Source organism: Tateyamaria sp. GN1-10 (assembly GCF_055693845.1).
In genome coordinates this window covers 1-114,939 of the sequence record NZ_JBVFUR010000004.1, presented here as the reverse complement: position 1 = coordinate 114,939, position 114,939 = coordinate 1, and the positions used below count along the sequence as shown (strand labels likewise).

General features: G+C 58.2%; 106 protein-coding genes and 8 pseudogenes (1 of these 114 only partly in view). 50 read left to right on the top strand and 64 right to left on the bottom strand.

The features are described from left to right. From ACZ1HN_RS02485 to ACZ1HN_RS02455, 7 genes are all read right to left on the bottom strand, one after another. A protein-coding gene (locus ACZ1HN_RS02485; RefSeq protein ID WP_472726361.1) for a hypothetical protein crosses the window boundary here: on the bottom strand, positions 1 to 23 show its 5' end (the start). It extends 169 nt beyond the left edge of the window; 23 of the gene's 192 nt are visible here — the first part of the coding sequence; it begins with the start codon at positions 21 to 23; its stop codon lies beyond the left edge, outside the window. 110 nt (positions 24 to 133) lie between these two features. Beyond that, on the bottom strand, positions 134 to 1,195 hold the full coding sequence (locus ACZ1HN_RS02480; protein WP_472726360.1) for an alanine/ornithine racemase family PLP-dependent enzyme: 1,062 nt from the start codon (positions 1,193 to 1,195) through the stop codon (positions 134 to 136). Then, positions 1,192 to 2,382, bottom strand: a complete 1,191-nt coding sequence (locus ACZ1HN_RS02475; protein ID WP_472726359.1) for a DUF1611 domain-containing protein — start codon at positions 2,380 to 2,382, stop codon at positions 1,192 to 1,194. The genes ACZ1HN_RS02480 and ACZ1HN_RS02475 overlap by 4 nt, the downstream gene beginning before the upstream one ends. Positions 2,383 to 2,452: 70 nt before the next feature. Then, positions 2,453 to 3,133 carry a hypothetical protein gene (locus tag ACZ1HN_RS02470; RefSeq protein WP_472726358.1) on the bottom strand — a complete coding sequence of 227 codons (681 nt, stop codon included), beginning with the start codon at positions 3,131 to 3,133 and terminating at the stop codon, positions 2,453 to 2,455. 136 nt (positions 3,134 to 3,269) lie between these two features. Beyond that, a complete protein-coding gene (locus tag ACZ1HN_RS02465; protein ID WP_472726357.1) occupies positions 3,270 to 3,623 on the bottom strand; it encodes a hypothetical protein in 354 nt (117 codons plus the stop codon). 413 nt (positions 3,624 to 4,036) lie between these two features. Next, complete coding sequence (locus ACZ1HN_RS02460; RefSeq protein WP_472726356.1) at positions 4,037 to 4,570, bottom strand: 2OG-Fe(II) oxygenase; 534 nt, start codon at positions 4,568 to 4,570, stop codon at positions 4,037 to 4,039. 76 nt (positions 4,571 to 4,646) lie between these two features. After that, a complete protein-coding gene (locus ACZ1HN_RS02455; protein WP_299602828.1) occupies positions 4,647 to 5,117 on the bottom strand; it encodes a BLUF domain-containing protein in 471 nt (156 codons plus the stop codon). 375 nt (positions 5,118 to 5,492) lie between these two features. On the opposite strand from ACZ1HN_RS02455, the gene ACZ1HN_RS02450 reads away from it, so the two are divergent. Continuing rightward, positions 5,493 to 6,125: a tyrosine-type recombinase/integrase gene (locus ACZ1HN_RS02450; protein WP_299602665.1), complete on the top strand. Its 633-nt coding sequence runs from the start codon at positions 5,493 to 5,495 to the stop codon at positions 6,123 to 6,125. Between the two features lie 158 nt (positions 6,126 to 6,283). On the opposite strand, the gene ACZ1HN_RS02445 is transcribed toward ACZ1HN_RS02450, so the two are convergent. The 6 genes from ACZ1HN_RS02445 to uraH form a co-directional block, all read right to left on the bottom strand. Next, a complete protein-coding gene (locus ACZ1HN_RS02445; RefSeq protein WP_472726355.1) occupies positions 6,284 to 9,220 on the bottom strand; it encodes a DEAD/DEAH box helicase in 2,937 nt (978 codons plus the stop codon). Next, positions 9,126 to 10,457: an EH signature domain-containing protein gene (locus ACZ1HN_RS02440; RefSeq protein ID WP_472726354.1), complete on the bottom strand. Its 1,332-nt coding sequence runs from the start codon at positions 10,455 to 10,457 to the stop codon at positions 9,126 to 9,128. Before ACZ1HN_RS02440 ends, ACZ1HN_RS02445 begins: the two co-directional genes overlap by 95 nt. After that, positions 10,454 to 11,416, bottom strand: a complete 963-nt coding sequence (locus ACZ1HN_RS02435; RefSeq protein ID WP_472726353.1) for an OmpA family protein — start codon at positions 11,414 to 11,416, stop codon at positions 10,454 to 10,456. Before ACZ1HN_RS02435 ends, ACZ1HN_RS02440 begins: the two co-directional genes overlap by 4 nt. Further along, a complete protein-coding gene (locus ACZ1HN_RS02430; RefSeq protein WP_472726352.1) occupies positions 11,413 to 12,843 on the bottom strand; it encodes a hypothetical protein in 1,431 nt (476 codons plus the stop codon). The genes ACZ1HN_RS02435 and ACZ1HN_RS02430 overlap by 4 nt, the downstream gene beginning before the upstream one ends. Beyond that, positions 12,840 to 14,225 (bottom strand): hypothetical protein, encoded by a 1,386-nt coding sequence (locus ACZ1HN_RS02425; RefSeq protein ID WP_472726351.1) that lies wholly within the window; start codon positions 14,223 to 14,225, stop codon positions 12,840 to 12,842. Before ACZ1HN_RS02425 ends, ACZ1HN_RS02430 begins: the two co-directional genes overlap by 4 nt. A gap of 534 nt (positions 14,226 to 14,759) precedes the next feature. Beyond that, positions 14,760 to 15,119, bottom strand: coding sequence for a hydroxyisourate hydrolase (uraH, locus tag ACZ1HN_RS02420; RefSeq protein WP_472726350.1), 360 nt, complete (start codon positions 15,117 to 15,119; stop codon positions 14,760 to 14,762). 62 nt (positions 15,120 to 15,181) lie between these two features. Here uraH and puuE point away from each other — a divergent pair, with 62 nt between their 5' ends. From puuE to ACZ1HN_RS02405, 3 genes are read left to right on the top strand one after another with little or no spacing between them, the layout of a single operon-like run. Beyond that, positions 15,182 to 16,603 carry an allantoinase PuuE gene (puuE, locus tag ACZ1HN_RS02415; RefSeq protein WP_472726349.1) on the top strand — a complete coding sequence of 474 codons (1,422 nt, stop codon included), beginning with the start codon at positions 15,182 to 15,184 and terminating at the stop codon, positions 16,601 to 16,603. Continuing rightward, entirely contained in the window at positions 16,600 to 17,409 is an 810-nt protein-coding gene (locus tag ACZ1HN_RS02410) for a bifunctional allantoicase/(S)-ureidoglycine aminohydrolase (RefSeq protein ID WP_472726348.1), read from the top strand. Before puuE ends, ACZ1HN_RS02410 begins: the two co-directional genes overlap by 4 nt. After that, the gene (locus ACZ1HN_RS02405; RefSeq protein ID WP_472726347.1) at positions 17,396 to 17,887 is read left to right on the top strand and encodes an ureidoglycolate lyase; all 492 of its coding nucleotides are present in this window, start codon (positions 17,396 to 17,398) and stop codon (positions 17,885 to 17,887) included. Before ACZ1HN_RS02410 ends, ACZ1HN_RS02405 begins: the two co-directional genes overlap by 14 nt. Before the next feature lie 75 nt (positions 17,888 to 17,962). On the opposite strand, the gene ACZ1HN_RS02400 is transcribed toward ACZ1HN_RS02405, so the two are convergent. The 3 genes and pseudogenes from ACZ1HN_RS02400 to ACZ1HN_RS02390 form a co-directional block, all read right to left on the bottom strand. Then, positions 17,963 to 18,724: an ABC transporter permease gene (locus tag ACZ1HN_RS02400; protein ID WP_472726346.1), complete on the bottom strand. Its 762-nt coding sequence runs from the start codon at positions 18,722 to 18,724 to the stop codon at positions 17,963 to 17,965. Beyond that, on the bottom strand, positions 18,721 to 19,503 hold the full coding sequence (locus ACZ1HN_RS02395; RefSeq protein ID WP_472726345.1) for an ABC transporter ATP-binding protein: 783 nt from the start codon (positions 19,501 to 19,503) through the stop codon (positions 18,721 to 18,723). Before ACZ1HN_RS02395 ends, ACZ1HN_RS02400 begins: the two co-directional genes overlap by 4 nt. Positions 19,504 to 19,531: 28 nt before the next feature. Then, positions 19,532 to 20,538, bottom strand: a pseudogene (locus ACZ1HN_RS02390) (ABC transporter substrate-binding protein). 193 nt (positions 20,539 to 20,731) lie between these two features. Between ACZ1HN_RS02390 and ACZ1HN_RS02385 the strand changes: the two are divergent. After that, positions 20,732 to 22,081 (top strand): aminotransferase class III-fold pyridoxal phosphate-dependent enzyme, encoded by a 1,350-nt coding sequence (locus ACZ1HN_RS02385; RefSeq protein WP_472726344.1) that lies wholly within the window; start codon positions 20,732 to 20,734, stop codon positions 22,079 to 22,081. An 83-nt stretch (positions 22,082 to 22,164) separates the two neighbouring features. Here ACZ1HN_RS02385 and ACZ1HN_RS02380 read toward each other — a convergent pair whose 3' ends face one another. Further along, positions 22,165 to 22,572, bottom strand: a complete 408-nt coding sequence (locus ACZ1HN_RS02380; RefSeq protein WP_472726343.1) for a hypothetical protein — start codon at positions 22,570 to 22,572, stop codon at positions 22,165 to 22,167. A 320-nt stretch (positions 22,573 to 22,892) separates the two neighbouring features. Here ACZ1HN_RS02380 and ACZ1HN_RS02375 point away from each other — a divergent pair, with 320 nt between their 5' ends. The 4 genes and pseudogenes from ACZ1HN_RS02375 (at position 22,893) to ACZ1HN_RS02360 (ending at position 26,626) form a co-directional block, all read left to right on the top strand. Beyond that, a complete protein-coding gene (locus ACZ1HN_RS02375; RefSeq protein ID WP_472726342.1) occupies positions 22,893 to 24,281 on the top strand; it encodes a cytochrome ubiquinol oxidase subunit I in 1,389 nt (462 codons plus the stop codon). Positions 24,282 to 24,286: 5 nt separating this feature from the next. Continuing rightward, positions 24,287 to 24,415, top strand: a pseudogene (locus tag ACZ1HN_RS02370) (cytochrome d ubiquinol oxidase subunit II); the annotation flags it as partial. A 49-nt stretch (positions 24,416 to 24,464) separates the two neighbouring features. Next, positions 24,465 to 25,298, top strand: a complete 834-nt coding sequence (locus ACZ1HN_RS02365) for a cytochrome d ubiquinol oxidase subunit II (RefSeq protein ID WP_472726341.1) — start codon at positions 24,465 to 24,467, stop codon at positions 25,296 to 25,298. A gap of 119 nt (positions 25,299 to 25,417) precedes the next feature. Further along, positions 25,418 to 26,626: a urate hydroxylase PuuD gene (locus ACZ1HN_RS02360; RefSeq protein ID WP_472726340.1), complete on the top strand. Its 1,209-nt coding sequence runs from the start codon at positions 25,418 to 25,420 to the stop codon at positions 26,624 to 26,626. 13 nt (positions 26,627 to 26,639) lie between these two features. Here ACZ1HN_RS02360 and ACZ1HN_RS02355 read toward each other — a convergent pair whose 3' ends face one another. The 5 genes from ACZ1HN_RS02355 to ACZ1HN_RS02335 all read right to left on the bottom strand — a co-directional run bounded on the left by ACZ1HN_RS02355 (position 26,640) and on the right by ACZ1HN_RS02335 (position 32,310). Then, positions 26,640 to 27,932 (bottom strand): adenylate/guanylate cyclase domain-containing protein, encoded by a 1,293-nt coding sequence (locus tag ACZ1HN_RS02355; RefSeq protein WP_472726339.1) that lies wholly within the window; start codon positions 27,930 to 27,932, stop codon positions 26,640 to 26,642. Next, positions 27,929 to 29,167 (bottom strand): DNA recombination protein RmuC, encoded by a 1,239-nt coding sequence (locus ACZ1HN_RS02350; RefSeq protein ID WP_472726338.1) that lies wholly within the window; start codon positions 29,165 to 29,167, stop codon positions 27,929 to 27,931. The genes ACZ1HN_RS02355 and ACZ1HN_RS02350 overlap by 4 nt, the downstream gene beginning before the upstream one ends. Beyond that, positions 29,164 to 30,978, bottom strand: coding sequence for a DNA mismatch repair endonuclease MutL (gene mutL / locus ACZ1HN_RS02345; protein WP_472726337.1), 1,815 nt, complete (start codon positions 30,976 to 30,978; stop codon positions 29,164 to 29,166). Before mutL ends, ACZ1HN_RS02350 begins: the two co-directional genes overlap by 4 nt. 121 nt (positions 30,979 to 31,099) lie before the next feature. Further along, on the bottom strand, positions 31,100 to 31,756 hold the full coding sequence (locus ACZ1HN_RS02340; protein ID WP_472726336.1) for a ChrR family anti-sigma-E factor: 657 nt from the start codon (positions 31,754 to 31,756) through the stop codon (positions 31,100 to 31,102). A gap of 5 nt (positions 31,757 to 31,761) precedes the next feature. Next, positions 31,762 to 32,310: a sigma-70 family RNA polymerase sigma factor gene (locus ACZ1HN_RS02335; protein WP_299203878.1), complete on the bottom strand. Its 549-nt coding sequence runs from the start codon at positions 32,308 to 32,310 to the stop codon at positions 31,762 to 31,764. A gap of 206 nt (positions 32,311 to 32,516) precedes the next feature. Between ACZ1HN_RS02335 and ACZ1HN_RS02330 the strand changes: the two genes are divergently transcribed. From ACZ1HN_RS02330 to ACZ1HN_RS02305, 6 genes are all read left to right on the top strand, one after another. Next, positions 32,517 to 33,818 carry an NAD(P)/FAD-dependent oxidoreductase gene (locus ACZ1HN_RS02330; RefSeq protein WP_472726335.1) on the top strand — a complete coding sequence of 434 codons (1,302 nt, stop codon included), beginning with the start codon at positions 32,517 to 32,519 and terminating at the stop codon, positions 33,816 to 33,818. Then, on the top strand, positions 33,815 to 34,576 hold the full coding sequence (locus tag ACZ1HN_RS02325; RefSeq protein WP_472726334.1) for a DUF1365 domain-containing protein: 762 nt from the start codon (positions 33,815 to 33,817) through the stop codon (positions 34,574 to 34,576). The genes ACZ1HN_RS02330 and ACZ1HN_RS02325 overlap by 4 nt, the downstream gene beginning before the upstream one ends. Further along, positions 34,573 to 35,808, top strand: a complete 1,236-nt coding sequence (locus ACZ1HN_RS02320; protein ID WP_472726333.1) for an MFS transporter — start codon at positions 34,573 to 34,575, stop codon at positions 35,806 to 35,808. Before ACZ1HN_RS02325 ends, ACZ1HN_RS02320 begins: the two co-directional genes overlap by 4 nt. 1 nt (position 35,809) lies before the next feature. Further along, positions 35,810 to 36,391 (top strand): DUF3833 family protein, encoded by a 582-nt coding sequence (locus ACZ1HN_RS02315; protein ID WP_472726332.1) that lies wholly within the window; start codon positions 35,810 to 35,812, stop codon positions 36,389 to 36,391. Continuing rightward, the gene (locus ACZ1HN_RS02310) at positions 36,388 to 37,125 is read left to right on the top strand and encodes an SDR family NAD(P)-dependent oxidoreductase (RefSeq protein WP_472726331.1); all 738 of its coding nucleotides are present in this window, start codon (positions 36,388 to 36,390) and stop codon (positions 37,123 to 37,125) included. Before ACZ1HN_RS02315 ends, ACZ1HN_RS02310 begins: the two co-directional genes overlap by 4 nt. A gap of 259 nt (positions 37,126 to 37,384) precedes the next feature. Continuing rightward, positions 37,385 to 37,711, top strand: coding sequence for a DUF3775 domain-containing protein (locus ACZ1HN_RS02305; RefSeq protein ID WP_299203860.1), 327 nt, complete (start codon positions 37,385 to 37,387; stop codon positions 37,709 to 37,711). Between the two features lie 75 nt (positions 37,712 to 37,786). Here the strand turns inward: ACZ1HN_RS02305 and ACZ1HN_RS02300 are convergent, their stop codons facing one another. The 4 genes from ACZ1HN_RS02300 to ACZ1HN_RS02285 form a co-directional block, all read right to left on the bottom strand. Continuing rightward, on the bottom strand, positions 37,787 to 38,839 hold the full coding sequence (locus ACZ1HN_RS02300; protein WP_472726330.1) for a saccharopine dehydrogenase: 1,053 nt from the start codon (positions 38,837 to 38,839) through the stop codon (positions 37,787 to 37,789). Beyond that, the gene (locus ACZ1HN_RS02295) at positions 38,836 to 39,447 is read right to left on the bottom strand and encodes a glutathione S-transferase family protein (protein ID WP_472726329.1); all 612 of its coding nucleotides are present in this window, start codon (positions 39,445 to 39,447) and stop codon (positions 38,836 to 38,838) included. The genes ACZ1HN_RS02300 and ACZ1HN_RS02295 overlap by 4 nt, the downstream gene beginning before the upstream one ends. Positions 39,448 to 39,471: 24 nt before the next feature. Beyond that, complete coding sequence (locus tag ACZ1HN_RS02290; protein WP_299601635.1) at positions 39,472 to 40,125, bottom strand: histidine phosphatase family protein; 654 nt, start codon at positions 40,123 to 40,125, stop codon at positions 39,472 to 39,474. 102 nt (positions 40,126 to 40,227) lie between these two features. Next, positions 40,228 to 41,271 (bottom strand): AbrB family transcriptional regulator, encoded by a 1,044-nt coding sequence (locus tag ACZ1HN_RS02285; RefSeq protein WP_472726328.1) that lies wholly within the window; start codon positions 41,269 to 41,271, stop codon positions 40,228 to 40,230. Between the two features lie 150 nt (positions 41,272 to 41,421). Between ACZ1HN_RS02285 and fdhF the strand changes: the two are divergent. Continuing rightward, positions 41,422 to 44,185 (top strand): annotated as a pseudogene (gene fdhF / locus ACZ1HN_RS02280) (formate dehydrogenase subunit alpha). Positions 44,186 to 44,286: 101 nt separating this feature from the next. After that, positions 44,287 to 45,474 carry a hydantoinase/carbamoylase family amidase gene (locus ACZ1HN_RS02275; protein WP_472726327.1) on the top strand — a complete coding sequence of 396 codons (1,188 nt, stop codon included), beginning with the start codon at positions 44,287 to 44,289 and terminating at the stop codon, positions 45,472 to 45,474. Here the strand turns inward: ACZ1HN_RS02275 and ACZ1HN_RS02270 are convergent. Genes ACZ1HN_RS02270 through ACZ1HN_RS02260 form a run of 3 tightly spaced genes read right to left on the bottom strand, consistent with a single transcriptional unit; the run spans position 45,471 to position 48,310 of the window. After that, the gene (locus ACZ1HN_RS02270) at positions 45,471 to 45,692 is read right to left on the bottom strand and encodes a WGR domain-containing protein (protein WP_472726326.1); all 222 of its coding nucleotides are present in this window, start codon (positions 45,690 to 45,692) and stop codon (positions 45,471 to 45,473) included. The two genes, ACZ1HN_RS02275 and ACZ1HN_RS02270, sit on opposite strands and share 4 nt — an antisense overlap. Before the next feature lie 27 nt (positions 45,693 to 45,719). After that, entirely contained in the window at positions 45,720 to 46,421 is a 702-nt protein-coding gene (locus ACZ1HN_RS02265) for a response regulator transcription factor (RefSeq protein WP_472726325.1), read from the bottom strand. After that, on the bottom strand, positions 46,418 to 48,310 hold the full coding sequence (locus ACZ1HN_RS02260) for a PAS-domain containing protein (RefSeq protein WP_472726324.1): 1,893 nt from the start codon (positions 48,308 to 48,310) through the stop codon (positions 46,418 to 46,420). The genes ACZ1HN_RS02265 and ACZ1HN_RS02260 overlap by 4 nt, the downstream gene beginning before the upstream one ends. Before the next feature lie 193 nt (positions 48,311 to 48,503). Here ACZ1HN_RS02260 and ACZ1HN_RS02255 point away from each other — a divergent pair, with 193 nt between their 5' ends. The 6 genes from ACZ1HN_RS02255 (at position 48,504) to ACZ1HN_RS02230 (ending at position 54,385) form a co-directional block, all read left to right on the top strand. Further along, positions 48,504 to 50,474 (top strand): AMP-binding protein, encoded by a 1,971-nt coding sequence (locus ACZ1HN_RS02255; RefSeq protein WP_472726323.1) that lies wholly within the window; start codon positions 48,504 to 48,506, stop codon positions 50,472 to 50,474. Between the two features lie 434 nt (positions 50,475 to 50,908). Then, positions 50,909 to 51,727: an ABC transporter ATP-binding protein gene (locus ACZ1HN_RS02250; RefSeq protein WP_472726322.1), complete on the top strand. Its 819-nt coding sequence runs from the start codon at positions 50,909 to 50,911 to the stop codon at positions 51,725 to 51,727. Continuing rightward, on the top strand, positions 51,720 to 52,214 hold the full coding sequence (locus ACZ1HN_RS02245) for a hypothetical protein (RefSeq protein ID WP_472726321.1): 495 nt from the start codon (positions 51,720 to 51,722) through the stop codon (positions 52,212 to 52,214). The genes ACZ1HN_RS02250 and ACZ1HN_RS02245 overlap by 8 nt, the downstream gene beginning before the upstream one ends. 10 nt (positions 52,215 to 52,224) lie before the next feature. Then, positions 52,225 to 52,791: a hypothetical protein gene (locus tag ACZ1HN_RS02240; protein ID WP_472726320.1), complete on the top strand. Its 567-nt coding sequence runs from the start codon at positions 52,225 to 52,227 to the stop codon at positions 52,789 to 52,791. Next, positions 52,788 to 53,354 (top strand): hypothetical protein, encoded by a 567-nt coding sequence (locus ACZ1HN_RS02235; protein WP_472726319.1) that lies wholly within the window; start codon positions 52,788 to 52,790, stop codon positions 53,352 to 53,354. The genes ACZ1HN_RS02240 and ACZ1HN_RS02235 overlap by 4 nt, the downstream gene beginning before the upstream one ends. Beyond that, the gene (locus ACZ1HN_RS02230; RefSeq protein ID WP_299203812.1) at positions 53,354 to 54,385 is read left to right on the top strand and encodes a branched-chain amino acid ABC transporter permease; all 1,032 of its coding nucleotides are present in this window, start codon (positions 53,354 to 53,356) and stop codon (positions 54,383 to 54,385) included. Before ACZ1HN_RS02235 ends, ACZ1HN_RS02230 begins: the two co-directional genes overlap by 1 nt. Before the next feature lie 12 nt (positions 54,386 to 54,397). On the opposite strand, the gene ACZ1HN_RS02225 is transcribed toward ACZ1HN_RS02230, so the two are convergent. Beyond that, positions 54,398 to 54,727 (bottom strand): SHOCT domain-containing protein, encoded by a 330-nt coding sequence (locus ACZ1HN_RS02225; protein ID WP_299601664.1) that lies wholly within the window; start codon positions 54,725 to 54,727, stop codon positions 54,398 to 54,400. 126 nt (positions 54,728 to 54,853) lie between these two features. On the opposite strand from ACZ1HN_RS02225, the gene ACZ1HN_RS02220 reads away from it, so the two are divergent. The 4 genes from ACZ1HN_RS02220 to ACZ1HN_RS02205 all read left to right on the top strand — a co-directional run bounded on the left by ACZ1HN_RS02220 (position 54,854) and on the right by ACZ1HN_RS02205 (position 58,760). Beyond that, a complete protein-coding gene (locus ACZ1HN_RS02220; RefSeq protein ID WP_299203803.1) occupies positions 54,854 to 55,930 on the top strand; it encodes a branched-chain amino acid ABC transporter permease in 1,077 nt (358 codons plus the stop codon). 90 nt (positions 55,931 to 56,020) lie between these two features. Further along, positions 56,021 to 57,295 (top strand): ABC transporter substrate-binding protein, encoded by a 1,275-nt coding sequence (locus ACZ1HN_RS02215; RefSeq protein WP_472726318.1) that lies wholly within the window; start codon positions 56,021 to 56,023, stop codon positions 57,293 to 57,295. A gap of 68 nt (positions 57,296 to 57,363) precedes the next feature. Continuing rightward, positions 57,364 to 58,188 (top strand): ABC transporter ATP-binding protein, encoded by an 825-nt coding sequence (locus ACZ1HN_RS02210; protein ID WP_299203797.1) that lies wholly within the window; start codon positions 57,364 to 57,366, stop codon positions 58,186 to 58,188. Continuing rightward, positions 58,176 to 58,760: a hypothetical protein gene (locus tag ACZ1HN_RS02205; protein WP_472726317.1), complete on the top strand. Its 585-nt coding sequence runs from the start codon at positions 58,176 to 58,178 to the stop codon at positions 58,758 to 58,760. The genes ACZ1HN_RS02210 and ACZ1HN_RS02205 overlap by 13 nt, the downstream gene beginning before the upstream one ends. A 73-nt stretch (positions 58,761 to 58,833) precedes the next feature. On the opposite strand, the gene ACZ1HN_RS02200 is transcribed toward ACZ1HN_RS02205, so the two are convergent. The 8 genes and pseudogenes from ACZ1HN_RS02200 to ACZ1HN_RS02165 all read right to left on the bottom strand — a co-directional run bounded on the left by ACZ1HN_RS02200 (position 58,834) and on the right by ACZ1HN_RS02165 (position 63,762). Further along, positions 58,834 to 60,051: a DUF4123 domain-containing protein gene (locus ACZ1HN_RS02200; RefSeq protein ID WP_472726316.1), complete on the bottom strand. Its 1,218-nt coding sequence runs from the start codon at positions 60,049 to 60,051 to the stop codon at positions 58,834 to 58,836. A gap of 407 nt (positions 60,052 to 60,458) precedes the next feature. Further along, the gene (locus ACZ1HN_RS02195; RefSeq protein ID WP_472726315.1) at positions 60,459 to 60,998 is read right to left on the bottom strand and encodes a GNAT family N-acetyltransferase; all 540 of its coding nucleotides are present in this window, start codon (positions 60,996 to 60,998) and stop codon (positions 60,459 to 60,461) included. Continuing rightward, positions 60,988 to 61,296, bottom strand: coding sequence for a type II toxin -antitoxin system TacA 1-like antitoxin (locus ACZ1HN_RS02190; protein ID WP_472726314.1), 309 nt, complete (start codon positions 61,294 to 61,296; stop codon positions 60,988 to 60,990). The genes ACZ1HN_RS02195 and ACZ1HN_RS02190 overlap by 11 nt, the downstream gene beginning before the upstream one ends. Positions 61,297 to 61,352: 56 nt before the next feature. Beyond that, the gene (locus tag ACZ1HN_RS02185; RefSeq protein WP_472729261.1) at positions 61,353 to 61,538 is read right to left on the bottom strand and encodes a PAAR domain-containing protein; all 186 of its coding nucleotides are present in this window, start codon (positions 61,536 to 61,538) and stop codon (positions 61,353 to 61,355) included. 12 nt (positions 61,539 to 61,550) lie between these two features. Further along, positions 61,551 to 61,607, bottom strand: a pseudogene (locus ACZ1HN_RS02180) (hypothetical protein); the annotation flags it as partial. 10 nt (positions 61,608 to 61,617) lie between these two features. After that, positions 61,618 to 62,823, bottom strand: a complete 1,206-nt coding sequence (locus ACZ1HN_RS02175; protein ID WP_472729260.1) for a type VI secretion system Vgr family protein — start codon at positions 62,821 to 62,823, stop codon at positions 61,618 to 61,620. Further along, a complete protein-coding gene (locus ACZ1HN_RS02170) occupies positions 62,816 to 63,490 on the bottom strand; it encodes a type VI secretion system Vgr family protein (protein ID WP_472726313.1) in 675 nt (224 codons plus the stop codon). The genes ACZ1HN_RS02175 and ACZ1HN_RS02170 overlap by 8 nt, the downstream gene beginning before the upstream one ends. A 77-nt stretch (positions 63,491 to 63,567) precedes the next feature. Continuing rightward, positions 63,568 to 63,762, bottom strand: coding sequence for a hypothetical protein (locus tag ACZ1HN_RS02165; RefSeq protein ID WP_472726312.1), 195 nt, complete (start codon positions 63,760 to 63,762; stop codon positions 63,568 to 63,570). 195 nt (positions 63,763 to 63,957) lie between these two features. On the opposite strand from ACZ1HN_RS02165, the gene ACZ1HN_RS02160 reads away from it, so the two are divergent. Beyond that, positions 63,958 to 64,545 (top strand): invasion associated locus B family protein, encoded by a 588-nt coding sequence (locus ACZ1HN_RS02160; RefSeq protein ID WP_472726311.1) that lies wholly within the window; start codon positions 63,958 to 63,960, stop codon positions 64,543 to 64,545. Between the two features lie 22 nt (positions 64,546 to 64,567). On the opposite strand, the gene repC is transcribed toward ACZ1HN_RS02160, so the two are convergent. The 3 genes and pseudogenes from repC to repA all read right to left on the bottom strand — a co-directional run bounded on the left by repC (position 64,568) and on the right by repA (position 68,101). Continuing rightward, positions 64,568 to 65,734 (bottom strand): plasmid replication protein RepC, encoded by a 1,167-nt coding sequence (repC, locus tag ACZ1HN_RS02155; protein ID WP_472726310.1) that lies wholly within the window; start codon positions 65,732 to 65,734, stop codon positions 64,568 to 64,570. 184 nt (positions 65,735 to 65,918) lie between these two features. After that, entirely contained in the window at positions 65,919 to 66,911 is a 993-nt protein-coding gene (gene repB / locus ACZ1HN_RS02150) for a plasmid partitioning protein RepB (protein ID WP_472726309.1), read from the bottom strand. Then, positions 66,901 to 68,101, bottom strand: a pseudogene (repA, locus tag ACZ1HN_RS02145) (plasmid partitioning protein RepA). The gene repB and the pseudogene repA overlap by 11 nt, the downstream one beginning before the upstream one ends. 425 nt (positions 68,102 to 68,526) lie before the next feature. On the opposite strand from repA, the gene ACZ1HN_RS02140 reads away from it, so the two are divergent. The 16 genes and pseudogenes from ACZ1HN_RS02140 to ACZ1HN_RS02065 all read left to right on the top strand — a co-directional run bounded on the left by ACZ1HN_RS02140 (position 68,527) and on the right by ACZ1HN_RS02065 (position 85,990). Beyond that, positions 68,527 to 70,689, top strand: coding sequence for a beta strand repeat-containing protein (locus ACZ1HN_RS02140; RefSeq protein WP_472726308.1), 2,163 nt, complete (start codon positions 68,527 to 68,529; stop codon positions 70,687 to 70,689). Then, positions 70,571 to 71,203 (top strand): hypothetical protein, encoded by a 633-nt coding sequence (locus ACZ1HN_RS02135; protein WP_472726307.1) that lies wholly within the window; start codon positions 70,571 to 70,573, stop codon positions 71,201 to 71,203. The genes ACZ1HN_RS02140 and ACZ1HN_RS02135 overlap by 119 nt, the downstream gene beginning before the upstream one ends. Further along, positions 71,166 to 75,677 (top strand): beta strand repeat-containing protein, encoded by a 4,512-nt coding sequence (locus ACZ1HN_RS02130; protein WP_472726306.1) that lies wholly within the window; start codon positions 71,166 to 71,168, stop codon positions 75,675 to 75,677. The genes ACZ1HN_RS02135 and ACZ1HN_RS02130 overlap by 38 nt, the downstream gene beginning before the upstream one ends. A 101-nt stretch (positions 75,678 to 75,778) precedes the next feature. After that, positions 75,779 to 77,113: a type VI secretion system baseplate subunit TssK gene (gene tssK, locus ACZ1HN_RS02125; RefSeq protein WP_472726305.1), complete on the top strand. Its 1,335-nt coding sequence runs from the start codon at positions 75,779 to 75,781 to the stop codon at positions 77,111 to 77,113. Then, entirely contained in the window at positions 77,113 to 78,774 is a 1,662-nt protein-coding gene (gene icmH / locus ACZ1HN_RS02120) for a type IVB secretion system protein IcmH/DotU (RefSeq protein ID WP_472726304.1), read from the top strand. Before tssK ends, icmH begins: the two co-directional genes overlap by 1 nt. Before the next feature lie 15 nt (positions 78,775 to 78,789). Beyond that, positions 78,790 to 81,054, top strand: a pseudogene (gene tssM, locus ACZ1HN_RS02115) (type VI secretion system membrane subunit TssM); the annotation flags it as partial. Beyond that, positions 81,011 to 81,178, top strand: a pseudogene (locus ACZ1HN_RS02110) (hypothetical protein); the annotation flags it as partial. The pseudogenes tssM and ACZ1HN_RS02110, both read left to right, overlap by 44 nt. Positions 81,179 to 81,202: 24 nt before the next feature. Then, positions 81,203 to 82,066, top strand: a complete 864-nt coding sequence (locus tag ACZ1HN_RS02105; RefSeq protein WP_472729380.1) for a hypothetical protein — start codon at positions 81,203 to 81,205, stop codon at positions 82,064 to 82,066. Further along, a complete protein-coding gene (locus ACZ1HN_RS02100) occupies positions 82,048 to 82,419 on the top strand; it encodes a type VI secretion IcmF C-terminal domain-containing protein (RefSeq protein ID WP_472726303.1) in 372 nt (123 codons plus the stop codon). Before ACZ1HN_RS02105 ends, ACZ1HN_RS02100 begins: the two co-directional genes overlap by 19 nt. Positions 82,420 to 82,422: 3 nt before the next feature. Continuing rightward, entirely contained in the window at positions 82,423 to 82,941 is a 519-nt protein-coding gene (tagF, locus tag ACZ1HN_RS02095) for a type VI secretion system-associated protein TagF (protein WP_472726302.1), read from the top strand. A gap of 223 nt (positions 82,942 to 83,164) precedes the next feature. Then, positions 83,165 to 83,371 carry a hypothetical protein gene (locus ACZ1HN_RS02090; RefSeq protein WP_472726301.1) on the top strand — a complete coding sequence of 69 codons (207 nt, stop codon included), beginning with the start codon at positions 83,165 to 83,167 and terminating at the stop codon, positions 83,369 to 83,371. A gap of 122 nt (positions 83,372 to 83,493) precedes the next feature. Continuing rightward, complete coding sequence (locus tag ACZ1HN_RS02085) at positions 83,494 to 83,913, top strand: PP2C family protein-serine/threonine phosphatase (RefSeq protein WP_472726300.1); 420 nt, start codon at positions 83,494 to 83,496, stop codon at positions 83,911 to 83,913. Further along, positions 83,910 to 84,107 (top strand): hypothetical protein, encoded by a 198-nt coding sequence (locus ACZ1HN_RS02080; RefSeq protein ID WP_472726299.1) that lies wholly within the window; start codon positions 83,910 to 83,912, stop codon positions 84,105 to 84,107. Before ACZ1HN_RS02085 ends, ACZ1HN_RS02080 begins: the two co-directional genes overlap by 4 nt. Continuing rightward, the gene (locus tag ACZ1HN_RS02075) at positions 84,104 to 85,255 is read left to right on the top strand and encodes a serine/threonine protein kinase (RefSeq protein ID WP_472726298.1); all 1,152 of its coding nucleotides are present in this window, start codon (positions 84,104 to 84,106) and stop codon (positions 85,253 to 85,255) included. The genes ACZ1HN_RS02080 and ACZ1HN_RS02075 overlap by 4 nt, the downstream gene beginning before the upstream one ends. Further along, entirely contained in the window at positions 85,252 to 85,875 is a 624-nt protein-coding gene (locus ACZ1HN_RS02070) for a hypothetical protein (RefSeq protein ID WP_472726297.1), read from the top strand. Before ACZ1HN_RS02075 ends, ACZ1HN_RS02070 begins: the two co-directional genes overlap by 4 nt. Continuing rightward, the gene (locus tag ACZ1HN_RS02065) at positions 85,853 to 85,990 is read left to right on the top strand and encodes a hypothetical protein (protein ID WP_472726296.1); all 138 of its coding nucleotides are present in this window, start codon (positions 85,853 to 85,855) and stop codon (positions 85,988 to 85,990) included. Before ACZ1HN_RS02070 ends, ACZ1HN_RS02065 begins: the two co-directional genes overlap by 23 nt. Positions 85,991 to 86,067: 77 nt before the next feature. Here the strand turns inward: ACZ1HN_RS02065 and ACZ1HN_RS02060 are convergent, their stop codons facing one another. The 6 genes from ACZ1HN_RS02060 to ACZ1HN_RS02035 all read right to left on the bottom strand — a co-directional run bounded on the left by ACZ1HN_RS02060 (position 86,068) and on the right by ACZ1HN_RS02035 (position 90,085). Then, positions 86,068 to 87,357 (bottom strand): serine/threonine protein kinase, encoded by a 1,290-nt coding sequence (locus tag ACZ1HN_RS02060; protein ID WP_472726295.1) that lies wholly within the window; start codon positions 87,355 to 87,357, stop codon positions 86,068 to 86,070. Beyond that, on the bottom strand, positions 87,354 to 87,758 hold the full coding sequence (locus tag ACZ1HN_RS02055; protein ID WP_472726294.1) for a biopolymer transporter ExbD: 405 nt from the start codon (positions 87,756 to 87,758) through the stop codon (positions 87,354 to 87,356). Before ACZ1HN_RS02055 ends, ACZ1HN_RS02060 begins: the two co-directional genes overlap by 4 nt. A 1-nt stretch (position 87,759) precedes the next feature. Further along, positions 87,760 to 88,218 (bottom strand): ExbD/TolR family protein, encoded by a 459-nt coding sequence (locus tag ACZ1HN_RS02050; RefSeq protein ID WP_472726293.1) that lies wholly within the window; start codon positions 88,216 to 88,218, stop codon positions 87,760 to 87,762. Further along, positions 88,200 to 88,871, bottom strand: coding sequence for a MotA/TolQ/ExbB proton channel family protein (locus ACZ1HN_RS02045; protein WP_472726292.1), 672 nt, complete (start codon positions 88,869 to 88,871; stop codon positions 88,200 to 88,202). The genes ACZ1HN_RS02050 and ACZ1HN_RS02045 overlap by 19 nt, the downstream gene beginning before the upstream one ends. A 101-nt stretch (positions 88,872 to 88,972) precedes the next feature. Next, the gene (locus ACZ1HN_RS02040) at positions 88,973 to 89,347 is read right to left on the bottom strand and encodes a hypothetical protein (protein WP_472726291.1); all 375 of its coding nucleotides are present in this window, start codon (positions 89,345 to 89,347) and stop codon (positions 88,973 to 88,975) included. A gap of 216 nt (positions 89,348 to 89,563) precedes the next feature. Further along, on the bottom strand, positions 89,564 to 90,085 hold the full coding sequence (locus ACZ1HN_RS02035) for a hypothetical protein (protein ID WP_472726290.1): 522 nt from the start codon (positions 90,083 to 90,085) through the stop codon (positions 89,564 to 89,566). 165 nt (positions 90,086 to 90,250) lie between these two features. Here ACZ1HN_RS02035 and ACZ1HN_RS02030 point away from each other — a divergent pair, with 165 nt between their 5' ends. The 5 genes from ACZ1HN_RS02030 to ACZ1HN_RS02010 all read left to right on the top strand — a co-directional run bounded on the left by ACZ1HN_RS02030 (position 90,251) and on the right by ACZ1HN_RS02010 (position 94,543). Beyond that, positions 90,251 to 90,670, top strand: a complete 420-nt coding sequence (locus ACZ1HN_RS02030; protein ID WP_472726289.1) for a DUF1036 domain-containing protein — start codon at positions 90,251 to 90,253, stop codon at positions 90,668 to 90,670. A 101-nt stretch (positions 90,671 to 90,771) separates the two neighbouring features. Continuing rightward, positions 90,772 to 91,299, top strand: a complete 528-nt coding sequence (locus tag ACZ1HN_RS02025) for a hypothetical protein (protein ID WP_472726288.1) — start codon at positions 90,772 to 90,774, stop codon at positions 91,297 to 91,299. Continuing rightward, the gene (locus ACZ1HN_RS02020) at positions 91,296 to 92,192 is read left to right on the top strand and encodes a hypothetical protein (RefSeq protein ID WP_472726287.1); all 897 of its coding nucleotides are present in this window, start codon (positions 91,296 to 91,298) and stop codon (positions 92,190 to 92,192) included. The genes ACZ1HN_RS02025 and ACZ1HN_RS02020 overlap by 4 nt, the downstream gene beginning before the upstream one ends. Next, positions 92,176 to 92,790: a hypothetical protein gene (locus tag ACZ1HN_RS02015; protein ID WP_472726286.1), complete on the top strand. Its 615-nt coding sequence runs from the start codon at positions 92,176 to 92,178 to the stop codon at positions 92,788 to 92,790. The genes ACZ1HN_RS02020 and ACZ1HN_RS02015 overlap by 17 nt, the downstream gene beginning before the upstream one ends. Continuing rightward, a complete protein-coding gene (locus tag ACZ1HN_RS02010; protein WP_472726285.1) occupies positions 92,765 to 94,543 on the top strand; it encodes a peptidoglycan DD-metalloendopeptidase family protein in 1,779 nt (592 codons plus the stop codon). Before ACZ1HN_RS02015 ends, ACZ1HN_RS02010 begins: the two co-directional genes overlap by 26 nt. 29 nt (positions 94,544 to 94,572) lie before the next feature. On the opposite strand, the gene ACZ1HN_RS02005 is transcribed toward ACZ1HN_RS02010, so the two are convergent. From ACZ1HN_RS02005 to ACZ1HN_RS01925, 17 genes and pseudogenes are all read right to left on the bottom strand, one after another. Then, entirely contained in the window at positions 94,573 to 95,040 is a 468-nt protein-coding gene (locus tag ACZ1HN_RS02005) for a hypothetical protein (RefSeq protein ID WP_472726284.1), read from the bottom strand. Positions 95,041 to 95,070: 30 nt separating this feature from the next. Next, positions 95,071 to 97,786, bottom strand: a pseudogene (gene tssH / locus ACZ1HN_RS02000) (type VI secretion system ATPase TssH). Between the two features lie 31 nt (positions 97,787 to 97,817). Next, positions 97,818 to 98,870: a type VI secretion system baseplate subunit TssG gene (tssG, locus tag ACZ1HN_RS01995; RefSeq protein ID WP_472726283.1), complete on the bottom strand. Its 1,053-nt coding sequence runs from the start codon at positions 98,868 to 98,870 to the stop codon at positions 97,818 to 97,820. Next, positions 98,867 to 100,819 carry a type VI secretion system baseplate subunit TssF gene (gene tssF / locus ACZ1HN_RS01990; protein WP_472726282.1) on the bottom strand — a complete coding sequence of 651 codons (1,953 nt, stop codon included), beginning with the start codon at positions 100,817 to 100,819 and terminating at the stop codon, positions 98,867 to 98,869. The genes tssG and tssF overlap by 4 nt, the downstream gene beginning before the upstream one ends. Further along, positions 100,816 to 101,385: a type VI secretion system baseplate subunit TssE gene (gene tssE, locus ACZ1HN_RS01985; protein ID WP_472726281.1), complete on the bottom strand. Its 570-nt coding sequence runs from the start codon at positions 101,383 to 101,385 to the stop codon at positions 100,816 to 100,818. The genes tssF and tssE overlap by 4 nt, the downstream gene beginning before the upstream one ends. 122 nt (positions 101,386 to 101,507) lie before the next feature. Then, on the bottom strand, positions 101,508 to 101,987 hold the full coding sequence (locus tag ACZ1HN_RS01980) for an Hcp family type VI secretion system effector (protein WP_472726280.1): 480 nt from the start codon (positions 101,985 to 101,987) through the stop codon (positions 101,508 to 101,510). 77 nt (positions 101,988 to 102,064) lie between these two features. Then, a complete protein-coding gene (tssC, locus tag ACZ1HN_RS01975) occupies positions 102,065 to 103,129 on the bottom strand; it encodes a type VI secretion system contractile sheath large subunit (RefSeq protein ID WP_472726279.1) in 1,065 nt (354 codons plus the stop codon). Continuing rightward, positions 103,035 to 103,559, bottom strand: coding sequence for a type VI secretion system contractile sheath domain-containing protein (locus ACZ1HN_RS01970; RefSeq protein ID WP_472726278.1), 525 nt, complete (start codon positions 103,557 to 103,559; stop codon positions 103,035 to 103,037). Before ACZ1HN_RS01970 ends, tssC begins: the two co-directional genes overlap by 95 nt. Positions 103,560 to 103,610: 51 nt before the next feature. Beyond that, positions 103,611 to 104,141, bottom strand: a complete 531-nt coding sequence (gene tssB / locus ACZ1HN_RS01965) for a type VI secretion system contractile sheath small subunit (protein ID WP_472726277.1) — start codon at positions 104,139 to 104,141, stop codon at positions 103,611 to 103,613. A gap of 125 nt (positions 104,142 to 104,266) precedes the next feature. Continuing rightward, positions 104,267 to 105,616, bottom strand: a complete 1,350-nt coding sequence (locus ACZ1HN_RS01960) for a type VI secretion system protein TssA (protein ID WP_472726276.1) — start codon at positions 105,614 to 105,616, stop codon at positions 104,267 to 104,269. 76 nt (positions 105,617 to 105,692) lie between these two features. After that, complete coding sequence (gene tagH / locus ACZ1HN_RS01955; RefSeq protein WP_472726275.1) at positions 105,693 to 106,976, bottom strand: type VI secretion system-associated FHA domain protein TagH; 1,284 nt, start codon at positions 106,974 to 106,976, stop codon at positions 105,693 to 105,695. A 130-nt stretch (positions 106,977 to 107,106) separates the two neighbouring features. Beyond that, positions 107,107 to 107,706, bottom strand: coding sequence for a DUF6931 family protein (locus ACZ1HN_RS01950; protein WP_472726274.1), 600 nt, complete (start codon positions 107,704 to 107,706; stop codon positions 107,107 to 107,109). A 363-nt stretch (positions 107,707 to 108,069) separates the two neighbouring features. Beyond that, positions 108,070 to 108,480: a hypothetical protein gene (locus ACZ1HN_RS01945; protein ID WP_472729379.1), complete on the bottom strand. Its 411-nt coding sequence runs from the start codon at positions 108,478 to 108,480 to the stop codon at positions 108,070 to 108,072. Continuing rightward, entirely contained in the window at positions 108,410 to 108,835 is a 426-nt protein-coding gene (locus ACZ1HN_RS01940) for an alpha/beta fold hydrolase (protein ID WP_472726273.1), read from the bottom strand. Before ACZ1HN_RS01940 ends, ACZ1HN_RS01945 begins: the two co-directional genes overlap by 71 nt. Before the next feature lie 600 nt (positions 108,836 to 109,435). Then, on the bottom strand, positions 109,436 to 110,371 hold the full coding sequence (locus ACZ1HN_RS01935) for a hypothetical protein (RefSeq protein WP_472726272.1): 936 nt from the start codon (positions 110,369 to 110,371) through the stop codon (positions 109,436 to 109,438). An 84-nt stretch (positions 110,372 to 110,455) separates the two neighbouring features. Beyond that, entirely contained in the window at positions 110,456 to 111,193 is a 738-nt protein-coding gene (locus ACZ1HN_RS01930; protein WP_472726271.1) for a hypothetical protein, read from the bottom strand. Next, positions 111,135 to 112,304 (bottom strand): hypothetical protein, encoded by a 1,170-nt coding sequence (locus tag ACZ1HN_RS01925; protein ID WP_472726270.1) that lies wholly within the window; start codon positions 112,302 to 112,304, stop codon positions 111,135 to 111,137. Before ACZ1HN_RS01925 ends, ACZ1HN_RS01930 begins: the two co-directional genes overlap by 59 nt. Before the next feature lie 395 nt (positions 112,305 to 112,699). Here ACZ1HN_RS01925 and ACZ1HN_RS01920 point away from each other — a divergent pair, with 395 nt between their 5' ends. Then, positions 112,700 to 114,472 (top strand): hypothetical protein, encoded by a 1,773-nt coding sequence (locus tag ACZ1HN_RS01920; protein ID WP_472726269.1) that lies wholly within the window; start codon positions 112,700 to 112,702, stop codon positions 114,470 to 114,472. The last annotated feature ends 467 nt before the right edge of the window (positions 114,473 to 114,939 follow it).

Genomic DNA, 114,939 nt, shown 5'->3' with positions numbered 1-114,939 from the left:
CTTGTTTTTGTTAGTTTCGCCAAGTGATAATTTCCTCCATGGTTTCTCTTTGTTGGGTCCCAACGCTGTCGGTCAAACCAATGCCAGGTGTTTCTTTGGGCCATGGGCATCGTTTGCCTGTGACCCAGGCCGGTCATTGTGTAGATCTCGTTTGAATGTCAGGCGCGGCCATGGCGCGCATCAATGCGCTATAGTTCATCTGAAACCGCATTTCCGATCCAACGCGAAGCTTCTGATCTGTCGTGCCAATGACGAGATGATCGCTTGTCGCACCGACAAGTGTACTGCCAGCAGGCATCGAAAGCCCGGCCACATCCATGTCTTGGTTTCCAAGGGCAAGAATGATCCGTGTCGTTTCTGAGGTGGCAGGAACGAGCCGAATTATTGCCGGTGCGTGATCCGCGGTGCTTACAAGTGGGCTCACTGTCTTGGTGTCGGTTTCGATCACTTCGGCGACAAGCGTGAAGGTGTCTCGAAACAAACCACCAATCTGTTCCTGGGTGACCGGATCGACGCCAAGCAGTATTGCTTCCCCAAGGCGCAGATCGTTGATCCGGCCGGTAGCGCGCGAGCCGAACGCCCAAGGCAAATTTGCAGAGTTGCCGCCAGATACCGTCTCAAGGAACGGGCCACACCGCCCCTCGACTTCATTGGCAAGTGCAGTCAGGGCCTGCATTTTGGTAGCCGTAGGGGCCATGCCACTCAGACAGGCGAAGTTGGCACCGATGCCTTTCAGCGCCACACCGGACAAGTCCACGACCTGCTGTCCTATATGTCTAAGGTCTTGTGGCATGATCCCTTCGCGCAGATCACCCATTTCGACCATCAAGATAATACCGTGAACTTTGTTTTGTCGGAGTGCAGCAGCGGCCAATGCTGCTATCACAGACATCTCTGTGTTGTAGCTCGCGTGACAGACTTGCACGACGTCATCGACCTGACTCAGCATTGGCGTCCGGATCAATGTGATTGGGCATGTCATGCCGGTCTGGCGTAACCGCTTCACATTGCTCAAACGCGCCTCAGCCAAGCCCGAAGCGCCACTGTCAAGCATGGCCTGTGCAATGGCTGGATGCCCACACACCGCTTTGGTCACCGCAGTCACCCGAATACCACGCCCTTTCAATCGCTCGACAACGGTTCGTGTGTTGTGGCGCAGTTTGCGCAGATCAACTTCTATCCGAGGGCAGCTCAAATCGCGGCCACGGGTGTTCCTTGCTGCAGACCGGGATAGGCTGCAACAACCATCGCAAGCAAATGTGCCGCTGGTCGGCTGAGCGCGTCAGTCATAGGCAGACCGAGTTTTTTGGTTTGTGCGAAAATCGTGTCTGTGATCTCGGCTTCGGACATACCCTCGTGATTGAGCGTGACACCAATGACCTTGGTATCGGCAAACGCCTCAATCAAAGCAATCTCGCTTGCTGGGGTGGGCATTGGCATGTTGGGAAAGTCACAGCGATGGGCGCGTTTCGGTGCGTGCTGAAGTATGACGGCGTCCGGTTGGCTGCCACGCAGAATGAAGGCCGATGTACAGAACGCCGGATGGCTGAGCGCACCTTGGCCCTCGATCAAAATGACATCGGGTTGTTCCGCCTCTGAGGCGGCGACAATCGCACCCTCAAGTTCGCCGCAGCAGAATTGGGGCGGGACGGCATCCATGGCCACGCCATATTTTGCCCCCTGCATCAGACCCGTCTGGCCTGTGCCCACAAGCACAGTCTTGATGCCCTTTGCATTGAGGGCGCGCGCCAAGACCGTCGCAGTGGTTCGTTTTCCTATGGCGCAGTCGGTCCCCAGAACAGCGATGCGTAGCGCATTGACGTCCGCGACACTGCCGTCGAACAAGCGCATGTTTTTGCTGCTCTTGGGTTTGCGGATGTCGCGGATGGTGACCTGTCTGTCCAATGTGGCTTGTGCAATTTCGGGATCGTCACTGAGGTATTCATGCAGGCCACTGACGATGTTCATACCCCGCGTGATCGCATCCAGCACGACGGCACGATCAGCGGGCGAAAGCCGCCCTGTTGAGGGGGCCATGCCATAGATGAAGGTATCAGGCATAGACGTTTCGCGGGCGATAGCGGTGTTCAGGCTTTCGAGGATTGGTATATCGTTGATCACGTCATCAAGAACCAGCCCGGCGTTCTGGCCGTTATGGGTGCTGTCGATGACCGAAACAATCCTGTAGGCCTCTGAATGGCGTACAAGGCCGTTGGCCGTCTTACCGTCAATTTTAGCAAAGTTACCTTCGCAGTAGACAACTGCTGTCGGGATTTGAGTGAGCGAAGATGATTGTGCTGGTGCGTTAAGGATCACGGGGGGCGCTTGGGCGCCCCTTGCGGGACGGCGAACGGTATCTACCGTTTGGATTTCGGATTTCATCGTATCTTCCTTTTGATGGCGAGACTGTTGCTCGACAGGATATTGATGTGGATCTCGCGGTGCGCGGCGTTCAATTCTTGAGAACGCACAGACCCTTGGACTTTTGGAAGTTCCGGTTGCATTCCCAACGGTTCCCAGACCTGTCGAGATGGGCGTTGGCGGGCATGTTAATCGCTTCGCATCCTTCACCTGAAACTTCATACCCCCGCTGGCATTTCCATCCCTCGCCGTAAGATGCACCGTCGAAATATGCGAATTCCGGGATATCGACGGCCTCGCAAAGACCGTCTTGTTCGAAAAACCCACGTTCGCATGACCAGGGTTGACCGTAGCGGGACCCGTTTAGATATCCGTTGACCGGGACCGCGATTGCGGAGCAACTGTCATCCACCTGCTCGAACCCGCGTTCGCATACCCACACAGACCCATAGGTTCCATCCACCAGATAGGCATTTTCAGGCACGACGACCTCTTGGCAAGCATCGTCGACTTTGAGAAATCCGCGCAGGCAGCGCCAGCGTTCGCCTGAAGGGTCCAGGAACCCACCATCAGGGACAACCACTGCAACGCAGGCTGTTTCATCGACCTTGCGAAATCCGTGATGACATTCCCAGCCGGATCCATAGGTGCGGTTTGTCTCATAGGAGTTTTCGGGGACCACAATAGCTGCACAGGTCTCGTCGATCGCGCGGTACCCAACGTTGCATTCCCAACCGTCGCCATAGCTCTTTGCGCTGGCGTTTTCCGGCATGATTTGGGCAATGGCCGGCATTGCAAAGAGTAGCAGAGCAATAACGGGGCCTATGAAAACGATCCAAAGCATTCGAGCGTCCGCCAACATAGGTGTCCCGCAAACTTTTGATGACGAATGCAGCGACGCTTTTGAATTATGATCCATCCAACTCAAGCCCCGCCAAGCAAGCATCCGCGAGGTCTCGGTCTGGCGTATCCGAACCGGGGCGGGTCGCCCAGCCCGTTTCCATCATTGCATTGCGGCGGCCAAAGCCGGAGACTTCTTGTAGAACCGCGAGCTTCTCTGTGCGTTCTGGATCAGCTGCTGACATGTTGAGGCATACCGGAACCATTGCTAACGTCACCTCATCAGATGCCATGTCGTTTGCCATGGTTTCGGCGCTGCCGTTGGTCATCCAGCCACCCCAAGTGAATCCGAGGATAGAAACCGCAATTGCGCCACCCACAGCACCGTAGATGCCGGGTTTCGTCCATTCAGGAAAAGTCATTTAATAATCCTTTGACGGAGAAAGCGCCGCCACGCTGTTTTTGCTCTGACAAAACATTTTGTCAGAGCCGTTTCGAGGTCGTTTGATCGACAACGCGCAATCAATGCCCGCGCGCAAATCTCTGGTACGTCGGGCCGCCAAGTCGGAACAACATGACGCATGGGCGATGCGATCATGCGCAATCAGCCGGCAACCGTCCCAAGCGTCAAATCCCTGTTCCGGCATGTGACAATCAAATTCTGATGATAGATAATTGCAGTTGGCTTTGGCAGGCGATGCGCCTTTGCCGAAGGATACCGCAACTTCGTATACTCTACTTAATCGCCAACCGCCTCAATTGCAATGCTAGCTGAGGTGAACTTTTGCCCAACAGGGCCGATGATTTCTGTGACTTTGACCTCTTCGAGCCGCCTTCAACGAAACGGAGGGCCATGCGCCCAGACGGTCAGCGAACGCCGAATGCCCCGCTTGATCGGCGTTACTTGATGCAGCACAAAGCTAGGAAACACACTCGCTGATCCCTGCGCCCGATTGGCCAAGAGGACTTGAGCACTTGGCCTGACTTCCAGGTCACCCCCGTCGTAGGTGTCAGGATTGCTCAATTGAAGAACAAGTGTGAGCTTTCTTTTACCGGCAGCGGGACCATGACCAATGTCAGAATGCCATGCAAAATGTCCCTCTTTGGCCGCATCATAACTGGCAATTTGCGGGCTTTCCGCAAATTCACGCACGTCGAAATCAAACTGTTGGTTGTTAGAATGACTAACAAGCTCAATCAACCGGGTCATCACCCAGCTGAGGTCTCCGACATCGTCCATCCAAACGAGTTCCGCATTACGCAAATTGTGATCCCGATTGCGGCCCACAAGCAGCGCCTCGTCGGCGGGCATTTTGGCGATTGCCGCAACAATGCGATCACATTCCCACGTCGTAAACGCATCGGGCACTGAGTGCACACCCATCATTCCGCCCACCATTTACAAATCATGGTTCGCGTCTGCGTCGATGCGAGAAGGGTCTGCATCAATGCACAGCCGGTTTCCCGGATCGATCCGATAGGTCTTTGAATACTTTTATGATTTCTGCTGGTTCTGCGCGATCAAGTGCCGCATCTGCGATCTCTTCTTCCGTCCAAATCCAAGTCTTCGCAGGATCATGAAGCATCGCCCAACTTGCAAACAATCGACTTTGTATCTTGAGATTCAGGAGTTCTTTGACCCCAGCATGACGATCATCGCGACAAATCCGTGCATAGGCTGCGCGCACTGCATCTTCCGGACCTTCTAGCAGTTGAAGGTAGATGTCATGTCGACAAACCAACGCGCCAGTCACGTCATCCCGCTTATTACAGCGTCTGGCATCTAGCAAAATTCCTGCCAGTGTCGGCTCGTCGAACCCAAACGGCTGTGACACATAAACGATCTGGATAAGATTTGTGATGATTTGGCTCCCTGCGGGATTAAGCGATGCATGAACATGCATTGATAGACGCATGATCACATCGCTTCAGATGACGACCGTACGGCTTTGTCGATGCTGAGTCTCGACCAAAGTGAACAAAAGGCCAATTTGGACAACACCACCTCAACATCGCGATTCTTGAGCCATGACCGCGCAGTTTCCGTGCTTGAGTGAATACGGCAAGGAAACAAGGCCGTTTTGTCCAGAGCGTGTTAGGCCGCCGCAAGCCAGCATCAGAAATCAAACGCTCGCCGGATGTTCTACGCTAAGAGCGCAGGCTGCGCGAAACGTGAACTCGCGGGATAGGGTGATCCGGACCTAGGGTGAAGCGCAGCAAGACCGTGATACGGTGCCTTGTCAACTTCGGGTTGTCGTTGTGGGAGGGCATGGCGGATCGGAGGATCAGTCATGGAAACACCAAACTTACCTGTCATTCGCGCGCTTCGCCCCGCCTGGAACAAGGGGCGCATCGTAGGCCAGAAGCGACCTTTGAAACCAAAACACGTCTGGGCGATCAGGGTTCGTCTCGAACTAGCCGAAAACCACCGTGACCTAGCACTGTTCAACATGGCAATCGACAGCAAGCTTCGAGGCTGTGACCTTGTAAAGATGAAAGTCGTGGATGTAATGGCGTCTGGCCAGATCAAGGAACGCGCTTCCGTTCTACAAAGCAAAACGCAGAAACCGGTGCGCTTCGAGATTTCGGAAGGCACCCGCGCCTCGGTCGAGAAGTGGATGGAAGACGAGCTCATGGTTGGCTCGGAGTACCTTTGGCCGGGCCGCTTCCATGAGCGCCTGCACATCTCGACCCGCCAGTATGCCCGCATTGTCCGGGATTGGGTCACCTCAATCGGCCTAGAGGCCAGCGCATACGGAACGCACTCTATGCGACGTACCAAGGTTACCCAAATCTATAAGAAGACCGGCAACCTTCGCGCTGTTCAGCTCCTTCTAGGCCACACCAAGATGGATAGTACGGTCAGATATCTCGGCGTCGAACTTGAGGACGCGTTGGCTATTGCGGAAGCTATTGAAATCTAACATGTCTGGGTCGCCCACACGGGCGGCCCTGAGCTGCCTTTGACCGACAGCTCGGTCGCTACAGTGCTGCACACTAGAGCGGCCATTCGGGGGATCATGCAACGGCCAGTAATCCGGCTACGCGGGTTCTGAAAACCAAGCTAACACAACGAGACGCATCAATGCGGTAGGCCGAAATCCGGCCACAGTGTCTGTATCGGCAAGCGGCTCAACGGTACGGTTGACGACCATGGTTCCCCTTTGTCTCCGACAGAAACTGCAGCGATGGTATCGGATGCGACACAACCTTCGAGAGCACCAAGGTTTGCGCCGGTAGAAACAAGTATGTTCCCATACCAATTCGAACTTGAAATGCGGAGCAAATCCCGGGCAATCTCTTCGATTTCCAGATCATCGCGATCCATCAAGGTAACTCTATCTTCCGTAATTGGATGATCGTTGGTGACTTCACCTGAAATGGCCGAAGCGTATAGTTTCTTCAGCTCAATTTCCGAAATCTCTGAAGCCTGCAGCACATCTGCCGCCAGACTTCGTTTTCCAGTGATCAATCTGTGCAACAAGCAGTCAAAGGAGGCGGTGCCGAGGCCCGGGTGTATAGCAAGCGGAATATGTATCTGAACATCTCTTTCCTGGCCGATACGGTGAGTACGATCATTGCATTGCTCTTCGACAGCCGGGTTCCACCAACGCGTCAGATGGATTACGTGGTTTGCCGCTGTTAGGGTTAAACCTGTGCCGGCAGCACGCGGACCTAGCAACAAGACGTCAAAGCACTGGTCTCCATTCCGATCGCGCTGAAACCGTCTGGTTATAGCGCGACGGTCTTCAATTGGCGTATTTCCGTTGATGGTCATAACCTCCGACAGATCAAACTCGATCTTAATCAATTCTGCCATCCAGGCCTGAAGATCGCGGTTTTCTACGAAAACCAGCGCCTTCTCGCGCCGATCATGAACATGTTTCAGGATGGCAAGCGTCATCTCCGTCCGTGCGGAGGCACCGATGAAGTCATTGGTAAGCTCGTTCTCGACCATGCCCGGATGAGCCGAAACGCGGCGGATATGCTGCAGCACCTGAAGAATGCCACCGGTTTTGGCACGTGCTTCGTCATAGCGCATTGCTTGTATGCGTGGCATCGCACGCGCATGGAGCAACCTGACTTTGCTTGGAATTGATGGATCCGCCTCTTCCTTGGTCCGACGCTGGCAAAGAGGCGCCGCGTCGTCTCGCGCCGTGAACAACGCGTCGCGTAGCTGGTGCAAGCGTGTCGTGCTGGGGCGCTCAAACAGGCGGTTGAAGGCAGACAGAGCGCCCAAGGGACCAGGCGCAATTGAGTCAACAATCGACCAAAGATCCTGCGCGCGATTCTCTAAAGGCGTACCTGTCAGCGCAATCTTGAAATCCGCGCGCGCACCCTTGGCCGCGATGGCCCTCTGTGTTCTGGGGTTCTTTACGAACTGCATTTCATCAAAGACCGCCGCCGCAAAGCTCAACTGTTGAAAGCTCACGGCATAGTTTGCCAGCGTTTGATAGGTGGTAATCACAACACCAGTCCGACCCGCGAGTTCAGAAAGGTCGAGATGCTCAGCCCCGTCACCGATATCCGTACCGCGCCGCGATTTCCAGCGGGAGAGCGCGGTGGCGTAGAGCCGGTGAACAGGACCCAGACTACCGGGTGCCAAGTGCTTCTCGATCTCATCCTGCCAATTCTGTAAGAGTGAGGTGGGTGCCACGATCAAAATAGGGGCGCTTTCCGCCTCTCCTTCACGCATGAGTTTGGTGAGCCAGGCGACGAACGCAAGGGTCTGCACTGTCTTGCCAAGTCCCTGTTCATCGGCATTCAATACGCCGGGCATGCCCTTTGCCCAGGCATCGACCTGCCAGTCAAAGGCCGACCTCTGATAGGGTTTTAGTGTCTGTGTGACACCTGCTGGCAAAGCGCGATCGCTGCAAGATCGGGGTGCGCGATCTGCGATAAAATCCAAGTCAAAGAGATTGTCATGAACCAGTGGAAGAATGGCATCTCTGGAGTCTGTCTCGGAGGTGGCATCTTCTGCCCTCATGGCAAGACGGCGCTCCAGTGCCTCAAGAATGTCTGGTTGAACAGGCACCTCGCCGACATGTAACAGAAGCCATTCCTCGCCAGTCAGGAAAGCTTGCTTCAGCTGAGCAATAACCGTTTCAAGATCGTCGTCGGGAATAGCCCCAAGCAATTCCCCGATCGTGACCGCGACGGAAGGCGGCAACCATGGCAGGCCCGAACCGACGCCAAGTTCCATTTCGAGTTTCGGCGCGACGCCCAAACCGGTGACACGGCTCGACCAAGTCGAGGTTTCCGCCCATCCATCTGTCAATGCGAAGGCGATCCTTTCTGCCGCATCTTCGGGCGTCGTCGTCGCGGTGATCGCGCCGCTTTGGAGAAAGTGCCGCTCAAGGGCCTCCTCGATCAACCGTGGTGCCTCCTTCACAAACCGCTCTCGCGCGTCCGGATCGCCCTGCATGGCGTCCGCGACGACCTCAAGTACCGGGGCGGCACTCTTGTCAATCACGGCAAAACACCCTTCACCAATGCGATAGGATGGCAACGCGCCGCGTTCAAAGACGGCGGACTGGAACGCCCCGAGTTCCGCACCTGATAGAACCACGTTGCTATCTGTTTTGATACTCGTATCCGGACCGATAGGGACGGGTCGGAAAGCTGCTGGGTCGTCTGCCGGGACATCGAGACCAATACGCGGAATGGAGATGATCTTGAGATCGGCGAGGAACCTGTCTGGTGCGACGGAAGTATCGCTATCTCCAAGGATTTGTCGAAAACGGGCCAGCGTCTGCCAGTGCGTTGCCAAAGTCGCGTTAGGATTGAATTCCTGCACCAAAGCAATGGCGTCGAAAATGGCTGCCGGAATGCGGCGGCGTTCTTCTGGCAAATCTGGGAACAGAAAGGCCCCAGTCCTGGGGACCGTTTCCCGTCGACCGTTTCTTTCCCAATGCCAGTATAACTTAGCGTCCGGGCTGCCGAGGGAGCGTGATATTCTGATCTCGGTAACTCTGACCATACAATTCCGGCCGCCCGGGAAAGTCCTCGCGGAAAACATGAACGCGGTAGTTTTGCGAGCCTTCAACCACGATCTGGTCACCACATTTCATAATCAGCAATGAAGTTCTTGTTCGCGCGCCGTCTTGTCGCCCATAAGCCGCAAAAGAAGGGTCTTCAGTTGCTTGCAGCATGCGATCCGCCTCCTCCTGCGCTGCCGGATGCAGCGCAACCCAAGCTTCTTGTATTACGCCCTCCCTGAAGAGCCCTAGCCAGAAGTCTCGTCTATCCCGCCACATCCCGGCGTCTTCGACCGCCGAAATGACATTCATAAAGGCTTCGATGCTGCGTCCAGCGAGCCATGACAGCACAATGCGACGGTTGGCCTTGCGCATATGAGGCCAGAGGCCTTGATGCCCTGGCCTCCTGGGATCACCGATCTCCTCAATGATCCAGGCCAAAAGAACATCCTGAATCTCGCTCGCTGGCGCAGTAGTCTGCCAAGGTGACAGCAGCGGATCTAGAGCATTGACCATGCCTTCGTCACCGATCCCAACGCCTGGCGCAGGCCGACACCAGCCCATTAAGCGTTGAGCTGCAGATTTGTCCCGGGGTTGTGGATGTGAACGCAGAAACGCATCGCCCACCGCTTTGACGAATCCCGGACCATGAGGTTCGGAGTAACCCAAGGTCTGCATGAGCTCATAGGGGGCATCAGAGGCAAAGAGCTTGTGTGCCAAGGTCTCCGCACCGTGCTGAGGATCAAGGAGCTCCGGTGTCGCTTCAATCAGCTGCGCCATCGGGTTTGGGTGGTTGCCCCGACGGTCCGAGAGAACTCGAGCGGCTTCGATGGTTTTCGGCGCGTCGGGTTGCCAGCCCTCCAGAAAAACCTCGAAATAGGCGTTTACGATGTTCGGGCGATCGCTCAACCTTGCTTCACGTTCCAGGAATGCCCTCAATCCGGGCTGGTCCGCAAGATCGCCGAAAGACAACGCCCGCATAAGGGGAATGATTTCAGCCTCTGCCGCAAGGGACCAGTCCTGGGACGCAATACGTCCAGCACAAATTTTGGCGAGCGCAGCGACCTCTGCCTTTGGCACATGCCCGGGCGCGGGATACGCTTGCGAAATGTCCTCGCACGTCCGTTTAAGGTCCTCGGGCTCTGCCTTGAACGCTGCAAACGTTGCCGAGAGCGCCGTGATATTGTCTCGCAAAGTCATCTGGTATCGCTTGGCATAGCTTCTCCTGACTTCAACGCCTTTGAAATGCGCGCGATGTCGTCGACGCGCGATGGTCAAAGCATGATGAAACGCAGATCAATACGGTGGTTCAAGCTTCTGCCCTCCCCAGTCTCGTTGGACGCGACAGGACGATCTTCGCCGTAACCGGCAACTGACAAAACTGGTTGTCCTTGCAAGTTCAATCGCTCAACCAAGCTGTTACGATGCTGGATCATGACGGCATACGTTGCCGCGGCGCGACGCGCACCAAGCGAGACGTTGGATTGAAGCGATCCAACGCTGTCAGTGTGTCCTTCGATAAGCAATGCCTCGACGATGGCTGAACCCGGATTGCAAACCTCTGAGAACGCGGAGCGAGGACCGAGTGTGTAACACGGCAGAGCATCGTCAATGATCTCGGAAATCCGGCGAACAATAGGTCGGCGCGTTTCCGGTATCGCATTGCTCCCAGATGCAAAGAGACCCTCTCCCACGAATTGCAACGCATCTTCTGCGCCGCTCAACCTCACCTGCAGTTCGGGAAACTCGTCGTTGATGTCGGATCGCAATCGAGCCAGCAGTTGTCGACGCACGGATGCAACTTCGGCATTGTACCTTTGAAGCGGATCAATGACATCCTGATCGAGAGCCGCCAAACGCCTGCGCAGCACCACCAATTCACTTTCGAGCCTAGCCCGCTGAACAAGCGTCTCTTCTGTCGTCTTCAGCTCCTCGCGCAGCGTTGCCATCTCACGCTCGGCCCGCGCCAATTCCCTCATGGCGTCGACCGCTACGTCAGGGTTTTCAGCCAAGTTGGACAACGCCGCCTGGAGCGCTTTGTTTTCCTCTTCCAGCCGCACCACGTCTTCAACGAGCGAACCCGCCTCTACATCCGCTTCAGGGCGCAATTGACTTACAAAGAACGCGAGAAGAATAAGCAGAATGAAGAGGATGCTGACCGTCATATCGGTCATGGTGACAAAGGCGCTTTCTTCTTCGTCTTCCGTGTGCACCATCTTCTGATACCCGCCCCTCATGGCTGCCCGCCTGCGTCAAGTGGGCTTTCCGCTGCCGGCTCAAAGGAGCGGGCACCATCAATAACCGCGCGCAAGGTGGTGAGTGCTTCGGCGTAGTCCTTGTGGACATCGCCCGAAAATTTGCTGACCTGAGACACTGCCGCATCGAGGTTTTGTCGATAGCTTCCAAGCGCGCGTGCCATATCCTGGTCATAGGCCTTGGCACGTTCCTCAAATGCATCAACCTGTTCCCGAATGGCGGTCGCAGCGGCCGAAACCGCATCTGCCTGCCGCTCCATCGAGACACTTGCCTGCTCGACCATCTCAATTCCCGAATTGGCTATGGTGCGCGTCATCGCTTCGGTTTGCGACAGATTTTGCGCGACCGGGGATGCAGCAGAAGCCAGCGCTTCGCTTGCCGAGGTAAGTAGGCCCAGTAGCATCTCGATGCGGCGAGACACGGCGTCCAGCCCAGCCGTTGTTTCGGCCATACCGGTCGCAGCAGTGGCCATCTTTTCGCTGGCGTCGGCGACCGTGTCGGACAGGCTCTCGGCCATTTCTCGCCCCACGCTTTCCATCACGCGCGCCGCCTCGTTCCCTCCAGTCTGCGCAGCGTCTGCCAGAGGACGTACAAGAGCCTCTATAAGCTCCGCATTCAGCTTCTGCATATGTGCGCGCGTTTCCTTTGCCTCATCCAGTTGTCGCTGCGCGAGATTTTCTAGGCTCACGAATTGAAGTCGATCCTCAAGTGCTGCCGCCAAATCGGTAACCCCGGCTTCCACACGGGCATCCAAGGCACGGGTAATCGGGATCAACGCGATCGACAAAAGCAACCCAGTCAGAGACATAATGAACTTTGCCGAGGCGACGGTGAGCAACTCATTTAGGGCTTCCGCCATGGCTTGCTCACCCGCCCCCCGGCTGGCTTCACCCAATGTCACGCTCGTTTGTTGAAGCGCCGCGACAAGCCCGAGGAAAGTCAAAAGCAATCCGACCGAGACAAACAACCCCGGCCAAAACTTCCAACCGCTCAAGCCAAAGCCGAGGCTGTTGGTATTGAAAAAGACCCCAGGGCGGATGGTATTCTGGATTTCACCGCCCTCTTCCGATGGTTCGATTACAGTTTCACGGTATTCGCCCCAAGCTGTCGCTATTTGATTGATTGGGCCGCGGGTCTTTGATCTTTGCCCCTGAAAATGTCGGCTGATCTCCGCAAACCGAGATGCGAAATGCCGTGCGTCGCTTGTCGCCTTGACCTGTTTTGCGACACTGTCGATTGCTACTCTCTGCCGCATGGATGTCCAGGTCATGCAAACCAGCAAAATGATCGCAGCGCCAATCAAAGTCGCAGCGACAAGGCCAGGAACCCAGTCTTCGGTCAGCAGCTCCGCAAACACCAGGATGGCATCCACCATCCAATGCCCGACGCCTTCCAGGTCAGTGATCAATCCTGTTCCCCCTCGGGCGCGAACTCTGATCGTTCCGCCTCGGCCTCTTCAGACAGTGCTTCTGGCGTAACGTCACCGCTCTGCGATCGATCAGACCGAATAACCGGTGCCTTGCGCTGGTGGGCGCGGAGTGAAGATCCGATACGTCCGTAAAAGTCCGGGACGATCTCTTCGAGGTCGGAGATAAAATTCGCTTGCTGAGTAAATCGCGTACCAAGCCGCCTAGACAGAAATATATGGAATCCAGTCGGACTCAAATGTTGTTTTCCCTGCTCCGCGATTTTTATTTCGTTCCGCAACTCCGTCAGCGGGAATTGGGTCGCCTCGCTTTTTCCAGGCCATTGAAACCGAATATGAATGTTGTCGACGTCGTCGATCTTGATCTGCCGCAGAAGCCAATTCAGGCGCGCAGATGTCGACTTGCGGTCATCCGGCGCCCGCAATGACATTCCGACATCGATAGATCTTCTGGGAATGTCGACGAGAACCTCTATAGGCGCGGCAGCATCTGGAACAACAAGCTCGCAGCCGAGAGAAAGAGACTCACGCAAACGCGCCGCCGCCTCGTTCAACCGCACGGCGACATCTGACTTTTGCTTCCGCGTCATACGCTCGGACACGCGCGCTCCGGTCATTCGTGTAAGGATCAACGAAAGATCCCGTGTCTCCTGATGCCAGGCCGCCACCACGGGTGAAGTAAGTGGGGATTTCGCAGGTAGTCCGCCGCCGCTGGAAACAAGCTTGTTGAGTTCCGACCATTCAGCCGGCATCCGATCAAAGCCGCGCAAACCCGCGCTCTCATGTGTAAGAAATCGCTGCAGTTCGGAAAGCAGTACGGATTGATCCGCATCTGCAACTGTTTCATTGCTCAAAAGCAAGTCCGCAACCGTCAAAACATGCATCCACGACCAATGGTACACGGGGATTCGTGACCGGCTCTTTCGCACCGACTCCAGCGGATGATCCTGCGGTTGTGTCGCGAACTGATTTGAGATGGTGATAACACAATCGACATCGTTGTCCTGGGCAAGCCGACGATATTTCTCAATCTGATCTGGGTCGAGGGTGGCAGCACCAATCTTTGCCTCTACGAGAGCAGTCCATACCTTCGACCCGTTGCTAAGGACAATCAATCCATCTGGACGATCCGCCACGTTAGCGTCAGTGGCAAAGACGACTTCCGTAAAACATTGAACTTTGCCTCTCGCACCCATCGTTTGACCGACAGAATTGAGCAGATCCCGACCAAACTCCTGCACTGACGCAAGACAAGCGAGCACTATGGACGTAGTGCGCCCCTCTTTGGAAGTGGTCGAAAGAACCGGGAATAGGCGTGCAACCTCACCCTGTTTGAGTCTGTCGTTAGAGAATAGTGTCGCCATGGTATCACCAAGAGTTCAGAATTTAAGATATTGAAGCCAAAAAACGGGTATTTCATTAAAACCACAACAAAACGAACCAACGCATCAATACCCGAGAATAATCTGCTTTCGGTTGTACCATGCGCTATCAAAATGAGCTTGTCGATGTCGGCGGACATGACAAATGTCTGGGCGCAGCATCGAAACGTCAAACGCACATACCATTCACATTCTTCGCCTCGGCGGAAAGAAAATTCGACGACGTGATAGCGCCTGGCCGGCTCAAGTGACTACACTTAGTACTTCAGAGCGAAATCCTAAAACTCATCCCATCGGAAACATCGAATGATCTACACACTCCGCTGACTGCATCGGAGCAGCCAATCCTTTTGGAAAGGCCAATGTTAAATCCGGATGCGCAAACAAAACTGACGTGTTCATTATTGGTCGTTCCAGCCGAGAGCATCAACGGCAGGTTGTCCGCAAAGCCGAACCTCATTCATCGGATTCAAGTCGTTTTCAAATCTCAGACTTTGAACCTGCTCAGCACATTACTCAACTGCCGCGATAGGTCGAGTATCCGTAAGGGGAGAGTAGGAGAGGGACGTGGTAGTGCGCCTCGTCATCCGTGATGCCGAACCGGATGGGCACCTGGTCGAGGAATTTGACCTCGTCCGTGCTCAGCCCGTGCTGATCTAGGTAGTTTCCGCAGAAGAAGATCAGCTCATAGTGCCCCTGTTTGACCTTGCCCTGCGGCAGGATCGGACTGTCGGTACGGCCATCGGCATTTGTCACGGCCTCGGCTATCTTTTTGTGGCTGTTGCCCGACACGCGGTAGAGCGCGATTTTGATCCCCGGGGCAGGCATGCCGCGCGCGGTGTCGAGGACATGGGTGGTGAGGTATCCGGCTGCCATTGCATCCTGCCTTGTTTGGTCGCAGATTGGCGACATCTCACCTTGATTGTCTGGGGAAGTCCATGGCCGAGTTGCCACCGCGGTATCCGCGCGATTTTCATGGCCACGGGGCCGATAGACCGGATGCGGCGTGGCCGGGTGGCGCGCGCATCGCCGTGTCCTTTGTTCTGAACTACGAGGAAGGGGGCGAGAATTGCGTGCTGCATGGTGATGCGGCCTCTGAGGCGTTCCTGTCCGAGATCGTGGGCGCAGCACCCTGGCCCGGGCAGCGGCATTGGAACATGGAGTCCATTTACGACTACGGTGCGCGTGCCGGCTTCTGGCGGTTGCATCGGCTGTTCACCGAAGCGCGTGTGCCGGTGACCGTCTATGGCGTGGCGACGGCTCTGGCCCGTTCGCCTGCGCAGGTTGAGGCGATGCAGCAGGCCAATTGGGAGATCGCGTCGCACGGTCTGAAATGGATCGACTACAAGGATCATTCGGTCGAGGACGAGGCGGCGGACATGGACGCGGCTATTGCACTGCATACCGAAGTGACGGGAGAGCGTCCGCGCGGTTGGTATACGGGCCGTTGTTCGGTGAACACGGTGTGGCTGGCGGCAGAGCGGGACATGGACTGGATCAGCGACACCTATGATGATGATCTGCCCTATTGGGTTCGGATCGGTGCCCGCGACCAGTTGATCCTTCCCTACACGCTTGATTGCAACGACATGCGCTTTGCCACGCCGCAGGGGTTCAATGCGGGCGATCAGTTTTTTGCCTATCTGCGGGATACGTTTGATGCGCTCTATGCCGAGGGGGCGGCGGGGCGGCCTGCGATGATGTCTGTGGGTCTGCATTGCCGTTTGATCGGACGGCCCGGTCGGGTCCAGGCGCTGCGCCGGTTTATCGAATACGTGCAGGGGCATGAGGGTGTGTGGTGCGCACGCCGGCAGGATATTGCGGCGCATTGGGCCGAGGTTCATCCGCCCCAGCCTGAGCGTGGGTGGATTCATCTGGATCGCGCCGCTTTTGTTGAAACATTTGGCGGCGTGTTCGAGCATTCGCCCTGGATTGCCGAAGGGGTTTATGCGCTCGAACTAGCGCCAGCCCACGACACCCCGCAGGGGCTGCACAATGCGTTGTGCCGGGTGTTTCGCGCGGCGTCCGAGGACAAGCGACTGGACGTCTTGCGTGCGCACCCCGATCTGGCGGGCAAGCTGGCTGCGGCCAAACGTTTGACTGCTGAGAGTACCCAGGAACAGGCAAGTGCGGGTCTGGATGCGCTGACAGATGAGGAACGGGCGGCGTTCCAGCGGCTCAATGCCAGCTACAACGAAAAACACGGTTTTCCCTTCATCATCGCGGTCAAGGATCACGACAAGGCGGGCATTTTGCGCGCGTTTGAGCGGCGGATCGGCAATGAGACGAGTGTTGAGATGGCCGAGGCCTGTCGTCAGGTTGAACGTATCGCCCGGTTACGGTTGGAGGCGATGGAATGACCTATGCCTTTCCCCCCGGCGGTTTGCCTAGCCAGAACGAAAACCCCGAAAGCACGGCTATCTTTACCGAAGCCTATGCCGTTATCCCCGCCTCGGTTCAGCGGGACATCGTCACGTCTTTCCTGCCGGGATGGGACGGCACGCGGGCCTGGATTCTGGCGCGGCCCTTAAGCGGCTTTGCCGAGACCTTTGCGCAATACGCTGTTGAGCTGTCGCCCGAGGGGGGCAGCAATGATCCCGAGCCGGACATAGACGCCCAAGCTGTGCTGTTTGTGGCGCATGGCCATGCGCACCTGACCGTGGGGGCAGATCTGCATGAGCTGCGCCCAGGCAGTTTCGCCTACATCCCGGCTGGTGCGCCATGGGCGTTGTGGAACCGGTCGGATCAGGCTTGTGGCCTGCACTGGATCCGCAAGAAATACGTGGTCGGTGCTGGTCTGAGTCCCCCCGATGTGGTGGTGACCCATGATCAGGATGTGCCCGCCGCCCCGATGCCCGATTGCGGACACCTGTGGGCGACGCAACGCTTCATTGATCCACTCGACCTGCGCTATGATTGCCACGTGAACATCGTGAATTTCCAGCCCGGCGGGCGTATCCCCTTTGCCGAGACACATGTGATGGAACATGGGCTTTACGTGCTGGAAGGGACGGCGGAGTACCTGCTGAACAAGGATTGGGTGAGCGTGGGACCCGGCGATTTCATGCGGCTACGCGCGTTCTGCCCGCAGGCTTGCATTGCGACTGGCGATGGGCCGTTTCGTTACCTGCTCTACAAGGATGTGAATCGGCATGTCCCGCTTTGAGATCAAGGCGCAGCCGCTAACAACGGAGGCATTCGCACCTTTTGGTGATGTGCTGGATTGCGCAGGCGACCCCGACAAGATCATTAATGCAGGACTATGCGGGCGCTATCATGATCTTGCGCAATTGGATTTCGGTGATGGGCGTGCTGGTGTGAGCCTGTTCAAGGCTGAACCACGCAGCCTGCCCTACACGTTCGATCTTTTGGAGCGGCACCCGCAAGGGTCGCAGTGCTTTGTACCGATGTCGGAACACCCGTTTCTGGTGATTGTAGCCCCGGATGAAGGCGGAAAGCCGGGCACCCCAAAAGCCTTTCTCACGGTGCCGGGACAAGCGATCAACTTGCATCGCGGGACCTGGCATGGCGTCCTCACGCCATTGCACGCACCGGGCCTGTTTGCCGTGATTGACCGGATCGGAGACGGTGCCAACCTCGAAGAAGTGCACCTCAATCCGTCCTATACTGTTTCTTCTGGCTGAAAATACCGCAGGGGAGTCCGACGGACGGGGGCAGCGCGCCCTCCAACATGTCGTGCGCGTCAGCGCTCCGCAGGATCAGGTCGGGTTGCGCTCGGCCCAGCCGGCGAACACCTTTTCCAAGGCGACAACGACGTAATACAGGACGATGCCCATCAGCGCCAAGGCGATCAGCACGGCAAACATCAGCGGGTAATCCGCGCTGATCTTGCCGCTGTCGAACAGGTGCCCCAACCCGCGCCCATGCGGTTCCACGATCTCCATCAGGTTGGTGCCGATGAAGGCGAGGGTCACGGCCACTTTTAAAGCGCCGAAGAACTCGGGCAGGGTTTTGGGTAACGCGATCTTCCAAAAGATGGTGAATTTGGAAGCGCCGAGCGAGGCGAGGATGTCGCGGTATTCCGGCTCCAACGTAGATAGGCCGATGGACACGGATACGGCGATCGGGAAGAACGAGATCAGAAAGGCGATCAGGATCGTGTTCATGTCGTGCTGGCCCACGAACATCAGCGCGATGATGGGCACGATGGTGGCCTTAGGGATTGCATTGAAGCCGACCAGCAGGGGGTACAGCGCGTCGCGCATCGTTTTGGACAGGCCCATGATCATGCCTAGGAAGACGCCGAAGACCACCGACAACAGCAGGCCCACAACGGTGCGCCACAGCGTGTCCCAGCCGTATTCGAGGAACAGGCCACGAAACTTCCAGAAGGCTGGCCAGATGTCCGACGGGGACGCCATTTTGTAGTTGGGCCAGCCGTTGACCCAGACAAGCCATTCCCAGAACAGGCCGAATATGACGAGTGCGGCGAGCGGCACGCCGATCTGGCGGAAGGTCATGCGGCGTCCCTTCCCTGGGCGATGCGGATCTGCTGCCGCAGGATGTTCAGTGCTTCGGCACTTTCGGGGGTGTAGAGCATTTCGATGTCGCGCTCGCCTGTGAGGTGGACGTCCATGACGTATTGGGTCTTGGCCGGGCGGCCAGACAGGACGATGACCTGATCGGCAAGGAAGATGCTTTCGCGCAGATCGTGGGTGATGAGGACACCTGTGAACGGCTCCTCGGCTTTGACCTTGTGCATTGTCTGCCAGAGATCTTCACGCGTGAAGGCGTCGAGCGCGCCGAAGGGTTCGTCGAGGATCAGAACCTCGGGCTTGTGCACGATGGACCGACAGAGCGAGGCGCGTTGGCGCATACCACCCGAAAGCTCGGAAGGGCGTTTGTCCTCAAAGCCGCTCAGGCCGACAAGGACGAGCAGGTGGCGCGCGCGCTCTTCCTTTTCGCGTTTGGACATGCCGGTCGAGACGATTTCGAGCGGGAGCATCACGTTTTGCAGGATGGTTCGCCATTCGAGCAGAACGGGGTTCTGGAAGGCCATGCCGACGGTGGACTTGGGGCCTTTGACCAGATCGCCGTGCAGCCAGACCTCGCCCTCATCCGGTTTCATCAGGCCCGCGACCAACCGTGTCAGGGTGGACTTGCCGCAGCCCGACGGGCCGACCACGGCGGCGAAGCCACCTTCCGGCACGGAAAGCTCCAGCCCGTCGAGCACGGGCAACGGGCCCGAGGGGGTTTTGTAGGCGTGGCGCACGCCCTTGATCTCGATGAGGTTGCTCATGTTTGTTCCCGGGCGTGCGCGTTGGGTGTTACTTCAGCATCCGCAGGTCTGCCGCAGGCAGGTATGCGTCGGTGAAATAGAGGCTGGCGTTGGGTGCGTTCTGGAACTCGTACGTCTCGGTCAGTTGACCCAGTGCGGTGTCCATGCGGGCCGCATCCACGCCGCCCATGCCGTTGGTTGCCACGTTGTCCGTCAGCACATTGGCGTCGATGGCCAGTTGCAGGCGGCGCTGTTCAAGCCCTGCGTCGGCGGCGGGGTTGCGTTCGATTAGGCTGGCAATGGCCGCTTCGGGATCGGCAATGGCGTCTTTCCAACCGGCGGCGATGGCGGTGAGGAAGCTGGTCACGATCTCTGGGTTCGCGCTGGCAAAGTCTGTGTTGACGATGATCGCGTTGCCATAGAGCTCAAGCCCGTAATCCGCCATGAGGATGGTCGAGATGTCTTCCTCTGGCACGCCAAGGCGCACGAGGTTCAGGAAGGACGAGAAGCTGAAGCCGGTGACGGCCGCCACGTTGCCTTCGGCCAGCATCGGTTCGCGTGTCGGAAAGCCAACGGGGTCGACCGTGATCTTGTCCACGTCGAGGTTGTTGGCGGTGGCAAAGGCCGGGAACTGCGCCCACGCGCCATCGGGGGTGGGGCCCCCAGCACGCGGCCTTCGAGGTCTTTGGGTTCGCTCACGCCCAGCGATTTGCGGCCCACAATGGCGAAGGGTGGCTTGTCATAGACCATCATGACGGCCGTTACGGGGGCACCGGGGTTCTGGTCGAGGAATTTGACGAGGCTGTTGATGTCGGCAAAGCCCATGGGGAACGCGCCCGAGGCGACCTTTGGAATCGCGTCAAGCGAGCCTTGGCCAGCGGAAATTGCGACGTTGAGGTCCGCGGCTCCGAAATGGCCGTTGTCTATGGCGGTGAAATAGGGGGCGGCGGGCCCTTCGAATTTCCAGTCGAGTGCAAAGGGCACGTCGGTTTCGGCCATGGCAGAGGTTGCCAGCGTGGCCGTTGCCGCAAAGGCGGCGAGGGTGCGTTTGAGCATAGGTATCTCCCAGATGTTACTGCGCGACCTTATGGGGTGGCGATCCGGGACGGAACGTGTGGCCCGTGGCTGCGTCTGTTTCTCTGGTCGCAGACTGTGCTGTGTGCTGAAAAATTATGCAATCGGTTTCAATTTGGATTGTGCGGTGCCGTGGTTCGTGGCCTTGTGTGGGGAAACCGATGGAGGGCCACCGATGAAAGACGACAATTTCCTGCGCGCCAACAATGCCCGCCACATGTGGCACCCGATGGGCCACCCTGGCGAGGCGATGGCCCATGTGCCCACCATCATCACCGGCGCCGAAGGGTCCGTGATCGAGGACATTGACGGGCACAAGACTGTCGATGCGGTTGGGGGCCTTTGGTGCGTCAGTCTTGGCTATTCGAACAACGCTGTGAAAGACGCGATTGCCAAGCAGCTGTATGACCTGCCCTATTACTCGGCCTTTTTTGGCACATCGAACCCGACAGCCATTGAGGCATCTTATGCCGTGCGGTCGTTCTTTGAGGCGGATGGAATGGCGCGGGTGTTCTTTACCTCGGGCGGATCGGATTCGGTTGAAACCTGCTTGCGCCTTGCCCGCCAGTACCACCGGATCAAGGGCGAGCCGACGCGCACCAAGTTCCTGTCGCTGAAGAAGGGCTATCACGGTACGCATTTCGGCGGGGCATCGGTCAATGGCAACAACCGATTCCGCATCGCCTATGAACCGCTGATGCCAGGCTGTTTCCACCTGCCGTCGCCCTATCCGTACCGCAACCCGTTTGACGAGACGGACCCGGCGTTGCTGGCCCAGAATGTTGCTGCTGCGATGGAGGACGAGATCCAATTCCAGGGGCCTGGCAGCATTGCCGCCTTTATCATGGAACCCATTCAAGGCGCCGGCGGTGTCATTGTCCCGCACGAGACATTCATGCCGCTGATGCGCGAGATTTGTGATCGCCATGGCATTCTGATGATCGCGGACGAGGTGATCACCGGCTTTGGTCGGACAGGCGACTGGTCAGGCTCGCGTCACTGGGGTGTGCAGCCCGACATGATGAGTTGCGCCAAGGGCATCACCTCGGGCTACTTCCCCGTGGGCGCTGCATTGATGAGCGAGGCGGTGGCCGACGTGTTCGAAAAAGCGGATGCAGATGGTGCGATTTTCCACGGCTACACCTATTCGGCGCACCCGGTGGGGGCGGCGGCGGTGACGGCGTGTCTGGAAGAGACCTTGCGGTTGGACACCAAGGCCAATGCGGGTCCGCGCGGCACCCAGCTGTTTGAGGGCTGTGTGGCCCTGATGGAGAAGTATGACATTGTCGGGGATGTCCGCGGTGGGCACGGGTTGATGACGGGTGTGGAACTGGTCAGTGATCGGGCGTCCAAGACACCGTTGGATGCGGAGGCGATGAAGCGCATGCACAAGGCCACCTACGAGGCCGGTGCGATGGTTCGGATCGGGGGCAACAACATCATGATGTCACCCCCGCTGGTGGTGACGGAAGGTGAGATTGCCCATGTGCTGAGTGCATTGGATGCGGGATTGGCGGCTGTTTGATCGACCCCGGCTTGGGTTGATTGTGTGGTGACAAGTGTTTGGTTTGGAGCCCAAAGTGCATGATGCCGCAAGGTGCGCAAATGTCAGCTTTCGGCCTCAGCGAAACAACGAGTATGGGTTATCTCATTGAAGATCGCCATCTTGTCGAGCGCTGTCTGTGTGCTTTCACGAATGATACCGGAGCGAAATAGAACTACTTTGTCAAATTCAGCCGAAGCGGGGACTGTTAGTTCATCGGGCAACACGGGGCCGCCACCAAAGCTACCGTACCAAGCGAAAAGGACTGGCTGTTTGCATACCTCGTATGTTCCTGAGAGCAAGTCCTCATTAGCGAGATCGAGGGCCCATGAAATTGAAATCGGCGTAATGCCAAGTTGTGATTGCAGCTTCAGGTAGGACATGGGCGAAGCCCATGCCATCACAAACGCAGAAGCCCAAACAGCAGCAACTGCTAGGGTTAACAATTTCAAAGTTTTCACGAACACCGCCACACTCTCCCTTGCCGTACAACTGTGGATCTGTAGCTTATCGTTCAAGCCCTAGGTCAGGAGAATAGGAGAAGCGGACCTCCAATAGGCAATGATAAAGGTCAGGTTTGTCCCTGTGGTTTCAACTGATCGCCGCAAAGCGGACTCTCCCTTGACCCAGCAGCCCAGCTAGCATCCAACTGACACGGATGCCCCAAACCGCGGCAACCTCGTGTGACAAAACGCGCCTGCGCACCCTGTCGCACCCCCGCTGATCTGCTGCGTGCAGTTTCTATATTTGGCTCAAGACCAAACACGTAACCGTTCTCAAGCGGAGACCTCGCATGGACACCCTCATGCTTTCCCGAATTCAGTTCGGGGCCAATATCTCATTCCACATCCTGTTCCCGACGATCACGATTGCCCTGGGCTGGGTGCTTTTGTTCTTCAAACTGCGTTTCAACGCGACAGGCAATGCGCGGTGGATGGAGGCCTACCGGTTCTGGGTCAAGGTGTTTGCCCTGAGCTTTGCCATGGGCGTTGTGTCGGGCATCACCATGTCGTTCCAATTCGGAACCAACTGGCCCGGCTTCATGGAAACGGTGGGCAACATCGCAGGGCCGCTTCTGGCCTATGAGGTGATGACCGCCTTTTTCCTCGAGGCCGTGTTTCTGGGCATCATGCTGTTCGGCTTTTCCCGTGTGCCAGGGTGGTTGCACACTCTGGCAACGTTCTTAGTGGCCTTTGGCACCACCATGTCTGCCTTCTGGATCCTGGTATTGAACAGCTGGATGCACACGCCCCAAGGGTTCGAAATGCGCGAGGGCGTGGCCCATGCCACCAGCTGGTTCGAGATCATATTCAACCCATCCATGCCTTATCGTCTGTCCCACATGCTGCTGGCGTCGGGATTGACCGTCGCGTTCCTGATTGCGGGGTTGAGCGCATTCCGCTGGCTGCTCGGGGACCGCAGCAAAAGCGTACACGTGACCATGAAAACCGGTGTCTACATGGGCGCTTTGCTGATCCCGTTACAGATTTTCATGGGCGATATGCATGGCCTGAACACGTTGGAACACCAGCCGCAGAAGGTTGCGGCGATGGAAGGGAACTGGGACACCCAATCACATGTGCCGCTCTTGCTGTTTGCCCTTCCGGACGAGGAAGCCCGCGAGAACCGCATGGAAGTGGCCATTCCCAACATGGCCTCCATTATCCTCAAGCACAAAGCCGAAGGCGTGGTGCCCGGTCTGAACGACTTTGTCACCGAAGAGGGTGAGGTGATGCACCCGCCTGTTGCCCCTGTTTTCTGGTCCTTCCGCATTATGGTCGGCACGGGCTTTGCCATGCTGTTCCTGAGCTGGGGCGCCGCCATCCTCATGCTGCGCAAACGGCGCGGACCGGAGGGCGTGCCGAAGCTTATGATGCTTGCCATGGTGCCGATGGCCTTTTCCGGCTGGGTGGCGACCTTGGCAGGCTGGTACACGACCGAGATCGGGCGTCAGCCTTGGCTGGTGCAAGGCGTGCTGACCACCGAAATGGCGGTGGCGGATGTGCCTGCACCTTTCGTGGGCACGACGCTGGGCGCGTATCTGTCGATCTATGCGCTGCTGCTGTCCGCCTATATCGGCGTGCTCTTCTTCCTGGCGCGCAAGGCGGTGGACGGTGATGTCCCGCGGCCCCGCACCCCGTTGTCTGGTCACGCGGTCACCCGCGAAATTCCTGCGGAGTAGGATAGATGGAACTTTTTGGCGATCCGGCGGTCTGGCTGCCTTTCACCTTTGCCGCGCTCATGGGCGTGTCGATCCTGATTTATGTGGTCCTTGATGGTTTCGATCTGGGCGTCGGGGTGTTGTTCCCCTTTGCCACGGATGAGGAAAAGGACATGATGGTGGCGTCCATCGGTCCGTTCTGGGATGCCAACGAGAACATGGCTGGTGCTGGCCATTGGCCTTCTGCTTGTGGCCTTCCCGACGGCCCACGGCACGATCCTGACGGCGCTGTACCTGCCTGTTGCGATCATGCTGATCGGGTTGATCCTGCGCGGCGTCGCGTTCGAATTCCGGGTCAAGGCGCCCACCCCGCACAAGGCCACTTGGAACTGGCTGTTCTTCATCGGCTCGTTGATGACGTCGCTCAGCCAAGGCTTCATGCTGGGCAAATACGTGATGGGGCTGGAAAGCACGCTGGGCACCTGGGCCTTTGCGATGATCACGGCGGTGTTCCTGACCGTTGCCTATTCCATGATCGGCGCCTGCTGGCTGATCATCAAGACCGAAGGCATCCTGCAGGGCAAGGCGGTGGACTGGGCCAAGGGCGGCATCTGGGGATTGGTCTTGGGTCTGGGGGCCGTATCGCTTGCCACACCGCTGGTCAGCGCGCGGATTTTTGACAAGTGGTTCACCTATCCTGAAATCCTGCTGCTCGCTCCGCTGCCCATCCTGTCGGCCGTGATGGTGATGATGCTGTGGCGGTCGTTGCAGCGTTTGCCCAACGCGACCGACGCGGGTTCGAAAGGGCCGTTTGCATATGCCATCACCCTGTTCATTCTGGCCTTCAGCGGCCTCGCCTATTCCTTCTACCCCTACGTGGTTCCTGAAAAGCTGACGATCTATGAATCGGCGAGCGCGCCCGAGAGCCTGATGATCATCCTTGTCGGTGCCATTGTCGTCATTCCCATGATCGGGGGATACACGGCGCTGGCCTACTGGGTATTCAAGGGCAAGGCGTCGGAACTGCGCTACGACTAGGCCTTCTTCTGGCCAAAAATACCTCGGGGAAGGCCGAAAGCCTGGGGCAGAGCCCCAGTCCCCTTTCGTATCCCGCGCGCCCTGTCTAGTTTGGCGCTCGGGAACGAAAGGACGCCAACATGTACGACTTCGCTGCCATGGGCGTGTGGCTGGAATTTGCGGTGCGCTGGCTGCACGTGATCACCGCTATCGCGTGGATCGGATCGTCCTTCTATTTCATCGCGTTGGACTTGGGCCTGCACCGCGACCGCAACCTGAAAAGCGGGGCGGATGGCGAAGAATGGCAGGTCCATGGTGGTGGGTTCTATCACATCCAGAAATACCTGGTGGCGCCAGACAATATGCCCGATGGGCTGATCTGGCATAAGTGGCAAAGCTACTGGACGTGGATCAGCGGGTTCATCCTTCTGGTGCTTGTTTATTATCTGGGGGCCGAGTTCTACCTGATCGATCCCAACGTGATGGAGCTGGCCACGTGGCAGGCGGTGGGCCTGTCGCTGGTGTCGCTGGCCGCCGGTTGGCTGATCTACAACACGCTTTGCAAGGCCTTTGTGAACGCGGACCAGACAGTGCTGATGGTGGCGCTATTTGGTGTTCTCGTGGCGATGGCTTGGTTCTATAGCCATGTGTTCACGGGGCGTGCCGCGCTGCTGCATCTGGGGGCGTTCACCGCCACGATCATGTCGGGCAACGTGTTCTTCATAATCATCCCGAACCAGAAGATCGTGGTGGCCGCTCTGATGGCAGGCCGGACGCCGGATGCGATCTATGGCAAGATCGCCAAGCAGCGCTCGACCCATAACAACTACCTGACCTTGCCTGTCATCTTCCTGATGCTGAGCAACCACTACCCGCTGGCCTTTGCCAGTGAGTGGAACTGGGTGATTGCGTCGCTTGTCTTCCTGATGGGTGTCACGATCCGGCACTGGTTCAACACGCATCACGCGCGCAAGGGCAATCCGCATTGGACTTGGGGTGTGACGGTGATCCTGTTCATCCTAATCGCGTGGCTGAGCGTTGCGCCATCAGATGAGCGCGAGGCGGCAGTGGTGACACGCTTTGCACAAGCCGAAGGATTCCCGGATGTGCACAACATTGTGCTGGGCCGGTGCAGCATGTGCCACGCGGCAGAACCTAGCTGGCCTGGGTTGCACTGGGCACCCAAGGGGGTCGTGCTGGAAACCGAAGCGGACCTGACGCGCAATGCGCAGGCCGTTTACCTGCAATCAGGCGTCAGCCACGCGATGCCGCCCGCCAACCTCAGCTATATGGAAGACGAGGAACGGGCGGCCATCGTGGCTTGGTATCGTGCTGCGACCGACGGGTAAGGCGAAGGTGTTCTCAGCCCCTTTTATACGCTGGAACTCCCTGTAAGGCGGACGTGCCGTCCGCCACTGCTGCGATCATCCCCCAAGCCGAGATCGTTTCCTGGCGTCCGGGCAGCACCAATGATGGAAACGCTTGCCAGCCTGCGCCGACGTTCTCCAGCCCTTTCATGACCGCGTCCGAGATCAGCAACGTCACGCCTTGCGTCTTTGTTGCCGTTTCGAGCCGGGCGGCGACATTCACGGCATCGCCTAGAACGGTATACTCCAACCGACCCTCATCACCGACGACACCCACAAACACCTCGCCCAGATGGATGCCGATCCCCAAACGCACGTCATTGATATGCTCAAGCAGGTCATTGGCAAAGGCGACTGCGCAGGTGGCAGCGTCACCATGGCTGTCGTCAAAGACCACCATCGCGCCGTCACCGACGAATTTGTCCACAATACCACCCGTCGCGTCTGCCGACTTCGAAATGTGGGCCCGGTAGCGCCCCAGAAAGGCGGACAGGTCGGGCGCGCTCATGTTTTCGGCCATGGAGGTGAACCCACGGATATCCACAAAGAGAATAGCCATCCGCTGCTGATGGCCCCCGCGCATGGCCTCGATCCCGCGGGCGGAAAGCTGATCATTCAGTTCGGACGGTAGAAAACGGGTCAGCTGCCCTCGCGCCTCTGCCTCGTCAATCGAGCGACGCAGCAGCGCGCGAATCCGCATCGACGCAAAGACAAGCACCATCGCCGCCAATGAGATCATGACGATACGCACAAAGTTTGGTGGCCACCCAAAGAGAAAGATCAATCCCGCACGTGCTTCGGCCTCCGTCGCCAGAAAGGGGATGGTCAGGATGGCGGCAAAGCCTGTGACCAGCACAAGCGACATGCACGCCAGAAGCGCGGGATTGAACCGAAGCGCGCCACAGGCCAGCACCACGGGGATCAGCCAGATGGTTGGAAAGGCTGCAACAAATTGGCCCGACAGCCCCATGTTGGATAGGCTCAGCCACGACCCCAACAGGATGAACACACAGTCGATCAAGGCCGATGGCCACGCCATCCATGCGCGAAACTGGCCTGTTCGGATCACGAAGATAATGACAAGGCCAAGGGCGAAATAGCTCACCATGGTCATCGCGGCATATACAAGCTGCGATTCCAAAGCCTCGGATTCTGGTAGCCCGGTGAACCAGACGGTCACGAACAGAACGACAGCAAGGGACGTTGACATAACCATGCGCAGGATGCCGATGAACCATTCGGCCTGCGCTTCGGCTTCGAAGAAAATGCGTTGCGCCTGTGGGGTCATTCCGCGGCAGGTGGGCGGCTGTTCAGCGCGAGCGTGCCTTGGTCATCCAGCTCTTCAAAGTCGAAGTTGTCGAGGCGATGGGCGCGTTTGCCAGCCTTCTCTGCGCTGATCTTGATATCCTCGATATCTTTCGAGGCTTGGGAAAAGTGTCGGTCCAGATTGCCAACCCGCGTGCCAAGCCGGTCCACGTCAGTCACCAGCATCGACAATTCCTTGCGGATCGCCCCCGCCTGTTCGCGCATCCGCGCATCCTTGAGGATCGCGCGCATCGTGTTCAGCGTGGCCATGCAGGTGGTGGGCGACACGATCCAAACCCGTTTGTCGAACCCTTCACGCACAAGGTCGGGGAAGTTGGCGTGCAACTCGGCATAGACCGCTTCGGACGGCAGGAACATCAATGCGCCGTCCGCCGTTTCCCCTTCGATGATGTACTTGTCCGAGATATCAGCGATGTGCTTTTTCACGGCCGTTTTCATGGATGCCACGGCCTGTTTTAACTCATGGTCCGTCTCGGCGCGGCGCAATGCCTCGTAGGCTTCCAACGGAAACTTTGAATCGATGACAATCGGCCCAGGCGGGTTCGGCAGATGCACCATACAGTCGGCTCGCTTGCCGTTGGACAGGGTAGGCTGCCATGCATAGCTGTCCTTTGGTAGGGCTTTTCCCACGATGTCGCGCAGCTGGATCTCGCCAAAGGCGCCGCGCGTCTGTTTGTTCGACAGGATGTCCTGCAGGCTGAGCACATCGCCGGACAGCTTGGTGATGTTGTCCTGCGCCTTGTCGATGGCGGCGAGGCGTTCCTGCAATTGCGTCAGGCTGGTAGTGGTCTGCTTGGAGGAGCCATGCAGGGATTCCTTCATGCGTTCCTGCATGTCCGTCATTGCGCGCTGGCTGCGCATCGCGTTGTCCGCAAGCCGTTCCTGCATCTGCTGCTGCACCGCGCTCAACCGCTGTTCGACGGTTTGAGCCAATTGTGCTTGTCCGTTGGTGGCCGTGTCCGACACGGTTTGGATCGAGGCGCGCAAGCCCTCCTGCCCCTGCGCCAGCCCCTGAACGTGTTGGCCGAGATACCCCATTTGCTGGGCGAGCGGAGCTGTGGCACGGGCTGAACGACCGGCGGCCCGTAGCGCCATGATCAGAAGGATCATGATCACCAAAAGGGACGCTGCTCCGATCAGGGCTGCCATCACCAGCGGATCGCTGGTGTCCAATGTCGTATCGCCAATCCGGATCATGTGCGCCCAAACAATCGTTCAATGTCGGCTAGCTTCAACTCTACATAAGTGGGCCGCCCGTGATTGCACTGGCCGGAATGCGGTGTCGCTTCCATTTCGCGAAGCAGGGCGTTCATCTCTTCGGCACGCATCCGACGGCCCGATCGGATCGACCCGTGACAGGCCACGCGGGACAGGATCGCCTCGACCCTTGCCTGAACGGATTGCGATGACCCCAGATCGGCCAGCTCGTCCAAAATGTCGTGGATCATGGCCTTGGCATCAACCTCACCCAGGATGGCGGGGGTTTCGCGGACCGCAACGGCATCCCCGCCAAAGGCTTCGATGCCGAGGCCAAAGCGGGCCAGATCATCTGCAATCTCCAACAGACGTGCGCAGTCGCCCGAGGATAGACTTACAATCTCGGGGATCAGCAATGCCTGCGCGGCAACGCCGTTCTCGGCCATCTGGGTCTTCAGTTTTTCATAGACCAGGCGTTCGTGGGCGGCGTGCTGGTCAACGATCACCATGCCGGTCGCCGTCTGTGCCACGATATAGTTCTCATGCACTTGCCCTCGTGCGACACCAAGGGGGAGGTCGCTTGGATCGGTCTCCGGCTCGGGCATTGGTGCAGGTTCAACCACCCGCGCGCTATAATCTTGCGCCATCTCGGCAAAGCCGGTTTCGATTGGCACACGTGGCCCGAGGCTGGGCCGGTCCATCTGGTAAACGCGCGGCTCGGTTGGCTCTGGGCGCATGGCCCCCAATGTCGCTCCCGCCACGGTGGTCGAGGCGCGGTGACCAGCATTTGCCAGCGCGTGACGGAGGCCGGACACGATCAACCCGCGCGCGGTTCCGGGATCGCGAAAGCGCACCTCGGATTTGGCCGGGTGTACGTTGACGTCCACAAGCTGCGGATCGCAGTCGATGAACAAGGCCGCCGCCGGGTGCCGGTCACGGCTGAGGAAGTCGAAATAGGCAGCCCGCAGCGCGCCTGTCAGAAGTTTGTCCTTCACAGGGCGCCCGTTCACATACAGGAACTGGGTCACCGCCGCACCGCGGGAGTAGGTGGGCAAGGCCGCATAGCCGGTTAGGTGCAGACCGTCCCGCTCTGTATCAATCGGGATGGCGTTGTCCGTGAAATCTTGACCAAGTGTGTCGCGCAAACGTCCCTTGAGCGCATCCATCACGTCACCGGTCTGTGCCTCGACCTTGAAGACGGTGCGGGGGTCGTTTGACACATCGCGCAGCTCGAACCGCACATAGGGTTCGGCCATAGCCAGACGCTTGATGACATCCGTGATCGCCTGCGCCTCGGCCCGGTCGGTGCGAAGGAATTTCAGACGCGCGGGCGTGGCAAAGAACAGATCGCGCAGGGTGATGACCGTGCCTGCGTTCAATGCTGCCGGTTTGACGGCGCTGGCCGTTCCCCCAGCGACGCTGATCTCGGCTGCGTCCTCGCCCGGCACACGGCTGGTGATGGTCAGGCGGCCCACGGCGCCCAGACTTGGCAGTGCCTCGCCCCGGAAGCCAAAGGTGTGGATATTGAGTAGATCACTGCCGTCAATCTTGGACGTCGCATGGCGGCTGAGGGCGAGTGGCAGATCCTCTGCCGCGATACCGCAGCCATCGTCCGTCACCCGGATCAGTGTCTTGCCGCCGTCAGCGATATCGACCGAGATGCGCTTGGCCCCGGCATCAACGGCGTTTTCGACCAGCTCCTTGACCGCTGAGGCGGGTCGTTCCACCACTTCACCTGCCGCAATGCGATTGATCGCTGCATCGTCCAATTGCCGGATCACGGGACGTATATTGGGGGTGTGGGTGTTCATGCCACAAAACTTAGCATGCGACCCCGCGATTCGACCATGGCCGTTTTGGCGGACGACACGTCCGCCTTACAAAAAGGTGTTGGCGCGCAGAACGAGCGGAGGAGACCTCCGCCTTACACGGTCAGATCCTTGCGAAACGTTGGGCAATCTTTGGAAGCAGGCCCTGGAAGCGCAATGGCGCGTCGGTGACAGCCAGACAAATGCAATCCTCGTGGATATCGGCCACTGGCGTGTGATGTAAGTTACTGTCAGCCACTTCGACATCGCCGCGGGCGAAATAGTCGTCTTCGTCCTGGAATGCGCCTTGCAGGACCATCGTCATCTCGATCCCGTGGTGACCGTGATCGGGCATGGCAGCGCCAGCAGGTATGTAGAGAAGCCGCGCCGAAGCGTCCTTGGACGTTGGCAGAATGGCTTGCTTTACACCCATGCCAACCGCACGCCACTTGATGCTGTCGATACCGCCGCCGGCGTAATCCTGCAGCGGTTGCGGCAGCACTGCGTCTTGAGGGCGTTGGGTGCGAATCTCTTCTGGGGCACCGCCTGCGATCAATGCCATTGTTGCTGCGAAACTTCCTGGGGCAAGCGCCATGTCGTGGTCTGGTGCTTCCTCAAGCACGGCCCCGCCGACAGCGTCGTAACTTTCCACTCGCGCGCGACACTCGTCGCACAGAGATACGTGCGTCGCCACCATTAGGTTGAACGCCTCTGGCAGCGTCCCGGCTGCATAGCCCATCAGGATCTCGTCCGTCAGGTGATGTGTGATCTTTTGTTCCATATCCGTCACTTCATCGCGTGGCGCAGTCTTTCCAACGCCAATCTAATCCTAGATTTGATCGTGCCCAGGGGCAGACCGGTTTGAGCGGCGATTTCACTGTGGGACAGGTCCCCAAAATACGCCTTTTGTATCAGTTCCCGCTGGGCTTCCGGCAATTCTGCGATTGCCTGACCCAACTGTTCACTTTCCTGCTGCATGGCCATCACATCGGCCTGATCAGGTTCTTCTTCGGGGCCCCATGCCAGGTCTTCGGGCTCGGGGCGGCGCTGCTTGCGCAGCACGTCAATCTTTCGATTCCGCGCGATGGTGAATATCCAGGTCGCCACCGAGGCCCGCGCGGGGTCAAACATGTGCGCTTTGTGCCAGCAGGTCGCCATGACCTCTTGCGCGCATTCTTCTGCGAGCGACGCATCCGCGCCTGACTTCATCAGGAACCCTTTGACCCGTGGGGCAAAGTGGGCGAACAGCGCGGCGAAGGCCGCCTGATCCCTGTCGTCACGAATCCGGACCATGTGGCTGACCCACTGCATCCGTTTTCCATCGCTCTCTTGCATGAGTGCCGGTCCTGTTACCGCCCTCGGAAAGACCCCGACGGCGGACTGCGCATCTATTTCAGACGTGTCTAAACCCGCAAACATATTCCGTCTACGCGACACAAGGCGTCTCGGATCAAAAATAAATGTCTGGTTTTTGTACATCCGTTTGCGTCATCCCTCCGTAAACAAATCAAACCTTGGGACGTACGGGACAAAAACCACTTATGCCATTTGAACACGCCATGACCGCACCGAAACGCATCGCCGTCATCGGGGGCGGGATTTCCGGAATGGGTGCAGCGCATACGCTGGCGTCCGACAACATCGTGACCCTTTTCGAGGCCGAACCGCGTCTGGGCGGCCATGCCCGTACAATCATGGCCGGCAAAAGGGGCGATCAACCGGTCGATACCGGTTTCCTCGTATTCAACTATGCGAACTATCCAAACATGGCGCGGTTGTTTGATGAACTGGACGTGCCGGTCGTCAAATCCAGCATGAGCTTTGGTGCATCCATCGACGGCGGGCGGCTGGAATATGGCTTGGCCAGCCTGGGCGCCGTGTTCGCGCAACGCCGCAACGCACTGAACCCCAAATTCCTTGGCATGTTCCGTGACATCATGCGCTTCAACAAGAATGCCTTGCGCGTCGCGAACGAGGATCGCACACGCACCATTGCCCAGTTCCTTGATGTCATGGGAACGGGGGACTGGTTCCGGGACTATTACCTGTTACCGCTCAGCGGCGCGATCTGGTCCACGCCGGTCGAAAAGATCATGGATTTCCCGGCGCATGCCATGATCCAGTTCTTTGAGAACCATGCCCTGCTGCATCACTCGGGCCAGCACCAATGGTACACCGTTGACGGTGGATCGGTTGAATATGTGCGTCGCATCGAAGCTGCAATGCTGGGCAACGGTGTCGACATCCGGCTTGGGGCGCCTGTCCAATCCGTCCGCCGCACGGCGGGTGGTGCGGAGGTCAAGGCCTGGGGTGGCGAGTGGGAGATGTTTGACGACGTGGTCTTTGCCACGCATTCCGATGACAGCTTGTCGCTGCTGGCCGATCCAACGGTTGAGGAACAGGCCGCTTTGGGAGCGGTGAAGTACCAACCCAATGACGTTGTGTTGCACTGTGATGCGGCCATTATGCCGCAGCATTCTCAGGTCTGGTCCAGCTGGGTGTATACAGAGGACAAGAACGTCCATTCGGATCGCATCGACCTGACATATTGGATCAACTCGCTGCAACCAATCCCGATGGACGACATGCATTTCGTCACACTGAATACAAAACGCACGATCCGTGAAGAGTTGATCTATGACCAGACCGTGCTGCGCCACCCGGTCTATGATCTGGCCGCACTTGCCGCGCAGGATCAGGTGCGCGCGATGAACGGGGCAAACAACACGTGGTATTGTGGTGCTTGGATGCGCCACGGGTTCCACGAGGACGGGCTGACGGCAGGGCTTGATGTGGCCCGCGCCCTGCTGCGCGCACCGCAGATGCAGGTGGCTGCGGAATGACGGCCACGGTCGATCATATCGCAGGCGTGACCTTTCACGGGCGCAAGGGAGGCATCGAAAACGCCTTCCGCTACAGCGTGGACTACATGCTGCTGGATGCCGAGGCGGACTTGCGTGTCCCGCGCCTGTTCGGGCGCAATCGGCGTGGGCTAATGGCGCTTGATGACAAGGATCATGGCGGTGCGCCGAAGGCTGGTCGAGGTGCGCCGTGGGTGCGCGAGGTGTTGCAGGCTCATCAGGTCACAGGCGTGACCAAGATCGAACTCCTGGCCCAGCCCAAGGTGCTTGGCCACGTGTTCAACCCGGTCAGTTTCTGGCTGTGCCGCCGCGCCGATGATCAGATGATCGCGGTCATTGCCGAGGTGACAAACACGTTCTGCGACCGGCACAGTTATCTTGTGAACCATTCCGATCTGCGTCCCATCGCGCCCGAGGACCGGTTGCGCGCCACCAAGATACTTCATGTGTCACCCTTCCAACCCATCGAAGGCAGTTACGAGTTTCGTTTTGATATTCGGGACGACCGGATTGGGGTCTGGATCGACTATTCCCGAGACGGTGAGGGCGGGCTGATTGCCACACTCACGGGACGTCGATGTGCCCTCACCAACCGTGCCATTTTGCGCGCCGCCCTGCGCCGCCCGTTTGGATCACGCCGTGTGCTGGCCTTGATTCACTGGCAGGCGATAAAGCTGTGGTGGAAACGTGCAACGTATCGCGCCCGCCCCGTGCCACCGTCCGAGGAGGTGTCGCGGTGAGCAACACGCAGCCCCAACGACTTCCGGCTTACGCGGTCTTTGCCGCGTTGCTGAGTGCGGCCGGGCTGCCAATCTATATCCATGCGCCGAAATTCTATGTCGACGAATACGGGGTATCGCTGGCGGCGCTGGGCGCTGTTTTGTTCGGATTGCGCCTGCTCGACGTTGTGCAAGACCCGCTGTTCGGGCGGCTGTCCGAGGCGCTGCGGTCCCGGCGCGGTGTGGCCGTGCTGATCGGGTGCACCGTCATGGCGCTGTCCATGTTGGGCCTTTTTGCAGTGCCACCGCTGCTGCCGCCCCTGATCTGGTTCGCACTGATGCTGACAGGCGTATTTTCGGCCTTCAGTTTCCTAACCATCAACTTCTATGCCCAGGGTGTGGTCAAGGCGGACCGTTTGCCCGGGCAAGGGCACTTGATGCTGGCGCGCTGGCGCGAAACCGGTGCGTTGCTGGGCGTTTGCGTGGCGGCCATTACTCCGGTCATGCTTGGCGGGTTCATGGACGCGCCGTTTGCCGGGTTTGCTGTTGGATTTGCCGTGTTGGCTCTTGCTGCCATCATGATGATGCGCGGCGAATGGGTGAGTGATGGCTTGCCCCCTTCGGTCGGGTTCAAGGCGGTGCTGGGCGATGCGCTGGCGCGCAAGCTGCTGTTGATTGCCTTGGTCAACGCAGCGCCCGTTGCGGTCAGTTCCACGCTTTTTCTGTTCTTCGTTGAAAGCCGTTTGGACGCACCGGGGTTCGAGGGGCCGTTGTTGCTGTTGTTCTTTCTGTGTGCCGCTATCGCCGCACCCATCTGGGGCCGTTTGGCCGAGCAATATGGTCCAAAGCCGGTTTTGCTGAGCGCGATGGTGCTGGCCATCCTCGCCTTCGGATGGGCCGTCACGTTGGGGTCTGGCGACTGGATGGCTTTCGCGGTCATTTGCGCGTTGTCTGGCGCCACGTTGGGCGCGGATCTGACAGTTCTGCCCGCGGTCTTTGCCAGCCGCATGGCCCGCATCAGCCCCTCGGCTGCCGAAGGGTTTGGCCTCTGGTCCTTTGTTTCGAAATTTACCCTGGCCTTTGCCGCCGTCACCCTGTTGCCCGCACTTGAGCGGGCAGGGTTCGACAGTGCGGCGGCCACTCACCCGCCCGAAGCTCTGATGCTTCTCACGCTGCTTTATGCGGCTGTGCCTTGTGGCCTCAAGGTCGTGGCGATCGCGCTGCTCGCCACGACCAATCTGAAGGAGACCTGACATGGACGCTTTGATTTTTGCACTTTTGGGCGCCGTGGTCGTGACGATGTGCGGCTGGACCCGATCACGCTATGCTGACTTTCTCGCCCAAAGCCCGGATGACTATGCCAATGGAAACGGGCTGCAATTCGATGTTCGGACGCATCTCAACGGCCCCATCATTTGCGAGGGCGTGATCTTTGGCCCCACGGGCCGCGTATCGTCACGGTTTATCGGCGAATTCGACTGCAAGTGGGAGGGCAACACAGGTGTCATGGACGAAGTGTTCACCTATGACGACGGATCGACACAGACCCGCGCCTGGCGGCTGACCATCGGCAATGACGGTAACATCGTAGCACGCGCAGACGATGTTGTTGGCGATGGTACGGGGCAGCAAACGGGCAGTTCTGTCCAGCTGAAATACAAGTTCCGCCTGCCGGATGAATCAGGCGGCCATGTGCTGGATACTGTCGATTGGATGTACCTCGCGCCCAACGGAACCATCGTGAACCGGTCGCAGTTCCGAAAGTACGGGATCAAGGTGGCTGAGCTGGTGGCAACCATGCGCCCTGCCAATCAAGAGATGAAAGAAGCAGCATGAACGACATGTCCCTGAGCGGCAAACGCTACTGGTTGGTGGGTGCCGGTGACGGTCTGGGCCGCGCGCTGGCCCATTGCATGAGCCGTGCAGGGGTCGAAGTGATTGTGTCGTCGCGTGGTGAGGACAAGCTGAAAGAGCTGGTCGAGGAGTTGCCCGGCAAGGCATCATACCAGACCGTCGACATTGCCGATGACGAGAGTGTCAAAGCGGCTGCCGAAGCTGTCGGTGACATCGATGGCCTGGTGCTGTTGGCCGGTGTCTATTGGCCGTTTTCTGCCAAGGACTGGAATGCGGAGCAGGCCGTCGCGATGGCGGATGTGAACTTTACCGGCTTCATGCGGGTGCTCGGTCGGGTCGTGCCGGCATTCGTGAAAAAGGATGCGGGGCACATTGTCATCACGTCGTCCCTGACCGGTTTTCGTGGCTTGCCGGGATCGATTGGCTATACCGCGTCCAAAGCGGCCACGATGTCGCTGGCTGAATGCATGTATGCTGACCTGCGCCGCACGGGCGTGCGGGTGCAGGTGGCCAATCCCGGCTTTATCAAGACACAGCTGACCGACAAGAACGATTTCAACATGCCATTCATCATGGAGCCGGAAGCGGCCGCGCGCGAAATGTTCGAGCTAATGCTGACGGACAATTTCAAGAAGAGCTTTCCGACCCTCTTTTCATTGCTTTTCCGGGGCTCGCAGTTTTTGCCTGACTGGCTGTACTACCGGATCTTTTCCTAATTCTCAGATGTGTTCAGGGATGTTCGTTGGCATCGCCACGTAAGTCTCAGATCTTGCGGGTGAACATCTGAACCTCGGCGAACCTGTCTTAACACCCGGGTTTATGCTAGGGTGCGCGCATGCTCTTCCCTGCTTTGGCCAGTCGTCATTTCTGAAGGAAGAGCCTGGCAAAGTCAGTACGCTTGCCGAATACTCATTTGATACGGATCAAGGCGGCAGGTTTGCGAACCGAGCAGGATGAGCTCAGGAGGTTTGAACCATGAATCTTGAGATTGAACGCGCCATCATTGCACAAGTGGTCCTGATGGGCCGTGATGTGGAACGTGCGGAAGGCGAACTGCGGGGGTTGATTGATCGTCTGGACACAGACGAACAAGCCGAACTCGTGGCAGTCATGTGGGTTGGGCGAGGCGCGTTTGAGCCGGGTGATTGGGCAGAGGCCGTTGCCACGGCAGAGGCTGAGGCGACCACCCCCTGTGTTGATTACCTTCTTGGTACGCCGCATTTCCCCGACCATCTGGAGGCCGGGATGGAAGCCCTGGGCCTGCCGCTGGGCGAGGATGAAGAGTCACTGTTGGGCAGGTAGACGCTGATGTCACACACGACGCGATGAGCGGATTGTCCAATTACGTGTCAGCTGGCCTAAAGTGCCGCGGTCACTTCAGAGGCCTACTGCTGAGTCAAAGGTCGCCTTGGCCCGGCCCCAAACACCCGAGTCGCGGTCGGTGAGTGTCAGAAGGCTTGGCAATAGTTGATCTGCATAGTCCTCGCTGCTTTCCACCGGCAGCATCGACGGCAGGTTGTCGATGGCGGTCACATCAAGCGGTGGCGCGTCATGAACGCGCAGCGCGGGCGAGTTCCACGTGGTCGTCCGGTCATAGACCTTGATCGGAGAGAAGTCGCTGTCTGGATCGCAGGCAATGTCGCCGATTACGCTGAGCTTGCGCGCGGCGTGCGGTGTCCCCGCGGGGACAAAAACGGGTGTGCCGGGGCGCGCCAGAATACAATTGAAGAAGATGTCATGCGCAAGCACTTCGGGAAAAGGGCCGCCACGGGCGGTTTCGGCCATGTCCCATCGGGTCGTTGGCACGCCCATATTCGTGCACAAGTCCGCCGCGCCGGCACCGACACGACCCAAAGCACCAATGATCAGGGCCGTGGGGCGGTGTGTGCCGGTCGAAACAAGGTCCGATTGCAGGTCCGCCAGCATGTGGTTTGAGCTTGGATAGGACGTGACCGGCCCCGCGATCTGACCTTTTTGCTGTGCAACCCAACATTTGAGTGCGACGGCAGCGCCCGCATAACCTGCCCAGTATCCAAAGGCCGCGACGCGCTTTCCGGCCTCATCCACAAGGTATTCAAGGTCATAAAGCGTGCCGCCCCCCGCCTTGAATCGTTGCAGCAGGATCTGTCCGGCTGGCTGCCCTTTGTAGGCGTGACCGAACATGATGTGCTTGTGCGGCAGGGTCGTTCCGTCGTCGGGCAGTTCCTTGAGACCAAAGATGATCGCACCGTCAGGTGCAGTAGGCCATGTATTCTCGGCCGCGATAGTGGCCCCGGCATTGGCGTATCGGTCGGTGGGTATGCAGCGGGTTTGGCTGTCTTCGACCGTAACCGTGATCCCGGCAGCGATCAGTTTGGCTGCTCCCTCGGGCGTCAGGCCGACTCGGTCTTCGTTTTCTCGTTGCTCGGCCCGAACCCAAAGATGCGTCATCGCATCATGCCCTTAGCGCGCACGGCTTTGACGCTGTCCCGCGCGTCCATCGCTTCCATGAAGGCGCGGATTTTTGGGAAAGGGGCAAGGTCAACGCCGTCGCCCGGCAGCCATGAGCACACCATGAACAGGTAAGAGTCTGCGATGGTGAATTGATCCCCCAAGACGAACGGACCGGTCAGGCATTCGTCTTCAACGAACTGGGCGGAGGCGGTCATCGTTTCGGTGACCTTGGCGGTCATGTCCTGCCAACTGCTTTCCTGATCGGCCCAGCGATGGCCGCGCATCTTGTGGGCGTGGTTCACATGCATGGTTGAGGCAAGGTAGTACATCACACTGCGCGCCTTGGCTGCGTCGATGGCATCGGCGGGCAAAAGGGCGGGAGCTTGGGTTGCGATGTAGTCGAGAAGCGCGCCGGTTTCGGTGAGTATCGTACCATCCACATCAAGGGCCGGAACGCGCCCCTTGGGGTTGACCTTGGCATAGTCGGGCGACTGTTGGTCACCCGCGGCAAAGTTGAGCTGATGCGTGTCGTAGTCAAGCCCCGCTTCTTCCAGTGCGATGGCGACGGCAATCGAGATGGTGCCGGTTGCGTAGTAGAGTTTCATGGGCTGATCCTCGGAGCTGTAGCGTTAGACATGCGTTTGCGCATGATGACGGTCGGGGTGTTCAAGGTGCGGCACGGCGTTGAACATCACCGGCGACCATGTGCCGCCGATGGGGTGAAGCCGGTGCATTGACGTGTTCATGATCGCGAGGGCCACGTTGGCCATGGCCGACACCTCAAGCCCCAGATGCAACCGCATTGTCATGGCAATCAGCCCGCCCGAAGTCACGACAAGCGCCGGGCCTTCACCCTCGCCAATCTCGGTCAGGGCGTCCTTGATCCGTGTCTCAAACTCGGAGAACCGTTCGGGCACGTTTTCGAGCTTGTCGTTCTGCCAGTGAGTGAGAACCTTGGGGAAGTGGTGCACGAATTCAGAAGGTGCTGCCGGGACGGGAATGCCGTGTTCGGTTTCCAATGCCTGCGCCATTGTGAAGTATTCCAGCTCGTTCAGCCGCGCGTCTTCGGTGGCCCTCATCCCCGTTTCCATGCCGTTCGCGGTTTCGCGATGGCGCCGCAGCGTGCCGGTGTAGAGACGTGTGTGATTTTGATGTGTGGCACGCATATGGTCACCCAGCCATGCTGCCTGTTGATGACCGAGGTCAGAGAGCTGGTCGTAACTGGCCTCATCCTTGGCATGGGTGTTGGCTTGGCCGTGGCGGATCAGGGTAATGTGGGACATGGGCGCCTGTGGTTGGTGTTTCGTTTGTTCTAGGTCACGGCGGTGATGCTGGGAAGTACGGGAGCCTCCGGCGGAAGTTTATTTTGCAAGATGAAGATTGGATCAGGCGCGTTTAAGACGCCCCACGAATGCGGGCAGCAGGATTGTCAGAAAGAGCAGGCGGGAGACATGCGCGGCAGCGACGAAGCCAGGATTTGCCCCCAGCACGACGCCCATGGCGATCATCGTTTCCAACCCGCCGGGGGCGAAAGCGATCAGCACGTGGGTCGGGTTGAAGCCGAGCGCATAGGCCACTGGCACCGCGGCGGCCAGAGCCATGAGGACCGTCAGCGTTGTGATGGTGAGCCCGGCCAGCAGCGACGTCGCCAGTGCCTTTCGTGTGATCCCGTCGAACCGGGCGCCGATCAGCGTGCCCACGGTCATAAGTCCCAGGTAGCTAAGCCATGGCGCCATGACCCCCGGTGTCACCTCGACCGCGTGGCCGAGGCTGGAGGCGATCATGCCGCCAATCAGCAGGGGCGCGGGCAGTCCGATCTTGTCCAGAATGAAGCCAAAGGCAAGGCCCGCGGCCAGCAGTACGACAAGGTGCAGCCAAGCCATCGGTGGACCCGGCGGCAACACCTGCCCGGTCATTTCAAAGCCGAAGGCAAGCGCTATGGCAGGTACTGTCAGTGTGAGGGCAAGCAGACGGACCGATTGAATCACAACAATGCGCGTGGTGTCGAGGTTCAACCCGGCCGACAGCCCGACGACAAAACTCAGGTGCCCCGGGGCGGACGCAAGATAAGCGCTGCGACGGTCCAACCCGAACCCGTGTTGCAACAGTCGTCCGCACAGCCAGAGCGTCGCCCACAGCATCACCCCAAGTGCGGCAAAGGCCAACGGCCAGCGCAGCATGGCATCTGTTGCATTGCTGTCCACGCCACTGCCGATGCTCACGCCCACCAGCAGGAAGACGAGGTTGCGCACCGTGTCGTCGATACCCGTGCGCAGCCCCGCGAGCGCGGCGAGGCTGACGACGAGCGCGGGTCCTGTTAAGACCGCTATGGGCGCGTTCAGAAGCTCGGCGAATGCCGCCCCGATGCCTCCGACGACCAGAGTTTGAGCCGTAACGCGCAAGCTGTCGGGGGAAGGTCTGGAAAGCATGCGCAATCGCTACCCGTGTTGCCGGGGATGGGCAATGGTTGCGGATCGGAAACCTGCGTGGCGCAAAACCGGGGCTTGGTGTCGGGAATGGGAGTCCTACGCGCGTGACTTGCACGCTACATAATATCAGACGGTAGGGAGACGTGCGCGATGACGGACAAGGTGACATTCACGCTGGATGGGCAAGAAGTGCGGGCTGAGGCTGGCATGACCATTTGGGAGGTCGCCAATGGGCGTGGTCTGGTGATCCCGCATCTGTGCCACAAACCTGCGCCCGGCTATCGCCCCGATGGGAACTGTCGGGCGTGCATGGTGGAGATCGAAGGCGAGCGTGTTCTTGCTGCCTCGTGCATCCGGGAACCGGCGGACGGGATGGTTGTCACGACCAATTCCGCGCGGGCCGAGAGCGCGCGGAAGATGGTGGTCGAGATGCTGGTGGCAGATCAGCCCGAGCGGGACGTGGCGCACGACAAGTCCGCGCATCTTTGGGACATGGCTGAGATGAATGGTGTGTCCGAGAGTCGCTTTCCCAAGCTGGAAGAGGGGCGGATTCCGCTGCTTGACGACAGCCACGTGGCGATGTCCGTGAATCTGGATGCCTGCATTCAATGCGGCCTCTGTGTCCGTGCCTGCCGCGAGGTGCAGGTTAATGATGTGATCGGCATGGCGGGGCGTGGGCATGATGCCTACCCGACCTTCGACTTTGCCGACCCGATGGGTGAGAGCACCTGTGTCGCCTGTGGCGAATGTGTACAGGCCTGTCCGACGGGGGCGCTGATGCCCTCTACCGTCGTGGACGATGCGCAGGTTGGTGACAGCGCCGATTATGATGATGAGGTCGAAAGCATTTGCCCGTTCTGCGGGGTAGGCTGTCAGATCTCGCTGAAAGTGAAGGACGGTAAGGTCAAATATGTCGAGGGCATCAACGGTCCCGCGAATGAGGGTCGGCTGTGTGTGAAGGGCCGGTTCGGCTTTGACTATATCCACCACGATCACCGCCTGACCAAGCCGCTGATCCGGCGCGACGATGCGCCTGCCAAGGGGTTGAACGTGGACCCCGGCAATTGGTCGACGCATTTCCGCGAAGCGTCTTGGGAAGAAGCGCTGGATTTCGCCGCAAATGGCTTGAAGGGTCGTGGGCGTGAAGTGGCTGGTTTTGGATCGGCCAAGTGCACGAATGAAGAGGCATACCTGTTCCAGAAGATGATCCGGCAGGGCTTTGGTCACAACAACGTGGACCACTGCACGCGGTTGTGCCACGCGCCGTCCGTGGCCGCGCTGATGGAGAATGTGGGGTCGGGCGCAGTGACCGCGACCTTCAACGAGATCGAGAATGCGGATGTGGCGATTGCCATCGGCTGCAACCCGATTGAGAACCACCCAGTCGCGGCCACCTATTTCAAGCAGTTCACCAAGCGGGGCGGCAAGCTGATCGTCATGGACCCGCGTGGGCAGGCGTTGAAGCGCTTTGCCAGTCACATGCTACAGTTCCGGCCCGGCGCGGATGTGTCGATGCTGAACGCGATCATGCATGTGATCGTCGAAGAGGGTCTGTATGACCAGCAGTACATCGACGCCTACACCGAGAACTGGGAGGCGGAGAAGGAGCACCTGGCTGGCTTCCCCCGAGAAGATGGCGGAGATTTGTGGGATCGAGGCGGATGTGCTGCGCGATGTGGCGCGGACCTTTGCCGGCGCCAAGTCAGCCATGATCTTCTGGGGCATGGGCGTGTCGCAGCACATTCACGGGACGGACAACTCGCGCTGTCTGATCAGCCTCGCCTTGATGACGGGGCAGGTGGGGCGGCCTGGGGCCGGGCTGCACCCGTTGCGTGGTCAGAACAACGTGCAGGGCGCGTCGGACGCGGGCCTGATCCCGATGTTCCTGCCGGACTACCAGACGGTGACGGATGACGGCGTGCGCTCGGCCTTTACCGATGTGTGGGGCTCTGGCGACTTCTCGAATGAGAAGGGTCTGACAGTAACCGAGATCATGGATGCGGTTCATGCAGACGAGATCAAGGCGATGTATATTCTGGGTGAGAACCCGGCAATGTCCGACCCGGATGTGGAGCATGCACGGGATGCACTGGCGAAGCTCGACCATCTGGTGGTGCAGGACATCTTTATTACTGAGACGGCGAATTATGCGGATGTGATCCTGCCTGCATCGGCTTTTGCCGAGAAGACGGGGACGGTGACCAACACCAACCGTCAGGTCCAGATGGGACGGCCTGCCGTACCACCACCGGGCGACGCCAAAGAAGATTGGTGGATTGAGGTAGAGCTGGCAAAGCGGTTAGGCCTTGGCTGGAGCTATGAAAGCCCGGCGGATGTGTTTGCCGAGATGAAGCTGAACATGGCGAGCCTGAACAACATCACATGGGAGCGGCTGGAGGGGCAGAATGCGGTGACATATCCGTCTTTGTCACCCGAAGATCCGGGTCAGGCGATTGTCTTTGGCGACGGTTTTCCCCGTCCCGACGGGCGTGCGCGGTTCACACCCGCTGCCGTCATTCCGCCCGATGACGTGCCGGATGCCGACTATCCGATGATCCTGACAACGGGTCGGCAGTTGGAGCACTGGCACACCGGGTCAATGACGCGCCGGGCATCTGTGTTGGACGCGGTCGAGCCCGAGGCCAACTGTTCGTTGCACCCGTCCACTCTGCGCAAGCTGGGTGTGTCTGCGGGTGGCATGGTGCGTTTGACCACCAAGCGCGGGTCGATCGAGATCATGGCGCGTGAGGATCGGGGCGTGGCGCCGGATATGGTGTTCCTGCCTTTTGCCTTTGTAGAGGCGGCGGCAAATATCCTGACAAACCCTGCTGTCGATCCCTATGGCAAGATTCCGGAATTCAAGTTCTCGGCCGTTCGGGTCGAGGCAGTAACCGGGGCCGTCGCGGCGGAGTGATCCGAATGTGCGCCTGACGGCGCGCATGATCCCATCTTGTGAATGAGGGGTTTCACCCCTCAAACTCCCCAAAGTTTGTTTGGCAAGATGAAGGATGCGGGATGGTTGATACGGCGCGCTTTTTGACGGACTTGCATGCTTTGTGCCAGTTCGGTGCTTCGGGCGTTGGCAAGGGGGTGGTACGCCCCGCGTATTCCAAGGCTGACATGGCAGCGCGCGATTGGTTGGCGTCGCGGATGGCCGACGCCGGGTTGACGCCGCGCTTTGATGCGATGGGGAACTTGTTTGGACTGGCCGAGGGGCCGTCGTTGCTGCTTGGGTCGCATTCCGACAGTCAGCCACAGGGCGGGTGGTTGGACGGTGCCTTGGGAGTGGTTGCGGCGCTGGAAGTGGCACGGGCAAGCGTCGAAGTTGGCGGGCCTGCCATTTCGGTTGTCTCTTTTCAGGATGAAGAAGGTCGGTATGGCGTCACGACCGGATCCAACGTGTGGTCGGGTGGGCTATCCTTGGCCGAGGCGGATGCGTTGCTGGATCATGACGATGTTCCGCTTGGGCAGGCGCGGGAGGTGGTTGGGGATCGCGCAGGCGCGCCTGTCGATCCGACGCAATTCACCGGCTTCGTCGAATTGCATATCGAGCAGGGCGCGACGCTGGACACCGCGAGCGAGCAGATAGGTGTCGTGACCGACATCGTCGGCATTCGAGATCGGGTGATCACGTTGACCGGGCAACAGAACCATGCGGGTACCACGGCAATGGCGCTACGGCGGGATGGGTTTCAGGGGCTGGTTGCCTTTTCCAGTCGGCTGAACGAGCGGTTGCGAAATGTGGTCACGCCGCAATCCGTTTGGACTATTGGGCATGTGGCGGTCAGCCCCAATGCGTCGTCCATCGTGCCGGGCCAGGTGCGCTTTTCCATGCAATGGCGGGATGCGGATGTGGCCCGGTTGGCACGGATGGAGGCGGTGATCGAGGAAACGCTGTCCGAGGTCGCGGCAGAACTAGACCTTGGTGTCGAGAAAGGGCCGCTTCTGGGATTGGAGCCCGTGGCGATGGATGTTGATCTGCGTGCGCAGCTTGAAGCAGGTGCCGAGACGGTCGTACCGGGAAAATGGCGGCGGATGCCTTCAGGGGCTCTGCATGACGCGACAAATGTGGCCCGGTGTATGCCGGTTGCGATGCTGTTCGTGCCTTCAATCGGCGGCATCAGCCATGCATTCGAGGAAGATACGGATGAGGCCGATCTTGTGGCGGGCCTGCACGTGTTGGCCCATGCTGCTGGGCTCTAGGCGGCGCGGGCGTAGCCGCGTTTGATGGCCCGTTGCCTGTAGCGGTCGGCGGCGGTTGATGCGGCACGCAGATCGCTGTGGCAGGTCACGCGCTGGCAGGGCTTGCCACCGATCAATCCCCATTCGAGGACAACGGACGCTTCGGCAAACAGGTTCAGCGTGATCTCAACCCGGTAGAACCGGCTGTGACTGGAACGGTAGAGGAGTGCTTCAATCATGTTTCGATTCTGCCACGGGTTGAATCGTCATGTCCACTGCACATCGCCCAAAAAGATGTAACCGGCGCCATAGATCGTTTTGATCAAGCGTGGGTTTTTGGGATCTTCGCGCAGTTTTGTGCGCAAACGGCTGATGCGTACATCCATCGCGCGATCAAAGCTGTCACCGGCACCACCGCCCAGGCTTTCCTGCATTTGCGCCCGGCTGATCAAGCGTTTTGGCGCATCCAGAAACAGGCGTAACACTTCGCCTTCGGCATGAGAGAACGGCGTTTCCTGACCTGCTTCATCGGTCAATGTATAGCTGTCGAAAGAGGCCTCCCACCCATTGAAATGGGCGATCTGTCCTGTTTGTGTTGCTGCCTTTGGCGTGCGCAGCCGCACCCGGATGCGGGCGACAACCTCGGCTGGATCGAAGGGTTTGATGATGTAGTCATCAGCGCCCAATTCCAGCCCGGTTACCCGGTCCTGCACCTGCGCACGGCCCGAGATGATGATGACCGCAGCCCCTTGTTCGAGGGCGAGTTTGTGGACGAGGGTCAACCCATCGGTGTCCGGCAGACCCAGATCGACAAGGCAGACATCGGGTTTGTGAGTCTTGAGCGCGGCTTCGAACGCCGCGGCGCGGGAAAAGGACAAGGTGCGAAACCCTGCTTCTTCCAGAGCGTCGGCAAGGATCGTGCGGATCGCCGGTTCATCGTCAAGGATGGTGACAAGTGGCTTGGTCATGCCGCATCCGCCTGCAAAAGGGCAGCAAGGTCGGATGCCTCAAACGGCTTGCGCAGAACCGGGGCAGCAAGCGCTGCAGTTTGATACATTGTGTCACCGGGCAGAAGGGAGGTCATCAGGATCACAGGCAGACTGCCGTGCAACTGGTTTGCAAGGTCAATGCCCGTGCGGCTGCCGGAACCAAGGTTGATGTCGGACAGCACAAGGCCAATGTCGGGCAGGTCTGCCGTCAGGGCGATGGCTTCGTCGACGCCCGCAGCTTCGATCACGGCGTGACCCATGTTCATCAACAGATCGCGGTAGTGCTGACGCAAGTCCGCGTCATCCTCGACCAACAGGACAAGCGCACCGGCCAGTCGTGGGGCGGGGCGGAGGGGTAGGCGCAGACGCACTTGTGCGCCAATCTCTCCGTTGCCCAGTTTCAGATCACCGCCCGCACGCTTGGTCATGTCGTAAACCATAGGCAAACCCATACCCGATCCCTCGGAGCCTTTCGTGGTAAAGAACGGGTCGAAGCCGTGTTCCAACGCGTCATTGGAAAAGCCGGGGCCGGTGTCGGTGACAATGAATTCCAGCCATGTGTCGTGGACTGGGCGCGCCGTCAGGGTGATGTCTCCCTTGGTGCCGCAAGCGTCGCGGGCGTTCAGGATGAGGTTCAACAGGCTGTCTTTGACCAGACCTGGATCCAGCATATGGGGACCCGTGACCCTGGTGAAGGTGCTGAGTGTGAGACCCGGCGGCAGGGTCGATTGCGCCATGGTTGTCACATCGCCCAGCAGCGTTTCGATATCAGTCGCGGCGGGGCGCATGGCACGGCCCGCCGTCATGTCGGCGATTGAGTTGAGCAGTTCGCCGCCGCGGCGGGTGGCGGAGAGGGTGCCGTCGATCAGGTCCTGTGCGCCTGCTGGCAAGCTGTCCATACGGGAAAGTTTGGATTGCAGGCCGAGGATGATGGTAAGCAGGTTGGAGAAGTCATGTGCCATCCCGGAAGTCATCTGTGCAGCGAGTGTGCGGCGGCGGTTCTGCTGCAGAGCGACGCGGGCTTGTGTTTCTTCGGTAATGTCCATCGACAGGATATTGACGCCACCGGAGGCCTCCGGTGTGAACGCCACACGGATGCGTCTGGCGCTTGCCTCATCCGTGAATTCAAACACGGATGCCTCGCCCTTGTAGGCGCGGGCCAGGTTCGATGCGATGCGCCCGTAGGCAAAGGCACCAAGTGCATCCGAGATGTGTTGACCGACAATGTCAGATGGGCGGCTGGGAATGACCGTACTAAGCCGTCTGTTGGAGTAGGTATAGTGACCGCTGGCATCCACAAGCGCGATGTGGGCTGGCATCATCTCGGTAGTCAGGCGGGTGCGGGCCTCGGTTTCGGTCAGCTGACGTTTGGCTTCTTCAAGCGCGGAAACGGTCGCGGCCAATTGGCGGTTCGTGGCACTCAACGCTTCGGTGTGTTGCAGAACCTGATCGGACAGTTCCGTCGCGCGGGCGCGTAGCAGGCCCTCTTGCGCCTTGATATGCGAAATGTCGGTGTAAACGGTGACCCACCCGCCCTGTGGCAGGGGGGACCCTTCGACGCTGATCGTGCGGCCATTGGCGCGGGTGCGCTCCATGTAGTGCGGCTCAAATGCAAGCGCCTGATCCACACGTTCCTGCACAAAGCTGTCCAGATCGTCGATCGGGCCGTATTCTCCGCGCTTGGCCAGATGCGTGATCGTTTCGCGAAAGGTTGAGCCGGGGGTGACGAGTGCGTCGGGCAAATCAAACATCTGCTGGAACGGTGCATTGCAGACCGCAAGCCGCAAATCCTGATCATAGATCGTCAGCGCCTGCGCGATCAGGTTCAGGCCCGAGGCCGTCAGCGATGCCGTATGATCTTGTGCCATGCCACATGGCTAGCACTGGTTTCCGGGCCCGCACAACGGGGCGCGGTCCGCTTGTTACAATTCGTAAGGTTTGGGAAAACATCAGGAAAAAGTTGACGCGCAGTGTGTGGGCGACATCCTTAGACGTAGAAAGAATCGTCTGAGCGATCATGCGTGCCTCTCGGGAGAAGAGGTGCGCTGGGGAGGAACATACGTGGTCAAGTCGTCTGAGGGCGCGAGCGGGCTGAAATCCGTACCTGCGCTGCTACACCGGAACGCCAAGGAATTTGGATCGGCTCCCGCCTATCGCGAAAAAGAATTCGGGATATGGCAAAGCTGGACGTGGGGCCAGACGCTCGAAGAGGTCGAAGCTCTGGCACTTGGGTTGATCGACCTAGGCGTGCAGCCCGGTGATCATATCGCCGTCATCGGCCGCAATCGTCCCTACCTCTACTGGTCCATGATGTCGGCGCAGATGGCGGGCGCAATCCCAGTGCCGCTGTACCAAGACGCTGCGGCCGAAGAGATGGCCTATACCCTCGACCACTCCGGCGCACGTTTTGTCATCGCAGGCGATCAGGAGCAGGTCGACAAGGTGATCGAGGTACAGGGCCAACTGCCGGAATTTGAGCAGATGGTTTACCTCGATCCGCGAGGTTTGCGGAAATACGATCATTCTAAGCTGCATCAGTATAGCCATGTGCAGGACGCAGGCCGGGCCAAGAGGGATGAACTGGCGCCGGAGATGGCCAAGCGCATTGCCGCGCTGGATTACGATAGCACCTGCGTGATGCTGTATACGTCGGGCACGACGGGCAAGCCGAAAGGCGTTGTCCTGTCGAACCGAAATGTCATTGAGACATCGAAATCATCATCTGAGTTTGACGGGTTGCGCAAGTCGGACGATATTCTGGCCTATCTACCGATGGCATGGGTCGGGGACTTCATCTTTTCCGTGGGGCAGGCGCTGTGGTCGGGGTTCTGCACGAATTGCCCTGAGAGTGCTGACACGATGCATGTGGACCTGCGCGAAATCGGGCCGACCTACTATTTCGCCCCGCCGCGTGTGTTCGAGACGCAACTGACCAACGTGATGATCCGAATGGAGGATGCGGGCAGCTTCAAGCAGAAGATGTTCCACTACTTCATGGCGCATGCGCGCAAGGTTGGGCCCGCCATTCTGGACGGTAAGTCCGTCGGGTTCATGGACCGCCTGAAATACAGTCTGGGCGAGCTGATGGTGTATGGGCCGCTCAAGAACACGCTTGGCTTCAGCCGTGTGCGGGTTGGTTATACAGCGGGTGAGGCCATTGGCCCGGAAATCTTTGATTTCTATCGCTCTTTGGGCATTAACCTAAAGCAGCTCTATGGCCAGACCGAAGCGACAGTGTTCATCACTGCGCAGCCCGATGGCGAGGTGCGCAGCGATACGGTGGGTGTGAAGTGTCCCGGGGTCGAGTTGAAGATCGAGCCCAATGGCGAAGTGTTCTATCGCTCGCCAGGCGTGTTCGTGGAGTATTACAAAAACGCCGAAAGCACGGCGGACACCAAGGATTCCGAGGGTTGGGTGGCCACTGGCGATGCTGGGTTCATCGAGGAAGACACCGGCCATCTGCGCATCATCGATCGGGCCAAGGATGTGGGGCAGATGGCGTCAGGTGCGCTATTCGCGCCCAAATATGTTGAGAACAAGCTGAAGTTCTTCCCGAACATTCTTGAGGCCGTCGTGTTTGGGAACGGGCGCAATGAATGCACGGCTTTCATCAACATCGACCTGACCGCGGTGGGCAACTGGGCGGAGCGTAACAACATTGCCTATGCGTCTTATCAGGAACTTGCGGGGCATCCGCAGGTTCTGGCCGCGATCACCGAACACGTCGAAGACGTGAACCAGTCCGTGGCTGAGGACGAGATGCTGTCAGGCTGCCAGGTGCATCGTTTTGTCGTCCTGCACAAAGAGCTGGACGCCGATGACGGTGAGTTGACCCGCACGCGCAAGGTGCGCCGACGGATCATCGAGGAGAAGTACGAGGACATCATCGCGGCGCTCTATGATGGCTCGTCCGAGGTGTCGACGGTGACGGAGGTGACCTATGAGGACGGGCGCAAGGGGTCGATTTCGGCAACGCTTGAGGTGCGCGCGGCGGTGACGTCTGCGGTTGCGCAAAAGATGGCGGCGGAGTGAAGATGCTGGTTCGACGCTCGGCTGCGCCATCGCCCCGCCCACCATCCCGTTTGGCGCATCATGTCATGCTGTGGGCTTGTGAGGCAGACCGGCCCTCCGGGGGGATTTTTTTGAAACAGGGAATGAGCATCCCGTTGCAAACGCCTTAGGGCGGTGTTTGAGACCTGAGTGGGCGGAACCCTTGAGCTTAGTCTTTAAACACGTGCCGGACTGCGCAGGAAAGTCGGTTGTCGCCAGTGAAATGTCCGATGTTGCATCGCATGACTTTTCGCGTTTCCGCAGCACTCAGACCCTTTCGGCGGCAATCGAATGCGAGTTTCAGCAGGTAGCGGCGTTCAAGTGCGTCAAACATTGGGAACCCTCCGAAATGTGTCCCGAGCTTGCGCATAGATTGGTTAACATGCCCCCAATACGGCGGGCGATGGAGGTGATGCATGCTTGATCAGACCGAAGGCTACACCACCGCAGATGGCCGCAAGATCGGTGCCGTGGTCATGGAGATGAAGAACATCACCCTGCGTTTTGGCGGGGTTGAGGCGATCAAGGACATCTCTTTTGACATTCGCGAGGGTGAGATCCGGGCCATCATCGGGCCCAATGGCGCGGGCAAGTCGTCGATGCTGAATGTCATCTCTGGCTTTTACATCCCGCAACAGGGGCAGGTGTTCTACAAGGGTGCGCCGCGGCCCCAGATGAAACCTTTTGAAGTGGCGCGTCAGGGGATTGCGCGCACATTCCAGAACATCGCGCTGTTCGAGGGGATGACCGTTCTGGATAACGTCATGACCGGGCGGTTGACCCATATGAAAACGGGTCTTTGGGGGCAGGCGATCTGGAAGGGCAAGGCCGAAGCCGAAGAGACAGCCAACCGCGAAGTGGCTGAAAAGATTATCGATTTTCTTGAGATCCAAGCCATCCGCAAGACGCCAGTGGCACGCCTGCCCTATGGCCTCAAGAAGCGCGTCGAACTGGCGCGAGCGCTGGCTGCTGAGCCGTCACTTTTGCTGCTGGATGAGCCCATGGCGGGCATGAACGTCGAAGAGAAAGAGGACATGAGCCGCTTCATCCTCGACGTGAATGACGAGTTTGGGACCACCATCGCGCTGATCGAACACGACATGGGTGTTGTCATGGACCTGTCCGACCGGGTGGTCGTGATGGATTATGGCAAAAAGATCGGCGACGGCACGCCAGACGATGTGCGCAACAACCAGGATGTGATCGACGCCTATCTTGGGGTGTCACATGACTGAATGGACCCCCGGCAACAGGGTGTCACTCCCCGTACACCCCTCGTACACCCCCTGTGCACCCCCAACGCGCTGTGTTCTGGCGCTTTGCGCAACGCTTTTGCCGGGTGTGGCGCTGGCCGGGCCGGGATGGGATGCGTTTGTCGCGCGATGTCTTGATCCGTTTGAGCATCAGACATTGCCCATCGTAGACGATTTGGCCGAGCAGCCCGCGGACCAGATGCATGATGCGATCCGGGTCTATGCTGCGGATGCGTTCACTTTGTTGCTGGATGCGGCACCTGCAATGGGTGATCGGGCTTGCGCCGTCGAGGTGCCGGAGGCTGCCGTGGATCCCATGGCGGAGGATTGGGTGTCCGTGCAAGTTGCTTCGGGTCGATATGTGCGTGAAGCAGATTGGTTGGTGAGCAACGAATGGATCGAACCACGGGTCATGGTCCGCATCGACGATGGTGCGTTCCGCGTAGTGGAGACTGATCTTGAGAGCTAAGTGGCTTATCATGAGTGCGGCCCTGTGGGCCGGTCCTGTGCTGGCGGCTGAGCCTGCGATTTGTGATCCGTCTCAGCCGGACATGGCGGACCTCTGCGATGTGATCGCAACACGCTGCCTGCCGTATCTCGAAGATCCGGCAAGCCTGTCGCCACGTGACATCATGCCGATCCCGCGGACCTTCCGCCGGTATTTCGAAAGCGCACTCAACTCGTATGCGCTGGGCTATCAGGAAACCGATCTGGACAACACGCTGGTGGTCTTCATGTACGATGAACCGGCCTGTGAGATCATCAGCCATGGGTTCAGCTATTCCGAGTTGCTGCTGGCATTCAATGAATGGCGGGGCGGGGCCGGTGCGCGGTTTGTGTCAACAACCGCCTTTGAACCCGTTAGCCGAGTGACCATGGACCGCGCCTTTGCCGCGGCATTCCTTGCGGCCCCGCGCCGCGACGGTCGGGTGACCGAGATCACGCTGAACTGGAACCTGACATTCGAAGGGTTGACCCGTCTGAGGGTGAGCTACCAGCCGCTTCGGGATCACACGGCAGACCTGATGGGGGTGGCACTGAAATGACCGGGCTTCCCTTCATCTTGATTGTTTTTGTAGCATTCGCGGTTTCGCAACGTCCTGCCCATGCAGGATTGCTGGTAGAATTGCAAAGCAGGTGCCTCACAGTTCTGGTGCCTGACGGTGAGATTGATGCCGCGGGGCTCCGCCCTGTGGATACAGTTGATGCGCTTTCGGCGGTCGTAGCATTGCCCGCTACGCCGCCATCTTGGTCCGGGTGGGTGAATGAAACAGGTAAGTTTTCCCTTTCTCCACTCGTAACTGATTCCGGTTTTGGCTGCGAAATCATGTCGTCGGACGTGCAGCCCGATGAGCTGATCCACGATTGGCTAACAAACGTGACTGAAGACAGTGACTGGCGAAACGACGTCGCACCCTTTGCCCGCTCAATTGGGGACGGTGCAATCACCACGTTCAATGGGCTTGCTTCGAAGCCGTTGAACGGAGGCTTCGCCGTCATCAGCATGACAGGGCTGACCTCAAGGGAAATGAGTTTTTTCGTTCTTTCAATGACTTATGCGCCTAAGCAGGGCGCATTTTGCGGAACCTGGCCGGAGGAGTGCCGTTGATGTCTGACCAACTGATCTATGCCAGCGAGGTGTTCCTCAACGGGCTGATGGCTGGGGTGCTCTATGCCCTTGTGGCGCTGGGCTTCGTTCTGATCTTCAAGGCGTCTGGTATCTTCAACTTCGCCCAAGGGGTCATGGCGCTGTTTGCCGCGATGACCTTGGTGGGTATCCAGAACGGGCAGGTGCCATTCGCGCACCTGATCAACGCGATCTTCGGGACCAAGATTCACCATTTCGGATGGCATGTGCATTCGGTTGTCGCCATTCTGCTGACGGTTGTGGTGATGATCTTGCTGGCGTGGATGGTGCAGCGCTTCATCTTCAAGCATTTGGTGGGGCAGGAACCGATCATCCTGTTCATGGCGACCATCGGTCTTGCCTATCTGCTTGAAGGCGTCGCGGACCTCATGTGGGGATCCGAGATAAAGAAGCTGGATGTATGTCTGGCTGAAGGCACGTGCCTGCCGCAAGGCATCAACCTTGCCATTGATGAGGCGACGTTCAACCTGTTCGGCTACGGGTTCTTTATCGACAATCTGGACATCACCGCGACGATCATCGCGATCCTGCTTGTGACGGCGTTGGTGATCTTTTCACAATACACCAAACAGGGGCGCGCGATGCGGGCCGTGGCCGATGACCACCAGGCGGCTTTGTCCGTAGGTGTTTCGCTCAACTACATCTGGATTCTCGTGTGGTCCGTCGCGGGTTTTGTCGCGCTGGTTGCGGGCATCATGTGGGGTGCGAAGTCGGGCGTGCAGTTTTCACTGTCGCTGATCGCATTGAAGGCCCTGCCGGTGTTGATGCTGGGCGGGTTCACATCCATCCCCGGCGCCATCGTGGGCGGTCTGATCATCGGCGTGGGCGAGAAGCTGTTCGAGTTCTTCATGTCCTCGGGCGATCTGGCGGGCGCACTGTTTGGCTTCACCATGAACGCAACCGAGAACTGGTTTGCTTACGTGCTTGCCCTGATCTTCCTCGTGTTCCGCCCACAGGGCTTGTTTGGGGAGAAGATCATTGAGCGTGTGTGAAGCAACCCGCGGCTACCCATCCAACTGCCGGAACAATGTCACTGTCACCGCGGCCAGCACCGTGATGGACAATGTCATCGCCAGCATGAGGTCGCCGGTCAGCAGCAATGTAGACCCTGCACATAATGTCAGCACCAAGATGCAAAGCAGCAGCGTTGGTCCAAGTCGTGCCACAGGCGGCCGGCGTCGTGCGGCACCTGCGCTTGTATGGACAGCAACCTCATCCGCGTCCGGTACGGACTCGAACAGTTTTGCCTTTTCCGCCGCCAGATCGACGGCATTAATTTCACCCCGCGCATGCGCGGCATCCAGACGACGGATGTCGTCAAGTATCGCGGTCATAGATCCCACTCCATTTTCCCACGCTCAGAATGCCATGGGACCGGGGGCGAAATGTGGCAAAACACAGAAACCCAACAGGGTGGTTAAAGCCGCATTCACCATGCGCGCAATGGGAGGACGCATCTGATGTTCTATCGTGAGGCGGGCGATTTTTCGACGACATATCCGCAGGATAGCCAGACCTTCCCGATCAAATTCGACCGCTATCGGTACTACTTTGTGCTGGCCGTCGCCGTGCTGGTCATGCCCTTTGTGATGACGGATTATCTGGTCAATTCGATCTTTCTGCCCTTTTTGATTTACGCGATCGCGGCCATCGGGCTGAACATTCTGACGGGATATTGCGGGCAGGTGTCGCTTGGCACAGGGGGGTTCATGGCTGTGGGGGCGTATGCCTGCTACAAGCTGATGACCGCGTTCCCGGATGTGAACATTTTCTTCCACGTGATCCTCGCGGGGGGCATTACGGCCCTTGTCGGGACGGCCTTTGGCTTGCCAAGTTTGCGGATCAAGGGGTTCTATCTGGCTGTGGCGACATTGGCGGCGCAGTTCTTCCTTGTCTGGCTCTTCAACAAGGTGTCGTGGTTCTACAACTACTCGGCCTCGGGGCAGATCAACGCGCCCGAGCGTACCGTGTTCGGCATCGAAGTCACCGGCCCCAATACCGAAGCATGGGCGACCTACCTGTTCTGCCTTGTCTTCACCGTGGGCGCCGCGATCCTGGCGCGTAACCTGACGCGCGGATCGATCGGGCGCGAATGGATGGCGATCCGGGATATGGACATCGCAGCCGAGATCATTGGGGTAAACCCGCTACGGGCAAAGCTGACCGCGTTTGCCGTGTCGTCCTTTTTCGTCGGTGTGTCGGGCGCGTTGTTCTTCGCGGTCTACCTTGGCGCGGTCGAGGTAGGCGAAGTGTTCGGCATTACCAAGTCTTTCCTCGTGCTGTTCATGATCATCATCGGTGGCCTTGGGTCGATCTTTGGCTCTTTTGCCGGGGCCGCATTCCTTGTCGTGCTGCCTGTCGTGCTTAAGATTGTGGGCGTGGACCTGATGGGCTGGCCCACGGACATCGTGGCCCACTTCCAGCTTGTTATCGTGGGCGGTCTGATCATCATGTTCCTGATCCTTGAACCGCACGGGCTGGCGCAATTGTGGCGTGTTGCCAAGGAGAAATTGAGATTGTGGCCGTTCCCGCACTGACGGGACGCCACCAAGAATGGCGGGGTGAACCCCGCCCTACGGATGGGCCTCAGGGCTCGCATCGGACAACCAATTAGGGAGGAATTACCGATGAAATACAAACTAGGCACCTACGCCGTCGCAGCCATGATGGCGGCAAGCCCGGTGATGGCGGACCTCGTGTTCCCGTCGCTCAGCTACCGGACAGGCCCATATGCGGCGGGGGGCATCCCCTTTGCCGATGGCTACGCCGACTACTTTACACTGCTGAACGAGCGTGATGGCGGCATCGGTGGCGTGGCAGCGCGCGTGCTGGAATGTGAGACGGGCTATAACACCGAAAAGGGTGTGGAATGCTACGAGTCGACCAAGGGCGAAGGCAGCCTTGTCTATCAACCGCTGTCGACCGGCATCACCTATCAGCTGATCCCCAAGACCACGGCTGATGGCATCCCCATGCACACCATGGGTTATGGCCGGACCTCGGCGGCGAATGGTGAGGTTTTCAGCCACACCTTCAACTACCCCGCCAACTACTGGAACGGGGCGTCGGGTGCGATCAACTACCTGATGAGCCAGGGTGACATAGCGGGCAAGAAAATCGCGCTGGTCTACCACAACTCCGCCTATGGCAAAGAGCCGATCCGCACGCTCGAAGAGCTGTCGGAAAAGCACGGCTTTGAGCTGATGCTGGTGGCTGTCGATCACCCTGGTCAGGAGCAAAAGTCGCAATGGCTGCAAATCCGTCGTGAGCGTCCCGACAATGTCATCATGTATGGCTGGGGCGTGATGAACCAAGTGGCGATCCAGGAAGCGGCCAACATCCGGTATCCGATGGAAAACTTCATTGGCATCTGGTGGTCCGGGTCTGAAAACGACGTGCTGCCTGCGGGCGACGCGGCCAACGGCTACAAGGCGCTGACGTTCCACGGTGTAGGCAGCGACTTCCCCGTCTTTGACGACATCCAGAAGTATGTTGTGGATGCGGGTAAGGCGGCTGGTGCAGGCGATCAGATCGGTACAGTGCTCTACAACCGTGGCCTCTATGCCGCGATGCTGGCGGCTGAGGCTGCCAAAACCGCGCAGGAAATCCATGGTGAGGCCGAGATCACGCCTGCGATGATGCGTGACGGCATGGAAGCGCTGGAAATCACCGAGACCAAGATGACCGAATTGGGTCTACCGGGCTTTGGTCCGTCCTTTGACGTGTCTTGCGCAAACCACGGTGGTCCCGGCCTGATCGGCATGACCCAGTGGGATGCATCGGCGGGCACATGGTCGCTGATCTCCGAGTTTTCGGCCACGGACATGGATGTGATCCAGCCGCTGATCGACGAGGACAGCGCATCCTATGCCAGCGAGAACAACATCGAAGCGGGCTGCTAAGCCTGTGACCCAGCGGCGGCATCTGTTGCCGCTGGGACCCATGAGTATTTTGACAGGACAGGTGGCCCATGCTGGATGCCCAGGCACAGACCGAGACCGTTCTAGAGGTTAACAATATCGAGGTGATCTACAACCACGTGATCCTCGTGTTGAAAGGCGTCAGCCTCAAGGTGCCCAAGGGCGGCATCACCGCTTTGCTGGGCGGCAATGGCGCAGGCAAGACCACCACTTTGAAAGCCATTTCGGGCCTGCTGGCGTCCGAACGCGGTGAAGTGACCAAGGGGTCGATTCACTATCACGGCGAAAACACGGCCGAGAAAGACCCCGCCGATCTGGTCAAGCGCGGTGTCGTACAGGTGATGGAGGGCCGCCACTGTTTTGAGCACCTCACCGTTGAGGAAAACCTGCTGACCGGTGCCTATACCCGGACCGACGGCAAGGGCGCCGTCGCTGCTGATCTTGAGATGGTTTACAATTACTTCCCGCGGCTGCGTGAGCGCCGAAAAAGCCAGGCGGGCTACACCTCTGGTGGTGAGCAGCAGATGACCGCGATTGGTCGGGCACTGATGTCCAAGCCCGAGACGATCCTGCTGGACGAGCCGTCGATGGGGCTGGCGCCGCAGTTGGTCGAACAGATTTTCGGTATTGTGAAGTCTGTGAACGAGAATGAAGGCGTGACCTTCCTTCTGGCCGAGCAGAACACAAACGTGGCCCTGCGTTTTGCGCATTATGGCTACATCCTCGAATCCGGTCGTGTCGTGATGGACGGCCCTGCCGCCGAACTGCGCGAAAACCCGGACGTCAAAGAATTCTATCTCGGCATGTCGGATGAAGGGCGCAAATCCTTCCGCGACGTGCGGTCGTATCGCCGCCGCAAGCGGTGGCTGAGCTAAGGGAGAGTTGCGATGAAACACGTCATTCTGTCTGCAGTGGCGCTGCTGATGGCCTCATCACCTATTCAAATCGCGTCTCGGAAGACACCGCGAGGCGCATCACCATCACCTTCACACTCGACGACACGACCTTGGGAGAAGTGCCATGGGCAAGGGCGGCGGTCCTGGAGGATACGGCTGCAACCCGGGCCGCCTTGCACGAAGCCGCCCGTAAATTGCACCGCGCGTATCAGACAGAGGATGCCCAACTCTGGCAGAGCATGATGGCACCGCATCTCGAACGTATCAGACGGTCACGCGGCTACGAAAGCACGGACAAACTGGCTGCAGCCCTCATCAAGCAGGCCCCCCTCGCACCTTCCGACGGCAGCACTCTGATCCCGCTTCTGTCAGCGTCAGAGGCTGCAACTGCTCCATTGAGGACAGGATCAAGCAATCAATTGATCACATTCCGTGATGGGCCCGTCCGATTTCAAACTCCGGGCGAGGAGTTTCAGAAGACTGTTATCGTATTCTTCTGCGCCCTCCCGGAAGGCATCTTCGTTTGCCATAGGCAACCGCCCTCGTTCTGATTGCTCGCCAAACTCTGTGGCATGCAATTGATGAATTGGCGTCTGTCTGGGCAATCGGTCGTCGCTCTCGAGGTCACTGCGGCCCAGTGCCCTGATGGACCATCCATTTCACCAAGGCGTCTTTCTTTTGCCACGGCAATTGGGTGTCGTTTTTCAGGATTGTCGAAGCTTCGGGATACGTTTCCCAGAAATCCCGACCAAACAGCATCATCGCCCGCGCCAGAACCATGACTTGCTTGACCGATGACATGTTGAACAGCCGCGCCGCAGCGGGGGCAGCTTTGCCAATCTGGCGATACTCGGACCAGGGCCGCCCGACAAACTCATGGCTCATCTTGCGCGCCAACGCATGTTCCGCCTTCTTGCGCTGCAACCTTTCGAACCTCGAAAACTCCACTGGCGTGATGTAAAACGCACCCCTGCGTTCATCAGGGGTTGGATTTTCCAAGGTTATCTTTGCAAGCCGTCCGGCGGTGCCCTCCTCTGTGTCAAAGGGGGTGGTCAGGCGCGCAATATGGGCGTGGTCCGGCAAAATCGCCTTGGCGCTGATCATCGCATAGAGACTGCTGATCGGCGCCATGAACCGCGACAGGTTCTCTCGTGACATCGCTGTCGACATTTCAAGCAGCACCCGCGGGTCATAGAACCGGAAATACACCGGGGCGGTCGTATCCGTCGGAATGTGCGCCATCGTGAACCGCCGCAAATGCTGCCGCAGCTCTGCCATCCGCAGATCACTTGTCAGCAGAATGCCCACGTGGCTGTCATGCGGTTGACCGAGTATCTTGGCCAGCATCGTACATCCCTCTCGAAGATGCACCAGCCATGGCCCCGACGCGAGAGTGCCTTCGTCGGTCGATGTATAAAGGCTGACATGATCATCACCAGACGCTGCCAGTTCTGCGGGCAATCCGGGCCACGCCACGCCATCCAGAACGGCCCACAATGACCCGGAGGGCAACACTGCTTCGGCAGGTGTTTCCACAATCGCGCACGCATGGGATTTGGCGGCATCGCACATCCGCCCGAACAAGTGTGGGTCTGCGGCATCGATTGACTGTGCGACCTCTTGCAACTCGGGGCTGTCTTTTTCCGTGACCGCAGCCACGTCACTGACCGCATTCAGGATCAGCCCTCGCGGCGCCAACGCTGCCGCCAGATCATCGGCGAAACTGTTCGGGCTCGCCGTCCGCAGCAGAAGTCGCGCCAGCACCTGATCGCTGTCATGGGCCCAGAACCGGGACTCCGCTTGTGCCGCAGACAGATCTACGCAGCCTATGCAAACGGTCATAAATCGCTACATCCCAATGGGACCCGGTGCCGGGCATCTCGTGATACAGACTTGCCCGCTTCCGCTGCACAGTCCAGACAGAGAACCACCAGTTCAAGACGCCAAAGCGTGTTTGAAAAGGGTCTAACCATTCGCCTATCCAACTTCGAGTCAGTCCTCTTCGCCACCCGTGGCAGACTAAACGGTTCATTAATGCGCGCGTCAATCCGGTATGTTTCGGCTGTGGCTTCCGCGCGATGGTTGGCCGTTCTTTCGCCGACCACACGGTCCTGACCCGGCATTTGCAATGCACTTACGGGTTTACAGACAATCGCAACCTTACCCCTTTGCAAATGAATGCAACCGTTCAGCCATGACAGTGGCAATCGAATGCCACTCCGGGCGCAACTGTCAAAGCACCAACCTGTTCATTTCAGACTGGCTCGGATGTCGGCCATTGGCATAAAGACCCGGGCCGGATTGTCAGGATCTTTCAATGACCGAAACCCAAGGTTTCGGTAGAACGCCCAACGACGCTCGGTCTCGGCATCCTGCAAGACATCCAGAACAACCGCCGCTGCACCCATCTGCTCTGAAACCGCCAGACACCGACGCAGCGCATCCACCAATAGCGCACGGCCAAGCCCCCTGCCCTGCTGATCCAATCGCACCGCAACAGCCCGCAGATAGATCGCCGGAACATCCGGCACACGCGCCCGTTGCCAGCTCTTGGGACCCAGATCAGCCCGGACAGCCATCGCCCCCAGCGTGTAGAACCCCAAAACATGCGCGTCGTCCTGCCTGGTCGCCATATATGCGATCACTAGACCCGTCTTGGTATGGTCGCTGAGCGCAAACTTCAGGAAATGGTCAATCGGGGAAAAACCACATTGGAACTGGCTTCGATCATGCCGCGTCTTGTCGAAACGGCTGATATCCAGAACTGACCCCGCGTCGTCAGTCGTCATCCCTCAGGCGCCCTGCACTTGCCTTGGCCGCCTGTGCCAGACCCGGCTGCACCTGACCGGGAGCGTCGACCGCGTCCCGAAAAGCGGCAAAGGCGTCCTCAGGCAACACCGACAGGCTCAACTGACGCTCTATCTCCTGCACCCGCAACAAGGCCGCCTGGCGAATGAAATCCGCCTCCTGCAAGCCTGTCGCAGCGGCTGCTGCACGAATCCGTGCCTCATCGCGGCGATGCATCCGCAGTTCCTTGCGAGCCTCCATCTTGCCCGGAGTTGTCTCAGGTGTATCAGTGCCAAACATCGTGAATCTCCTTGCTCTCTATGTACGGCATTACGCCGTACAATACAAGAGAGCGATCAAACCAAAGCGTTCGATGAACCCGTGGTGATCACGCCACCATGATCGGTCTTCGACCCAATATGTGCAGCAGGCTTACCGTCAATGATGGTGTTGGCACTGCCTGTGACAATGGTCGCGCCACAGGCCGTCTTGTCACCAATCCGCGCAATCGGGCGCTGATCCGCAGTGGACTTGGTAGACACCGACACAATCACAGTGGGTCCGCATCTCAGGCAGTCATGCTTATCGCCAATTCGGGCGGCAGGTAACATCGCGTTTCCCCTAGCCGTCCGCAAATGGGCAGTGCGACACAAAGGGCATCCCCTCGCCCGCTGCCGCCTGCAACACGGCCGGAACCGCCGGAACCGCCGCGGCAGAAGGTGACGCAGACCCGACATGGATCGAGGGCGAGGCATTCACCACACCCTGCAACGTGATCGCGGCCCCGCTGCCCACAAGCGTGATTTTGCTGGCGTCCAACACGATCTCGCCTCCGGCCTTGATTGTAAAATCACCACCCGTGCTGATCGCAAAGTCCCCGTCGACATCCACGCCTCGATCCGCGTTGACCTTCTCGGCAAGGCTGCCCGTCACCTTGACGCCCATGTCGCCTTCGATTGTCTCAGTCCTGTTGGCCGCGACATCCAGGTTGGAATCATTGCCGACCGACACGTTGTCGTCAAAATCAACCCGGCGCTTTGCACTATTCTTGACGTGAATATCCAGGTTCTTCTGGGCGTGCATATAGATGAATTCTTCTCCACCCTCATCTTCGAATGTCAGTTCGTTGAAGCCTTCGGCCTGATGCGACGACGTCTTGAACACTGACCGCGTTTTGTTCGCGGGCAACTCGGACGGAGGCACATTGATCCCGTTATAGACACACCCCGTCACAATCGGCTTGTCGGGATCGCCCTGCAGGTGTTCCACGATCACTTCCATACCGATGCGGGGAATGACCATTCCGCCATATCCTCGATGCGCCCAGTTCTGGCTGACACGGCATCGCATGGAATACTCCCGATCCAGATCCCAAGGGAATTGGACAAGGATGCGGCCATACTTGTCACAGTCGATCTCGCCATTGCCCACCACAGTGGCGGTTTCCGGGCCCTCCACAATCGGGCGGGGGATCTTGCGCTCTGGCCGCAACGGGTTGCTGTCAGGCATCAGAGTGTATCGGCCCTCAAACGCCCTGTCGTCATCCTGCGACTCGCCGGACCCATAAGCCTGAGAACGATAGATATGGGCGGTGCGCAGACAGACAAAACGGTTCCCCGTCACATCGCGTATCTCATCGCCGGAGACGCTGACACAGACGCCCGCGCCAAGGGCGGGAATGTCGCCCACCGCATGGTGACGCGCGCCCTGCCCCCGCTCTGCCTCGGTTCGCTTGCGGACCACGTCACTCCCCTGCCCCGGTTCCAGATAGTCACCGGGCCAGTCAAAGCTTTCGACGTCTCCTCGTTCGTGTGCGGCATCACCCAGATGATCGACCTGCTGGGCCGTGCGCGGGATCTTTGAAATTGTATTCGGTCAGCTTGACCGCGCCTGTTGTGATGCGCGTGCCGCCTTTCCACAGGTTGAAGTGCTCTTCATCGGAGAAATGATGACCCTCGACACCGCGATACGGCCGGCTGCCACCATCAATTTCAGGCAGCGACGTTGTGTTGTCCACCAGGACCAGCGTGTGATTGCCTGCGCTATGTTCGTACATCCAGGTGATGCCGAACCGTTCCATCTGGCGGGATACGAAATCGGCATCGCTCTCGCCATACTGCACGGTGTATTCGAGTTCTGGATAGTCGTCGCTGGTCTGCACCTTGAGGTGCGGATTGCCCAAATCGCCGTAGTCGCCCAGCACCTCTTCGATAATTTCGATAACGTTCTTATTATGGAAAATCCGGTGATTGCGCCGCAGCGATGCAAGATGCAGCCACGGCCGCAGCACCAGGTCGTAACGCACGCCGTTTTCGACCATGCCTGCGAGCGACGCCTCGCAAACGATACCGTCATAAAACCGGCTGCCCTGCATCATCTGTACTTCGACCGTAGCATGTGTCCCAAGCAACTGATCCAGGTCTATGCCGTCATCGGTTGCAAGAGCCTCGACGCGCCATTCGAATACTCCGGCGAGTTCTTCCTCACCGTCCATTCTGACCAGCACCAAACGGTCTTTGCCAAGTTCTGAGGCCAATCGACCGCGGCGTGCTTTCTGGGAAAAATTGACGTTCAAAACATGTCTCCGATCACCGTCAACTGCATCGACATACAACTTACTTCCGGGTCAAAGCCCGGCAACATGGCGACACTGACACAAAAGAAACCACCTGTCGATTCCAAGGCATCCCAACCCCGCCCGGCCTGGCCATCGCAAATGCCACGTTTGGTTTTGGCATTGAGGTACTGAAAGGAGGATTGGTTCATTTATGCACCTCCGGTGCGGTGTAATGGGCTTCAATAAGGGCCATTTCCTTTATTAATGTTACTTATCAATTACTTATGATTATTTTTCCTAATGAGCGTTGCCGGTTCTACATATCCGCAGGCCTATCGGCTTGACACTCTGATGCGATCACAGTCCCTTACCTTGAACTGTTGCATTCATAAGAGAGTTTCATAGTGTTCCCGATCCTTCGCATCTGTGCCTTGGCTATCCTTCTGCCCTTCTCCCCTGCCCTCGCCCAAACCGGTGAAGATGCGAGTGCGCAGTCCAAGGTGGTTTTGAATGGTCAACAGTTCGGTGCCTGGACGGTGAATTGCGTGGCAGTGGCAGTTGGAAAAACAAACTGTCTACTAACCCAACGTATCCTGCGATCCTCCGACGGTGCATTCATCGCAGATGTGATCGCGACTGAAAACCCAGATGGCGGCACCTTTCTGATTGCCCGCGTTCCGCTTGGCGTGTTTCTGCCTGGTGGGTTCGCTATGCGGGAGGCAGAGAATGAAGACAGAAATGACCTGCTTGAGTTCGACTGGCAGCTCTGCAACACCGAGGTTTGCGAAGCCTTGTTGGCTGTGGAAGATGAAACCGTTGAAACACTTTCTGCGGAAGACAATAGCATGATCGCAGCATTTCGACCGAACGCACAGTCTGAGTCCCTTCCTGTTCCAGTTGTCGCTGAACGGTATGACAGAAGGTCTCAACGCCCTCCGTTCCGAGTAGTCAGTGCGGTTGTTGACAGCTGTCAACTGTACACTTCCTTCTGAAGATATGTCCGCCACTGTCATGTCAGGCTGCCATAGAGTTGGCTCGGTTCAGTAGTGACATGACCAATGGGCCTGTCGAAAACCGTCCATATTTGGATTTTTGGGTAAGCGCTCTCAGATACGCGGCGGGCGATTGAATCTCATCCGCTTTCTCTAAGATAAATCCAACTGTAATAGCGGCATCAGTCGGGCCCATCTGGGCGCAGGCATAGCCCCAGATGTCGCTTCTGATCCCCAGCATTCCCACAACTCTTTCAGCGTTGCGGATGATATCTGGATAGGTTCGAATTTCACTGCCACCGAACACTGTCAGATCCCCACAGGCTTTTCGAATGAGCGAGAGAGGCATAGTTGTGTGGCATTGCTGATCCACAGGTTTGGCTGATTCCTGTTCATATTTAATTGCTTCTGTTTTTGAATTATGATGGTGCCGCTCATTTTCAGCGTCTTTGCCGCTCATTTTTTCGGTTTCTGCGGTATCAAAAACCGCTCTGACCGTGTCCAAAATGCCGGCCAACTTATCCTTGATCTCTGCCAGGTCCGCGTTTTCCAATTTGCGGCGAAGGCGTCTTTGGAGCAGGCGCAAAACGTCGTCCAAGTGATCCCAATTGGCTGCGTGAGGTTGCACGTCGCTCCCATATTCACGCAGCTTCGTCGCATCACGAAGACGCAGCGTGCATGCTTCTTTCAGCACCCGACGCTCTGTTTCCGCCTGTCTTGTCGCATCTGCCGCGTCGTTGATGCTCTGGGCTGCGACCAACAGGGGCCGGAGGTCAAACCCAAAAGCCTGTCGCAATGTGCCGGAAGCGTCACGTCTTGCGTAGCGTTTCCCGTTGGGGCTGTCCTGTCGCAGCACCAGACCGGCGCGGACCAGGGCTGCGAGATGGCGGCGCAAGGTGCTTTCGGCCATGCCGTGGGCCCGTTGCGACAAGGATTTGTTAGACGGGAAAACGATGAGAGGTCTGCCGTCTTCCAGATCATCATCGGGCAAAAAGCTGAGAAGGGCGGCCAGTACTGTCAGATCGCGGTCCGACACACTAAAAGTCGCCCGAGCGGTGCATAGGTCTCGAAACAGCGTCCATTTTTCGACGCTTGTCACATTCGATTTCGCGTCGGCCAGTGCCTGTGTTGCGAGAAGACCAGCCGATACCGGCTGACTGCCGAAAGGCGTCAGGGAAAGTCGTTCCATAGATTGTCACGAGACAAAGAAATACTGCTCTGCCGAATCAGCAGTTGTTGACTTCCGTCAACGCCGGGGACTATCCTGAGAGTGCTAGATCTTAGGGGAGCCTTCCGGAACAACTGTTCTGGGGGGCTTTTCTTTTAGTTCTTTGCCTGTTCGTGCCTCCTGTTCGTTTGGGTTACTGCTCGGTTTATTCGTCGGACTGTCTGTTCAGCCAATCGCGATGAATCTCGTGAATGTGGTCCGCCAACCAAAGATCGAAGCCAGCCGCGCGCTTGCTGTCGAATTCCAGAACTGTGGCATTGGGCCGCCGCTTTATCCGTCCAAGTGACATATCATTGTCACCGATAAGCGGGGCAGGGCGGGCCTTGGGTTTGGGGGCTGTTGCGGTGTTCTGGGTATCGCCAGAACGTGACTCGAGCGCTGCAAGCAGTGCCGCAAATCGTTCGTCCGATGTCTCACCCTTGGGAGCCACGGCAATGGCAGCGCTTGCGTCTTCAATCGAATAGTCCGACCGATCCCACAATCGCGCGAGGGTCAGCCACCTGTCGCGCCCTGTTGAAGGTGCTGCACCGATCATTTCGATGACCTCTATCGGCACTGTCTCGGCAACTGACACCATGCGCGAGATCAGCGTCTTGTCGGTCGACAACGCGTCGGCGATGATCTTGCGTTCATAGCCCGCGTCCAACATCTGACGGGCAAAATTTACCCGTTCGATAAAGCTCAACTCGCGCCGTGCCGAATTTTCCTGGCCTTGCGCCATGATCAACGCGTCGTCGTCCAGATCGCGGATCATGGCCTTGATTGGTAATCCAAGGTCCCGCATTGCCAGTACGCGGCGGCGGCCATAGACGATCTGATACTTGTCCGGCTCTTCTGGGTCGGGTCGGACCAGGATAGGCACCTGCTGGCCATAAGTGCTGAGGCTGTGCATCAGCTTTTGATGATCGTCCTCATCGTGTTCAAGCCGGTCGTTGACGCCACCCGCCTTGATGTCGCTTGGGTCAAGATCCACCACGGATCGGCTTTTGAGCGCCTCAATGGATCGTGACACTGCACCGATGGCCCCGGTCGAGGCGCGGCGCAGTTGTTTCGTTTCCGTTTTGGGGGACTCAGACGATACGGCGCCGTCTGCTGGGGTGCCGTCCATGAGTCCCTTCAGCAGGTTCTTACGTGCCATTTCGGCGCCCCCATGCAGTCTGAATCAGATCGGCGATTTCGCCATTCACCGCATTCAGGCTTTCCATTGCGCGATCGTAGGTTGCGCGGGTGAATTGATTGCGTTCGACCTCGTACAGTGTCTGTTTGGTGATCCCGGCATCCGAGATTGCCGTTGATTTGAGGACCGGATGATTAAGCACGTGGTCCTCGAACATCGACCGCATAAAGCTGACCATCTGGTTCTGGGGGCCGTCACCGGGTTCGTAGCGCGTCACCACGTAGCGTAACCAGTCGTAGGTCATGTCTCCGCCGGCATCGGCCACGACTTCGAGCAGGTTGGAGGTCATCAACAGAAACTGGCACATGGACATGACATCGAGCATCTGCGGATGGACCGTGACCAGAACAGCTGTAGCTGCTGACAGCGCCGACATCGTCAAAAAACCAAGCTGAGGCGGGCAGTCGACGACAACCACGTCATAATCAGACTCTACTTGGGCCAAAGCCGTATCAATCCGCGTGAAAAACAACGCATCGCCCTTGCGCACGAGGGCGCCAGGCGTGTCATGCTCGAACTCCATCAAGTCGAGATTGCCCGGAACGATATCAAGGTTCGGGAAATAGGTGTTCTGGATCACCGAGCGCAGCGGTACCGGATCGTCATAGCGGATCGCATCATAGAGCGTGCCGCCATCCAACAGATCAAATTCCGGCTGAAATCCATGCAACGCTGACAGCGATGCTTGCGGGTCGAGGTCGATCGCCAGGACCTTGTATCCGTCCAGGGCCAGTTTCTGCGCCAGATGTGCAGAGGTGGTTGTTTTGCCAGAACCGCCTTTGAAATTGATCACGGTCAGAACCTGCAGGTGATCTCCGGGCCGGCGGCCCGGCATGTAGGTGCCGGCAGATTTCGCCCCTTTTTCAAGGTATTGGCGGAGCTCCAGAATATCGTGTGGAGAATAGGAGACGGCGTCCGCCCGGCCCGGTTTCGGGCTGCGGCCCTTTGCCGTCCAGCGACAGTTTGCGCAGATAAGCATCCTTTACGCCCAAAAGACTTGCGACCTCACCCGAGGTGAAGCGGCGCAGTTCCTTGTGCGCGTTGGGTGGAAAGATCTGTGCACGGTGCGCCTGAAGCCGCTCCGACAACCGGCGGGCATGGTCCCCCACCAGAGTGTCAATTCGGGTGCCCTTTAGCACTTTGCCGTCCATCAATCACTGTCTCCTGCCACACGGCCCGGTTTTTTTGGGCCTTATCGTTAGGTATAAGCGGGTTTCGTCCCGAATTATGATGCGCCTTTCGTCTGCTTAGATCCGCAATCTTGGAATGAGTTACGGTGCAAGGCGTATTTTTCGCTGTATAGCGTAAGTTAATGCACGGCTCTTAAGATTCGGGCAAGACAAAAGTGACTGCATCTTGTGGTGCATGGGCAGTGGGGCACAAGCGACATCATATGGCATCATTCATGGGCAAGGCAGAGGAAAAGATACGCCTAGCAGGCCAAGGTGACTTGAATCACAATAACTTGTAGTCGATTGTTCAAACGTGTTCTGGGGTCGGGAAGTCCGTTTGGATGTTTATTGGTGATTTGTGTCGCACGGCGCTGTTGCGGTCTTGTTTCTTAAGCTGTCTTGTCGTGTCAGAGGGTCGCGCTCAGGATGCGACATGGACAGGTGACGCTGGCTCTCTCGAGTTTGGCGACGTGGGCAACTGGGACACAGGCGTTGTGCCTGGCGCGGACGATACCGCATCCTTCAACGACACAAACGGAACTGGGTCTGATGTCATATCGCTGAACGGCGGGTCGAGCGATATTGGCACGCTGGATGTCACCGCCATCGGTTCGCTTGGCAACGGTACATTTGTATTCAATCAGGGTGCCACAGCAGGTGAGCTTCTTTATTCGGACGCGGATGCGGGTGCGCTTGCCAGTAACCTGACATTGGACCTGGGCGGTGGGCCCCTGGCGGTGACGACAACGACAGCGCTCAGTTATGGCGGAACCATCACCAACAGCGGTGCCACGGCCGGGGTGCTGACGCTGGATGCGAGCGGTGGCGGGCAACTTTTACTGTCGGGTGTGATTGACGACGGATCAGGCACCGTTGCAGTGACGGTGGACACGACCGACGATGTTACACTGTCCGGCGCGAACACCTATACCGGCGCGACGACAATTGCCGCCGGAACGCTGAACATTTCCAACGGAGCGGCCATTGACGATCAGGGCAGCGTTTCGATTCTGAGCGGCGGCACTCTGGTGGTTGGTGATAGTGAAACCATCGGCGCGATGAGCGGGGCAGGGGATATATCCGTTGGCGTCAACACGCTCACGATTGCTGGCCCGACGTCGACCGTGTTTTCGGGCAGTCTGCTGGGCAGCGGCGTGTTGGAAAACATCGGGTCCGGAACACTGGCGTTGACGGGGGATAATACTGCGTTCGACGGTCGGCTGCGTGCAGTTGGAGCGGCTGCGACGGTGTCGGTTGATCCTACAGGGCTGGATGCCGGAACGACCCTGGAGGCCACGCAGGGTGGAACTCTGAACTTCAGATCCGGGACTTTGACGTCAGGGCTTGAGGTCACCGGTACGGGCGGCACCCTGACGACCGTAGATGGTGGGTCTGTGAATATCGCTGGGGTGACCTCGTTACTGGGCGATACGACGTTCGGGGATGGCACGAATACATCTGCCTTTACGCTGGGTACGGCATTCACCACCGGTGCTGGCACCGCCTTGACGGTGTCGGAAAACGCCACAGTGACGACCACCGCGGTTGCGACACCCGGCCTTGCGACGAACCCTGTGACGGTCGACGGGACACTGCTGATCGACACGTCCGATGTGACGCTGGTCACGCTCAGCGGATCCGGCACCATCCAGACTGATAGCGTGAATGCACAAACCGTGACCCTGACTGGCACGTCTACCTTCGGCGGTTCGATCAGTGAAACTGGTGGTGGCGTTACATCTGTTGTGCGCAGTGGGGCAGGGACAACCACCCTCACAGGGATTAGCACGTTTTCCGGAGGCACTACGATCACAGGTGGCACCCTGGAGATCGGATCCGGTGGGCAGATCGGCGCGGTTGCCACCAACACAGCGGGCAGCCTGACCGTGTTTGACGGAGGATCGACCGGTGCGGTGACTATTGATGTCGCCGGCAGCAGCAATGACGGGACAATTGCCAGTCTGACCACGACTGCAGATTTCACAAACACAGGCACTGTGTCAGGTCCGACGACGATCACGGGTGGTACGGTGACCAACTCCGGGACGGGAGACCTGCAAGGAACGACGACCATCAGTGTCGGGACGTTGAACAACTCGGCGACGGCTGGCGCGCTGGCGGTGTCCGGTACGGGCAACGTACTTAATACCGGCGTTGTATCGGGTCCAACGACGATCACAGGGCGGGACGGTGACCAACTCTGGGACCGGGAGCTTGCAAGGCACCACCACCATCAGCGACGGGACGCTGACCAATTCGGCAACCGTGGCCACGCTGGCGGTGTCCGGTACCGGCGCAGTAACCAACACCGGTGTTGTGACCGGTCCAACGACCGTTACAGCCGGGACTGTGACGAACTCCGGTGCGGGGGACATTCAGGGCCTGACGACGATCACGGGCGGTGTCGTGACCAACAGTGCAACGATGGCGGATGTGACGGTGTCGGGGATGGGTGTGCTGAACTCGACCGGGACGCTGGGTGTTCTGACGAACAATGGCGGTACGCTGAACATCACGAGCGGCAACGTGGCCGAGCTGGTGCTGAACAGCGGGACCAGCAATATTGATGCAAGCGTGGTTGTGGGCACGCTGACCACGGCGGGGGATGTGACAAACACCGGTGACGTCGCCACGGCCAACGCATCGGGTGGCACTTTCACCAACGCTGCGACGGGCATGATCGGTACGCTGAATGTGCTGGGTGCGACGGCGGTGAACGACGGTGTGATCACGACCGCAACGGTGTCGGACGGGTCACTGACCAACAACAACCAGATCACCGGCACCACAACCGTCTCAGGAACAGGTACCTTTACCAATTTGGCGTCAGCCGATGCCGTGGTGAATAACGGTGGGACGGTGTCGATCACCGGCGGCACGGTTGCCAGCCTAAACACAACCGCTGGCCCGACTACCATCACTGCGGGGACGGTCACGACCGTTGTTAACAATGGCGCGTCGGCGGTCACTCAGATCGATGGCGGTACGGTCACAACCGCGACGAACACGGCGGGCAACCTGACCATCGGCAGCGGCGGCACTGGTGACCACATTGAACACTGCTGGCACGACGGTGAATGAGAGTGCAGCCGTTACCACCGCCAATGTCACGGGCGGAACGTTCACAAACACCGGCACAGGAACCGTCACGGGTACGACGACAATCAGCACTGGCGGTGCTGTGATTGCTTCGGGCAATGGGTTCAACACGATCGTGGTGAATGGTGACACCGGTGGCGGAGCGGGACAACTGAACGTGACCGCCGACACGACGCTGGCAGGTGCGCTGACCAATGACGGTACCACTACCATTGCGGATGGCCAGGTTCTGAGTGCGACGGTGATTACGAATAACGGTACCATCCAGGTTGGTACGGGATCGACCCTTGCCGGGACGGCGAACACGCTGACCAATAGCATGGACATCACTGTACTGGACAACGGGACCGTGACGGATGCCGGTGCGATCACCAACACCGGGCCGGGAGGCGTGATTACCTTCCAGGGCAATGGCACGCTGAACGCAGACAATGACAACAGTGGCGACGCGCTGGTGAATGAAGGCAGCATCGTGACTGCCGACGGCGGCGCGAGCGTTCTGACCATCGGGGACGGCACGGCCGACGTAATGACGAATGCGGGGTCGTTCACAATTGGGAACACGGACACGGTGAACGGAACGGCCCTTGCCGTGACGAACACCGGAGCCCTTACAATCGGCACTGACGCAACGCTGAACATTGCCAGCCTTAACGCGACAGCCGGGACAGTGACGAACAACGGCACGCTGAGCACAAGCGGGGCGCTGACTTTCTCTGGGACCGGGTCTTTGGTCAACAATGGCGAAAGCACAAGTGCTGTTGCACTGCTGGACGGCACTGTCACGAATACGGGCACGCTGACGGATGTAACGCAAACGGCCGGGCAGTTCACCAGTTCCGGCACCGTGTCGGGCACACTTACGGTGAATGGTGGAACGTCGACCATCTCGGGCGGGACAGTGGCCACCGCAGACAATGTGTCTGGCACGCTGAATGTCACAGGTGGGACGCTGACCAATGTCACCAGTGCCAGCACCACCTCGAATGGTGGCACAATCACGACATTGGCGGTCACAAATGGCACAACCACCAATACTGGGACGATTGCCGATGCCACAGTTACGGGCGGAGCGTTGAACACGTCTGGTACGGTAGGCACGGTGGCGGTGTCTGGTACGGGCGCTGTCACCAACAGTGGTGTTGTGACTGGTCCGACAACGATTGCTGGTGGGACGGTGACCAACTCTGGGACCGGGAGCTTGCAAGGCACCACCACCATCAGCGACGGGACGCTGACCAATTCGGCAACCGTGGCCACGCTGGCTGTGTCCGGTACCGGCGCAGTAACCAACACCGGTGTTGTGACCGGTCCAACGACCGTTACAGCCGGGACTGTGACGAACTCCGGTGCGGGGGACATTCAGGGCCTGACGACGATCACGGGCGGTGTCGTGACCAACAGTGCAACGATGGCGGATGTGACGGTGTCGGGGATGGGTGTGCTGAACTCGACCGGGACGCTGGGTGTTCTGACGAACAATGGCGGTACGCTGAACATCACGAGCGGCAACGTGGCCGAGCTGGTGCTGAACAGCGGGACCAGCAATATTGATGCAAGCGTGGTTGTGGGCACGCTGACCACGGCGGGGGATGTGACAAACACCGGTGACGTCGCCACGGCCAACGCATCGGGTGGCACCTTCACCAACGCTGCGACGGGCACGATCGGCACTCTGAATGTGCTGGGTGCGACGGCGGTGAATGACGGTGTGATCACGACGGCGACGGTGTCGGACGGGTCATTGACCAACAACAACCAGATCACCGGCACCACAACCGTCTCAGGAACAGGTACCTTTACCAATGGCGGCTCGGTCGGGGGTCTGACGACTGTCAGCAACGGTGGAGCCGTGATCGCGGAAGGGGGCACCATGAACGGTGTCACAACGGGCGCCGATACGGGCTCCGGTCTCGGCACGTTCACCGTGACGGCGGATACGACGCTGACGGACGCGCTGACGAATGGTGGCACGACCACCATCACCAGCGGCGCAACCGTGACCGGGACGACCGTCATAAGCACGGGGACGATGACGCTGGCCGATACGGCAGGCCTGACAGCCACAAGTGTCGAAGTCGCGGGCGGAACGACGGTGAATGGCGGCACCATCACGGCGGAAACAACTGTGACCGATGGCACATTGACCTCCACCGGAGCGATCAATGGGGCGGTGGTGGCCAATGGCGGCACAACCAGCCTTTCGGGAACGCTGGACGGTCAATTGACGGCGGCCAACGGAGACGTGACGATCACGGATAGCCTGACTGGCGTGGACGGGATTACGAATAGTGGAACCGGCCTTTTGACGATTGCTGACGGCACCACAACCGTGGATGCGGGCGGCACCATCGACAATCAGGCCACTATGACGGTAGCGGGCGTTCTGGCAGGCGGCTCCGGCCTGACAAACACCGCTGACCTGACGATCAACACGACCGGCGATGTGCAGACAGCGGTGACCAACACCGGCGTTTTGACGGTGGATGGAAGGTTGAGCGGTGGGCTGACCAACCAGGGCGCCGGACAAGCCACGGTCAACGGGACGGTCATGGCCGACATCACCAACAGCAATGTGCTGACTGTGAGTTCGACCGGTATGATGACGGGTAACGTGACCAATACCGGCACGCTGGATCATGATGGCGCCATCACCGGCGATTTGACGCATACGGCGGGCATGCTGACCCTTGCAGGGGATGTCACCGGTGTATTGGAAAATGACGCGTCAGTGTTTGTCGACGGAACGAGCGTGGTCACAACCTTCAACAACAACACGGACACGGTCGTGCAGGACGGCGGCGCCTTGTCCGCGGGGACGTTCAACAACAACAGCAACCTGCTTGTGGAGAGCGGCGGTGCGATCACCGGCGGCAACTTGATAAACGATTCAAATATACTGCTTAGCGACGGGGGCAGTATTGGTGCCAATGTGACGAACAACTCACTGCTGGTGGCCACCGGAAGAGCGCAAGGTGGGGCTAACTTTACCAACTCGGCCAGCGGAACGATTGATCTGACAACGAATGGCGTGATCGGAGATGTTCTGTCTTTCGGGGGCAACGCCGCATTGAACGGCACGATCCTTGTCGATATTGATCTCAGTACTGCCAATGCCGGGGTCGACAGCATCGAGGTTGCGGGATCTGTGACCGGCAATGTCAATCTGACCTTCAACGAGGTCGGCACGGATCGTGGCCGGTTCGATAATCCCTTGTCGCTGCTGAGCAGCACTGGGGGCGATTTGTCGGTGACCACCAGTGGCCTGCCGACAGGTGGCGAAATCTTGTACTCGGTCACGTCGAATTCACGAGGCGACTATTTTGTGAATTCCGGAGCCAACCCTGCGATTGCCGGTCTTGCCTCGGGTTTGACGCTGACACAGTCGTTGCTCAACACGGTGGTCAACCGGCCATCCAGTCCTTTCATCACGGGATTGGCGGCCGAGGACGACAATCCGTGCGGGTTTGGCACATGGGCTCGCGCGACAGGTGGTTCAGCGGATGCAAACGGGTCGAACGCCACGGCCCTAGGTACGTTCGAAACCGAAATTTCGCTGGATTACAGCGGTGTTCAGGGTGGGTTCGACTATTCTTGCTTTGATGGGCGTTTCGGGGGTTTCGATCTCAGCTTTGGCGGGATCGTCGGTTTGAACGAGGGCTCTCTTACCCAACCGGTCTTTGCCTTTGACCCAGTGAATATTCAATTGGATCGGTCATTTCAGACCAGCACCAACATGACAGACTTCACGCAAACCTATGCCGGTGCCTATGTCGGGGCATCGCGCGGGCGTTGGTTTGCAGACCTTCAGTTGCGCTACGATGCGAATGACTTTGAATTGCGCAACGTTCTGGCACCGGGTGTCGTGAATGGTGGCCCCAATGATCTGGGTGTTGCCGATCAGGATTATGATGCGGACAGCCTCACGCTTAGCGGCTCTGTTGGATATGCATTCACGTTGAATGAAAGTCTGGGGCTGAACTTTGTGCCATCGGCTGGTTTCGCCTTTAGCCGGACATCGGTGGACGACTTGCACTTTGATGGCGGAACACCTGACGACCTGACGGATGACGGTGTTCTGGAAATCGACGATATCGACAGTCGCGTTCTGTTCATTGCAGGCACTATATCGCGCAGCAGGGTGCTGCCTGGTGGAACCTCGGCCCTGAACATCTTTGGTACTGCGACTTACTACGATGATTTGGGTTCTGATACGCAGGGTCGCTTCTTTGAGTTGGATGCGGCGGGGAACCGGGTTGGCGCAGCTTTAAGCACGTCCAGTGGTAATCTGGGGGCTTACACTGAGTTGTCTCTGGGCCTCAACTATACCAAGCTGCTCAATCCGGGGCAGTTGGGCAGAGCACGTCAGTTCGATGCGTCGATCCGCTTGGATGGCCGTTTCGCTGATGATTTCGACGGGTTTGGCGTGACTGCACAAATGCGGCTTCAGTTTTAGGGCGCGCATTGCTTGACCCACGGTGCCGGTCTGGCCACATTCGGTGCAAATGTAAAAACCGGTAGGTAACCGTACCGGTAAAGAAAGGAACCCGCCTGCGTATGTCCTGGACCAGCAAAGTCGCATGGAAAGAAGGCCTGTTTCTTCAGCCGCATCACCTGCAGCAGGCGGATCGCCATACCGAGCAATTGATCCAGGCACGGGCCGAAACGATGACCCCCTATCCATGGGGCGTCAGTACGTTGCGGTTCAACCGGGATCTGGCGCAACAGGCCAAAATCGGGTTGACGGCGGTGACGGGTTTATTCCCTGATGGTACTCCTTTTGACGCGCCGTCAGGCAGCCCACTGCCCCTGCCGGTCGCCGTTCCAGAGGAAGAGGCGCAGGGCCTGTCCATCTGGCTGACCTTGCCAGACCGTGACAGCGGTGGACAAAGTCTGGCACCGCAGGGTGCGAACGCCGCGACCCGGTACGTCTTGGCAACCGAAACGGTTCTGGACACGTCCTCGACCGCGCGCAACGAGCAGACACTCGAGATTGCACATCCGAGGTTGGAACTGGTGCTGCGCAAGACACCGCGGCCAGGCTATCAGAACATCCATCTGGGCCGGATTATCGAGATGCGCGACGGGATCGTGACACTGGATGACACCGTGCCACCGACCGGCTTGGTGTTGGGCGTGCACAACGCCTATGAGGGGTATCTCAGCCGCGTGGTTGGATGGATTGAAGCCAAGCTGCACGGCCTGTCGCGGTTCGCGTCCGATCCGTCTTCGGGCGGGGGGATGCAGGCTACGGATTACCTGATGCTGATGGTGCTTAATCGCGAACTGCCTGTCTTGCAGCATCTCAAGGGCATGGCGCATGTGCATCCAGAACGGTTGTATGAAAAACTGATCGGCCTGGCTGGAGAGCTGTCGACCTTTGATCAGGGCAAGCGGCGTGCGCCCAGCTATGCGGCATATGTCCACGAAGACCCGAAGGCCAGCTTTTCCCCCGTGGTGCAGGACATTCAGCGCCTGTTGGCCCGTGATGTGGGGCGCGCGATCCGCTTGCCGCTGAAAGAGGTGCGCGCCAATTCCTACGCCGCTCTGGTCAACGACAGAAACCTGTTTGCACAGGCCACCTTTGTGATCGAGGTCAGTTCGGGACTGCCCCTGACCCAGGTTCAGACGCAGTTCCCGCAACTGGCCAAGGTCGGGCCATCCACGCAGATGAAACAGATCATCACCAACAACTTACCGGGCATCGGCATCGTGCACTTGCCGAACCCGCCGCGCCAGATTCGGGTTGTCAGTACGAATGTCTATTTCGTCTTGGACAAATCTACCGAACTGTGGCGTGAGTTTTCGACTGCTCCCGCTGTTGGCATGCATTTTGCTGGCAACTGGCCCGACCTTAAACTGGAGCTCTGGGCGATACCGGAGAGCGACTGATGTCGGATGAAGATGACAAGACAGTCTTTGGTCAACCGCTTCCGCGACCGGATCCCAAGGCGAAAACTCCGCCTGACGCCAAGCCGGGTACGCCGCCCCCGGCACAGGATGACGGGGCAGGGGACAAGACCGTCTTTGGGCAACCCCTGCCGCCATTGGGGAGCTCACCTGCGCAGCAAGGTGGGGGAGGACGGTCCGCGCAGGTCAACACACCCCGGAACAACCCAAACCCGGAAGACACATGGCTGGGTGGGGCCCTGAACCCGCAGCCACCCGGCTATCCGCCCCAACAGCCCGCCTATGGCGCGCCGACACCGCCCCAGTACAATCAGCCTCTGTATCAGCCGGGAACGGGTCAGCGCCCTGCGGGGTCCGAAATATTTCCAGAGATTCCCCGAAATGAACAGGCGCCGCAATATGCACCACGCCCACGGATTGCCTTTCAGGATGCGTTGCGCGCCGCCGGCCCGGATACAGGTGGATCTTCGAACCCCCTGGTGCGGGCAGCGTCAGGTCTTTTGATCCTTCTGGGGCGGCTGCGCACTGGCCTTGTCGATATGCAGCCGGCCCCGCTGATTGATCACGTCACGCGCGAAATCGACGTCTTCGAACGCGCCGCACTGGCTGCGGGAATCGAGCCGCAAGATGCGCGTGATGCGAAGTATGCGCTGTGTGCCACCGCTGACGATATCGTGCAGAACCTGCCCGGCGCGGATCGAGGTATGTGGATGGAATACTCCATGGTTGCACGCTTTTTCGGAGAACGGTCATCCGGCGTGGGCTTTTTCCAGAAGATGGATGAAGCCATGCGCGCGCCCGGCCAACGGTTTTACCTGTTGGAGCTCATGCTGACTTGTCTGTCTCTGGGGTTCGAGGGGCAGTACCGCGCCATGCCGAACGGCAGTGTCGAGCTCAGCCGGATCAGAACCGCGATTTATGAAACCCTCCGCCGTGTGCAGCCGCGTCCCGATGATGATGTGTCTGTGCATTGGACACCGGTTCTGTTGGGTGGAACCCGTCGTCACGGGGCCACGCCACTTTGGGTGATCACTGCGATTGCCGCTGTCATGGTGGTGTCCCTGTTTGCAACCCTGTCGACCCTGTTGACGCGCGAAGGCAGCGAAGTGCGTCACCGTATTCTGGCGGTACATGCAGGACAGCCTCCGGTGTCTATCGAACGGGTGCAGCCCATTGTCCGTGCTTACGAGGCACCTGCCTCGAGCCAGCTGGAACGCATGCGTGCTGCATTGGCTGACGAAATTGAGGCGGGTGAGGTCGAGGTGGACAATACCAATGACTGGGTGTTTGTCCGCGTCGGTGAGTTTCTGGAGTTTGGATCAGGTTCTGCCGAACTGAACAGCGATTTTAGTGCTCTGGCCGCCGCCATTGGTCGGACCTTTGATGACGAGGTTGGGCCGGTGCGCGTCGTGGGCCATACAGACAGCATTCCACCTTCGGGCCGTGGGCGTCACAAAACCAACGAGGCGCTGTCGGTCGCCCGCGCTCAGACTGTGGCGGATGTCTTGGGCGGCGTCCTGATCGACGCGACACGCCTTCAGGTCGAGGGCAAGGGGGCGGTCGATCCGATCGCCGACAACGGCACGCGGGACGGCCGCGCACGCAACAGACGGGTTGAAATCATGATACCCAGAGCAGACTGATCGGGAAGACTTGGTATGCGCGCAATTTTGTCTCCTGTCGTCAGAGCGTTCAAGTTCCTGATGCGTTTGGCCCGTTCCCGTTGGGGCAGGGCGCTGTTGATCATCGCAGGCATCGCCGCAATTGCTGCCGCGATCTGGTTCGGTTTCCCGATGACGGGCTATGCACCGATCACGTCGGTCTTTGCCCGTGTGGCAACGATGGGGGGTGTTCTGTCCCTGATCGGCATCGTTTACCTGATCCGCTGCCAGCGGCGCCGAAAGAAGGCACAAAAGCTGGAAGACAGCCTGTTGCCCGAACCTGCGGGTGACGGCAAAGTTCTGGCCGAGAACATGCGCAATGCGCTGGACAAGCTGAAGAAAACCGGTGGCAAGACCTATCTTTATGATCTGCCATGGTACGTGATCATTGGCCCCCCGGCGCTGGGAAGACCACGGCGCTGCGCAATTCGGGGATCGAATTCCCCGGTCAGGACGCGATGCCTGAACAAGGGGCCGGGTTTGGCGGAACGCGCAATTGCGATTGGTGGTTTGCCGAAAACGCCGTTTTTGATCGACACTGCGGGGCGCTACACCACCCAGGACAGTGATGCCGCTGCCGATGAAGCCAGTTGGGGCGCTTTCCTTGATCTGTTGAAAAGCGGGCGTCCGGATCAACCGATCAACGGCGTGATCCTGGCTTTTTCGGTTGAACAGATGCTGAATGCGACCGAGGCCGATCTGGCGGCCCACGCACAGACCGTCCGCAAACGGTTGGGCGAAATCCATGACCGTCTCAGGATTGATTTCCCCGTTTACGTCCTGTTCACCAAGGCGGATCTGATTGCAGGTTTCCGTGAGTATTTCGCCAGTTTCAGCACCAGCCGACGCAAGCATGTTTGGGGCGTCACCTTTCAGACCAAGGATCGCAAGGCCGAAACGTTCCAAGACGTCCCAACCGAGTTTGACGCGCTGTTGGGACGGCTGAGTGACGAAGTCATCGACCGGATGAACGAAGAACCGGACGGGGTCAGCCGCATTGCCGTCTTTGGCTTGCCCGGTCAGATGGCGATGATGCGCGACAACATCACCGAATTTCTGCGACAGGTGTTCGAGCCGACGCGCTACAAGACCAACGCGATCCTGCGAGGGTTTTACTTCACGTCCGGCACCCAGGAGGGAACGCCGGTCGATCAGGTCCTGGGTGCGATGTCCCGCAATCAGGATGGGGTAGAATTTCAACCTGCGTTCATGTCGGGCAAGGGCAAATCCTTTTTTCTGCATGATCTGCTGAAACGGGTCATCTTTGAGGAACGCGATTGGGTCAGCTTCGATTTCAAGGCGATCCGCAGGTCTAGATTGCGGCGTACTGCTGCGCTGACACTTGTACTGTGTGCCACGATTGGTGCGATGGGCGCGCTTGGGTTCAGTTTCTGGAAAAATGCTACGTTTCTGCGGATGGCCGATACCGAAACCCAAGCCTATCGCACAGCTGCCCTGAGTGAGATTGAGCGCGCCGTAATCAGTGACCCGGATCCGTCAGTGGCGTTGTTTCATCTGCAAGATCTGCGCAACGTGACGGCGGGGTACGGCGACGCGCGAGAACCCACTATTTGGGAGGGATTCGGTCTGTCGCGCCACCGTGAAGTGTCGCTGGCCGCCGACCGGGCCTATTCGGATGGGCTGGAACGCATGTTGCGGCCGAGGATGATTTTGCATCTTGAAAACGAGATTCCGCAATTGGTCGCGGACAACGAAACCAGTGGCATTTATCGGGCGCTCAAAGTCTATCTATTGCTGGGCGGGCAGGGCGAAGGCAGTGGAGACGATGCGGCCATTCAGGCGTATTTCGATGATGTCTGGAGCCAGACTTTTTCCGGGGCGGGTCAAGCCGACGAGCGCGACAGGATCAATCAGCATTTGACGGCCATGCTGGATCTGGACGATGACCGCGAACCCGTTTTGACCATCGACCCAGGGATTGTGCGCAGTGCGCGTGACGCGATTGTGAACCTGCCTCTGGCGGATCAGGCCTATGCTTCGATCAAGGACCGGGCAATTACGGCGGGCGTGCCAGACTTCAATCTGGTCGAACGTGTTTCAGGAGCCGTAAACCGCGTTTTTGAAACGACGGATGGCAGTTCGTTGGCAAGTGTCGGCGTGCCGGGGCTTTACACCTTTGAAGGCTATTGGGGGTTTTTCCTTGAACGGCTGACCGACGCGCGTGACCGTCTTCAAGAAGACCGATGGGTGTTGGGAGATGCCGCCGGACGCGTTGATTACAGCGCACAGCTGGCCAATCTGGAACGGGGACTTGCACCGCGCCTATCGCATCGAGTTCAACGAAGCATGGCGCGAGATGTTCGGTCGGCTGGAGCTGGGGCCGATGTCATCGGACGCGCCCGGCTACGAGGTTCTGGCCGCTGCCTCTTCGCCTGTGGCATCACCGATATTGAATTTTGTCGAAGCCGTCGACCAAGAGACCCGTCTGGCAAGGCTGTATGACCAGCTTGAGGACATGACACCGGAGCAACTGGCCGCTGCCGGAGCGGGGTCGTTGGGCGACAACATGGGCGACGCTGTTTTCCGCCGCATCTACAGTCAATCTGGCGTGTTCCAACGCGTGGTGCTGGACAGTGTTTCAAGCCAGGGTAAGGTCCAGACACGCGCCGGATCTGCCCTGGCCGAAGATACCCAAAAGCGTCAGGTCGAACGGATCAGCAATGATTTTAATCAGTGGCACGCCCTTTTGAGCGGTGACGAACGCGCGCGCCCCATTGATGTGATCCTGGCCAATCTGGCGGATTTGCGGGAAAACCGCAGGCAAGCCGCCGTGGCGCCCACCCCCGCAGACGAGACATTGCTCAGCCAGTCGCTTTCGGCGCTCACCCGCAACAATACCGCCCTGCCGGATACGCTCGGCACGATGCTGAACGAGGTGGAAAGCGAGTTCCGCGCGGTTGCCACCGCCGCCACGATGACGCAGCTCAATCAGGCATTGAACGACGATGTTTCCCAGTTCTGCCGTGATTTCGTGCAACCGCTGTTTCCATTTGGCACGGGGCGCCACATCTCGCCTGCGATCTTCGGTCAGTTCTTTGGTCCGGGCGGGCGGATGGACAATTACTACACGTCATACCTTCAGCCACATGTCATTCGCGGACCAAACGGGCTGGAACCCGCCCCGGACAGCGCTATCGCGCAGAATCTGTCGCCTGCCACATTGGCACAATTTGATCGGGCACAGGCCATCCAACTGGCCTTTTTGCATCCGGGTCATCTGAACCCCGGGTGGACATGTCGATCACGCATCTGACATCATCACCATCGGTGCAATTGTCCATTCTGTCGATGAATGGAGGGTCCATGCGCACACAGCCAGACAGCATACCCGCCGCTCTCAGCTGGCCCGGGCAAAGCTCGGGCGTGGCGTTGGAACTGTTTCCAGCCGCTGAGGGGCGCATATCTACCCTCAGCTTTGCCCAAGGGCGTTGGGATATCGTGGACTTTCTGCGCAAAGGGCGGACGCGGGTCAGCGGCAACATCGCGGATGTGACACATGATGTGGGTGGTCGGTCAATCACTTATCGGTTTGAATTCGACAGCACCACGGTGCCGTTCCTGATGCGGGAGTTGCCCGACTTTTCCTGCCCCGTGTCACTGGAGTAACGGATGGGCAACGCAGCGATTGGATTGATGGGCAAACATCCTGGATATGGCGATTTTCTGCAGGCAGGTCTGTCAGATCACCTCATAGAGGTAATGAACGGTTGGCTGGATGCTTGTTTGCCCCCACTACGTGATCAGATGGGCGAAGGGTGGGGCGCTTTCTGGGACGACGCACCGACCCTGCGGTTCTGGATCGGGCGTGCTGTGCTGGGGCGGACCGTGTTGGGTGTTTTGCAGCCATCGCGTGACAGGGTCGGACGGCGGTTTCCGTTGATACTGATGTCTGAAGGGTGTCATGTCAGTTTGCCTCTCGGGTCTGGAGCGGATCAGATGCCTTGGGCTGCCTTGGAAGATCATATGGGTGAGATGCAGCCGGGGCAGGGCGGTGCGGCACTGTTGGCTGGACTGGACTTGAACCTGCCCGCTGAGGACGAAATGACGGCGCAATTGGGTCCGACACTGTGGGCCCATCACCCAGAGGGTGATCTGGACGCGCTTTTGGAGTACTGCGGCGCAGCCTGACGCGCAGCGTGCGCAACTCAGCCGATCCTACTGGTGGACACCGGGTGTACAGACGAGGCGCATCTCTCGCGCCGCCACGTGGCTGGCCTGCCCGGGCCTGCCGGAACCGCAAGCGATGGGGTGGTTGTTGGGTGGGGTGCCTGTCCCGCCCTCGAAGACGGCGGAGGATACAACGTGATCACAATGACTACTTCACGTTTGAAACAGGGCAAGTACCAGTGACGTGGGTTGTCTGCGCGAAGTACAAGAGGACAGTTTCCTGTCCCGCCCCGATTACGGTCTGTGGGTGGTCGCAGATGGCATGGGCGGCCATTCTGCCGAGGATTTCGCCAGCCAAACCATCGTGGAAGAGTTGAACTCGATCGGATTGGCGGCATCGGCCGAAGACCTGCACGCACGGTTCGTCGGAACGTCTGACCAAGGCAAATGAGATCATTTTGGATCACGCCGCGCAATTGAAAGGGGGTACTGTCGGCAGCACCGTGGCGGCCCTGTTGGTTTACGAGGGTAATTTTGCGTCGCGTCTGGTCCGGAGACAGCCGCGTTTATCTGATGCGTGACGGCGAGTTGCGGCAGCAAAGCCGCGACCACACCGAGGTGCGTGCCTTGTTGGAAGCAGGCTCTATATCGGCTGAAGATGCCGAAAAATGGCCACGTAAGAATGTCATTACCCGGGCAATCGGCGTTTCGGAAACTCCGCAATGCGATTTGGTCGCTGGCGAGTTGCAACTGGGCGATGTGTTTCTGATTTGCTCGGACGGGTTAAATGAACATCTGCATGACGAAGAGATTGCCGCGATCCTCGCCAACGCCACACCGCAAGATGCTTGTGTGAAGCTCGTAGAAGACACCCGGGCCCGGGGTGCACGGGACAATGTGACGGTCATCGCGATCCGGTGTTCTGCTCCGCCACCGCCCGCTGCGGACGATATGCTGATAGACGACGTGTTGGATCCAAGGGTCGGGACGTGAGCGGCAAGAACGACAAGGCGGACCCCGATCCTGGCACGACGCCGCCAAACGAGGACGTGACTCGGTTCAAATCGGAGCCAGAAGCGTCAGAGGCCGGCGATGACCGGACCCGGATCGCGTTGCCGACTGGAACGGCCAAATCCATTCCACCACTTGCTCCCCGAGTACGCCCAACACCGTCACCAAGGGTGTGACCACGATCGGGGTAGGCACCCTGATCAACAACAATTACGAAATCACCCGCGTGCTGAAATCGGGTGGCATGGGCGAGGTGTATGGCGGGGTCGAGATAGGTACAGGCGATCCGGTGGCAATCAAGGCTATCCTACCGGAACTGGCTGAAGATGAGAAAGCCGGGCTGTTGTTCAAGCGCGAGGCACGCACGCTGCGGCAACTGACCGACGAAGTGATCGTGCGCTACTACAACTATGTCCATGACCAGAGTCTGGACCGATATTTTCTGGTGATGGAATTCGTCGAAGGCGTACCACTGTCCGACCACCTTGAGGGGCAGGGCAAGCTGCCTGTTCCCGCTGTTTTCAAGCTGCTCAGGCGGTTGAGCAGGGGTTTGTCCAACGCCCATGAACGGGGTGTTGTGCATCGTGATCTGTCCCCCGACAACGTGATGCTGCCCGGTGATGACGTTGATCGGGCCCGTCTGATAGACTTCGGTATCGCCAAGTCGAATGTTGTCCAAGAAGGCACAATGCACGGGCAGTTTGCCGGGAAGTTCAAATTTGTCGCCCCGGAACAGCTGGGTCACTATGGGGGCGAGGTCGGGCCGCATACGGACATTTACGGGCTGGGCCTTTTGACCGCTGCGGCAGCCATCGGTGAGCCGCTGAACATGGGTGGTTCCATTGTCGAGGCGGTTCAATCGCGCCAGCGGGTGCCAGATCTGTCTGCTGTACCCGAAGTCTTGCGTCCCATCCTGTGCCACATGCTGGAACCAGATCCAGCGCGACGTCCAAAGTCCATGCAAGTGCTGCGGGACATGTTGAAAACACCCACGCTGATCCCGGTGCAATACCGTTCGGGATTGCCGCTGCCGTCGGCCTCGGACATGGGTGGACAGACTGCGTTACCCCAACCAGGAACGACCACGACGCCGCCGGTGGGTTTGCAAGTACCGCTCGTTGGCGTTGGGACCCATTTGCCACAAACGGAGACTCAGGACATCGCGCCAAGGCCTGCCGCACCGGGATCTCGGTCAGATCAGAAAGAACGGCATCCGGAAGGCCAAGCCCTGGAGGTTGCTTTTTGCGGCCTTCGTGGTGACATGTGGTGTCGTGGGCTTTGGCGCCTGGAACATGGGGATGATCGGAAACACGTCGACGCGTGACGCGACTGAACCCGGCGCTGCGACATCCGGTCAAACCGGCATTCCCGATCCACTTTCGACCACTCGCGCAGGGTTCCTGGCAGGATCTCGATGCCGGGCAGTGCACTTTGTTGAGCCGCACCGCCGCAGGCCCGAATGCTGGTATGATCGAAGGGTACTCGCGCACAGGCGAGACATTTCCCGGATTGCCCGTTGTCTACGAGGAGCAGTTTGGTGCACGGCCCGGCATTCTGCCCCGACGGATTACCGAGGCACAGTGCGCAGCACTGGAATTCACCCGCAGTCTGCAGGGCCGGGGGAGGGGCGCACCTGTCCTGCAGATGTCCGGGGATGTTGTGGCATCCGGCGAAGCCCTGACCGGGCGGATCACCGGTTTGGGCACACAGGCCGTCTGGGCATCGCTGATTACCCCAACCGGAGAGGTGTTCAACCTGACGGATCGATTGTCAGATCCGGTTGGTGGCGCGCGCAACCCTAAGCTTTGGTCTGACACTGGCGCAAGGGACGGATGCCGTACCGCAACTGATCATGGTCATAGCATCAGACAATCCGCTTGCGCGCACGGCAACGGCGACGGATGGCGCATCTGCCGCGACCTTGCTGCCATCTGTTCTGGATGAGATTGCAGGCAAGGGTGGCACGGCCGCTGCTAGCATCGCCTATGTGCTTCTGGAACCATCGACGAGGACACAAACCGATGGCGATGTTCCGGTTGATATCGACATTTCCGAGTAGTGTTGGCCCCGGTTTTGAGAGAACGCCTGTTGCTTTGCGCGGCCTTTGAATTCAGGGTGTTCTCTGCTAGGAGCACACTAACGCACGTCAAATGTGGTCACGGCCAATGCGGCCCCGGTTGCCACTTCGCCGTTCAGTCCGGCGAAAACATCCTGGGCTAAGCGACCGGCACGGTCGCGGATCACCCCGTTGGGCCGGCGCGTTGCGATGGCAAGTAGCATCTGTTCCGTGTCACGCGATGGTCCAGCCCGGGTGACGGGGACATCGAAGCGGGCAAAGTTGCCCGTGAAGGACATGAAACGCTGCAAATCCTGCACCACACCGTTGTTGTCGACCAACAGCAAGGTCACATACCGGCCCGCTGTCCCGCGCAACACCCCGGTGAGGCGTTCCCCCGAAGGGACCTCGGGCCGGTCGATGCGAATGCCCAACCGGGTGGCGGGATAGTCGATGTTGTCCCGCACATATGTGATGGCCGCGCATTGACGTTCATCCACCAAAGTCCGGGTCTGGCGGATATCTGCATCCGCCGCTGTCATCACAGCATCCACAAAGCGGGTCATCGCCCGGTCGGAATTCGCAATCAGAGCCAGACCCACTCCATCTTCGCCATCCCGACGCGGCAGGGCCAACAGACATGGTTCAGGTGGTGCAGCCCGGATCCGGCGAAGCAAGTCGCCAACTGCCAGATCCCGCGCTGTGGGCGCAGGCTGAGCCGGATCCGGGGAAGGTGATTTGCCATCAGGTTGGCCGGCAACAGCTGCAGCCTGCCTCTCCGATGGGCGGATCGGTTGCAGTGTTTCGGTATCCGGTGCCGCGGGTACAACTTCGGTTGCCTGTCCATTGTCTGGGTTTGTGATCAGCGCCGCTGTGCCCTCGGGGCCAATTGGTAGCAGGGATTGAGTGGTGGGCAGGGCCGTTACCGTTTCCGGAATCAGCGGACTGGTGGGCGCAGGTGCCGGGGTGACCGGTTCGACCATAACAGGTGCAAGTGTTTCATGTTCTGCGACAGTTGCGCTTACCGCATCTGGAATAATGGCTTCGGGCGTTTCGGTCACTGTTTCGCCAGTCGTCGGATCTTCGGCGGTAGGCGAAACACTGTCTGGCGTGGCCGGGTCTACACCCTTGGCATCGTCAGATGCCGCTTCACCGTCCTGTTCGATCAGACCTGCAATCGTATCGCTGTCCAGGCGTTCCAAGGTGACCGTGAAACTTGGCTGCACTTCAGGATCAGGGGTTGTCAGTGCCAAGAGGTTTTGTAGGCCGCCCAAGCTGATGGCGAATACCATCCCGTGAAGTATCAAAGAACCCACATGGGCCACCAGCCATCGGTCGCCGCTGGATGATCCATAAGGCAGAAAGATCATGGCGCATTTGTCCGGTGGATCGTAACCAACCGGATATCGAGATCGCGTAATCCGGGCCGATTGATCAGGGTCAGTAAATCAGCTGCCGGGGCGCTGCGTTCGATCAATACATGTAAAACCTGTTGGCCCCTTGCGGCCTGGGCAAGGTCCGAAGGGTCCACCGCCTCACCATCCAGCGTCAACCGCCCGGTCGGTTCAATGATTAGGACCGGCGACGGCAACGGGTCGATCGGGAGATCCCGAGTTTCCGACAACTGCACGCCCTGGTCAGGCGTGTTCACCAACGACCCGGTCGCGAGGAAGAACAGGATAAGCAAGAGCACGATATTGACGATGAACAGCGACACGTCCGGTTTGACTGGCTTGGCCGGAGACGGCAGGAGGGATTTGCGTATCTCCATTTCAGAATGCACCGGCCATGCTGACCTTGACCGAGGTCACGTCCGAGACAGCTAGACGTGACAGCACCGTGGTCACGTCCTGCACCTGCGCGGAAGGCCGCACCAGCAAGATGACCTCGCCCGGATCGTCCGCCGTGCCAAGCGCAGCCGCCAGATCGCTCAATGCGTCAAAATCAAAGCGCTGACCGCCCACCAAAACCACGTTGGCCTCTACCGTCCAAAGAGCCACACGCGGGTCGGTTCGTGTAGGGACTGGGGCGATGTCACCAGCATCACCGGGGATACTGGCCGCGCTATCCGATTGGAACGCGGCGCTTTGTAGGATTAACAGTGAATAGGGCGTCAGGCCCGAGGACAGCATGAAGAAAATCAGCAACTGGAACATTGCATCCGCCAGGGGTGTCAAGGCAAAGCGATAGTTCCGGCGTCGCTCCGGAAGATTTAGGGAAAAGCCCTGCATCTTCGTGCCCCTAGGCTTTTGCTGTTGGGTCGACCCGGCCATGTATGGCGGCTGAGAATTGCCGCCTCGATCAGGTTGCGTTCCCGATCGATGCGGCTTTCGAGCCAGGTGGCCACAAAGTAAGCCACGAGCGCCACCGTCAAGCCAACTGCAGTGGTCGTCAATGCAGTCCAGATACCACCCGCTAAGGCGGCAGGGTCCACGCCGCCCTCTGACAAAGACAGCACTGAAAAAGCGTCAATCATACCAATCACGGTGCCTAGCAGGCCCAGCATCGGGGCAGCTTGCACAACCATTTCCAGCAGGCGCAGCCGTTCGGACATGCTGGCCAGTTCGATGATGGCAGTCTGTCGGCCCAATTCTTCAGCATAGGCGGTTTCGCCGGGCTTGGCTTGGACCCCGGAAAACACAGCTTGCAAGATACGTGCCAGAACCGACTTGCGTCCCGCCGCCAGCTTCATCGCATCTTCGCCGCGGCCTGAAAGCCAAGTGTTCAATATTTCCTCGGCGGCGTCTCGTTTACCTACGCCCAACTTGGAAAACTGGATGATCTTGAATACCGCAACAGACACCGAGATCAGTGACAGGATCAGCAGTGCGGCAAACACCAGCATCGTTGCAGGGTTTGAAAACGTAAAAGATAACAGATCCATCTTTACCTTCCTATGGAGCGTTTTGCCCGGATGACCTCAACCTCGGGTCGCTGACTTCAAGCCAACCAAACTCTTTGGATCAGGGCCACGTGCGGATCGCGTCAAATTCCGAACTGGATGGCCGTGCGCGACGACGCTGTCAAAGCCTGCATACACACGCCTGACTCTGCTCCGTCAACAGCGCAGGCCGCAGCGTCATTGACAATGATCCGCGAAATCGCAGGGCAGGGCGTTCCGGAAAGGTCAAATTGCAGAACTTTCGTCTTGCCGTCGATCAGATTCCCGAACTCAAGAACCAACAAGCGCGTCACCGCCCCATCAGCATCAAAAACCGCCACCTCGTAGGCTGTACGTTGCAATTCCGTCCCGGTCTGGTTGGAAGCCACATAAGTCAGACGGCAACTGCCAGTCTCGGTCTCGGCGGCGCCATTCAGTTCGAGTGTGAAAGTCGGAGGTTCCTGGGCGAGAACGGGCATTCCAAATCCGATCAACGCCACGGATAACATTAAAAAAAGGTTCTTGAATTGCATGTAGTGTCCCCGAAATCAAATACGCAGCATTGGACCGCATTGCGCCGGGAAGTCAGACGCAAGTCAACCGCGATTCGCCTATGGCGGGTGCGCTGGAAAGACAAAAGGGGGGACTGCGGTAAATCGGATGCGCCTGGCAGTCGGAACCGCCTAAAGGCAAGTTCAGCGATAGACGCCGATGAGATAACCGGGATTGGGGGGCGTTGTGAAATCGAGCGTCGCAACAGAGGATCCCGGGGCTGACCGGACAGGTGCAGTAGGCAGCACCATCGGTTGATTGGAAAAATTCCCGCCTTGTGACAAGCTGGACCGGGACGCGCGCGGGACAGCATCCTCATTGATCACCGCGGCACTAACCTGCTCTCCGGGTAGGGGTCGCGCCTTCGGGCGCAACACCTTCATTGCAGGTGCCCCGTTGGCTGCTTGCAGATCAATAGCCCCAGGAACAACGGCAGCATCGGGTGCAATCGATAACGCTGGTTCCAATGGCTTTGCCTGCAAAACTGTCGCAACCGCAGGTGTCGCAGTTTCCACAGCATGTGAAACGAAAGGCAGTGGCGTCGGCGCGCCTGACCGTAAGGACGAGGCTCCGGTTACGTAGTTTTCATGCGCGATGGACAGTCCAACGCCGCCTCCGACTGACACGGCAACAATGATCAGACATATGCTCAAGACACGAAACATGACTTCTATCTTAGCACGAAGTCGCCCGGATGGCATCAGGCTTTCAAATGTCGCTCCAATTTGTGCCAGTTTCAACACTAGGGTGTTACGAACCTCTTGTGTTTACAGGGGTTTTCACATCAGTTTATGACATGCGAATTTTGTCAACTTTGTGTCATTTGTGAGATGATCCGTAAGTGGGCGCTGTATTGTGGTCTTTGTGCCGGGCTGTTCGGGCTGACGCCAATGCGTGCAGATGCGCAGTTTGCCGTCTGCAATCAAACCTTTGATGTGATCAATCTGGCCTTCGGTTCTTTTGATCGAGATGCGTTCGTCACATCGGGCTGGTGGACCATTGGACCCAACCAATGCGCAAACGTCGTGGATGACACTCTGACCGCGCGCTATTTCTATGCCTACGTCACAGATGTGTTCGGGCGGGAGGTGTTGACCGGTACGACGTCAATGTGCGTGGCCCCGGGCCGCTTTGAAATACGCGGCGAACAGGATTGTCTGATCCGCGGTCATATCGAGGCACGGTTCCACGAAGTCGACACCCGAAAAAGCGAGCGCTGGACGTTGTTCATATACCCGCCGCCGTCCTGACACGGCTGGCCGATGATCGCCGTCGAGACCATGAACAACCTATCGAATGCCTTACCTGTCTGGTATAGAAAGTTGGCTATATTTTTGGGAATGCGAGAACTTTGAAGCGCAAATTGGGCCATACCACCTTTGGGTTACGCATCGTTGCGGTCAGCCTGATCGCAGGTGCGACCTTGGCATCCCATGCCATGGCCGAGGACTGGCAAGCCGTTGTGATTGGACAATCAAGCCCGGTTGCACCCCGCGCCTTTGGTGATGCGTTTCATGCATCGGATGCCTTGAAACGTGGTGGTATGACGGATGTCGCCTTGCTCCGTGATGAGCCGATGGGAAAAGCGCTTGCGGCACTAGATGCCATACCTCCTACAGCTGGTGCCGTGGTGTATCTCTCTGGACCACTATCGCGGGACGGTGCCGGTGTTGATCTGAAAGATGGCACATTAGCATTCGAAACAGTTATGACCCGCCTGCAGGAGGCCGGGGTGGCACGTGCTGCGTTGCTGGTCGAAGCCTGCACTCGACAAGACACGCCCTTGCGTTTGCCTGCGCCACCGGAAGGCATGCAGATGATGCGGGCAGCATCCGTGCAACCGGGTGCTGTATGCGGGGATACCACAGCCCTCGGTTGACCGATGTGCTGAGACGCAAGGTCGATACTGAAACATCTCTGTCCGAGGTACTGTCCCCGGTTTGGATGTCATCCGATCTGGTAAAACCGCCAATGGTACAGGCGCCACCGCGCAAAGCATTACCGCTTGTGTCGATCGTGGACACGTCCGACCCCCAATCGCTGAGCCCTGTTCGGGCCATTTCGACCAGCCAGACCACGGTAAAACCGGTTGCGGCCGCAGCACCCGCCACACGTTCCGCGGCGCAGGTGATCATCTTCGAACCCCTTCCACAAGCCCAGCAGGCCGCGTTGCCAATTGACGAAGACTTGCCACAACCGTCCATCATTGTGGGCATCATGGATCAGGCAACATCCGCGGCGTTTTCACAGGCGAACGATCTTGGCGACGTGACCGGCACCGAGATTGCATTCGACAACCTGGACGCCCGGCAAAACCTGCGCATACAAAATCCCGAGTTGTTTGCGCGACTGGTCAACGCCGGTGCATTCGACCCGCCGCAACCCCAGTTGGCAATAGCCCTTCAAGGCGAACTGGCGCGCATGGGATGCTATACGGCGGGCATTGACGGGATTTGGGGCAATGGATCGCGCCGTTCGGTCGAGCGGTATTTTGATGAGGTCGACGGGGAAACGGCGGTTGGTCTGGATCCGTCGAATGGTTTGTTCCGCCAAATTATTTCGCGCGAGGATGTGACCTGTACATTGCGGGCGGTCACCGCCACACCACGTGCGACGTCGACACGTACACGCAGCACAACCACCAGAGCAGCGCAACCGACGCAGCGTACCCCCGCACCTCGTCAAGAACCCAGCGCACCGGCCCGCACGATTTCGAATTCGAACCGGCTAGGCCTTGGAGTGCTCCGCTACGAACATGCCAATCAAGGTTGATCCTGTCTTTGCCAACAGCGGGCAAACTGCCAAGACACGCCGACGCAAACGGCTGGGCCAACGCCTTGGATTAGGCGCAGTGACCCTATTCGTGTTGGCTCTCGTGGGATGGGGATTGATGACGGTGGTAGGAGGGAACGGCGTATCGGACACCACGACAACTGCCGGTACGGACACAGCAGTCCCGGCCAGGTCAAACCCTGAGGAGGACGGGATCGTTCTGGTCCAGAGCGAGGCCACTTCGCGCGCCGCGGTGGTGATCGAACGCATGGCATCCTTTGTGGATCTACGGCGCGACCCAATGATCCTGCGCTTTGCCACATCAGACGACAACAACGCGCAGACCCTGTCTGCCCCTTCGGACTTCGCACCGGATCGATTGGCCCGCACCGGACCAGATGCGGTGATCGCGATAAGGGATTCTCCGTTTGTCGCCGAAAGACGGCTGGTAACCACGCTGCCCTCAAGCCGGGAAGACTTCGCCTTGTTCAAAGCGCAGCGGAGCCAGGGTTTGCAAACCCAGGACGCCGTACTGAACGCACCTGCGGTAAGCGCCGGGAGAGGTTGTAAGAGTGACCGAAGAAGCCGGCTGGGGTGATTTTATCGCCGCAGATAGCGCAAGCGATGATCACGAGCAGCACGAAAATACCGCTGCCGTTTATGTGGAAACGAAGATCGAGAACACCACGAGCGTCGCCATCACCTTACGTGAAACCCAGCGACAAGAACTGTACAAGGACGAAATCATTGTTCTCGAGGCCAACCGCGATCTGGCCGAGGTCCTCGTTTCGGCCGGAATTTCCGAGGCAGAGGCCACCAGCATTCTGCGTGCGGTAACCCAGAAACTGGATCAACCCACCAGTCTGCCTGCCGACAGCGTTGTCGCCGTGCGCCTCCGACCAGGTGCACCGATGGCCAGGATGATGCTCATGTCGCTGTACGGCCCTAAGGGTTACATGGTCAGCTTGGCGCAGGTCGGAGCGGGGCGGTTTGAACCTGCCTCGGATCCATGGATCAGCACCGATTTGATGTTGCGGTCAGATCAAACACGCTTGGACAGCCAAAGCCCCGGCGAAGTGCGCTTGCTGGATGCGCTTTATTCGGCCGCCATTCGCAATGGCTTGCCCACCAATCATGTGGGCGAGTTGATCGTTCTTATGTCACAGCGGTTCGATCTTGATCGGTTCGTGGTCGAGGGCGATGAAATGATCCTGCTGCGCGCAGCGGTGCCGGGACCCAAGGCCACCGGATTGGGCGGGATGCTTTATGTTGGCATTCATGGCACATCAGAGACGCTGTCTTGCTATGTTATTGCACAAGAGGACGGCGTCGGGTTTTCGTGCTTTGATTTCGACGCGCCATCCTCTGGCGGGCAACGTACGACGCCCGAAGGGACTTTGGGTGGCGGTTTGCGGGTGCCTGTTAACGGCGTGCGAACTTCCGGGTTCGGGCCGCGGCATCATCCTATTTTAAAACAAGTCCGCAACCACAACGGTGTCGATTGGGCCGCCCCCACCGGTACACCAGTGGTGGCCGCTGCCGCGGGCAATGTCAGTCGGGTTGGAGCTGGCAGCGGGTACGGCAATGTCGTCTATCTGGATCATGGGGATGGGTTGGAAACGCGCTATGCCCACCTGAACGACTTTGCAGAAGGGCTGCGCGGCGGCAGTTCCGTCGCCGCGGGCGAAGTGATCGGCTATGTCGGCTCTACCGGACGCAGCACCGGGCCGCACCTGCATTTCGAATTGCGGGTCAGTGGCACGCCCGTGGATCCGTTGACATATGCGGGCAGCGGCGGCGGGGTCGTCGAGGCTTTGGTCAACCAGATCATTCAAGTTGAAAGTGCAGGGAACACAACCGCCAGAAACCCGCGCTCTACCGCAACAGGACTTGGTCAATTCATCCAAAGCACTTGGTTGCGTATGATGCGTGACTATCGCCCCGATCTGGTGCGTGAACTGAGCCGCGAACAATTGCTCGCGCTACGGACCGATCCAGCCCTAAGCCGCCAGATGGTCACCAACCTCGCCCGCGAAAACGGAGCGTTCCTGCGCGCCCGCGGTCACCAAGTCACGCCGGGGCGGCTATATCTGGCGCATTTCCTTGGACCAGCAGGGGCCAGCATCGCCCTGCATGCCGATCCAACTGCGTCTGTTTTATCCGTCATGGGTGCTTCGGTCGTGAATGCAAATCCGTTCTTGAGAGGTAAGAACATATCTGACCTGCTGGCCTGGTCAGATCGCAAAATGCGCGGTTCAAGCCGCGTCACCAGCGTGCCCACTGCGCGCGTTGTCCCGCCCGAGGTGCTGGCCTATCGCCACGTCGTGGATACCCTGGTCAATGCGCTATGATGGCCGGCCGAGAGGTATCATCTTGAATGTCAGGTGCCGGTGGCTGCGCCAAACGCCTCTTTTGCGGCCGCTTCGAACCCTTTGCGGATCACGATCTGTTTGATCATACCGGATGTCACGGTCTTAGCAATTCCACGACCCACCATTTTCACGCCAGGTGAAAAGTACAGCATGTAAATGGCGTCCGCGATCATACCACGGGCATAGTGGACCAACAGGTTACCCGCCATGCTGCGGATCGTGTGATCACGCATCGCGATATCGGGTTCGTTCCCATAGGCCATAACCGCAACCTTGGTTACAGCGCGTCCTTCGCGCCCGATGATTGGCATCGCTCCCCCAATACGTTCTTTGATGGATATGACGCCATCTTCGTCCCAATCCCGATCTTCATAGAACGAAACAATGACTGCGATCTTGTCGCCAATAAAGCCTACGGCCCCGATCGCTTTTCTGTTGTTGTCAGAAACCAGCTTCCAGTCAAAATCATCTGCCATTTTGGTACTCCTACTGAAAATCTCGTGCGCTTAGCCAAACTCATAGTCAAACGCGCCGTCGACCACGCGCACCTCGACCGTTTCGAAACTCTCACCCGACACCATCCGGCTCAGCACCTGGCGACTTAGATCGGGCAGGATCGAATTGGTGATGATGTTGTCGATCATTCGACCCCCACTGTCGAGATCGCGGCATTGCTCCACTATATGTTCGATCACACCGTCGGCATATGTCATCATCGCACCATGCGCGCCCTTCAGGCGGCGTTCTACAGCTCCAAGTTTCAGCCTGGCGATACCGGCCAGAACCTCGCGGCCAAGGGAAGTAAGGGATGGACACGATGCGACCCAACAGGGCAGGCGGGAAAACATCCAGCTGAAAAGGCTTCAGCGCCGCATCCAGTTCCTCCAAGTCAGGTGTGGTTTCTCCTGCGTCTGCCATCTCCATGATGACATCCGTTCCAACATTCGAGGTCAGCAAGATCAGCGTGTTCTTGAAGTCGATCAGCCGCCCGTTGCCATCCTCCATGGCACCCTTATCGAAGACCTGAAAAAACAACTCATGTACGTCGGGGTGTGCCTTCTCGACCTCGTCCAGCAGCACCACAGAATAGGGTTTGCGCCGCACCGCTTCAGTCAAACGACCACCTTCACCATACCCCACATAGCCCGGAGGAGCCCCTTTGAGCAGAGACACTGTGTGCGCCTCCTGGAATTCGCTCATGTTGATGGTGATGACGTTCTGTTCACCACCATAAAGCTGTTCCGCCAGGGCCAGAGCAGTTTCGGTCTTGCCCACACCTGACGGGCCGCACAGCATAAAAACACCAATGGGCTTGTTTGGGTTCGACAGGCCCGCGCGATTGGTTTCGATACGCTTGGCAATCGTTTTGAGGCCATGATCCTGTCCAATGACGCGCTCGCGCAAATGGTCGGCCAGGTTCAACACAGCCTGCAATTCATCCTGCACCATCCGCCCGGCGGGGATACCGGTCCAGTCGCTGATCACACTGGCAACAGCCTGGCCATCGACATGAGCATAGACCATCCGATCATCTGGGTTGCCAGCCTCCAGCTCGCCCATGTTGGCGAACATTTCACGGCGGGCCACTTCAGGATCAATCTGCGCTGTTTGTTCGGAACCGTCTGACTGACTTACTGGTGCCTCCGGGTCGACGGAAGTTTCTTTCACTCCGCCTTCGTCCCCCGCTTGCCGGTCATCCGCAATGGATTTGCGCAGCGCGAGGATGCGATCAACGATCTCTTTCTCCTTGGCAAAGCTGGCTTCAAGGTCTGCCAGTTCGATCACTAACTCGGCCTTTTCGGCCTCCGCCTCGGCGATCCGATCTTCGTTGGCCTCACCCAGATCCCGTTCCGCGACCTTGCCCTCAATCTCGCTGACCAGCGCTCCGATCTTTTCCTGCGTATCCTCGATCCGGGCAGGGACCGACGACTGGCTGACCGCCACACGGGCGCAGGCTGTGTCCAAGAGCGACACCGCCTTGTCCGGCAATTGTCGCCCGGGGATATGCGGTTGCGATAGCGACACAGCTGACACAATTGCCTCGTCCGAAATGCGTACTCCGTGATGGGCCTCCATAGGGGTGAGGATGCCGCGCAGCATGTAACAGCATTGCTCGACGCTGGGTTCTTCGACACTGACCGGTTGGAACCGACGGGTCAGGGCCGGGTCCTTTTCGAAGTACTGGCGATATTCGGACCAGGTCGTCGCACCGATCGTTCGCAGCGTGCCACGGGCTAGCGCAGGTTTCAGCAGGTTGGCAGCATCACCTGTGCCCTGTGCACCTCCGGCTCCGATCAGCGTATGCGCCTCGTCAATAAACAGGATGATCGGCACCGGGCTGGATTGGACCTCGTCAATGACCGATTTCAGGCGTTGCTCAAACTCACCTTTCATCGCAGCACCGGCCTGCATGGATTGGATATCCAACTCGAACAGACGTGTGCCCTTGAGCTTGGGTGGGACATCCCTTGCAGCAAGTCGCTGAGCGAAGCCCTCGACCACAGCGGTTTTGCCAACCCCCGCCTCCCCGGTCAGGATCGGATTGTTCTGACGTCGACGCAACAACACGTCGATGATCTGGCGGATTTCATCATCCCGTCCCTTGATCGTATCCATCGTATCGGCTGCCGCAGTCATATCCATGGCGAACCGACCGAGGGCCGTGGCCGCACCGGTGCGGCCATCCTCACCCACCGCACTGCTGGCCGGAGCAAGGCCTGAACCATCCATCGGCGGCATGGTCTCCTCTTCGGAATCAGCCCACAGATTGCGCGCCTCCCGGCTGATCAGCTCTGCGGTTAACGGGTCGAATACCATCGAGTAGCGCGTCAGCTGCCGTTTGAGATGCGGATCATTCAGCAACGCCACGAGTACATGGCCGGACCTGATCTGTGCCTCCCCAAAGAAGAGAGTGGCATATGTCCAAGCGTGGGTCAGGGCGTCTGACAGGTACTCCGCAATACTTGGGGATTCGGTAACGTTTTTGTCGAGCGCCGACATCGCCTTGTCGAAGTCTTTCAGGACACGACCACGATCCAATCCCAATTGGTTCAATGTCACCGACAAGTCTGAGTCCTTGTTGGACAGGACATGGAACAGCCAATGGCATAGCTCAACCGATCTGTTGCGCTCGGTGCGCGCATAGCGCATCGCCCCCAGAAAGGCGTCATAGCCAGCGCGGTTCATTTTGCCAGCGTACACTTCTATAGAGATCTCAGTCATCAGACGCCCTTTTCACTATCGTATCAGCTCGCTACGCAGCTGCTGGCTTTGGCTCTGCCATCTCTTCCTCACTCCGGGTCAACCGAAACTGTGTAACACGTGTCAGATGATCAGGATTTTCGGCGTCAGGCGCGATGCAAGCCATCCACCCCAACCGCGTGGATTGACCCAGTACCGCCGGCCGCACCTCTGGCTGTGGCAGCCAAAGCATGATTTCAATGTCATAGCTTTGACCCAGATACCAAAACACCAGATCGCGCAGATGTGCATGATCCGGCCCACCCGGTAAAAACCGGTTATACGCGTCATAGTCCCGCACACGTATCTGAATAACGATCTTTTCGCTGATCGAGCGCACGCGCGATCCAAGATGCAGGTCCCGCCCCAGGCTTGAGCCTTGCAAACCGACCTGGCTCAGTGAGCCAGGCTCAAACTCAAGCCAAGCAGGTACCAGTTCATCAATGTCGACCTCAACCGCCTTCCCAAAATGCACCTGTAGCATCTGGCGCAATCGCACCGGACTTTTAACGCGCCCGGATGCCAACGGCACAAGGCGCTGACGGGCTGTGTCCGGCACGCTATCGCGTCCTTGATAGGCTAGCGATCCATTGCCCATGCAGGCCAGAAGGTAGTCGGCAAAACGGTCGTCTACGGGATGATCGTACTGCGTGATTGCCCGCGCATCCGACCACGCACGAAAGAACAACTCCTGAAATCGGGCTGCAAAAATATCGGTAAAGGCCACAAACGCGGCATCACCGCTTTCAAACCAACGCTGGACCTCTTCGGTCCAGACCAGCGGCAGGGCGCCATGCGGCCCGAAAAACCCCAGAAACTGCGCACGAATTTCGGGTGGTGACTTGGACATATCGACCCGTGCCAAATCCATGTCTGGAAAGGCCAGGTACGGGTCCTGTCCCAAACGCACCCGCGCCTCGCGAAGGCGGTTGTTCTTTCCAATACGTGGGCGGGTTGCGTCTTGGCGCTCCAACTGCCGAAGCAGTGCGAACAGGCCTTTGCCAAGAGCCGCTTGTGCCTGTTTTTCCCGGGCCTCCAACTGTTCTGTCCTGGTCGGTCTGGTCACAACAGAGGCCCATGTCCCGAACGTGGTGGGAAAACTTTGATCTGGCCGCGCTGAACGGTGCACACAACGGTCTGAGTAAAGCTGTTGATCGCAGCATATTCAGCCAGAAATCTGTCCAGCACAGCCGCCAGCAGGATTACACCGGACCCTTCGTATTCCTCTTCGTCAAAGGTCAGCGTCACCTCAAGTCCGCGGGCCGTATGATAGCCGTCGGCATGGGCAATTGTGCGGGCCACGGGACGTGTTTCAACCTTGTTCAATCCCGCAATCTGCGCTTCGCTGACATTGTTGGACAGGTCAGCGAACAGCGACAGCATTTCACGCATACTGGCCGCTGCATTGTCACCATCGCGGCTTTCCAATCCAAAGTGGTTCAGCGACAGATACGAAATCAAACGCCAATAGACGTCTCCCGCCGAAGTGCGATGTGCCGCGCCCGTTTCCAGATCGACAAGACTATCGGTCGGCGCAGTCGGACCCGCGGCACAGGCCAATGTGATCGACTGATCATCGCAGAAGAAAAAAACGTCCCTTGACTGCGCGATCGGAAGGTACTCGGGCAGATGCCGGTTTGACGACAGCGTCTTTACCTGCAACCGCTGTTTCTGGGCATCATCAGGCGGGGCATAGATCGAAATAAAGGTCTCTGTACCGCGATACCGGTAATTTGAAGCGCCATATCGTCGTTCTGACGCGGTCAGGCGGCGCGGGCGGCGGCGCGATGTGAAGTACAACGCTTGTCGCGGGTCTTTGGCGTCGGGCGGCAAGGCATAGAGCGGATGCACCTGCACCTTGTCTTTCTGCCCAACGTAAAACGCCCAGACCTCAGTGATCGCGTGCACCTCGTAGTGGGTGATCGGTGTAGAGTTCGGGGTGACAACCGTTTCGTATTCCTTTTCGTTCAGCCGGACCTGGCTCGACAATTCTTCAAACAGGTTCACCGCGGGTGCCGTGTGTAACGTCAGATGCTCAGGCTCGAGTCGAGATGCCAACGCCCGGTTGGCGGTCTCAAACTCGAAGATAACCTGAACCTTCGATCGTTGGATACGGCGCAGATAAGGTGCCAGCCCATGCAAGCGGAACCCGGCGAATTTACGCGGAAACACGAAGAATTCACGCAGAAAGGCAAAGCCTTCGAACAGGCGTTCGTTGTGGGGGAACAGACGTTCATTGCGATCGAACCCGACCTGTTCCAGTGCGTCGCGGGGCAGAGTAGCAAAGACTGGATCGCCTTGGGCATCCAGCCATCGCAACGAAATTCGCGTGGTATCGCAAAACAGCTGCTCGTAGAGCGCGACAGCATCTTTCATCGGGCCAGTCAGGTGAAAGGTCAGCGCATCCATGCCCGGCCCCGCACTGTTGTCCGTGTCCAGGCCAGCAAGCGTCAGATCAGCTTCCGTGGCACTGGCGGGTCCTACACGTTGCAAATCCACGACCAGGCCCGCTTTGGTGCCTGGAGCAATCTCTTGGCCCATGGCCCCGATCGGACCTGCGCCCGAATGATAGGTGACAGCCGCAATCGACAGCGGCCACAGCGTCAACGGAGACGTCAGGGAAAAGCGACAGGCCACATGCTTGTCCGCATCCTTGAAGCGCGCATCCATATAGGCGCCGGGTTGAAACTGCACACCTGCTGCAAGGTCAGCGTTGTCCAGGGGCAGATTAGCGGTGACCAGCATCGCCGACGGTGTCGGGGCCAACGCATCTGGAAACACTTGGTCCAGCAATTCATACGTGAATGTACGGAACTCTTCCTGCATCTTGGTCTGCACGCGGGCCGCCAAAAAAGCACTGCCCTCCAACAAGCCGGACACCGTAGGATCCAAGTTTTCCTCAACCAGCCCACCCAGCCGATCCGCCAATCCCGGGTAGTCTTGGGCAAACTCCGCTGCACGCTCTTTCAGCAATGCAAGCTCGCGGTTGTACGCCTCGCGAAATGCCCGCTTCACACTTGAAGCCTCAGCTTGGACATGCGCAGCTTGCCGCCGGCAATGTCAACCTCGGCATCGAAATCCAGAGGGATATCCACGGGGTCGCCCATCAATTCAGCAGACACCGAAATAGACAAACGCTGGCGATTGTCGCCCTCGGGTTCCGTGACCTGTATATCAATGCTGCCCGGCACAAGTCGCGGTTCGTGGTCTGCCAGCGAGTTGCTAATGGTTTGCTTGATCTGCGGAGTGTTGATTTCAGCCGCTGAAATGCTGGACAGGTCACGCAAACCATAATTGATGATCGAAGACCGTACATGCGGCGCATCTTCGAGATCGACAGCTGATCCCAGCTCGATGGTATTCAACAGTGCATTCAGATCAGTCTGAAGGTGCTCGCGCAATGTAGTCTCGCTTAGTCCCTCACGATGCCGGAGGCTGTTACCACTTTCGCTGTGGGATTTAACCGCATCGCCAGTCTGGTGAGCATTGCGAAATACCTGAAAAATGGAAACCTTTGCGCGTTCACCGACGCGCCACATACGCGGTCCTGGAATCCGCTTCTCCGATCCGCCTTTTTTCATTGGTACGTTACGAGGTCAAACCGACCTGGTGCGGTTCACCCGTCCTCCCCGGAAAACAAGGCTGGCCCCGAGGCCAGCCCATTTTGTCAGATGTATCAAAAATGCACGACAAGGCGGCGATGTTACTTGCCCCATTCGATGTTTTCGGCAATCTCCCAGCCCGCCATGCTTTCGGGGCCAGCTGAACCATCCTGCTCTTGGAAGGTATAAGTCACTTGGAACCGACGCATGTTCAGCTCCAGACGTTCCTGGACACGGTCCAGACCATCCTTGCTGCCACCGGTCTGGTAGTTGGTGATCATGATGTCTTCCATGTCGACCTTCAGATAATCAACAGGCGCCGTACCGCCCGATTTCCGAACCACCAATTGCCCCGTCGCAATATGCTCACCCGAACAGCAGCGTTTAATCAAATCATGCGTAGCTTTATCGACATATTTCACAATATTGATATTTTGCACGGCCACTTTGCCGCCGCCGCCGCCACCACCCATGTGGGTTGTGCCGGAGTTTGACATGCCCCAATCCCATGATTGGATGTCAATCCACTCCTTGTGTTTGTCATCTTGGGATTCACCAACGATGTTGTTGTCGAGGTACAAAAAACAGTCAATGGCCATATACTATACTCCTTTTGGCGCTAAGCCTGACACGCGTTGGCGCGGGTCAGGTAGTTAAGTCATTTGCCTGTCGGTAGTTTGGATACCAGGCTCATACCAATGTCCATTCCTTCCATTTGGAAGTGCGGCTTGAGGAAAAACTTACCCTGATAGTAACCTGGATTCAGTTCGTCCTCGACGACCTCGACCTTAGCTCCAGCCAGCGGCTTCTTGGCTTTTTCAATTTCGCTCGCGCTTTCTGGATTGCCCGATACGTACTTGTTGATCCAGGCTTGCAAATCCATCTGAAGTTGCGCCCGGTCAGGGCTTTGGCCAATTTTATCCCGAACCATCGCCTTGAGGTAATGGCTGAAACGAGACACAGCGAAAATGTACGGGATTCGCGACGACATATTGTCCGACGCCGTAGCCAGATCATCCACGTATTTCTTGGGGCGGTAAAGCGATTGTGCGCCAATAAAGGCCGCCTTGTCAGTGTGCTGGCGGTGGATCAAACCGATAAGTCCAGCCTTGGACAGCTCCCCCTCACGCCGGTCTGTAATCGACACCTCGGTCGGGCATTTCAGGTCCTTCGACCCATCGCCCGTGTCAAACACGTGGGTTGGCAGGTTGGCCACCTCACCACCCGATGTAACACCGCGAATGCGTACGGTCCAACCACTCTCCTTGAAGGCGCGGTTGACGTTCGCAGCCATCGCATGGGCCGAGTTCATCCAGCTATACATGCGTCCGCCGTGACCATCAGTATCTTCAACAAAGTTGAATTCTTCGACCACCGAATTGCTGTCAGGACCGTAAGGTTCGCGTGCCAGAACGCGGGGCAGGGTCAACGCAATGAACCGCGCATTTTCGCTGTCACGCAGGCTGTTCCACTGTGCGTATTCCGGGGTTTCGAAAATCTCGCTCAGATCGGGAGGTGTCGCAATCTCGTTCCAGCTGTCCAGGCCCAACACTTCGGGAGACGCGCCAGAGATGAATGGCGCCAGAGACGCCTCGGCGATCTTGCCAATGGAATTCAACAAGTTCACATCAGGCGAAGACTGGTTGAAGTGATAGTCTCCGATCAGGCAACCGAAAGGCTTGCCACCAAGAGTACCCAGATTCTGTCTCGTAAACCATATCATGCAGCGGGGACTTGTCCCATTTCGCGCCCGGATAGCGCCGCATCATCGCCTGCAATTCCGACTTTGAAATGTTCAGAACCTTCACGCGCAACGTGCTGTCGGTTTCCGCGTTGTTCAGCGTATAGGCCAAACCACGCCAGCTTGCCTCGAACTGCTGAAAACTTTCGTTGTGCATGATCTCATTCATCTGCTCGCTCAGCTTTTCATCCAGCTTTGCGAGCATTGCATCAACGGTGTCGATCACGTCTTCCGCAATAAGGGACTGGTCCCCCATCGCTTCGCGCACAAGGGCGACAACGGCGTTGTCGACTTCTTTCTCCGCAACCTCGGATCGCGGTTTGATGGTTTGCTTCAGAATGTCGGAAAATTCGGACAGTTCGTCCAAGGCGTGACCGCCCTGCTGCTGTTCCCGTTGTGCTTCGTTAGCCATTTTTCTTGTCCCTGTCTAAACCGCGCAGACCATGTCGATGATCGCTCCGCGTTATGCCGCGCCGCCTTCATCATCTTTGTCATCTAAAGCCGCCCGGTCTGCCAGCGCCGCCATCAACTCTGGGTCACTCAGAAGCTTCTTGATATGCTCTTGCGCCTTTGGCTTGGCACTCATGTAGCGCTGAAGATTGGCCAGCTGCTCGCGCGCTTCCAAAAGCTTGCGAAGAGCGGGAACCTGCCGTGCAAGCTCTGCTGGTTCCAAGTCTTCCATCTTTTCGAATTGAAGGCTCACGCCCATTTTCTGTCCGCTGTCGGGGTCCAGCTTATTCTCAACCGTAAAGGTCATGCCCGGCAGGGTGGACCCCATGTAGTCATCAAGCGTGTCTTTCGTGACATCCGAGAACGTGCGTTCATCCGCAGCCTCCGGCTCAACACCGGGATTGTTCCCCGAAAGATCCGACATGACGCCCATGACAAATGGCAGCTCCACCATCTTTTCGCTGTCATAGGGGTCTTCATACTGGATTTGGACGCGCGGAGGCCGATTACGCTTGATAAACCCAGATCCAGAATTCGATGCCATTTAAGTTACTCCCGAAATGCTTTTTCTGCCCCAGATTGAAGAGAAACAGCGTTGCAAGTCAAAGTCAACAAGCGCCGATAAAGATGCCCAAGTACAAATGGTTCGCTGCACAAATCTGCTGACCATTACTGTTTTGTCTCCGCAACCGGTACAAGCTCATCAACCAGAGATTGAAAATCCTTATCCAGGTAACTACGGGCCCGCTGCAACAAAAGAGGAACGGGTGACGACCGTTCAACAGCCCTGAAGTAATCCTCGACGGCACGCATCGCCGCTGCAGACTCGGCCCCGGTCCTGATTGCGGGTACGGGAGCCACCTGCAACACCTGCTCGGAATTGGGCGCGACACCTTCGGGAGAGGTTGCAGTCAGCTCGCGCAATCTATCGATATTCATCACGAAACCAGTCTGCGGGCCGAAATCGACGCACGCCTGGCTGGCTTTGTCCGGCAACAATGTTTCCAGGGCTTCGATCAAGGGGCGGCCAATCAACAACCGGGCCTGCGTCACCAGTAGCAGCGACGCTGAGGACGGCTCGGACATGCGGTAGTAGTGTTCGCACGCCTCTAACGTGGCGCGCGCCTGTTCATGGCTTGTCACCTTGGCGCCCGTTGCGCCCGTGTCCACCGGCGTAACCGCGATGGCTGTCGGTGCAGTCTGCAGAGCGCCGTTGGTCGGCGCCTCAACGTCCCTGCCTTGCTTACCTGCACTGCGCAAATCAGGGCGCACGTCTGTGATCGCATCCAGCATGTCCGACACTGTCTTGACCACCGAATCCAGCGGCGGCGAAAAAGGCTTGTCAGCATGGGTCTGACAAATCCGACTTATACGCCCCAGACTATCCACCGCCTTCAGCAGCGCAGCGTGATTGGCCTCGATCCGCTTCTTGTTGGCCGGGTTGCCAAGCGCATCGCTCAGGATATCAGGCGTCAATCCTTCCTCGCTTTGCAGGGGGGTCAGGTCCCCGGCAGCCACCTTGATCTTGCGTAGACTGACCTCATCCGTGCCGGTCAGACCGACGAATTGCAGGGCCTGCACCATGGTCACCTGATTGGCCAGATCCCCAAGCGTTTCCCGTCGGCCTCCTGGACCATCCACCATCCTTGGATGCACTGCGTCACCGAAGGTTTCCAACAACGCGGCAATAGCTTCGATGGCTTTCGCCACAGGATCCAGGTTCCCTGACAGCGCCTCCCACTGGGCCAATAGAACCAGCAGGCGAATATCTCTGCTGCGCGCCAGCAAGGCATTGATCTGCTTGCGCTCTGCGGCAATATCCATGTCAGCACTGTTGAAGAACTGGTCGGGTGATTGACTGCCATCAGGTCGCTCGACACCAGGGCGAAAATAGTATGACGGCAAGCGCCCGAGGGCGCCAAAATAGTATTCGTCATATTCCGGATCAAGTAACTCATTCAGATCTGCGCCACACGGCGCATCTTCAGAGTTCGGGAAAAGCAGATCGTCTAACGTCATAATCCGGATCCTGTCGCGTTGCCTGCAATACGACGCAAAGCTAACACCGGTCAAGTCAGGGAAACCTGACCTGACCCTAGTCAGACTTTTTTGCGGCCTCGGCATATGCCCTGGCAAACGCCTTGAGGAAGACATCCAACATCCCGTGATCTCCGACGCTAGCCTTTTGATCCCAGCGTTCAACATATGCATTCCAGCTCTTGCCGCGCTTCGACCCGCCGAGCAAGTTGCCCGACGTCGCATCCAACTGCTCTATCTCTTCCGGGGACAGCCCTTCCAACACATCCGCCAGCGCCGGTTGCAGCGCCGCGAACACCGCCATTTGATGGCGTCGCAGATCGTCCAACGCGCTTTCAAATCCTTCTGGGCCAGTCATGAAGCCCTCTCTGGGTTGCAAAAACAGGGCAGCAAAAGCTTGCTCCCTATCCAGCAGAAACTTCATCGGGTTGTTGCCCGTTGCACTTCGCATAGTACGCTCTCCACCACGGGTGAATTGCTTGACGTTGGCACGGTCCTGCAACATCTGCATGATCTGATCCACGGCCACTTTGGCGCTTTTGCCAAGGGTCTCAGCCAGCACCAGGGGATCAACGTCTTGCACCGCCTCCGGCGGCAGATCGGCTCCTTTGCAAAACGCAGCCATTATATCTTGCGCACTCGGACCATCCATGGATGCAGGCGAGTCCGGCGGATGGGCTGCGGGGCTGTGCTGGGGCGGCGACGGCGTGGGCATCGGCACAGGTGGAACCTTACCGTGACTTGGCGTCTGTACAGCCGTATCGAATCTGGCTGTCGGCGCCGGCTGTTGCAACGGCATCGCACCCGGGTTGGGCGGAGGCATGTCCGAGCCCGGGCGATGCAGCGGAACAAAATCGCGGGCGGGGTCATTCTGATGATGCCGATCAACCCTGCGCGATGGCAGGGGATTAACGGGCTGCAACGACTCCGCCCCCAGATCCCAGGGATCACCGTCATCCTGACCACCGGCCCACACATCGGCCAGACCAGCTTGGGGATCTGCCCCCCTCGCAGCGGATGCACCAACATCAACAACGATGACATAGTGTCCGACGATCAGGCGCTCACCTCCCTGCAAGCGGACCGGACCGCCAAGTCGATGATGGCTACCTTGAATAAACGTGCCATTGGTCGATACATCATGTAGCCAGTACGCCGCGTCGGTGAAACGTACATCGAAATGATGACCGGAAATGTGCTTGGCTGGGTCGGGCAAAACCCAGTCCATGGATGTGCGCCGACCAACGCTGGCCCCACTGTGTTTGAGCGTGAACCGTGTTGGCCCACCATCATCCAGCGTGTCGAAATTATCGATTCCAAGGTCAAAGTCATCGTCGGCCAATCTGCGCGAATTTCCTATCAAGTTCTAGTTGCCGATGAAGGGTCAAGTCAGTCACGATATCAGCACGAAATCGACAGACATCGCGACCGCGTACAGTGTCCAAAGCGGGTTTCGCCCTTTGAATATCAGGTCACGTCAGCTGGTACAGCGTCGCCGCCTGATCGATGAAACGCGCCAAGCGCACTGATCGCGACTTGATATCGGCTCGTGCAAGACATGACAGCACAGCAGTGCTTAACGCCCGGGGCGCACGGTGGGCCGGCACTCCTGCGGTATCGTTTGGCGCAATGGGGCCACCAGACCAACCCACAGCCAGACCTAGATAGACGGCCGGCGTTCTGACCGGCGCATACAGCGCCATCCGCATGGCACGATAGCGGTTTTCATCGCCGGGGTACTGTGTCCAGTTTGCAATCAGTTCAATCAGAAGCCGATCGTCCTGGCTCAATTCATCGCCGGACAGACGCAGACATTCATACCCCCACCAGACACCCATTTTTGGCATAGCCGCAAAGGCAGTGTAGGTGACCGCTTCCTCCGGCGTGGTCGAAGCGCGCAGACGATAAAGATACTCTAACGCGCTTTCATCCTGTCGCGGCCGGTGCAGTGTCAGCTGACCAACCTGCGGCATTTGGGCGTAAAGCTCTTCGGGCGTATGAAACCGCAACGCTGGCAAGGGCGGTTGCGTTTTGTCCGTTTCAGCCGCTGCGGTATGATCGTTCGGCACCATGGGCAATGTTTTTCGTTAAAACCCGACTGCGTCAATCAAGTTATCAGCTCCTGCGCAGGCCGCAGCTATCATACCATGCATCACGGTTTGCTGTAAGGAAGGTGTTATATTTACATAATAAGTCTTATTAGCTGCCTTGCTGTGTAGCCGCAAAGGTGTAAATGTCCCTAAAAAATGAGACCCCTATTTTGAGACTCAAATCCGGGCCAAGGTACCATACCATCTCTGCCTTACTATCGCAAAGCGGCCATTGTATCTGAACCGATTGGAGGGCTGCTCTGCGGGACGAAACGGACCTTCGTTGAAAGTTCTCAATGTCTGCTTTGCTGAATTAAGCTGCCACAGAGCAATGCTGGTTTGGGATTAGGTCAGCGCTTTCCCAATAGCGGCGGCAAGGCCTTCAGGGTTTTCCAGACCCATTGAGTGACCAGCTTTGCGAACCAGATCAATTCTCACTCCTTGTTCAGGCAGAACCTCGGTGTCTGGATTTGGGAGAGACCGCTCGCCGAAGATGAAGCTCTTTGATGACGCGTGCTGGTAGAAAAGTTGACGCCAATTGTATGTTGAGCCTTCAACAAGGGATTTTGCGCCATGATAAACTGACCTGGGGTCACTTAGCCGCAGTGTTGCTGCCCACTCTGCATTTCCAGACGCGATAGAATGCTCGATTGTTTGTTGGTGCTTTTCACGAATGTAGACTTCTTCACTTACACTGGCGATGTCGCGGCTGAATTGGCCACCGCCTGTGTCGAGATTGGCTTCTGATAGAACCAAATGCTTGACGCGATCTTTGAGCTAAAGTAGCCGCTTCAATGGCAACTGTACCGCCGAGACTATGCCCGTAAAGATCGACAACATCGAAGCCTAGGTGCTCAACCAGTTCAATAATGACTTGCACATGGTCTTCGACGCGGTAGTCAAAATCAGATGGCCAATCGCTGTATCCTGAACCAAAAAAATCGACGAGAATGCGATGCTTGTCTGCCAGGGGTTGGGCCGTGGCAATGTCCGGATACTCAAACGATGATGCACATCCCAAACCGTGAAGGAAGATGATTGGTACACCAGCACCACTGAACTCAAGATAGCGCAGCGCTGCTTTGTTGCCCGAGGGGTGAAATGACTTCACAAGTGGCCTCAATTCTTAACTACCAATAAAATACACACTTTCTTAGAAGCCGCCATTGGCCGCAGTGCAGAGAGGAGACCAGATGGGCTCACAGCCGACCTCCAAGGCAGTGCAGCATCCTTGAGCCAAGAAATCTGGACTAAGATCACTCACTGGCGCAACTGGTCCGTTCCTACCCCCTACCCCAGTCTCAGCAATCGGAAATCGACCCCGCTGATTTCATTGCGGGTCTGGTCTAAAAATTTAGCGAACCTCACAAAAGCTTTGTCCCCATACGCTCCCGCGAGGATATCTTACGAAGCGGGCGCTCTCACTGATCAGGGCTACAGAAAATCCTTCACAGACTTGAGAAACTCATCTATTCCGCTTGGGTCAGATGCACGGCACGTGTGGTCATGTCTGGTACCGCGCAATAGCGAGAGGTGTCGCTTCTATCACTATGGACCTAGCCCTACCGACTATCAGTTGGCCAGCGCATGCCCGATGCAGTCAAAAATGCTCTCAACCATCGTTTCATAGGCCTGACCTGCCTTTTATTGGTAAATGCTGGGATCAAGCGGGCCATGGTCGGAAAGTCAGCCGAAATGAACTGATCGCTGTTCAGGACAACAATACCGCCCCAATCTCAAGGCGCCCGTTCGCACCCTTGAAAAAAGCCACGGGGTACTCATTCAGGGCATCACCGCTGGCAGGGTCCTGTACATAAAGCGGTGCATGCAGAAAACGCACCAGACGACCCTCAGCCATACGCTCCAGTCGGGCCTGCGACGGCGGCCCGATATCGAGGGGCGCGAGCACGCCACCATCGGGCTCCGTCAGGATCCGGCGCATATCGCCCTTCTCGACGAATTCATCGACACTGTCATAGCTGAGAGACGCCGCGATATGAGTCCAGGCAGGCAAAAAGAGGGCGCGGATACGATCGAAATTCCGTGACGCGAGCGCATCGTGGACTTCTGCATAGGCAGCCGCAAGCTCCGTACGCACCTCAAGCGTATCTTCCAGAGGTTCGGAGCCATCATAAGGGGCCGCAGGCAGATCGTCCGGTAGCATAAACGAAATTTCCGCCCGCAAAGCCGGGACAGGCGGGCCAAAACCATCGACAAAATCTGCCGTTGTCTGACGAAGCGGACCTGTGCGGCCAAAGCCCTCTCGGCCATCGGAAATCAAAAAGCCGGACAGGGTCTGCTCCTGCAACTCCAGACGCCCTGTTTCCATATCAAAGGCGATATTCATCAGGGTGATTTCTTCGCGCTCACGGGTGACCAGGTTGAGGCGGTACATGTGCACCGTCATCCCGAAAGATGGATTTGGCTGGGTTCCCGGATCGTCGCCCGTACCGCTGGTGATAAGGGTCGCAGAAAGGGTGTTGAGGCCGCCTCGCAGATAGAAATTGATTGGGAGCGTATAGTTGTCACCCTCAAAACGGGACGAGCGCGACAAGGTCACATCATTGATACGAAGCATGTGCCACGCACCCACAGTCGAAAGTGTCAGATACTGATCCATGGGATCATCGGTCGTGATGCTGGCCATAAGAGGGGCTCCTGCAAAAAGGGCGGTGGCAGCGGCGCCCGAAACAAGTGTACGGCGGGTGGTCTGTGGCATTGATCAGTGGTCCTAGTACTTTTGCCAAGGCGGGTCGGACACCGTCACTTTTGGCACGGTCGGCTCTACGATAAACACATCATCGGGATGCGGTTTGCTAAGGTCCGCGGCATTCGGATCCCCATATCCGGCCACGTTTTGTGTACCAGTCGATCCGGCGCTGCCCGAAAGCCCCTCGATCTGGTTCTCGTTTGACTGTCCACCACGCTCGCCGCCGCGACCTTCGGACCGTGACGTTGATTTGCGACTGATACCAATGGTTGCGTAAAGCTCGGCGCGGGCGCGCACGCCCTCGAAATAGTAACGCCATTCACGTTGCTCATCGTCTTTCTTACGCATTTGCCACGTCCAACTGGTGTGGATACCGCCAGCCGCTCCCGCAGTGGCAGAAGCGCGCCAGACTTTCATTTCAGCCCGGATTGCAATGACAGCTTGACCAACGACTGACACTTTCCCGGTGAAGGTCTCCGCGAAGTTGCCAGCCTGGTACTGATTTTCGCCATTGGCAATAAGCTCATAGGCGCCACCCAGATTCACCTTATGCTCCAGCTTGCCTCCTGCACCGACGACGATGTCGCAGCGTGCCTCGCCGCGAAAGGCGCGCCCCGACCTGTTGGCTTCCTCCCGCGCTGAATTCAATGCGCGCGCGGCAGCGGGGGTCAGCAGAATGGCCACCGCAATCTCAAGAAGGTCAATCGTGCCCTCCGCTTTCAGCTCGACTCCGGCCGACACTCGTCCAAGCTTGAGCATGAGATCGGGCGTGTTGCTCTTGGCGAGCAACTCTACGCCAACGGCTCCCACCGAAAAGACAAGGTCGAATTTCACGCCGGAACCGACGCTGACGGACGTTGTGGGTGATCTCGCCGTCCTTGGTAGAACGGGCGACAAAGCCGCCCATTCTCTGGATCATGCTTCCGACCATCTTTTTCATGCCGCTTTCGCCTTCTGGCGAGTAGCCCTGCAATTGGCTGTTTGCGACTGATTCGGCTTTGCCCTCGGCCTTGGTTTCAAACTCGGAAATACCGATCTTGCCTTTAAGCGTACCGTCTATGGTTGCGTTAGCCGAGATGCCGCCCAATGGGTTGAACTGCACCATGATGCCTGCGGTTGCTTCGCCATCGATCTTGACCTGTGGCAGTGCCTGCACTTCCAGAGTGGCACCCATGCCGTCGTCCAGCATGCACATGAAAGGTGTATATTCGACGCCGTTAAATTCCGACGTCAAGGACAGCCCTGTCATGACCGCATCGACGGCGAATGCTGCCTTGATGTAGTCGTCAGGCACAAACAAAGCGAGCAAGTTAGAGGTCGTATTCGGAACGCCACCAATGGCGACTATCCTTTGTTCGTGCCGTTCAATAGGTACGGTTTCACGCCCACGCGAAATGTTTGAAACGGCAATAAACTGTTCCATGGGTTGTTCTAAACCACATGGGTCGGCCTTGATCTCGGTATAGACGCGGCCGATCAGTTCATGGCCGTCCATGCGGTTACCGATGACATACATGCGCTTTACGGGATTTGTGGCCGCCACAGGCCATACAATCTTGCGGGTCGGGTCATCGGCATCGACGATCTCACCGCCTTGCATGCAGCAAGGCTCACCAGGTGCGCAGTCACAAACAGCACCTCCGAATTCCGCGTCGGTGGCAAGGCGTTCCATGTCCGCCTGCTGCTTGGCCTGCGTCACGCGGGCCATGTTATGATCAATGATGCTTTGGTGCATGTTGCGCAGTTCCGGGGCAAGCTGCGGATCTTGCAATGCGCGTTGACTGTTCATCAGCGGGAGCATCGCGTCGCCAACGCCGCCGCCATTGCCGGCAACCCAAAGTATTGCTTCGTTTACACTCAGGTTCGCCATGCGCTGTCACCTTTTTTTCCAAGATACAACAATAACTGCCCCCTTCAAGCTGGACATCTGAGATAGGCAGAACCGGTCTCAGACATACGCCTGTCCGGATTTTGCCGAACGACAAAAGTAATCGACAACGTCCTTTTGCGGGATCGTTCCAGTAGATCAGCCGCGGAAAAAGAATACATGCGGCCATTGCAGATACGAACGGCGAAGAGAGTGTAATGAAACCATTGAACCACGATAAACCAACCTCCGGCAAACCCTTGGCCAAGATTGCTTCGTCATTGACCGACCCATACCGGACACGGCATGACTGGGCGGGAAATAGCCATTTGCAGCCACTCCAAGTTGTCTGAGTCAATCCCTTAAATCAATATGTTGCGAAGCAAGGAGCACATTGGATGACTGACCTACCGCCTCGCGCCGAACTGCTTAGCAACATTGATACAGCGTTGGCCAATATGATTGACGCGGGACAGATGGGCATTCCTCAATATGAGATACTCACATCGGCGCGGTCCGGCGTCTTGGATTCACCCGTCACATCACAACAGTATCAGAGCTCCGCTTTGACGGCTCAAACCCAGATGGCGCAGGTTCAGGAGATAAACTCGGCCGAATTCGATCGAAAGATAGGTCTTGATCCTGAATTTGCCTCGGCAGCTTGCAACTGCGTGCCCGGTGAACCCTGTTGCCTGCGTGCGTTCGAGGTAGAGGACGCTACCAACAGCACGCGCAAGGTCGTCTGGCCGGCGCCCGAAAATGGCCCGAACCGACTGTATGTTGTGGCCAAGGATCCACATAATGGTCAGCCTTCAGCCAGGGCCAAAGTGACTTTGACCGACAAGGGCACTTGCAGCATGGGCTTCGCTCGCCCCTTAAGTGACATTCGCAACCATGCGTCGGGACCGCAGCAAATATCAGGCTCTGACGAGATTGTTGTTACGACACCGTTTCAAATGCCTGCCATGTCCTCCAACCTGCTTCCAGCCGAAGCGATGGCTGTCATGTATATCGCAGGCGTCGTGATGATGGCGTCGTCGTACCGGAATGCGAGGCCAGCATCGGTCGATCCTTTCCAGTGCATGGTCACCGGTGGCGACGGACTCGAAGTCTTTGCCGTGCCGCATGTCGATGCCAGCGCATCACTGACAGGGCGCGCTGCGGTCACATTCACCATCACGGCTTTGCCCACACTGACAGCCGGGTTTGAAGGCAATGTGACAGGTGAAGTCGGCAACCAGACATTGCAATGGAAAGGCGGTACGACACATACCAACGCGCCTCGCCCTCCAGCTCCACCACAGGGCCCGGTCAATCGTCATCCCGTATTTTCCATCGTTGACGCGATCGAAAATGCGCTGAGTGCACTCTCCAATCACGGGACACCACCGAATTTCGAATACACCCTGCCGCCGCCCAAGACGCCGCTCGCGCTGGAGCTTGCATTTGCCGTCAATGCAGATGTGAAATCCGTCGCGATCACTGGCAAAGATGCTTCGCCGGATCTTCAGGTATCGGTCGATCCTTTTTCCTTTTCCATGGGGCCGTCTGTTACTGGCTCGCTCGACCTGGTGGCGCTCATGCTCTCGCGGATTCCAAGAGGTCTGGAAATCGCAGCCTATCTTAACCGGCCCGGAGGCGTAGTCCGGGCCGACGCCCGTTGTATACTCACTCTCCGCGGCAGTGGAGAGATTGGATATGCGCTGCAGCAGGCAGTCCAGCTGACCATTTCGAATGACCCGGGCTGGGAAAGCGCGTTCGATAACATCCAACAGCAATTCAGCGCCGGAGTGGAATTTCGCGGCTCCATCAAAGCATCCGCGCGGATTGATCTGGAAACGTGGTTCATCACCGCGTCAGCAAGCGCCGGGGCTGCAGTCAGTACCGGCTGGAATTTCCGAGGCCGGGCCACGACACAGACAAATGGCACCGTAAAATTTGAAAAGCAGTGCAAATTTCAGGGGATCACCCTGAAAGCATACGTGTACGGAGAATCGAAAGAGGAAATCGCTGACGATGGTACCCAGACGTTCGAAACTGGCAGCGCCGAGACATTTGGCACCACCAAGACAAGTTCAGGCATGTCCGCCCAATCAAGTATTGGGAAACTCATATGGGAACGGACGCTTCTGGCCCCCGAAGGAGACGACAATGAATGGATTGAGATTTGACCGGGCGCTGGTATGGGCTGCCCTGGCCATTGTCTGCGCCCTGCTCTTGTCACCCCCGGCCGCACATTCCAAGGACACACACGTGACTGATCCAATATTCGAATATAGCTACTTAACCGATGTTATAGTCGACAACGCGTTCTTCAAACTCAACGTCAACGGCGCACCGATGGCGCAGCATCTACGCCTTCAGGATCGTGTACTGACGGTCCCTGTAGAAACCGCGCTGCAGCATGGCACCAATCAGATTGTTGTGGATATTGAACCGTTCGATTTGACAGCACAGACGTTCACACCCCACAACGGAGTCTCATCTTCAGATCGGTATGGCGCAATTGCGTGGCACGATGGTCGCGGAATCCACCCTGCTGACACTCGCCTATTCCGAAGAAGAAGGCCGCTTTATCCAACAAAGCGACGGCGCCTCGGACGCTGACCTTGCCACCGTCACAGATGTCACAATCGTG

Coding starts and splice junctions, on each gene's coding strand:
- ACZ1HN_RS02475 (WP_472726359.1), bottom strand. CDS start 2,382: ATGAAATCCGAAATCCAAACGGTAGATACCGTTCGCCGTCCCGCAAGG.
- ACZ1HN_RS02470 (WP_472726358.1), bottom strand. CDS start 3,133: ATGCCGGAAAACGCCAGCGCAAAGAGCTATGGCGACGGTTGGGAATGC.
- ACZ1HN_RS02465 (WP_472726357.1), bottom strand. CDS start 3,623: ATGACTTTTCCTGAATGGACGAAACCCGGCATCTACGGTGCTGTGGGT.
- ACZ1HN_RS02455 (WP_299602828.1), bottom strand. CDS start 5,117: ATGCGTCTATCAATGCATGTTCATGCATCGCTTAATCCCGCAGGGAGC.
- ACZ1HN_RS02450 (WP_299602665.1), top strand. CDS start 5,493: ATGGAAACACCAAACTTACCTGTCATTCGCGCGCTTCGCCCCGCCTGG.
- ACZ1HN_RS02445 (WP_472726355.1), bottom strand. CDS start 9,220: ATGTTTTCCGCGAGGACTTTCCCGGGCGGCCGGAATTGTATGGTCAGA.
- ACZ1HN_RS02435 (WP_472726353.1), bottom strand. CDS start 11,416: ATGAGGGGCGGGTATCAGAAGATGGTGCACACGGAAGACGAAGAAGAA.
- ACZ1HN_RS02425 (WP_472726351.1), bottom strand. CDS start 14,225: ATGGCGACACTATTCTCTAACGACAGACTCAAACAGGGTGAGGTTGCA.
- uraH (WP_472726350.1), bottom strand. CDS start 15,119: ATGGCAGCCGGATACCTCACCACCCATGTCCTCGACACCGCGCGCGGC.
- puuE (WP_472726349.1), top strand. CDS start 15,182: ATGGCCGAGTTGCCACCGCGGTATCCGCGCGATTTTCATGGCCACGGG.
- ACZ1HN_RS02410 (WP_472726348.1), top strand. CDS start 16,600: ATGACCTATGCCTTTCCCCCCGGCGGTTTGCCTAGCCAGAACGAAAAC.
- ACZ1HN_RS02405 (WP_472726347.1), top strand. CDS start 17,396: ATGTCCCGCTTTGAGATCAAGGCGCAGCCGCTAACAACGGAGGCATTC.
- ACZ1HN_RS02400 (WP_472726346.1), bottom strand. CDS start 18,724: ATGACCTTCCGCCAGATCGGCGTGCCGCTCGCCGCACTCGTCATATTC.
- ACZ1HN_RS02395 (WP_472726345.1), bottom strand. CDS start 19,503: ATGAGCAACCTCATCGAGATCAAGGGCGTGCGCCACGCCTACAAAACC.
- ACZ1HN_RS02385 (WP_472726344.1), top strand. CDS start 20,732: ATGAAAGACGACAATTTCCTGCGCGCCAACAATGCCCGCCACATGTGG.
- ACZ1HN_RS02375 (WP_472726342.1), top strand. CDS start 22,893: ATGGACACCCTCATGCTTTCCCGAATTCAGTTCGGGGCCAATATCTCA.
- ACZ1HN_RS02365 (WP_472726341.1), top strand. CDS start 24,465: ATGCCAACGAGAACATGGCTGGTGCTGGCCATTGGCCTTCTGCTTGTG.
- ACZ1HN_RS02360 (WP_472726340.1), top strand. CDS start 25,418: ATGTACGACTTCGCTGCCATGGGCGTGTGGCTGGAATTTGCGGTGCGC.
- ACZ1HN_RS02355 (WP_472726339.1), bottom strand. CDS start 27,932: ATGACCCCACAGGCGCAACGCATTTTCTTCGAAGCCGAAGCGCAGGCC.
- ACZ1HN_RS02350 (WP_472726338.1), bottom strand. CDS start 29,167: ATGATCCGGATTGGCGATACGACATTGGACACCAGCGATCCGCTGGTG.
- mutL (WP_472726337.1), bottom strand. CDS start 30,978: ATGAACACCCACACCCCCAATATACGTCCCGTGATCCGGCAATTGGAC.
- ACZ1HN_RS02340 (WP_472726336.1), bottom strand. CDS start 31,756: ATGGAACAAAAGATCACACATCACCTGACGGACGAGATCCTGATGGGC.
- ACZ1HN_RS02335 (WP_299203878.1), bottom strand. CDS start 32,310: ATGCAAGAGAGCGATGGAAAACGGATGCAGTGGGTCAGCCACATGGTC.
- ACZ1HN_RS02330 (WP_472726335.1), top strand. CDS start 32,517: ATGCCATTTGAACACGCCATGACCGCACCGAAACGCATCGCCGTCATC.
- ACZ1HN_RS02325 (WP_472726334.1), top strand. CDS start 33,815: ATGACGGCCACGGTCGATCATATCGCAGGCGTGACCTTTCACGGGCGC.
- ACZ1HN_RS02315 (WP_472726332.1), top strand. CDS start 35,810: ATGGACGCTTTGATTTTTGCACTTTTGGGCGCCGTGGTCGTGACGATG.
- ACZ1HN_RS02310 (WP_472726331.1), top strand. CDS start 36,388: ATGAACGACATGTCCCTGAGCGGCAAACGCTACTGGTTGGTGGGTGCC.
- ACZ1HN_RS02305 (WP_299203860.1), top strand. CDS start 37,385: ATGAATCTTGAGATTGAACGCGCCATCATTGCACAAGTGGTCCTGATG.
- ACZ1HN_RS02300 (WP_472726330.1), bottom strand. CDS start 38,839: ATGACGCATCTTTGGGTTCGGGCCGAGCAACGAGAAAACGAAGACCGA.
- ACZ1HN_RS02295 (WP_472726329.1), bottom strand. CDS start 39,447: ATGAAACTCTACTACGCAACCGGCACCATCTCGATTGCCGTCGCCATC.
- ACZ1HN_RS02290 (WP_299601635.1), bottom strand. CDS start 40,125: ATGTCCCACATTACCCTGATCCGCCACGGCCAAGCCAACACCCATGCC.
- ACZ1HN_RS02285 (WP_472726328.1), bottom strand. CDS start 41,271: ATGCTTTCCAGACCTTCCCCCGACAGCTTGCGCGTTACGGCTCAAACT.
- ACZ1HN_RS02275 (WP_472726327.1), top strand. CDS start 44,287: ATGGTTGATACGGCGCGCTTTTTGACGGACTTGCATGCTTTGTGCCAG.
- ACZ1HN_RS02270 (WP_472726326.1), bottom strand. CDS start 45,692: ATGATTGAAGCACTCCTCTACCGTTCCAGTCACAGCCGGTTCTACCGG.
- ACZ1HN_RS02265 (WP_472726325.1), bottom strand. CDS start 46,421: ATGACCAAGCCACTTGTCACCATCCTTGACGATGAACCGGCGATCCGC.
- ACZ1HN_RS02260 (WP_472726324.1), bottom strand. CDS start 48,310: ATGGCACAAGATCATACGGCATCGCTGACGGCCTCGGGCCTGAACCTG.
- ACZ1HN_RS02250 (WP_472726322.1), top strand. CDS start 50,909: ATGCTTGATCAGACCGAAGGCTACACCACCGCAGATGGCCGCAAGATC.
- ACZ1HN_RS02245 (WP_472726321.1), top strand. CDS start 51,720: ATGACTGAATGGACCCCCGGCAACAGGGTGTCACTCCCCGTACACCCC.
- ACZ1HN_RS02240 (WP_472726320.1), top strand. CDS start 52,225: ATGAGTGCGGCCCTGTGGGCCGGTCCTGTGCTGGCGGCTGAGCCTGCG.
- ACZ1HN_RS02235 (WP_472726319.1), top strand. CDS start 52,788: ATGACCGGGCTTCCCTTCATCTTGATTGTTTTTGTAGCATTCGCGGTT.
- ACZ1HN_RS02230 (WP_299203812.1), top strand. CDS start 53,354: ATGTCTGACCAACTGATCTATGCCAGCGAGGTGTTCCTCAACGGGCTG.
- ACZ1HN_RS02225 (WP_299601664.1), bottom strand. CDS start 54,727: ATGACCGCGATACTTGACGACATCCGTCGTCTGGATGCCGCGCATGCG.
- ACZ1HN_RS02220 (WP_299203803.1), top strand. CDS start 54,854: ATGTTCTATCGTGAGGCGGGCGATTTTTCGACGACATATCCGCAGGAT.
- ACZ1HN_RS02215 (WP_472726318.1), top strand. CDS start 56,021: ATGAAATACAAACTAGGCACCTACGCCGTCGCAGCCATGATGGCGGCA.
- ACZ1HN_RS02210 (WP_299203797.1), top strand. CDS start 57,364: ATGCTGGATGCCCAGGCACAGACCGAGACCGTTCTAGAGGTTAACAAT.
- ACZ1HN_RS02200 (WP_472726316.1), bottom strand. CDS start 60,051: ATGACCGTTTGCATAGGCTGCGTAGATCTGTCTGCGGCACAAGCGGAG.
- ACZ1HN_RS02195 (WP_472726315.1), bottom strand. CDS start 60,998: ATGACGACTGACGACGCGGGGTCAGTTCTGGATATCAGCCGTTTCGAC.
- ACZ1HN_RS02190 (WP_472726314.1), bottom strand. CDS start 61,296: ATGTTTGGCACTGATACACCTGAGACAACTCCGGGCAAGATGGAGGCT.
- ACZ1HN_RS02170 (WP_472726313.1), bottom strand. CDS start 63,490: ATGGACGGTGAGGAAGAACTCGCCGGAGTATTCGAATGGCGCGTCGAG.
- ACZ1HN_RS02165 (WP_472726312.1), bottom strand. CDS start 63,762: ATGAACCAATCCTCCTTTCAGTACCTCAATGCCAAAACCAAACGTGGC.
- repC (WP_472726310.1), bottom strand. CDS start 65,734: ATGGAACGACTTTCCCTGACGCCTTTCGGCAGTCAGCCGGTATCGGCT.
- repB (WP_472726309.1), bottom strand. CDS start 66,911: ATGGCACGTAAGAACCTGCTGAAGGGACTCATGGACGGCACCCCAGCA.
- ACZ1HN_RS02135 (WP_472726307.1), top strand. CDS start 70,571: ATGGGTGTGCTGAACTCGACCGGGACGCTGGGTGTTCTGACGAACAAT.
- tssK (WP_472726305.1), top strand. CDS start 75,779: ATGTCCTGGACCAGCAAAGTCGCATGGAAAGAAGGCCTGTTTCTTCAG.
- icmH (WP_472726304.1), top strand. CDS start 77,113: ATGTCGGATGAAGATGACAAGACAGTCTTTGGTCAACCGCTTCCGCGA.
- ACZ1HN_RS02100 (WP_472726303.1), top strand. CDS start 82,048: ATGTCGATCACGCATCTGACATCATCACCATCGGTGCAATTGTCCATT.
- tagF (WP_472726302.1), top strand. CDS start 82,423: ATGGGCAACGCAGCGATTGGATTGATGGGCAAACATCCTGGATATGGC.
- ACZ1HN_RS02085 (WP_472726300.1), top strand. CDS start 83,494: ATGCGTGACGGCGAGTTGCGGCAGCAAAGCCGCGACCACACCGAGGTG.
- ACZ1HN_RS02060 (WP_472726295.1), bottom strand. CDS start 87,357: ATGATCTTTCTGCCTTATGGATCATCCAGCGGCGACCGATGGCTGGTG.
- ACZ1HN_RS02055 (WP_472726294.1), bottom strand. CDS start 87,758: ATGGAGATACGCAAATCCCTCCTGCCGTCTCCGGCCAAGCCAGTCAAA.
- ACZ1HN_RS02050 (WP_472726293.1), bottom strand. CDS start 88,218: ATGCAGGGCTTTTCCCTAAATCTTCCGGAGCGACGCCGGAACTATCGC.
- ACZ1HN_RS02045 (WP_472726292.1), bottom strand. CDS start 88,871: ATGGATCTGTTATCTTTTACGTTTTCAAACCCTGCAACGATGCTGGTG.
- ACZ1HN_RS02040 (WP_472726291.1), bottom strand. CDS start 89,347: ATGCCCGTTCTCGCCCAGGAACCTCCGACTTTCACACTCGAACTGAAT.
- ACZ1HN_RS02035 (WP_472726290.1), bottom strand. CDS start 90,085: ATGTTTCGTGTCTTGAGCATATGTCTGATCATTGTTGCCGTGTCAGTC.
- ACZ1HN_RS02030 (WP_472726289.1), top strand. CDS start 90,251: ATGATCCGTAAGTGGGCGCTGTATTGTGGTCTTTGTGCCGGGCTGTTC.
- ACZ1HN_RS02015 (WP_472726286.1), top strand. CDS start 92,176: ATGCCAATCAAGGTTGATCCTGTCTTTGCCAACAGCGGGCAAACTGCC.
- ACZ1HN_RS02005 (WP_472726284.1), bottom strand. CDS start 95,040: ATGGCAGATGATTTTGACTGGAAGCTGGTTTCTGACAACAACAGAAAA.
- tssE (WP_472726281.1), bottom strand. CDS start 101,385: ATGAAAAAAGGCGGATCGGAGAAGCGGATTCCAGGACCGCGTATGTGG.
- tssC (WP_472726279.1), bottom strand. CDS start 103,129: ATGATATGGTTTACGAGACAGAATCTGGGTACTCTTGGTGGCAAGCCT.
- ACZ1HN_RS01970 (WP_472726278.1), bottom strand. CDS start 103,559: ATGGCTAACGAAGCACAACGGGAACAGCAGCAGGGCGGTCACGCCTTG.
- tssB (WP_472726277.1), bottom strand. CDS start 104,141: ATGGCATCGAATTCTGGATCTGGGTTTATCAAGCGTAATCGGCCTCCG.
- ACZ1HN_RS01960 (WP_472726276.1), bottom strand. CDS start 105,616: ATGACGTTAGACGATCTGCTTTTCCCGAACTCTGAAGATGCGCCGTGT.
- ACZ1HN_RS01950 (WP_472726274.1), bottom strand. CDS start 107,706: ATGGTGCCGAACGATCATACCGCAGCGGCTGAAACGGACAAAACGCAA.
- ACZ1HN_RS01935 (WP_472726272.1), bottom strand. CDS start 110,371: ATGGCCAGCATCACGACCGATGATCCCATGGATCAGTATCTGACACTT.
- ACZ1HN_RS01930 (WP_472726271.1), bottom strand. CDS start 111,193: ATGCTCAAGCTTGGACGAGTGTCGGCCGGAGTCGAGCTGAAAGCGGAG.
- ACZ1HN_RS01925 (WP_472726270.1), bottom strand. CDS start 112,304: ATGGCGAACCTGAGTGTAAACGAAGCAATACTTTGGGTTGCCGGCAAT.
- ACZ1HN_RS01920 (WP_472726269.1), top strand. CDS start 112,700: ATGACTGACCTACCGCCTCGCGCCGAACTGCTTAGCAACATTGATACA.